This is a genomic window from Thalassotalea castellviae (assembly GCF_031846185.1).
GTDB lineage: Bacteria > Pseudomonadota > Gammaproteobacteria > Enterobacterales > Alteromonadaceae > Thalassotalea_H > Thalassotalea_H castellviae.
In genome coordinates this window covers 173014-288356 of the sequence record NZ_JAVRIF010000002.1, presented here as the reverse complement: position 1 = coordinate 288356, position 115343 = coordinate 173014, and the positions used below count along the sequence as shown (strand labels likewise).

Here is a 115343-nt window from a genome sequence, read left to right as displayed (position 1 = left end):
AATAACCAAGGATCAATTAGTTCAGCTCAAATTGATACGGCTTATAAAGATGTTTCATTAACAAGAACTATGGCATTAGTGAAACTGCCTGAAATTCATAAGCCTCTTGTTATTGATATTTTTGCAGTAAACAGTAGTGAAAAAGCGCATCAATTCGACTTACCTTTACATTATCAAGGTCAATTAATTGAAACCAATTTTCAATTAAATGCTCAAACGCAATCTTTATCTGCGTTAGGCAGTAAAAATGGCTATCAACATTTATGGCTAACGGCAAAAAGTCTCCCTGAAAAAGGGTTAGCGAAAATTACGTGGTTAAATGAAAATGGCAAGTTCTATACCCAAACCTCGCTAGTTGACGGTGAAACTGAAGCGTTATTTACCCGAATAGGCGCCAATGATCCTAATTTTAATTTACGCAATGAATCAGGGTTTATCTATCGTAAAAAATCGGCGAAGCAACACCGCTTTATTAGTGTGTTAGAACCTCATGGTCAATATAACCCAGCGAAAGAATTTACTTTAGCGGCTAAATCAAGCATTTCGTCACTCACTCATCAGATCCTTGGTGACATTGAGTTGATTGAAATAGGGGTTAGCAATGGGCAAAGTTATTTGTTTGCCTTTAATCGTCAGTTAGCAAATAAAACGAAAAATACATTTACATATCAAGATAACAATTTTAGTTTCAATGGCCAATTTAAGCTGTTCAAACTTAGTAATAAAGAGAAGTGAGGAATTAATTATGAGTCGTAGCGAACACTTTTTAAGTGGTGAAGAAACTGAAATCGAAGATATTGGTGGTGGTTTAAAACGTCAAATGTTAGGTTTTAATCATGAACTAATGGCGGTGAAAATTTGGTTTGAAAAAGGCGCTATTGGTTATAATCATGCCCATAGACACTCACAAGTGACTTATGTCATTGAAGGGGAGTTTCACTTTAATATTGATGGTGTGACGAAAATCATGAAAGCAGGGGACAGCTGTTTAATTCCCCCTTGGGCTGATCACGGTGCTACTTGTCCAACCGGTGGTATTTTAATTGATACGTTCAGTCCACCTCGTGCCGATTTCCTTCCTGAAGGGACTTTCGATAATATTGATATAGATGAACTTAATCGCAAACCTGAGGGGATAGAATAATGCAATTAAAAGGCTTACGTTGGTGGGTGATTGCATTAATCGCTTTGGCCACGGTAATTAATTATATAGATCGTCAAGCACTAAGTGTGCTTTGGCCTGATATCGTAGAAGATCTTTTCCCGGATGAAACGGCATTAGAGCGTAAACAAATCTATGCCAATATCACGGTTGTTTTTATTTTTTCTTATGCGTTTGGTCAAGCTATTTTCGGGAAGATTTTTGACTGGGTTGGCACTCGAATCGGTTTCGTTTTATCAATCGGTGTTTGGTCTATAGCAACTGCGTTACATGCATTTGCACAAGGTATGCTAAGTTTTAGCATTTTCAGAGCGATATTAGGTGTCGCTGAAGCAGGTAACTGGCCTGGCGCTACAAAAAGTAACGCGGAATGGTTCCCTTCAAGAGAACGCGCTTTAGCACAAGGTATTTTTAATTCTGGCGCGGCAATTGGTGGTATTATTTCAATCCCGCTTATCGCCTACATGACGGTGTTTTTTAGCTGGCAAATGATCTTTGTTGTTATTGGTTTAATTGGTCTTTTATGGTTGATCCCATGGTTAATTTTAGTGAAAGCGCCACCTAAATCACATCCTTGGATCACCGCAGAAGAACGTGAATATATTCTTACTGGTCAACGCAGTTCAGAAAATGCACCTTTGTGTGATGAAGAAGAATACAGTCCATCAACGGGTGAATTACTTTCTCGTAAACAAAGTTGGGGGGTTATTATCGCCTCTGCAGCCATTGATCCTATTTGGTGGCTATTTGTTGCGTGGACTCCAATCTACTTGAACGAAGTTTACGGTATGGACGTTAAATCAATTGGCCTTTACGGTTGGGTCCCTTATGTTGGCGCAATGTTTGGTGCTTGGTTTGGTGGGCTTCTTGCTCAAAACCGCATTAAATCGGGTTGGACTGTGGATAAAACACGTAAACTAACGATTAGCTTAGGTTGTTTAATTATGCTTCCTGCGTTATTAGCAATGGCAAACCCAGGTGGACCAACAACAGCGGTATTGATTATGGCGGTTATTCTGTTTGGTTTCCAAACCTCAATTGGTAACGTACAAACTTTGCCAAGTGACCTTTACGGTAAAAAAGCCGTAGGGACGTTAGCTGGTTTTTCTGGCATGGCGGCAAAACTTGCGGTAGTTGGTTTAACCTCATTAGTGCCAATTTTAACGGCAGACGGTAATTATACCACCGTATTTGCGATTGGTGCATCGTTAGCAGTGATAGCTATGCTGGCAGTTTGGGTACTGATCCCAAAAATCGCGCCATTAAAAAAACTATAATAGTTGATGGCTTTTAGCCATCAACCCTATTTAATTAAAATTTAAATAAAGTGAATAAGGCTCTGTAAATGAAAAACATTTTTCTCTTTGGTGAATGTATGATTGAGTTGATGACCGCGTCAAATGACGCGACATCCAATATGTTAAAACAATCATTTGCTGGAGATGTTTTTAATACCGCTGTGTATCTTAAGCGTACTTTCCCACACGTGAAAGTACGTTTAGTAACTGCCGTAGGAAAAGATAATTTTAGTCTCGATATGATCAAATATTTTGAAAGTGAAAATATTGATACTGATTTAGTGTTTCAATCGGAGTCTAAAATTCCAGGGTTATATTCTATTCAATTAGATGATCAAGGTGAGCGTAGCTTTACTTATTGGCGCGAAAATTCTGCGGCGAGAACCGTGATGGATTTTATCGACGAGTCGGCAACGGACATTCTAACTTCTGGCGATATGTTTTTCTTTAGTGGCATTTCTTTAGCGGTAATACAACCTGAAGCGCGAGCGAGTTTTTGGCAAAAATTAGTACAACTTAAAACTGCTGGGGTAAAAATTGTATTTGATCCTAACTATCGTGCTCGAATGTGGAAAGACAAAGAAGAAACTATTCAAGCTTATGAACAAGCGTTTAAGTTAGCGGATATCGCATTACCTGGCGTTGAAGATTTTGACAGCTTATACGGTATTAACAGTGTTGAAGGCGTGATTGATTTTTGCCAATCGTACGGGATCTCAGAATTAGTGGTGAAAAATGGGCCGGCATCTGTGATCACAATATTAGATGGTGAAAAAGAGTTACACCAAGTGACGCCAGTGAAAACTGTTGTTGATACAACATCTGCAGGCGACTCATTTAATGGGGTCTACTTAGGAGCTCGTCTAGCTGATGCTTCAATTGCGGAGTCTGTTGATAAAGCCTCTAAGGCTGCGGGCTTTGTTATTCAACACAAAGGGGCGATTGCTCCAAAAGCATTATTTAATGACTTTGTTCAGCAACTTTAAGATGATTTCTTGATTATCTTATCTAAATTATTGATAAAAATTTACAGGTATTTATATGAAATCATTTAAAGAATTAATGGCATCACAAGTCTTGCTACCAATTGTGCAAGCAGATACACCAGAGCAAGGTATTGCCATTACCGAGGCTATGGTTAAAGCCGGTTTGCATTTAATTGAAGTAGTATTACGTACGGAAGCTTCTTTAGAGGCTCTAAAAGCAATTAAACAAGCCTTTCCATCACTAATTGTTGGTGCTGGTACCATTACATCTAAAAAGATTTTACAAGGGGCTAAGGAAGCTGGTGCTGACTTTATTATTACCCCAGCGATTTCAGCAAATTTATTAGCAGAATTAACTGAATGTGGTTTACCGGTACTACCGGGGGTTTCGAATACTTCAGATATTTTATTGGCGAATGAGTTTGGTTTTAATGAATTAAAACTATTTCCAGCCTCATTATCTGGCGGTGCACCCTTTATAGGCGCAATGTCTTCGATATTTCCAGATACGAGTTTTTGTCCAACGGGCGGAGTTAATCAGGAAAATAAGGAAGATTACCTTAAGTTAGGTAATTGTTTTGCCATTGGTGGTAGTTGGGTTGCACCGAAAAGCTGGGTAGAAAATGGCCAGTGGGATAAAATTACCGACGCGTGTAAATTAGCCAATCAAAGTTAAAATCATACAAGATAGATATTCACGAAAAACCGTCTGTTTAGGCGGTTTTTTTTATACTTGGTTTTAACGGGCGTGATGTATTCTCGCTTGTTTTACGTCTTATATATTTTTCAGGAATAAATTTATCTGGGTAAATAAAAGATCATCACTAAACAAAAAATAACTACAAACCAGAATAAAGGGAGAAAACGTTTTTTTCTGGCGCTGGTACTATTGGGAGTTTCTTTACTTAGCGGCATGCCACAGTTAATACAGTTTCCATATTCTTTTGATGTCTCTTGCTGAACGTCAAGACGGTTTATCGACTGGCAAAACAAGCAAGTAATCATTTTATTTGACATATTAATGACTCGTTAATTGATGATATAGCTGAGGCAAACGCAAAGGCAGCTGCGAAGGTTTTAAAATAACGGTAAAGCCATCACTACCAAACAAATAAGGTAGGTAGTCTTGTGCTTCTACATCAATGGTTATACAAAATGGCTTGATTCCGAGTTTTATTGCTTCTTTAACCGCCTGACGTGTATCTTCAATACCAAACCTGCCTTCATAATAATCAATATCATTGGGCTTACCGTCAGTTAAAATCAATAATAGTTTTTGACTGTTTTGTTGTTCGTGAATCACCTGAGTGGCTTGACGAATTGCAGCCCCCATGCGGGTGTAAAAACCAGGTCGGATCGCTTGAACTCGGCCACGAATGTCATCATTGTATGTTTCATTAAAGTTTTTTAATAAACTAAATCTTACATGGCTTCTTTTTACTGAAGAAAAACCATACATAGCAAAATTATCTCCGACACTGTTTAATGCTTCAGCAAATAACATCATCGAATCTTTAACGACGTCTATGACCCGGTTTTCATTATCAAGGTATGCATCGGTAGACATGGATAAATCGGCTAACAACAAGGTCGATATATCGCGATTATTGCCTCGAAAACTTTGATAGAGTCCTTTTTCTTGAGTGGCAGATATTTGCTTTTCAACATGAAAATCTAACCAGGCATTTAAATCTAATTCTTCACCTTGGGCTTGTCCTTTCAACCAATAACGTAGATTACGCATCTGTTCAAATTGACTTTGAATGATTTTTGCTGATTTTTGCAATTTTATTGGCAGTTTTTGTGGCATGGCACCTTTTGGGAGCATAGGTTGGAGCAAACAACGATCCGCTTCGAGTTGCTGTTTTTTATAATGCCACTCTGGCAAGGAAATGCCATCCCCTATGGGAAAGTCATCTTCTGATGCGGAAGGGAGGTCAAGATCAATTTTTATCGAAGCACTTTTTTGGTTTTGTTGTTGAGATAATGAAATTTGGTCAAGATCTTCTGCAACGCTCTGATACTGTTCATCTTCTTCTTCGGTATCGTCAGTCCCTCTGTCTAATTTTGAAAACTCACTCCATGAAAACATGCTTTCTAAACGAAAAATCATCATGCCATCTCGATTTTCTGGTGAGTCAATACGCTCAGCTTTTTTTCTACTAGCGGCACTCTTAGCTAATGGTTTCGTTTTTTCTTTCCCTTGCGCTAAGTCATCTATCTCTTGGTACTCAGGTAAAAGTTGAGGATCAACATGCGCCGACGGGTATAGCCACAAATGGACCGCTTGCGGGGCAAAATTAACGATCGGAAAATGACTGACTGAACCTGGAGATAATATCGCCTCAATGATAGACTTTTCCATGGCTTGTTCATTGTCTGGGAGCTTGCCAAAAACTGGTCGTATATCAACCGTCGCTTGTGCTAATCGTTGATAACGCGGTTTCATGGCTGGATATTTTTTGAGTACCTTCACAACTAAACGTTGATTATCATTAGCCCAATGCTGAAATTTTCCATGATGATTAGCAGCAAGAACCGCTAACCATATATAAAGGTCATAATTTAATTCAGTGGAGGGAAATACGGCTAAAGATTCAGGTAATCGAAGGCTATCTTCGTCTTGCCATGCCAAACTAATTTGTTTGTTTTCACCTGATATTTTTTGAAGAATAGTGCGTCTGACAAGATAATCACGAGGTGTTGCGGCTTCCACACGTTTAATATCTTCACCGCCAAGTGCGCGATAAACCATACCGATAGATTTACTGACTTGTGAAAAATTAACTTTAGCATCAGCAAAACTTGTGCTTGCTTTACGCGTGATATATTTATGCCAAAGCTCGCCAACCCACTCTTCCATAAAAACCTGTTAATTAATCAGTAAAACATGTGATCACTGTAACAATAAGTAAAGAAGATTTATGTGATATACATCAATAGTGAGAGGATTTTAGCGGCAAAAATTATTTTTTTATTGTTAAATCTGGTAAGTCGCTATTGCCGATGGTGTGAAGTACTAACCCGACCATAAAAAAGAAAAAACTGGTGGCACCTAGACTGGCTCGCATCACTTTTTCTTCTGCATCAACCATCAATAAAAAAGCTGCGCATGCGATAGCAATTAAAATAGCAACATAGCTAATAAAAGTCGCTACTTTTTGTAACTTACGTTTCTTTGTCCGTTTTACGGGTAATTGATCATTCATTGTCTCGCCTTCTACAGTAAAATTTAAAGTAAAGCATTGATATTCCATGGCTTAATGAAAAATTTAACTCAAACTCAACTGATGAGCTTGAGTTAAATTATAAGCGAACAATGATTTAAGCGGTTTTTTCTTTGACGAAGAAACTTCTAAAATATGCAAGTAACCCGATTAAGAAAAACACCCCTGCTATTTCACGTAACCAATAAAAAATAGACAGTTTGTCTTGTGTTGCCATAAAACTTAAAGCTTCACCTGTTTCTGGTAACCGTTGTAACCACACTTGTAATACCCCAGCACCGGTTAAGAACAGTGTGATGAAAACCATAGCGACAGTCATTAACCAAAAGCCCCACATTTCCCATACTTGTGCACGATTACAGTTGGCTTCGCCAATACCGCGAATCTTAGGCATTGCATACGAAATAATCGTCATGACTATCATGGCGTAAGCGCCGTAAAAAGCCATATGACCATGAGCTGCGGTAATTTGTGAACCATGTGTGTAATAGTTTACTGGTGCTAATGTGTGTAAGAAACCCCATACACCTGCGCCTAAAAATGCCATTACTGCCGTACCTAAAGCCCATAAAGTAGCGGCTTTATTCGGGTGTTCTCGACGACGACGATTCACCATGTTAAAGGCATATAGCACCATAGCAAAGAATGGTAATGGTTCTAACGCTGAGAAAATAGAGCCTACCCATTGCCAATACTCAGGTGTAGCTAACCAATAGAAGTGATGGCCTGTTCCTAAAATTCCGGTGATTAGTGCCATAGCGATAATGACATATAACCATTTTTCAATGACTTCGCGATCAACACCCGTCGTCTTGATTAAGATGAACGCTAATATTGCCCCCATGATTAATTCCCAAACGCCTTCAACCCATAAATGAACAACAAACCACCAGAAATATTTATCTAGGGCAATATTCGCCGGGTTATAGAAAGAGAATAAAAAGAAAACCGCTAGACCAACTAAACCAGTTAAAAGCACCATATTTATTACTGTTTTACGGCCTTTTAATATGGTCATACCTATATTAAATAAGAAGCCCAATGCAACAACAACAATACCTATTTTGGTAATGGTGGGTTGTTCTAAAAACTCACGTCCCATCGTTGGGAAATATTCATTGCCTGTGATATGCGCTAACGTTGAATAAGGCACTAATAAGTAACCTAATATAGTTAACACTCCAGCTGCCGCAAAAACCCAAAATAAGGCGATAGCCAGTTTAGGACTATGAAGTTCTGTTTCAGCTTCTTCAGGTATTAAATAATAAGCTGCGCCCATAAAGCCAAATAATAGCCAAACAATCAGTAGGTTAGTATGAACCATACGTGCAACGTTAAAAGGAATAGCGCCAGCTAAAAAGTCGCCAACAACATATTGTAACCCCATGATCAGACCAAACAAGATTTGACCTGCAAATAAGATTAGTGCGAATACAAAATAAGGTTTTGCAACGGCTTGAGATTGAAATTTTAAAGTACTCATCTTACTTACCCTTCATCATTTGGTGGCCAATCATTAACGTCCATTTCTGCTGTAAACTTCAGAAACTCAGCTAAATCATCAATTTGTTGATCATTTAAATGAAAATTAGGCATTTGGCGACGACCAGGAATATTGAGTGGTTGTGCGTTCATCCAACCTCTCATGAAGCTTTTGAAAGCATCAATATTTCCACCACCGCGGCGAATATAAACATTACCTAATTCAGGCGCGAAATAGGCACCTTCACCAATTAAAGAATGACAACCTACACAATTGTTGTCTTCCCATAACGCCTTACCCCGCGCTACAGACTCGGTAAGATTGACACGATTGTCTCTCTCTGGCATTTCTTTTGTTGTATGGAAAGTGAGGCTCAAAAATATTAAGAAGAAGAAGACACTTCCCCCATAGTAAATATTCCGAGCCATACCTTTCGTAAAGCTTTCTGACATGGTATTTCCCTTATTAATTCGTAATAAAAGCTACTGAATAATAAACGGCTCTGGAAATACTTAACTTGATGGAAATCAAGTTTTTAGGAATGTGTAAAATTATGTTACGAAAAGGAGATTAACTTTGCGCTATATCAAAACAAAGGCAGCTTTTTTGCCATCGCACGAGAGATATTAAGCATGCCCAATAACACCAATAAAGCATGAATAGTAACGAAGTAGACTAGCATTACCATCACGGAAGCTTCAAATTCACTGCCACCATACACAACAATCAGCGGTACTAAAACCAGTAAAACTCCAGCAATAATTGATAATTGAATAGAGCGGTATAAGTGAATGCGATGCCAATCTTTTGGGTGCCTATTTTTGTTAAAAAGCCACAACAGCAACAAAAAAGATACCCCAGGTAATAATAATAAATTCGTCAAGTATAATGCTTGATAAATAGTCGCGGAATGTAAAGTGTTTTTTGTCTGTGACATAAACCATACTCCGTTTTTATACTAAATGAGATAAATTATTGAAATAATTAAGGGGATTAAAAAGGTATAACTTATCAATAATAATCGCCAAAAGGTAGGGGCCGTTTTTAATTCCATAAAAACATCGACAATTTGTTGACCTTTGATAAAAACTATTAACATGACTACGATGATAAATAACTGAATATTATCGATAAAATCACTCGCAAATACAGATATACATGTTAGGCATATTAAGCTTAACCAACTGAGAATAATTTGTTTTCGAGTCATAGTTGCTTGTCTCTGTTTGAGCTTTTTGTATTAGATAACGTAGATTAAAGGGAATAAAATAATCCATAATAAATCGACCATATGCCAATAACTTGCCCCCGCTTCGAAACCAGAAATATTGTCGCGATAAGCACCTTTGTAGGTTCTAATTGTGATATAGCTAAGAATAATCATACCTAAAATGACATGTAAAAAATGAAATGCAGTGATTAAAAAGTACAAAGTAAAAAATGTGTTGGTTTCTAGATTGATCCCTAGCCTAAAAAGCGATTGGTATTCCCACATTTTCACCACTAAGTATAAAACTGCGAATACAAGGGCTGTGATCAGCCATTTGACAGAAATCTTGCTATGACCTTGATGGACGGTGTTAAGGGCTAATGCAACAAAAAAACTACTGGTGATCAATGCTAGTGTATTTAACAGTCCCGCTATGGGGTGTAATTGCGCTTTTCCTTGATTGAACATGTCAGAATTTAATTGTTCAGTAACGGCAAAGCTAATGAAAAATATAGCAAAAACAGTTAATTCAGCTAAAATAAAAAACCACATGGCTAAATCGCCAGGTAGCTTTTTATCTTCATGCATTGTTAATGCTTGGGTGTTATTCATCAAAATATATACGGGCAACATCCATTAAGGCTTTAATCGTTTCAGGATCATCCGATAAAGGCTCTGCTAAACAACAGCGGCAAACATCCAGAGGATTCATCCCGCTAGACATCATTTTTGCTGCATAAATTAATAAACGTGTTGAAGCGACTTCGTCTAAATCATTTTGTTCTAAACGGCGCAATGCTTGAGCTAACTCAACCAATTTGAAAGCTAAATTGGGTGCGGCGCCAGCTTCTTTAATAAGAATTTCTTGTTCTAACTCCATTGTAGGATATTCAAAACGCAAGGCAACAAAGCGTTGACGAGTGCTAGGTTTCATCCCTTTTAATAAATTCTGATAACCAGGATTATAAGAAACTACTAACATAAAGTCCGGCGCTGCTTCTATAAGTTCCCCTGTTCGTTCTAACGGTAAAATACGACGATCATCAGCGAGAGGGTGCAATACCACCGTCGTATCTTTACGTGCTTCAACAACTTCATCTAAATAACAGATGCCGCCTTCACGTACCGCTTTAGTTAGCGGTCCATCTTGCCAATAAGTACCATCAGGACCAATCAAATGACGACCAACTAAATCAGCGGCGGTTAAATCATCGTGACATGAAACTGTATACAAGGGTTTGTGCAGCTTTTTAGCCATGTGAGTAACAAAACGCGTTTTCCCACAGCCGGTAGGCCCTTTAATTAATACTGGCAATTGGTGCTGATTTGCGTATTCAAACAGGGTAACTTCGTTACCTTGTGCTTGATAATATAACTCAGTTTTTAATTGAGTTGCTGCTTCTAAACTTACGGCGCTCATATGAACCTACTAAGAAATGACGTTATCTGAGGTTAAATTACTTGGTTCTGGGAATGGCTGCAAATTTGATTGATGCTTACTTGATACCGATCAAATCATTGATATGAATTTTGCTTAGATCGCTATCAAGTTGCTAAATTTTGTTGGGTATATTGGTATTGAATTAAAGAGGCTTTAACCAAAAATTGCTCGCATCAATGAGATAGCTTGCTCAACCGTTTTACCTTCTTTCACTTGATGAATTAACGTGTCACGTTTGTTGAGTAAATATGCCGGTAATTCTTCATCTTCTAAGGCGCGATCAATTAACGCTTCTGCTGATTCTTTGCTTCTTTTTCTTACCATTGGGGCTGATTTGGTCGTTTTCTTAAGAGGCTTATCACGAAGTTTGATGTAGTTAGATTTTTCCGCACTGCCTTTTTCCGCATGCAAAAATACATCAAGTAAAATTACGCGGTTATTCCATAAAATAAGCTCTTGCTCATTCTCTGGCGATGCTTGATGCCACCAAGCACAAGTTCTTATCGTACCTATCATGTCCTGCCAATATGCAGAAAAATCGAAGTTATTAAATTTGGCTATTGAAAAACCTTGGCAGAAAGTTTCGATTTTACTGGCGGTTAAGGCAATAAATTGATCGGGTCTTCTCATTGCCAATAAACGTGTTGCTGGCGCCAGTGGTGCTTTTTTGTCATTCGCTTTATCAGATGAGTAAGAAGAAAAGATATCTTGGTAAGCACTGACAAATTTATCATACTCATTTAACGTTACCTCTCCGGTTAACGGGATATGACTTAAAGCCTGATCAAAAGCTTGTGGCTGTTCAATGAATAATTGATGAAACACTTTCGCACTTTTGGTTGAGGCAAACCACTCTACGTCAAATTGATATAAGCTAATGTCGTGTTTGTTTGTGTGTTTACCTGCAAAGGCTAGTTTGTCTTCTTCAATCATTTCACTCAAAGGCTGTGTTTTTATCTCGTTGATATATTGAAGTAATCTTAATCGCTCATCTAAGGCATGCGCTATTTTTTGTTGCTGAATAAACTGACAAAATATCGGCCATGGTGCTATGCGAGTCATTTTTATTTGCGCACGGCTAATACTTGTTTTGAGAATGTCGTGTAATTTTTTTAGGCTCGGTAATTGTGCCGGCTCAAGCAAATCCATATTGATGCTATCGCGAGATAACTTGAGTAATTGATGACACCATCCCAAGAAGTCATTCGGGTGTTCATCTACTTTAATTGCCATTAAGTTCAGGCTAAGTTCGGGGACATATTTTAATATGTTTTGGTAAATAAAGTTTTCACTTTCAGATAAAGGCATTTTTACAGGGGAAGATAACAACTTTCTCATTGAACTTTTAAAGCTCCAGCACAACATAAATAAAGGTCGCGCATCATACCCAAATTATTCAGCAATGCAATGCTTAATCATCAGGTTTTAATGTTATTGAGCTTTAAAATTATTTGGCTAAATAAATTTAGCGCGCTGTCGTTAAACATCCTATTATTGGAGCAGATATTTTCACTATGATTTACAGGTTTATTTTCATCAATGTGACACCCCAGTGTTTACTTATTGCACGGTAACTGTCCCTGTCATTTTCGGGTGTGGTCCACATTCATAAACAAATACGCCCGTGTCATTAAACGTACGTTGATAACTTTCACCAGGGAAAAAGTAATCAGGCTCTTCTGTATTAAATTGTTTAAACCAAACATTATGATATTGACGCTTTTCAATGTTTTTCCATATCACGGTATCTCCTTTTTCAACCCTAATATCGGCAGGAATAAAGGCTTTTTTATATATTTCTACGACCACTTCTTTTGCGGATAGTTTGCTACTGAAAGTTAGTACCAGTAACAAAGGAATGAAACTAGCGTATTTAACATTGATATTTTTAACTCGCATTTGCATTGCCATGGCATACATAGTTATTCCCTCAATTATGTAATCGTTTTACTTTTAATTAGCTGCTGTGATGTTTTTACTGTTCCCGCCGCTCGATCTACTTCTTTAGCCGCTTGACCATCAACCCAGGTTAATAAACTGCCATGGGGATTATTCTTTTGTACCTGTGCGCAAGCTGCAATACATTGTGCGCATTGAGTACAAGTAAACTTTGCTCGCTTTACATTCCGAGTAGGTAGGCGCATAGGGCAGGCTTGATCACAAGGTTTATTTTCGTTTGATAAACTACATTCTCGGCAAGCTTTGGCACGTTTTCTGTCAAATTTTACTACCATTGCTTTTGGGTTCGCCATCCATATTAAACTTTGAAATAATCCTAAGGCACAGCCATATTTACAAAACAGATGACGAGCAAAAATAAAGTCGATTGAAAATATAATTGTTGCAGCCGTAATAAAAATTGTTGCGCCAAACCCTAACTGAAAAGTCACTAAATCATTGAGTAACTGCGCCGGGTTTAATAAGTAACTTAAGAGCGAAATAGCCCATATAAACGCGATAAAAATGGCGGTTAAAGTAACAATTATCTTTGGTAACATTCCCGCATTTTTTTTGCTGGCTTTTTCCCATAACGTCACTCTGTTGAGTTGTTTCAACATCAAATCATTAAGTAATTCAACCACGGAAAAATGTGGGCATAACCAACCACAATAGATGCGACCAAACCGCCAAATTAAGATAAATGAGAATACGACGAAAGCTATGCCAGGAAGGAGTACCCGAGAGAATATCTTTACCGCTGCATCAATACTATCGCCTCCACCAAAAAGGATAGGTTCAATACTAATTGTCCATGCTTGACCGAAAATGATGAAATGGCCCAGTTCAAGGTCAAAACGAAAAACATCGCATAACGGAGCAAAAATAAATAATAGAAAAAATGCGATTTTAGTCGTCATTCGGTAACGTTGCATGGTCATCGTGTGATCTAAATAATTTAACTAACACGAGCATAACAAGCTTTCGCTATGACGATATTAATCTAGATCATAGGAAATATAGATTGTTTTGATTAGCATAAAGGGCTGTTATCATACGCGACATAATCTTCTTGTTAGTGAAAAGTAATGTCAGCACAATCTCTAGAAAAAATTATTATAGAACCTAAAAATGCGGCCACCGCTTGCGTGATATGGTTGCATGGACTTGGTGATTCGGGAGACGGTTTCGCCCCGGTTGTCCCTATGTTAGGTTTACCTGCTCATCATAGTATTCGTTTTGTCTTTCCACATGCGCCAGAGCAACCCGTCACGATTAATCAGGGTTATGTGATGCGTTCTTGGTATGACATTAAAAGTATGGATTTACATAATCGAGCCGATATGGATGGCGTATTAAAATCAGAGCAATTGGTTCATCAATTAATTGAAGAACAAGTAGCAGCGGGCATTGATGTACAGAATATCGTGTTGGCGGGCTTTAGCCAAGGCGGTGTGGTTAGCTTGTTTAGCGGTTTAAGATATCCTAAAAAACTTGCGGGCATTCTTGCTTTATCTTGTTATTTACCCAGTGCTGATACTTTACCTGAAAAGCTAAGTGCGGAAAATTCATCTACGGCGATTTTACAACACCATGGCGAACAAGATGAAGTGGTTCCTCTTGCTGCGGGAAAAGTTGCCAATCAATTACTTCAGCAAGCGGGTTACCCGGTTACATGGAAAAGTTACCCTATGCCTCACAGTGTTTTACCTGAGCAACTCATTGATATCGGCAATTGGTTAAAAATTTGTTTACTTACTGATTAAGCGAAACGAGTCATTCTCTTGTAACTAAGTTAGGGTATGAAAGCCCTAACTTATATGCGCACTAATATTGGCTTGTAAAACCTTGTCACTGACATTGCCAAATAAAACTTGCCGGCTATTATCAATGATAAATGTAGGGCTACCTTTTAATGATTGTTGATTCGCGTATTGATAGTCGGTCATTAAGGCGGCGATAGCTTGGCCATTTTCCACGAATTTTTGCACAAGCGTTGTTTCTAAACCGTGCTCAGAAACTAGCTGCATTAATATGGATAACTGACTGATGTCGAGGGCGTCAATATAAAACGCTTTTCGAAATACTAACGCCATTTCGCTACTTTTATCGGCATGATATGCCAGCTCAATTGCTTTCAAAATTAAGTGGGCGGTTGTTGACGTAGTCGGTTGTACTTCCTGCCAAATTTTAGGGTTGATGATAGCATTAGGCTCACAGCTGGCTGAGTTTTTCACATGTTCAGCAAAGCCTTGATAATGGCCCCGTTCTGCCCATTGGTTTTGCATTTTTTGCTGAGTATCACCAAACACGTCGAGATATCTAAATTGGAAGCTGATTTGCTCACCAAACAGTTTTTCTAAACGTTCAATGCGTTGTTGTGATACCCACGCCCAAACACATAAAACATCTGTAAAATATTCAATTTTAATTGGTTTACTCATTTAGTTTCTCTATAGTTTGTTTTGAAAATTAAGGACTAGATTGAATCCGATTATTAAACCTTAATAGGCCAGCTAAAGATAGTAAAATTCAATGAAACTTAGGCTAGGTAACGCGGTAATGAAATTGTAAAACATGCACCTGATAAGTTTGTGGAGTTAGTCGCAGCAATTTTACCTTTATGCCAATGAACAACTTTTTGACAAATGGCTAAACCTAAACCGAAATGACCATGCTCTCTCGATCGCGCAGTATCAAGCTTAACAAAAGGATCGAAAATAATAGCTAAATCGTCTTGCGCTAAACCATCGCCATCATCTTCTACGATAAATTCGATTGTTTTCGTTTTTACTGCGACAGATAACACAACTTGGCTGCTGGCATATTGAACGGCATTGCTGATCAAATTTTGTAACGCTTGATGAAACCAATGAGAGTCTAAGGTGTAAACCATTGTTTTATCCAATAACTGACAAGTTAATTTAACATTGTATTGTTCGGCAAGCGATTGAAAATCATGACATATATTGCTTATAAATTGATTGATATCGACTTTTTCGGATCTTAAATGTATGCCTTGTCTTTCCATGCCAGCATAAGATAAAAAAGCACTAGTCATTGCTTCCATATTGGTAAGCTCTGCTTCCATTCTATTAAGGTACTCATTTTTCTTGGCAGTATTATCAGTATCAAGTGCTGCTTCAACGCCAAACCTTAAACATGACATAGGCGTACGAATATCGTGGGAAAGGCTACGCGCTAATAATTTATTATCGGCCATTAATTTTTCAATTTGGCTGGCCATTTGGTTGAAGCTTTTTTCAAGACGATTGATATAGGAAAAGCGACTATTAGGGACGCGCACGCCTAAATCACCCTTGCCAATTTTTTCCGCGGCATTGGTTAAGATAAATAAACGACGTGCTAGCGGAAATAACCATAAAATTAATATCGCACAAACACCTATATATAAAACCGCGGTTAACATTATGTTCAATTGTTGATTGTCTTCCGAAGTGCTTGGAAGTTGTAATTTGACCAACTGCTGCGGGTGTTGCGGTATTTTTCGTAATATATATGCTTGCTCATCGGTAGCAAGCAGTAAACCGCCATGTTGTGAAAGTTGCGATCGTAACGAAGCAGGTAGAGCAATATTATTTATGTCGTCTAATGTGATTGCTAGTTGGTAATGTTTCGCAAAATTTTCGGTTGTCTCGTGTATTGCTTTTTCAGGCAGGGTATTAAGCTGTGTAGTAAACCCTTCTACAAGTTGTTTATAAATATATATATCACTCTGCTCTTGAGGATTTTCTTGTTCGGCAACAAGTTGATCTAAGCCCCAACCAATAAAAAATAACGATCCTAATACTGCGATAATTATACTGAGAAATAATCGAGTCATGGGTTAATCATTCCAAGCATCGGCAACAAATAGATACCCTTTTCCCCATACAGTTTTAAACTTTTTTGGACTTTGTGGATCATCATTAAAGATTTTTCTTAAAGTAGAAAGCATGACGTCAAATCGCCTATCTAAACCATCATATTCTCGATTTTTCAACGCTTTAAATACGGTGTCTCGATCAACCACTTCACCGGCATGGTTGGCCAAAAACCAAAGGAATGCGAATAAACTGGTGGATAGTTCTATTTCCTTCCCGTTATAAATTACTCGGTTTGCTTCGCTGTTAATGCTTAATTGTCCTAGAGTAATCTCTTGGGTATTTTGCGGTGGCGCAACGTTAAATTTTAACGCACTGTTAATACGTGCTAATAGCGCTCTGGGTCTAACTGGTTTGATGACATAATCATTTGCTCCAGCTTCTAAGCCTATAACTTCATCAAATTCATCTGAACGTGCTGTTAACATAATTATCGGTAGTTGTGAGTCTTCTCTTAACAGACGACAAACTTCAATGCCGTTTAGACCCGGCAGCATAACATCTAACAACACTAAGTCGGGTGAAAACTCGCTAACTTTCTCTTGGACTAAGTCACCACGAGCAACATGTTCGACAATAAAATGTTGTTCTTGTAAATATTCTATCACCCAACCGGCTAATGTCAGGTCGTCTTCAACTAAAAGCAGTTTATGAGCGGTTGCCATGTATGATCCTCTTTACTATTTTCATTAGAATAAACGCCACCTTCTTTTTCTCGGTGTCGCTTTATGCACCCAACTAACATTGACAGCGGTTTCTGCAATAATGCTCTTAGTTTTCTCTGCGACTAATTGATATTCGCGCTTTATATCAGATTCAAACTCAAATTGAATTTGTTCGCCTTGACTGTTTTTCCAACATTGCATCAAAGTCTTTGTTGTTTTTTGATAGAGACAAAAATTTCCAATCGTTGGCGTTTGCCATTGAATAGCAACCGTTGCATAACACGTTCGTCCTTGGTGCAAAGCCACGCAATTAGCTGGTTTGGCCGACAAAAGAATATCATTTGCTGAGGTTAGTTTTGCCGATAATTGTATTTGCTTGTTTTCTTGTGCTATTACTTTTGATGCGGCTACTAAGCAAATTAATGCGCCTAGCCATGTTAATCTCAACCACGCAGTTCCATCGCCTAGTTTAAAAAACATACAGTACCCCCGCCATAATTTGGGAAGCATTTTCTGTTTCAACGATTGGACTCTCGCTTAAATCACCAAAGTAATAATTTTGGCTTAAACCAATATTAAACGTCCAAGATTTTGATAATGGATACTGAGCAAACACTTCAACTTGCGTGCGCAATGCGTGATGAGCGGTAAACTCTTCTCTCAAGGGGGACACTTCTTCACTGTCGATACCAACATAGTAATTCATGACTTTATCTGAGTAATAGGTCATGCCAGCGTTGAGGTAAATATCCCAATTGCGATAAGGAACAATATGGCTATAAAAGGCGTCCATCACCCAGCCATCAGCCGCACTTAATGGAGCTAAAGCGGCGATATCGAATGAAAAAATACTATCATCGTGAAAGCGGGTATAACGAATACCAATGCCATCAGCAGTTCCCCTTGATTTTAAACCCATTAAAATGGGGATATCTTTATCAGCAATGTCTATGACTTCTTCAGGATTAAAACCACCAATATATGATTTACTGATCACATCTAATTCCCAATCGTCTTCGACAATCAGTTGATAGCCAATTTCAGCACCTAAGTTATGGGTATCAGCACGGCGATGATCCGATTGTATAAAGAAGCCTTTATAATAGAAGTCGAATAATATTGAGATGTTAAGATAATTACCGAGGTTATCTTGATTGACCCCTTTAATAATAGAAGTAGTGTACTGTAATGAAACTCCCGCTTGTGCCTGCCAGCTAAAGGTTTTATTAAAGACGGTACTTTCTTTTAGTGGTTTTTTTTCATTAGCTAAACTATTTGTGCAGATAAACAACATCAATAGTAAAGCGAAACTAATTTTCATTACATTATGTATCCATTTGAGGTGTTATTAAACGTCACTTTTTTATAGGAAGTTATACTGTTTTACAGAACTTCCTGCGACTTATTACGTTATATTAACAAATGTAAATGTGCATTGTCTGTGTGTTCGAGAGTTGAATTGTATAAAAATTGTAAGAATGAATGCAGTTGGGGGAAGTCCTTTAACAGGAATTTTGGCATTTGACAAAATTTAGCTCTCTGAGATGAGTTTTACTTGTTGTCGTAGAGTGTTTAACAAGGGCGAGGGATGTTGGTAAGCCAGCACAATTTCACGCGTTAATTTAAGTTTATTGATTGCTTTGAACGTTAGATCCGTGTTTTCGATAATTTCAGGATGTGCGGGCACCAGCGCACAACCTAAACCTGCTCGTACTAAGCCGAGTGCATAATCTATGGTTTGAATTTTGGCTCGGATGTCTAATTGAATACCCGATAGCGTCAACGTGTCATTAAGCATTTGCCAGGCATTGCATGGAGATCGTTGAATAAAGGCCAAACCGTCTAGATCTGATAAACGTATTTCGTCTTTTAATGACAGCGGATGGTTCATCGGTAACACTAATAAATAATCTTCTTGCCAAATTAAATGATACTTTTCCTCATCTTTTAATTCTTCTTTAATGATGATGCGAGCATCTGAGTTTTCATGCTGTGGTACTAAAGTTAGCTCCATAGAGGGCTCGGCAGAAGTAAAATCATTTAATAAAGCGCTCATTCGTTTTACTCCTAACCCTTTGGTTACCCCTAAGCGAAAGCTTTGATGAATACCTTGAGATAAAAATGTTTGTTTAATGGCGTCTGCTTTACCTATAAGTTGTTTGGCAAGAGGGTAGAGTTTTTTTCCTTGATCTGTTGGCGTTACACCGCGCGCGTGGCGAGTAAACAAGGCTTGTTGTAATTCTAGTTCAAGTTGTGCAATGGCTGCTGAGATTGAAGGTTGGGCAATAAAGCAATGTTTAGCGGCGGCGCTAAAACTTTTTTGCTCATAAACCGTGATGAAATAATTAAGGTGTTTTAAATCCATTATTTGATTATTCAGGAAATGTAAAAAAAAAGCTATAGCTAAATTCTATAGCTGATAAAGAAAAACTATATTTTAACTTTAGCTAATTTTTGCTTAATCTTTGTTCATAACAATTAATTTTCTAATCTAAATAGGAAGCCTAATGTCAACTTCAAAACCTCATTTCAACTGGCAAGATCCACTGTTAATTGACTCTTTACTTTCAGAAGAAGAAAGAATGATCCGCGATAGCGCTCACCAATATTGTCAAGAAAAGCTACAGCCACGTGTTTTATTAGCGAATCGAAATGAAACCTTTGATCCTGAGATTATGAAAGAATTAGGCGCGCTAGGTTTGTTAGGTTGTACCATTGAAGAAAAATACGGTTGTGCAGACGTTAATTATGTCACCTACGGTTTAATTGCGCGTGAAGTTGAACGCGTTGACAGCGGATACCGAAGTGCCATGAGTGTCCAGTCTTCTTTAGTGATGCATCCTATTCATGCCTACGGGACAGAAGAACAAAAAATGAAGTACCTACCTAAACTTGCTACTGGCGAATTAATTGGCTGCTTTGGTTTAACGGAGCCTAATTCGGGATCAGATCCGGCGAGTTTATCAACCCGAGCGGAAAAAGTTGAAGGTGGTTATCGACTTACCGGTAATAAAATGTGGATCACTAACTCACCTATTGCCGATGTCTTTATTATTTGGGCGAAACTTGACGGAGTGATCAAAGGTTTTATTTTAGAAAAGGGCATGTCAGGGTTATCAGCGCCAAAAATTGAGGGGAAATTTTCATTACGAGCATCAATTACCGGTGAAGTAGTGATGGATAATGTATTCGTACCTGAAGAAAATTTATTACCACATGTTAAAGGCTTGTCAGGTCCTTTTGGTTGTTTAAATAAAGCCCGTTACGGCATTGGTTGGGGAGCTTTAGGGGCTGCCGAGTTTTGTTGGCATGCCGCAAGACAATACACCTTAGACCGTGAGCAATTTGGTAAGCCTTTAGCCGCAACGCAACTGATTCAAAAGAAACTTGCTGATATGCAAACTGAAATCACTACTGGTTTATTAGCCTGTTTGCAGGTAGGCCGTTTAATGGATTCTGGCACATTAGCCACGGAATCGATTTCATTAATTAAACGTAATTCTTGTGGCAAAGCCCTAGAAATTGCTCGCACCGCCAGAGACATGCATGGTGGCAATGGTATTGCTGATGAATTTCATGTGATCCGTCATATGATGAATTTAGAAGCGGTTAACACTTATGAAGGTACACATGATGTTCATGCTCTTATTTTAGGGCGTGCCCAAACAGGCATTCAAGCCTTTTTTTAAAACTTAATAATTTCTAAGTTCAGCAATAACGAAATCTATAAAAATATTGTTATTGCTGATGATTTGAGTTCAAGAAGGTAACTAGCAATGTCGGATCGCAATCAGTGTTTAAAAGAAAACTTTATTCACTTCGTTAAACAATTAAATTTACCATCACTCAGCTGCCAACTGACCCCCAAAGAGGTTGGTTTGACACCGAGTGCATTAGTGGATTTGTTTGAAACACAAGTAACCAGTCGTCATTTAGATTTACATTCAAGAGTCATGCAAAAGCAAGGGCAAAGTTTTTATACCATCGGTAGCTCTGGTCATGAAGGCAATTCTGCTATTGCTAAAGCTTTTCGTGCTAACGATATGGCATTTTTACATTATCGAAGTGGCGCGTTTACCTTGCAACGTAGTAAACAAGTGGATGGCCAAACGGCTATCTACGATATGTTACTTTCATTTGCTGCGGCAAAAGATGACCCTATTTCGGGTGGTCGGCATAAAGTGTTAGGCAGTAAAGCGTTATCGATCCCCCCTCAAACCAGCACTATCGCTTCTCACTTACCTAAAGCTATGGGAGCAGCCTTTTCGATTGGTTTGGCAAAGCGATTAGGACATCAAGGTGAAATGCCAAATGATAGTGTAATTATTTGTAGTTTCGGTGATGCATCCTCAAATCATTCAACCGCGCAAGGGGCCATCAATAGTGCCGCTTGGGCAGCCTTTCAATCGATTCCTATGCCGATTGTTTTTGTTTGTGAAGATAATGGCATTGGTATTTCCACTTCAACGCCCCATGGTTGGATTGAAGCCAACTATAAAAATAAAGCAGGGCTAACTTATTTAACTTGTGATGGTTTAAACCTTTTAGACACCTATCGTGTCAGCCAGCAAGCTGCAAATTTGGCCCGTGAAAAACAACAACCGGTTTTTCTTCATGTGAAATTAATTCGTTTATTAGGACATGCCGGCTCAGATGCTGAGTTTGTGTATCGTAAACAAGCAACGATAGAAGCGAATGAACAAAATGATCCTTTGCTCCATAGCGCTAAAATTTTACTGGATAATCATATTTTAACCGTGGATGAGATTATTGATCTTTATGAAAACATGGCCGAACGCATAGAAAAAATTGCTGAAGAAGTCGTCAAAAAGCCGCGATTACAAAATGCAAATGAAGTGATGGAAAGTATTGTGCCGCCCAGCATAGAAAGCCTACCTAATTTGGTGAGCGAAACAAAACGACAAGCGCTTTTTCAACACGAAAAACATAACCTGACTAAGCCACAACATCTCGCTAAATTGATCAATTGGACGTTACTCGATTTAATGGCTCAACATGAAAATGTTGTCTTGTTAGGAGAAGATATTGCAAAGAAAGGTGGCGTTTATAATGTTACAACTAAACTCGTAGAACGTTTTGGTAAAAATCGAGTGATGAACACTTTACTTGATGAACAATCTATTTTGGGTGGCGCTATTGGACTTGCTCATAATGGTTTTGTGCCAATTCCTGAAATTCAATTTTTAGCGTATGTACATAATGCTGAAGACCAAATTCGCGGAGAAGCGGCAACCTTATCGTTTTTCTCTAAAGGACAATATACCAATCCTATGGTGATCCGTATTGCTGGGCTTGCTTATCAAAGAGGTTTCGGTGGTCATTTTCATAATGATAATTCGTTTGCCGTCTTTCGTGATATTCCTGGGCTAATTATCGCTTGTCCTTCTAACGGAGCCGATGCGGTCAAATTGTTACGAACGTCGGTGAAATTAGCAAAAGAGCAGCAACGTGTGGTGGTGTTTTTAGAGCCTATTGCTTTATACATGACGAAAGATTTACATCAAGAAGGTGATGGATTATGGACATTTGAATACCCAGCCCCTGCTCAGCAAAGTGTTGACGCGGCCACGCATGATTTAGCGACTAACATCTCGAAAGAGAATAATGCTAGTGAGGAAAATGACTTGGCTGTTGCAGTGCATGGCGATGGCACGGATTTATGTATTTTAACCTATGGAAATGGTTATTACTTATCGCGTCAAGCGGAAAAAGAGCTTGTGAAGAAGGGGATTGAATGTCGAGTCGTTGATTTACGTTGGTTAGCTCCTCTAGATGAACGAGGCATTATTGCCCAAGCGCAAGCTTGTAAAAAGGTGTTAATCGTGGATGAGTGTCGAAAAACCGGTTCAATTAGCGAAGCGATTCTGGCGTTACTCTGTGAAAAATCAACTAATGATGCGCATGCGGTACAACGACTTTGTGCTCAAGATAGTTTTATTCCTCTTGGAAGTGCGGCTTATCATGTGCTGCCGAGTAAAGAGGATATTGTTAAAATTGCCAGTGAAATGTGTTTAACAAGCACTAAGGCCCATGCTAAAGCAAAAGCGTAGGAAAATGAAAATGACAAGTAAAAAGCAACGCGCTGTGGTGATTTGTCCTGGGCGTGGTACCTATAATAAAGAAGAGCTTGGCTATTTAAAAAATTATCATGGCGACAAACTCACTTTTATTGAGAATATTGATCAATATCGCCAGTTGAAAGGTCAGCTTGCTATTAGCGAACTCGATGCAATGGAAAACTATAGCATGCGTACGCATACCGCCGGTGAGAATGCTTCTGCCCTAATTTACGCGTGTGCATATAATGATCATCAAGCCATTAATCCTGAGCTTTATGATGTTGTTGCCGTAACGGGTAATTCAATGGGTTGGTATATTGCATTGGCGGTAGCTGGCGCATTAAATCACGATTCAGCTATCGAGTTAATTAATACCATGGGCTCAATGATGAGCAATGGCTTAATTGGCGGTCAATTGATATATCCTATTATCGATGAACATTGGCTAAAAGATAAATCACGCGAAGCACAAGTGATGCAATGTTTGGTTGAAGTGAATCAACAAGCAGGTTGTGAAGTTTATGTCTCAATTTATTTAGGCGGATATGTGGTTTTTGGCGGCAATAAACAGGGCTTAAAAGCTTTAGAAAATCGTTTGCCTATCATTGATGAGCGCTATCCAATGAACCTTTTTAATCATGCTGCTTTTCACACGCCTTTGTTGTCGAGTGTTTCTGAACAAGCATTAAAGCAACTTCCGGTTTCCTTGTTTTCTACACCTGATATACCGTTAATTGATGGTTTAGGGAATATTTGGCAACCGTACTCTACCGATCTCAATAAATTACACCAATACACATTAACCACACAAGTAACCGAACCTTATAATTTCAGCAAAGCGCTAGAAGTCGCGATTAAGGAATATGCGCCAGATAAATTAATTATTTTAGGTCCAGGTGCTACGTTAGGGGGAGCCGTAGCACAATGTTTAATTGAACATAAGTGGTTAGGTTTATCATCTAAAAAAGACTTTGTTGAGCAACAAAAGCAAGCGCCTTTTATACTTTCAATGGGCATCGCTGAACAACGAAAACTGGTGCTTTGACTATATAAAGAAATTTTGAATTAGCTAAGGTGAAAACTATAGCGCTAGCCAAATTTTAATGTGAAGAGATAAGCTTTTCAACCGTCACAAATTGATAATCAAGTTGTCGATAATGTTGAATGATTTCATCTAAAGCATCCACTGTGCTTTGTCGATTTCCGCCACCGTCATGCATTAATATAATGGCTTCTGGGTGAGCGTATTTAATGGCAAGCGCAGCAATATTTTTTTCAGTATTAATATTGTCATTCCAGTCTTGAGTGTCTATAGACCAAATAACCGTTTTCATCTTTTGTGTGATGAGTTTATTAACTATTTTTTCTGTAGTGCTACCAAAAGGTGGACGAAATAAAGAAGGAGTGACACCTGTGATATGTTTAATGAGATTATTGGTAGGTAAAATTTGCTCTTGCCAGTAATTTTCAGGAACTTGATATTCGTTAGCATTGGAATGATCCCAAGAATGGTTCGCGATTAAATGCCCTTCATCATGAAGTTGTTTAACTAAATTAGGAAACGACTTGATAGCATTGCCTGTCATGAAAAATGTCGCTTTAATGTTATATTCATTAAGCTTGTTAAGTATTTGGAGAGTATATTTTGAAGGACCATCATCAAAGGTTAAGGCAACTTTTTTAGAATAAGTTTTTCCTTCGATAATGTAGCTTTCTGGGTATTGGTAAGCGCGTTTTTCGTGGCTATTTACTGGGACTATGCCATCGATTAGATGATCCGTGCGAATAGTTAATCGCTCTTTTAAATCATGTTTGTATATTTGATTGACTTGGTTTTGGCTATTCGTTTGAATTGAAAGATTTTCAGCAGACTGACATCCAATAAAAGTGGTTAGTAAAAGCGCTAAAATATATCGTTTTAAATTTTTATTACGCATGCTGTTTTCTATACCATTGAAAAGTTATTATTTATAAACGAAATAATACTATAAATAACAAAATAAATTCGTATAAATATTCATCAAAAATAATTGGTTATTAATTGTTACTCTTAGCAATCAATGAGTTAGTGTTTTAATGTATTATGTGAGTGAATAAAAAGTAGGATTAATCAGGGAAAATGGCTAATATATCAATATCAGGGATTTATATTAAAAAAGACAATGACATCTATACGTAAGAAAAATGAAGCTGAGCTTCAACTCGCTTTTAAAGCTTTATTACATGAGCAATGTTATGGATCGCAAAGTCAATTAGCACAAGCGCTAGATGACCAAGGATTTACGAATATTTCTCAAGCTAAAATTTCGCGCTTATTATCAAAACTCGGTGCGGTTAAAATGCGAAATGCTAATGATCAGGTTGTTTATATTTTACCGGATGAATTGGCAATTCCTAAATCACGCCAAGCAATTCAATCGGTAGTGGTGAGTGTTAAACATAATAATACGCAAATTATTGTTAAAACAGGAATTGGTGGCGCGCCTTTAATTTCTAGAATGCTTGATAGTATGGGTGAATCCGCTGGCATTTTAGGGACGTTAGCAGGTGATGATACTATCTTTATTGCCCCCGTTGATGTGAACAATATCGCTAATATCACCGAAGATATTAAAAGATTATTAGACGTTTAATCTTTTAAAACAAGTAAGCGTTTGTGATAAACCTAAAACAAAAAAGAAGTGCAGTTCACTTCTTTTTTGTTTTTTAGTCGGCGTGTTTTGTGTTCATTTCAATTTAATTCTAGGCTAAATCAAACACATAACGAGTTTGGCTATAAAATGGCTGTTCAGGCGTTAATAAACAATTTTCTATATTTACCCCTTTTTCTTTATTATTTGCTCGTTGAGGCTCTAAACAAAGTGCAGCTCTGCGTTGATATTGCACATTGTTTTTCCCGTAATGACTGCCATCAATATAATTTGCCGTATATAAAATCATACTGGGTTGATCGGTAAAAATAGTTAACCGTCTTCCTGAGTTTTCGTCAATGGCTTGCGCAGCATATTCATTCATGGCTATGGCGTTTTCATTTAATAGCCAGTAATTATCAAAACCAAGCCCGATACGAATTTGGTCATCGTCATTATTATCAATCTCTTTCGCTAAAAATTTTGCTTTAGAAAAGTCGTGGGCGGTATTGGTGACTGATTTGATTTCGCCAGTAGGATAGGCTTTTTCTGACATGGGAAGGAAGTAATCAGCGTTAATCGATACTTTATGTTGGTGAATATTCCCCGAGTCGTGACCGGCCAAATTGAAGTAACTATGCTGAGTTAAATTAATTATTGTGGTTTTGTTGGTTTCCGCAAAATATTCAACGATTAATTCGTTGTCTACCGTCAAATGATATTTAACGGTAAAGTTGACTTCTCCTGGAAACCCTTCTTCGCCATCAGGGCTAGAATAGGACAGTATAATGCTACTTTTATTTTCTTCTTGTGCCGTGCATGCATGCCATAATTGTTTATTTAAAGCTTTTTTGCCACCATGTAATTGGCTATCTGGGGCATTGAGTGCAAGTTGATATAAATGCCCATTAAGTTCAAATTGTCCTTTATCGATTCTTCCCGCATATCGACCGATAACGGCACCTAAATAATAACTATCAGCCTCATAATCACTAACACGGTCGTAGCCTAAAACAACATCGGCTAATCGTTGCGTTTTATCTAATGTAAGAATCGAGACAATAATGCCACCAAAGTTAGTGATTTTAACTTGCATGCCTTGCGGAGTCGTTAACGTATAGAGTGATGCTGAAGTGCCATTAGAGAGTTGACCAAAACTTTCTTCGTGAATACTTACCATGGCAGGGGGGGGAGTCATTATCAACTTAACCTCATATTTATACGTTACAACTTTTCTAAACAACTAATGCACTTATCTATATTGCATCAGTATTCGCTTCTTAGGCTACAGGGGAATTCATCTTTCTTCAAAGAAAATATGATTGTGAGGAACATTTATCAAAGCATGAAGGTTCACGGTGATTTACTGAATTATTGTGAGTAAATTTTCATCATTATTCGATGACTTTTTGTGTGTCTTAGTGAAACGGTTATGTGAGCGAGTAAACTTACAATGAATATCATTGAAAGATTGAACATCTCATGTGATGATTGAAATAACAACGGGTTAGCGAATGTGAATATATGAAAATTCGAGCTGCGACTATACAAGATATTGAAGCTTTGAGGGTTTTTGAGCAAGGTGTCATTAAAGCTGAGCGTCCATATGACGAAACTTTACAAGTAGATCCTATTGAATACTATGATCTGGAATCATTGATTGTCGCTAACGATACTCAAATAGTGGTGGTTGAATTGAATCAAGCAATTATTGCTTGTGGTTATGCACGAATAAAACAAGCAAAAAAGTATGCCAATTATAACTTTTATAGCTATTTAGGTTTTATGTTTGTTCAAGAAGAATACCGAGGTAAAGGATTGAACCATCGGGTTATCGACGCATTAACACAATGGAGTTTAGAACAAGGAGTGACTATGATGCATTTAGATGTTTATACAGAAAATGCTTCTGCGATCCGTGCTTATCAAAAAGTCGGCTTTAAAGAATATTTAGTCGAAATGCGCATGGATATTTCACAAAAATAACCGCTTGATTTTGTTTTTTATCGCTAATAAAACATCTAGATTATTTTAGGACTATACTTACCGTTATCTGCTATTACTTGAAGAAGAAGCGTAAGTTTTTAGGGGAAAAATCAACCTAGAAAGGTCCGAACGTTAGCTGGAAGTTACCGATAAAGGAGTAGCTTATGTTAAGACATTATTATATTACGGATAGGTTAGAAGATTTAGCGCAAGTTGAGCAAGCGTTAATTAGCCAAGGCATGTTAGATTCTCAAATTCATATTTTAAGCGAACAAGACGCTGAAGTTGCTATGTTACAGCTTCACGAAGTTGAATCAGTATTAAAAAAAGATGTAATTCATTCAACAAAAATTGGCGCAATGGTCGGTTGTGTTTTAGCCATTATTACCTTGCTTTTTGCCTATTTTATGAATTGGTTTAATAGCCCAAGCGGTTGGTTACCCTTTGTTTTTCTTTCGATTATTATTATTGGGTTTTGTACCTGGGAAGGAGGGTTTATCGGGATTCAAACTGATAATATCAATTTTAGGCGTTTTAAACGTTTATTGACTAATGGCATGCATGTATTGTTCGTTGATATTGAACCTAAACAAAAATTTACCTTAGATAGTGTTATAAAAGAGTTTCCTAGTATTCAAGCACAAGGCACTGGCGATGCATCTCCACACTGGGTTGTTTATGGTCGAGACAAATATCAAACGTTCATGAAATCAATGCCCTAACAGTTTATTAAAAAAAGTTATAAAAAAAGCTTGTTCAACAATAGCAATTGGCTAATTTTTGCCTACACTTATAAGTGCAAAGCAAAACTTACTTCTTTGTTTCATGTCCATGCGCTTTAATGATTATTCATTAAAGCGCATTTTTATTGAATCATTTCAATGGAATATATAACTATTCTTTCGTTGAATCACTTCATGCTGAAATTAGCACTTCCATAACAATCATTTTCATGACCCTGTTTACCCTTTAAAGATTAACGTTTATGCTATTTGGCTGATGATTTTGTTGAGTATGAACAATGACGGATAAACCTGCTAGTCGCTGGTCAATCTTTAAAAAACTAGTAATTTTCCAAGTCAAATTAGCGTTTGATGCATTAAGGGACCTTTTCTTAAGCCCCATTTCTTTTGGTTGCGCTTTGATTGATATCATAAAAAATAACCCTGATGAGCAAAGTTATTTTAAAAAATTAATGACGTTTGGGGGGAAAACAGATCTGTGGCTTAATTTGTTTTCTCAACATGATTATACGCCTGATGATGCTAACAAGAGTGAAGAGAGAACAATCTCTGGTCGGGAGAGTGATGAAAACTTACAAAAAAATGCCGACCAATTATTCGACAAAATTGAAGATCTGATCCGAGAACAATCCGCAAAAGGGGGCTTAACTACCTCAGCAAAAAGTACTTTAGATGGGGTTTTACAAAAGCTGGCGAATCACCCCGTGAGTAAGATTTCAGAAAAAGGTAAGGCCGATTAAACAATAACTTGATACCTTAAAACAAAATATAATGATTGAACAAATGAATACTAGTGTTATCTCTGCCTATTAGCCGTTAGAATAATGCATTAGTTAATGATAATACGGCTTTTTAAACGTAAAAATGATCAGTGAATTTACTTATTCAACCACTTTTATTCTTGATAAAAGTTATTTTACCGAGTGTTTTGAACAGTCTGTGGATGTTGACCAGACGTGGCAAGCTTATTTTAAAGCGATTTTTTTCTCTGTGTTTGGTGGCTTGTTAGTCATCTTCACACCGATTAATCCTTATGTTGCTTGGTTTTTATTTGGCATAGGTATTATTGAAGCGTTAAGCGTTTATTATCAAAAACCATGGTGGGTAACCCGACAAATGCTCGGTAAAGCTTCCAAAAGTGAAGTTACTTTAACTATTGATGCCAAAGGGATAAATAGTCATTCATTCTATGTAGATGATAGTTATGATTGGCAAGATATTAGTAAAATGACCGCGACTGATAAAGGCTGGATTATTCAGCATAGTAACGGAAAGAATTACATATCAGCACGCTTTTTAAATGCACAAGCCAGCCAATATATTCAAGATAAAGCTCAAGAGATAAATAAAACAGCAACATGAATGAGCAATCGACATTACAACTAGCTAATCAAAACCCAATTCGATTAACAAGTTGGAAGTTTATTTCAGTTTTTGTTTTAGGCTGGGCTCTTTTGATCGCGCTTTCTCCGGTGCCATTTTTACAAACGCTTGAATATGCATTGTTTAGTTTTTTGGGGGTCTTAGGGGCTATTTTTGCAAGTTCAACAGGCGCTGGTGGCGGTGTGGTTTTTATACCTGCGTTTAATGAGTTAAATTTTAGTGAACAACAAGCGATTGCAACAAGCTTTGCCATTCAATGCTTTGGCATGACAGGCGGCGCAATTACTTGGTGGTATCATTATCGCGCTGAAAAAACTGAATTAAGGTTATGGCAAGGATTTAAACGGATTATTTCTGTTTGCGCTATCAGTGGCATTATTGGACTCTGGTTTGTGTACGGCACGCATATTCAAGCACCCTCAACGTTACACCAGAGTTTTAGTTTATTCTCGTTAATTCTTGGTTTTTTCATCGTTATCACGGTTTTTTTTGTTAAATCTCCACGCGAACGTAGTCAATTATATGTCCTTGATTATATAACTATCATTTTAATTGGCTTATTTGGCGGCGCAATTACCGCTTGGCTTTCGGTCGGAATAGGCGAATTATTGGCGGTATATTTAATACTTCGTCGATTCGATATTAGTATGGCGGTTGCAGCAGCGGTGATTGTTTCTGCTTTATTAGTATGGGCAGGAATAGGACAACATACTTTAGTGTCTTATCAAGTTTATTGGCAAGTGGTGATATTTGCCGGGCCTGGAGCTTTATTAGGTGGGATTTTTGCAAAAACATTAGTGACTTACCTTTCTGCTACCCGATTAAAACTATTCTTTGCTTTTTGGTTGTTAGTAATAGGCTTAGCTGGGATTAAGTTGTAGTGATAAAACTTAAATGAGAATAATTCTCAAAAACCTTGACAGTTTCTTGCTTCTTCATTAGTCTTGCTGGCAATTTTATCGCGTTTAGCTATATATTTTATCACTTATCTTAATTGGAGCTGGTATGTTGAAAAAATCATTGTTCAGCAAGGTTTTATTTGTTTGTTTGATTATCCCTAGCGTTCTAACTCAAGCAGCGGAAGTAAATGTTTATTCTTATCGTCAACCGTTTTTAGTAGAACCATTATTTAACGTCTTCACAGAAAAAACAGGCGTTAAAGTGAATGTGGTTTTTGCAAAAAAAGGCATGGCAGAACGTTTAGCTCGTGAAGGCCAACATAGCCCTGCAGACATTTTATTGACTACTGATATCAGTCGGTTAGTTGAGTTGCATGATAAAGACTTATTGCAAGCGGTTGACTCTGAAACACTGGAAAAAGCAGTCCCTGAAAAGTTTCAATCAAAAGACAATACTTGGTATGGCTTAACGATGCGGGTACGTAATATTTATTCCTCTAAGCGACTTGGCCAAGTAGATCTTAGTTATGAAGACTTAGCGGACCCTAAATATAAAGGTCGAGTTTGTACTCGCAGTGGTAAGCATCCATATAATGTCGCATTGGTCTCGTCAATGATCGCTGCACATGGTGAAGAGAAAACCTTAACTTGGTTAGAAAATCTAAAGAAAAATTTAGCGAGAAAACCACAAGGTAGTGATCGCGGACAGGTACAAGCAATTCATCAAAATTTATGTGATTTATCATTAGGTAACAGCTATTACTTTGGCAATATGTTAAATGATGAAAAACAAAAAGTATGGGCTGATGCAGTAAATATTAATTTTCCGAATCAAGCCAATCGCGGCGCACATGTTAATATTTCTGGTGTCGCCATGGCAAAACATGCACCCAATGCGAAAAATGCATTAGCATTAATGGAGTTCTTGGTGTCTGAACAAGCACAACAGATGTACGCAGAAACGAATATGGAATATCCTGTTCGTGAAGGTGTTGCAGTCTCAGCACTAGTGAGTTCTTGGGGACAATTTAAAGCCGACGAATTATCGTTAGAGACTATCGCGCAACACCGAAAAGCAGCGATTAAACTATTGGATAAAGCACAATTTGATCTGTAATTCGGTTAACATTGCTGGCTCAGGATTTATTAATCAGTGAGCGTGGGAAATAAAAATAATACATGGAAGTTTTTGAGTTGGATTTTAGCACTGGTGTTAATGACACCGGTGCTTGTGATGCTATATTCTGGAATCGGTTCATCAAGCGATTTATTTAGCCACCTTTGGCAGACCGTTTTACCAACTTACCTTACCAATACTTTACTCCTTGCCATTTTAGTGGTGGCTTTATCCCTTTGTTTTGGTGTACCTGCCGCTGCGATTATTAGTCAAACAAATGTTTATGGAAAAAAGTATTTACGTTGGTTGCTGATGCTACCTTTAGCCATGCCAGCTTACTTAGTGGCTTATTTATACACGGATTTATTTGATTACGCAGGGCCGGTACAACGTTTTCTTCGAGCAAGTTTTGAGTGGCATTCGCCCGGAGATTATTGGTTTTTTGACATTAGGAGTTTATTTGGTGCATCTATGATGATCGCGCTAGTGCTATTTCCTTATGTTTATATGTTGGTGAGAACCTCCTTTGAATGCCAAAATCAACAACTGATCCGAGCAAGTAGAAGTTTAGGTTTTGGCTTAACTCAAAGTTTTCTTAGAGTATCGTTACCATTAGCAAGACCCGCAATTGCGGTGTCTGCAAGCTTAGTATTAATGGAGACTTTAGCTGACTTTGCTACGGTTCAATATTTTGCCGTTAACACGTTAACAACGGCGATATATGACACTTGGTTAGAGTACGGCGATTTGTCTACCGCCAATGCAATCGCTAGTATTTTAATGTTATTGATATTATTTACCGTGGTTGCCGAACAAAGAGCACGAGCTGGGCAGCGCCATCAATCTAATCGTTTAAATAATCAAATAAAAGAAAAAAAACTCTCTCTTATTGAACAATGCTTTGCCTTAAGTTTTTGTTGGACTTTAGTGGTTGCCGGTTTCATTTTACCTTTTTTGTTGTTGATTGTGATGGCTTTAGATTACGCAACCGTAGCACAATTTAATACGTTACTTTCATCGGGGTTTAATAGCTTACAAGTTGCATTTTATGTCGCGAGTATCGCAACGATATTTGCGTTAATATTAGCGTTATTTAAACGGTTACACTTTTCTCGTTGGCGACAACATCCTTTGCGGATTTCAGGTTTTGGTTATGCAATCCCAGGCACTGTGTTAGCCATGGCGATGTTAGCAACGTTAGGGCCCATTGATCATGGCTTGAATGACTTCGCTGAGTTAGTGGGCTTACAATCGCCGGGATTAATTTTATCGGGTTCTATCTTTGCGATTATTTTTGCTTTGGTAGTGCGTTTTGCCGCCATTGCTAATGGCACGATTAGCAGTGGCATAGAGCAAATTCCTGCTTCATTAGACTTAGCTCCGGCAAGCTTGGGTGTTAAATTAAGCCAAAGTTTACCTAAAGTACATTTACCACTGTTGAAATCATCAATCGTGGTAGCATGGTTACTCGTTTTTGTTGAAGCGATGAAAGAATTACCGGCAGTGTTATTACTTAGGCCTTTTAACTTTGAAACGTTAAGTACACAAATTTATCAATTAATTTCTGATGAACGTCTCGAACAAGGTGCATTAGGGGCGTTGCTCATAGTATTATTCGGCTTAATTCCAATCGTCTATTTAAATCAAAAAGAGAGTAACGTTTGACCGTTTTGTTAAAGTTGCAGCACTTGTCGGTTGCCTTGCAACAGAAACCAATTTTAACTGATGTTAATTTAACGTTAGCTGCCGGAGATATCCTCGGCTTAGTTGGACCAAGTGGTTGTGGTAAAACGACTTTATTAAATACCCTTGCAGGGTTTGTCGAACAAAATAAAGGGACGATAACCATTGCCCCCGATATGGTGATTACCCCTGATAATCTTATTGAACCTGAGCAAAGAAATATTGGCATGATTTTCCAAGATTATGCCTTGTTCCCTCATTTAACCGTCAATAAAAATATCGCCTTTGGCCTAAAACATCTCAATAAAGCGGAACAAACCACGAGAATCGATACGTTATTATCTTTGTTAAAACTCACTGAGTTCTCTGGGCGGTTTCCACATCAACTTTCTGGTGGTCAGCAACAACGAGTAGCAATTGCTCGGGCATTAGCTCCACAACCTAAGTTATTGTTGCTCGATGAACCTTTTTCAAATATTGATGCACGTTTACGTAATGAATTAATGCTTGAATTAAGAAGCTTATTAAAGCAGTTAAGTATTACGGCTATTTTTGTCACTCATAATAAAGATGAAGTGTTCAGTTTTGCAGATCAGATTGCGGTGATGCATCAAGGACATGTACTTCAATCAGGAACCCCGGTTGATGTATTTCAACATCCTTGTAGTTGGCAAGTGGCAGATTTTCTGCAAATAGGTAGTTGGTTACCTGTTATTACAATAAATGGGGAATGTATTACTGCGATAGGTAATATCGGTATTGATCTTAACTCAATGCAAAATAATGGTGGTAGTCGACACGCGTTATTATTGAAGCCTCAAGATATTAAAATAGTGCCTAACGGCCAAGCAAATGTGGTGATTGATTATGTAAGGATCACTGAACATGGCTTTCATTATTTATTATCGAGTTTAACCGACGATAAGCGTTTAAGCTTCGAGCACTTAAGTTTCTATAGTCACCTTGTTTTTGCTCAAGGTGAAAAAATTGCGATTGAAATTTTACCGCATCAATATCAGTTATTTAGTCAATAAATTGCTGAATTTAACTTGTTGAATAATTTATTTTAATAAAATTGCCATTGCCAAGAAAGGGCTATACTCCTTTCTGCGTGGAAAGGTGCATCTTCATCGGCACTGGTTAAATATTGATTATTGGTCAAGTTATCAAAGGTGATATTAATTTTGTGTTGTGCTGAAATTTGATAATTGACGTTAACATGCCATTTCCACTCTGCACTTAACGCTTGTTCTGAATTGCCAAATTGTGTTTTTTCAAATTGATAACTGAGGTGATTTTCAATTTTTAGCTGACTCACGGCCGCTGGAAACCAATTCATTTGCCACTGTAATTCTTCAGGTAAGGCATCATCAACTGTTCTTTTTAAATAGTCCCTTGCCCATTGTTTTTGATAACTAAATATCATGCTAAGTTGATGATTAGTCTGCCAATCGGCGGTTAACTCTATCCCTTTTAATGTAACTTCTTGGTTATTGCGGTAGCTACGAATCACCTTGTTATGGTCACGTTGATAACGCTCAATGTAATTATCTACTTGATAATAATAACTACTAATTAACCAGCGAAAATTTCCCGCTAATTGTTGCTGGTAGTCAAACTGTAAACCAACACTTTTTTCAGGTATTAAAAACGGGTTACCTTGGGTATTACCTCGAGGAGTTTCCCCCGAGAAAAATAATTCACTTATGGTTGGAAACCTAAATGCATTGGCGAAGGTGATGTTTAGCTGTGTTGTGGTTGATATCGGCAAATGACTATTGAGTGAAAGCGAGACAAAATCATCTTGTACTTTGTATTGTTCGTGAGTGAGTAAAGGATGATTTTCAACGGTTTGTTTATCATATCTAATTCCAGATTTTAAAGATAGATTATTGAGTTTCCACGTATGATTAGCAAAAACTCCTATGGTTTGTTCTGCACCGTCGATGGTTTTTTTTTGCCAAGCAAGTTCGTTTGCTTGATTAAATTCTCGTTCTGAAATATCGATATTATCGCGTTTTATCCATTCCCCACCGAGCAGAGTGTTGCCTATTAAAATAGTGCCATTCCCCCCAAAAGTCGTCGATGAATATGTCACAAGGTTTCGTCGTTCTAATGTGCTTGTTAACTCATTCTCAAAGGTTGATATATTATTCTTCCACGCTTGTTGATGATTAAAAAACGACAAACGCCAGCGGTCTTTTTTATTAAATTGAAGGCTTGAAAGCCAATGCTGATCTTTCGGGTAAAGGGTTATTTTATCGTGTGGGAATTCTGCTGAACTTTTACCTATATCTTTACCTTGAGTTAGCATGGTTAATGCCGAAATTTCAATTTCTTGCCAAGTAAAGTGACTGGCGAAATTGGCATGATATTGTTGATGTTGGCTATTTAATTTTGTTTGACCGGTTGCTGTTTTAGGAGCATGAGCATTGTTGGCTTTTCGTTGCATAAACGTTGCTGACATGGACTCATTGCTCAGCTTTAAGAGTGTTTGTACTGTATCGTCTTGTGGTTTAAACATCACATTTAGGCTTGATTCATTAAAATTTAATGTCGATAAACTAATGACGCCCCCCATAGCACCTGAGCCATATAATGTAGAGCTTGGACCTTTTTTAATGTCAATGTGCTCAATCAGCGCGGCGGGTAAAAATGATAAAGAATTGCCTGCGCGACGATCAGTGATAATTGGAATACCGTTTACTTCTGTTTTGATACGGGCACGGCTAAAACCTCTGATGTTGTAGCTTTGAAATAATCCCCCTTGGCCAGTTAAGCTTAATCCTGGGGCAAGGTTTAAAATACCTGCTACAGAGTGCTGACCTGCCATATAGTCATTTATTTCTAAAAAAGTATTATCTGTTGTTAAATTATCATCGACAGAAAGCACAGTTCGAGCATGTGTGACCTGTATTTTTTCTATTTCAGATGCCTGCAAGTGCATCACACATACAAGCGCTAATAAAGTGACCAGTGTTTTTTGAAGAGCTTTAAAAAAGTGGTGGACAGCGAACATAGGGTATTTAGCCAATTATCAAAAATGAATATATAAAATGTGGATAATAAGCAGCATTTAATGTGGATCCCGTTACTTTACCGCGTTGATAAAGCCAATTCTTCAAGAATTGTGAAGTGAAAATAGCGCCCAAATTCATTAACATCATAAAAGCAGCTAAGCCATCAAACTGAAGGGATGGATATTGTAAAAATCGAGATTCTGTTCCAAAGTCTCCCTCTTGCAAGGCGAACGTTTTTAATAACCAAACAGTGCAGCCGCTCACAAAGCTCAATGACAACATAGTATAAAAAAAGACCGATAGTTTTGTGATATGTGAGCGCTTATTTTAACCATAGTGTTTCACGTCTTTAAATGTCTTTTAAAACCAAAGCGATTAACCATTATCGCTTTGGCTGTCAGTTTTTGCAAAATAACCAATGCTTGTTTAGGTTTCATTAAAACGACTATTTTTGTCAACGCGTCAGCTAACATAGTATTTTGACCAAACACAGAAACACAGAAACACAGCCTTTTAATGGATACGGTTTAGCTTGTATACTTTTCGAAATTTTTTCGGTTTAATGAGGTAATTGCCATTGCTTTGGTAATCGCCACGCGTTGCAAGTGATTTAGCAAGCATGTTAATTTTTTAAAAGCGTTTGCGACTTTACCATACTGTAAAACAACTTGATGTTGTTGCCAATTTGACATGGCCCGCCTTCTGCTTCTGAATCAATATTAGCGAGAATGTGCTACTGATTTTTAATGGCGGGTATTGTAAATATAATGCAAATGATAATTCTTTTGTTTGTGTTCATAGACTTAACAGTATTGTTTTGTTTCAGTGGTTAGCAAAATGTAAGGATTTTGAATAAAAAAAGCTTCATGAATGGTCATGAAGCTTAAAATCAACGCTAGGAAGGCGATTTTTAAAATTAATTTAAGTAAAAATAAAACAACTACTGTTGAAGAACTAAACGGGTTAACTCCTCAATACTAAGTCTTCATTCCATTTTTAACTTGTTTACTGCTTTACTGCTTTACTGCGTTTATTTCTACCGTTGAATTATCTAAGGCCAGTTTATAACCAAAGGATACATGATGGTAACGGGCCGATGAGTAATCATCGTGAATAGCAAAACCAAAGTTATAAACTTTACCTGCTTCAATACTGATATCACCGGGCTTAACAGAAATTAGTTTACGTTTTATCATGACAGACCAAGTGTCGCCTTTGAGTGCTGCTTGTACTTGAGCACCTTGACCACCATGCATTTTTCGCTCGGCTAGCAACATACCGTCTTCTATTTCATTATTGCCGGATTTAAAGCGCACGATATCCATGTATTGATTAGAATCTTCTGCGGCTTTGATCTCATTTTCGTCTTTGAGCTTATCCCAGCCGCCTAATGCTTTGCCACCACGACCTTTAAGTTCAAGTTTGCTTCGAGACTCTTTCAAATATTTAGTGACGCCATTGTTTAAATTTAACCGTTTCGCAATATCAGAGCCTAGTAAGGTTTCTTGGGTTTGTTGATATGGCATTGAGTTGGCGTCTGCATGGCAAGTTGCCCAACAACCAGCTCTATCTGCATATTCAACATCATCAGTCGCTAACATGAAAGCAAGTTTCATTGGGTTGTCAGGATCCATCTTTCCACCTTCGACAAAAGGCACAGGCGCGTGTTCGGTTTCACTCCAACTAAATCTTAAGTAAAGGTTTTCATTGTCGTGACTTGCTTCTATTGTGACCGGAAAGCTACCGCGTTTTCCTGGTATTACGTTAGGCTCTAAGTCTTTTTCACTTTTCCCCGACACGATGTTTTCACCGATATCAGCAATTTCTTCACCATGACATTCAACGCATCTATCACCTTTAGTAAAGGCTCGTTTACCACCATGTTTTCTACCAAGTATCCACTCTAATGAGGCAGTACCTGGATAAAAAACACTGATATCCGTTGATTGAGCTTTTGACCAATTAATTTGCCAGTCTGGGTTGCTTTGCTTGTTCGACTCATCTGCAATAAGATTTACGGGGGCAGGGCTTTTTGCTTTTTGTAATGCTGCATTCACTGCTTGCGCTATTTTTTCTTCAATTTTTACTTTTTCGGCGGCTTTAGCCGCTTTTAATTCTGCTGCTTCTTTTGCCTCTTTGGCCTCAACACGCGCTAGACCTTCTAAATATAATTGAGGTACTTCACGAATATATTCCGGGTTAGGTGCTTCAATCGCTTCTAACGCTTCATCCGTTAACTGGTCTCGAACGTTGTGATGAGCAATACCTTTGTGGCAATCGATACAAGTTTGCCCAGTTTCAAAGGCGTTTAAATGTTGTTTGCGAGCGCGAGGTTTTTGGAATTCTGGGTTCATTGATTCAAAGTTATGACAGTTTCTACATTCACGTGAATCAGTTGTTTTCATAGCTTTCCATACACTTTGTGCTAGTTCAAAGCGATGTTCATTAAATTTTTCTTTAGTGTCTAATTTGCCCGTTAACCAAGAAAAGACTTCTTTAGATGCTTGAATTTTACGAACAACTTTATGGATCCAAGGCCTTGGAACATGACAATCAGGACAACCGGCTCTTACGCCTGTTCTATTTGAGTAGTGAATTGTGGGTTGGTATTCTTGATAAACATTGTCTTCCATTTCATGGCAACCAATACAAAATTCTGTGGTATTTGTCGCTTCCATCGCGGTGTTAAAACCACCCCAGAAAATAATACCGACAACAAAAAAGAGCACGGCTCCGGCGACAGTTGTCCCTAAAATGAGTCTTCGAGACCAAAAGCTGGGTTTGTTTTCTAAATTAACCATAATTAACTCGTTTAGCATAAAGCGAAAAAGCGCGAGCATAATGTTTACAATGCATTATGCTCGCATAATCAATAGTTTAAATGTTGATTAGGTTTTGTGGTTCATACGGTTATAAACGTTGAACTTACCTGTTGGTGTTGTTAAACCTTTAATACGTGCTTTCTCTTTAAGGGTTTTTGCATCATAGACAACGATTTCACCAGTAGGGTTTTTAGCGTCTTTGCGGTTCCAAACAGAAACCCAAACCTCAGTGCCACCTTTGTTAAACTCCATATGAAGCGCGGCTTTACCTTCCTCTTCAGTAACACGAATAGTTTTAACAATCTCACGTGTTTTCTTATCGAATACTTGTACGGATTGTTGAATTTCTGGCTCAGGGTGTTTTAACTGATCAGCCCAAACATAGTCAGAGTTTTCGTGAGTACGAATAAACACACCAGCGCCATCTGTTTCAACTTCATAACAAAGTTTCCACGCTTGATCTGGGTTACCCATAGGGTCATTACCCCAAACAGATACTAAACCAACTCCTAAATGAGTTGTGCCCGCAACTGAACCACATTCTTCGTCAACCCAATTAGCACCAGGTCCAGGATGAGGGAGCGAATCTACAGGAATGATTTTTTCGAGTGCTCTATCTTGCGTATCAACCACCACCATTGCATTTGACGCATTGGCTGCAATTTGGAAGTAACGACCTGTTGGATCAAAGAAACCATCATGTAAAAATTCGGCAGAAGCGATACTGGTGATCGTTAAGTTGTCTAAGTCGTTATAATCAACTTGTAACATTTGCCCGGTTTCTTTCACGGCAACAATAAAAGAAGAGGTATTGGGCGCAGTATAAATTGCCGCAACACGAGCTTCGTTAATAAACTCACCTTTGGTGTTGTAACCACGGGTTGAAACTACTTTAAGTGGGTTTAATGTTACCGCATCCATAATAACAAAGTGAGCCGGCCAGTATCCGCCGGCGATAACATATTTACCGTCGCCAGACACAGCGATATCACGCGCGTCATATGCCATTTTAGTTTCAGCTACTAACATGTTGTCAGGCGTTTGCCATAAGTCTATTTTATTGACTTTTCCGTCACGACCTATGGTGTACCAAAAGCGGCCAACGTCTTTTGCATGATCCACTTTATGATGCTCAGTACCTTTAATTACATGAACGGCATAACCGGTATCAATGTGTTTGACGATTTTTTTAGTATCGCCATCGATGATCGCAGCTTTACCGGCATCCCGTTCAATGACAACAAAGAAATTTTCCCAATTTAAGCCGTGCATAGGTTTGCTTGGATAATCTTTTGGATCAACATACTGTTTTGTGTGTGAGCGCATTTGTTCTAAGGACATTTCTGGTGGAACAGGTGGTGTCATTTGAATAAAGGTTGCCATGTTGGTGATTTCTTCTTTTGTGAACAAATCATCAAAGTTATTCATGCCACCTTCAGTACCGTATGCAATAATTTTTTCTAGGCGTTTTTGCCCTTTCTTTATTGTGTTTTCGGGTTCTAGGTTTTTACCGGTTGCACCTTTACGTAATGTACCGTGGCAACCTGCACAACGTTGGAAGTACTGTAGCTTTGCTTTATCAAAATCAGTTTCAGAGAGTGTTGGCTCGGTTGCTGAAACCGACAGACTGATACCACTTGCAGCTAAACCAATAGCTAAGCTTATCGCTGAAAGGCCATACTTTATTGTTTTCATCGGTTTTCTCCAGATGTTTAATTTCTAATTTAGTGTTTAAAAGGAATTTTCAGATTGAAATTATCTTGATTGATAATATTTTTAATCTGTAAATAAACGTAACTATCGGGGAATTACCAATCTGAAAACCTGATGCAGATCAAGTTTTTAAAAATATTAAACGGAAGTGATTTACAACTTGATTGAGGTCAATAAATGATGGATTTTTAAACGAATGAGCATGCTTTCGGTATAGACTATTCAGAATAGACACATCGTACTTTTATATTTTTACTAAACCGCTTCTACAACTTTTTTGGAAACATTTTATGAATAATCGTCAAAAATCCTTACTGTATGCCGCTATTATTGGATTGATCATAGTTGCCATTTTCCTTGGTTTTTTATCGAGCATCACCAATCCTGTTTCTTGGTTGTTAATTGCCGTGTTATTGCTTATTCCTATGCTAGATAGAACACGTAGAGAAGAAAAAAAAATTGTGTGGAAAGAGGAATATAGCGTTGGTATAGAAAGTTTAGATCAAGATCATAAAACCCTGATTGACTTATTAAATAAATTTATCACAGCATACGATTTTGCCATGAGTGAAAGTTTTGAACGTGAAGCATTAGATGAGTTAATCGCTTATACCAAATATCATTTTGATCGTGAAGAAGCGTTAATGCTAAAGCATCATTATCCTGATGTAGTTGAGCATAAAGCAGAACATAAAAAAATGTTTGAACAAGTAGAAAAATTCGAAGATCTCTACATTGACAAAGGTCATGAAGCGCTAGAAGAAATTAGTCAGTTTTTAACCAATTGGTTGATTAATCATATAAACGGAACTGATAAAGCCTACACAAAACACTTAACTCAGTGCGGTGTAAAATAATACCTGCTGACTATCAATAAAATGGATTCGTTGTCCTGCTGGATTGCTTGTTAGGTTACAACTTCACCCAACTAAATCCAAGGACATAAATTTACTATTAGGATCTGCAATATAATTAGAAAATGGACCACAGAAAGAAAACCCATGTTTTTTATATAAACCATGAGCTGGAATAAAATAGTCCATTGAACCAGTTTCTAAGCTTAACTTTTTTAAACCAAATAGCTTTGCTTGTTCGATAATATGAACCAGTAATTTAGAAGCAACACCTTTATTCTGGTATTGATTTGAAGTTCGCATAGATTTTATCTCTGCGTGCTCAGAATCCAATATTTTAAACGCACCACAACCGGCTAACTCTTTACCATCCCAGATAGTCCAAAACTTAACAGATGAATCTTTTAATCCATCTAGATCGAAGGCATGCTTACTTTCTGGTGGGGATGTTGCCTTCATATCTTCAAGGTGTTCCTGAATAAGGGCAAATATTTCCTTACCTGATAAATCATCAAGTTTAATTTTAAACACGAAACCTCCTTGTAACCTAACGTCCTTGTTAATAGGAAAAATTTAGTTGGCTTAAATTGTTGAGGAACGAAACACTGCCAACTGTTTTGCGTCCCCTTTTGGTCGACTTTTTTTGCTGAACCTTGCACTAACCCATTAATTTTAATGCAATATATGGTGATAAGTTTATCAGTAATATGGCTATTTTATAATTACCCAAAAACTTAAAATACATATTTGGTAATTCAGAAGCCTCTACGCCTACAATTTTACTGTGAAGAGTAATCGTAAAACTCCTAAATACGATAATAAAAAACGCTGAAAACAAATAAACACCAAGATTTATTACCGTACACCAACCGAAAAAAGTAGTAAGTTCATTTACGCCAATCATGGATTATATCTCCGTAATATTGGTTCTGAATAAAAGTATCTTATGTAGACGTCTGAGTAATATCCATCTACGTTTCGTTCATTAACCTATCATAAAAAAGCAATATTACAATCGGTTAAATTCATGATGATGTCACACCAAATTGAAAATTAAGGAATTACTGATAATGCACAATGATACCCTAAGTTTGTAGTGTTAAATTTATGTTTGTTTACATGGAGTTATGTTGAATATATGATTTTTTTGCTTGTTACTTAGAATGATCAGTAATAGCTATAATGATTCATATTGAGTTTTTTCAATGACCGTTCCTCGCACTGGTTGTCGATATTAACTCAACACTTAATGGCTGCTTTTTGCTAGCTAGCAACTTTATCGAATGTATGATTGAGTCAGAGGATTAATTGTTCGTTAATCCTCTGACTCATTGTTTGGTTTATGGTAAACTTAGGTAAGCTTATGATGGCTCAAAGTTAATTACCACGCATATTTTAATTGTATTGAGCCATTAATACCTGCGGCGGCTAACGTCGCTAATAATGGATCTTCAGCTTCGAAACCATTAACGTCAGACCATTGCCAGTATTGCTTATTAGTTAAATTATAAATAGCTCCTGCTATGGTTATTTTATCGTTCACGTGATAATTAGCGATCACATCAAAAGTGGCGTAACCCGCGGTTGTTGTCAAAGTTTTATCTGGATCATCAATATCTGACTTGCCATCGACAATATTGGCATTCAATGCGATTGAGAATGTTTCATTTTCATTCAGCCATTGCAAACCAAGTAGGGCATGGTTAGGTTGCACTTCGTTTAATGGTTGATTGCTATCTTTATTCTCCCCTTTACTCCAAAAAATATTGGCATAGGAGTTAACGTTATTCTGGCTATTGAATATGTTTTTAAATTGGCCTTTGTAGCTAAATTCTAAACCATAAATTTCTGCGTTATCGATATTTTGAGATTGAAAAATTATCCGTTGAACTAAAGGGTCAAAACCTAAGTTAACTTTGGTTTGAATAAAATCTTGATAATCATTGAAAAAGCCAACGACATTAAATTGATGTTGTTCTAAACCAATACTATAGCCAACTTCATATCCATGTGTGGTTTCAGACTTTAGTTCTGCATTTGGTATGGCGCGCATTTTAAACATAGGAATGTCTAAACCAATATTGGCATCTTCAAAAGGTGGGGCGCGAAAGCCTTTCACGTATTGAAGATACACTTTACTGTCGTTATTTATTTGATATACGACACTAAATTTAGGAGAAATACTATCTTCACTGATATGGACTACTTCTGTGGCGGGGTTATCTTCTAAATATATTGAGTCAGTCTTCGGGGACAGCTCATATTTGTCATAACGAATGGCCGTAATGATTGTAAAATTTGTACCGTCGAATGTTATTTCATCGTTAATATATATACCGGTTTCTTTCACCTCAGAAATAGGGAAGTCTCTTACTGGAAATACTTCAGAAAGAATAGTGTTGGTTGAATCTCCGGTGGCAAGGTTCGTTTGAATACCATCACGCCTTTCTGTTGTTTTACTGTTACTAATTTCTAAGCCGTAGCCTATATGTTGTGACGTATGTTGGTTATTAACATTGGTGTAAAAATTTAATCGTAAACCTTGGATATCTTGCTCAAAGAAAAAACTTCTGTCGTATAAGTAGGCTTTCCCTCTTGAAACTCTGGCTTCTTCGGTTAATTGTATTGTTTCAGTTTTTTGATCGTAAAGGCGTATGTAACCGCCTTCTAACCAAGCACTGTCTAAAACAAAGTCATATGTCACTAATATATTTTCTCGGGTGATTTCATCATCGCCTAATAATAAATTCGTTGAAGCAAAACGTCCTATTCCTAATATTGAACGAATATCGCTTTGGTTTTCACGGGTAAAATAGTCGTAACTAATGCTTAGCTCTTGATTGTCTGATATATCGTAATGATATTTCGCCAATAAAGATTTTGTTTCATTATTTTGGCTATCTTTAGCAAAGTCACTTGAAATATGACGATCAAGTTCATGTCCTTTTCTTAATGAGCCTGAAATAAGTGCGCTCGATTTTCCATCAGCGAAAGCAGTATTTAAAGAAATGGCATTACTATCGTCAATAGCGTAGTGACCTGCTTTTAAGTCTAAATACACACGGTTATCTGTTTGGCTAAGTAAGTCAGTAGGTTTTTTGGTTACGTAAGAGATCACGCCGCCAATCGCGTCACTCCCGTATAGACTTGAAGCCGGCCCACGTAATATTTCGACTTGTTTGATTAAATCAGGATCTATGGTGTTTCTACCTGAATTTGAATAGCTACCCACATTAAACTGCTCAGCAACTGGCACACCGTCTATTTCTGTCGCAATACGATTACCTGAGATACCACGAATAGCAATATTTGAATCGCCAAATCGACTACCAGCATTGATCACATTTATACCAATCTCATAACGAACAAGATCGGCAATACTATGTACTAATTGCTGGTTAATGGCTTCACTGTTTATGACGGTGACCGCACCAACGACATCTTGTACTTTTCTAGGCGTTTTTCCAATGACGACTAACACTTCTGTTTCATCATCAATACCTTGATGAATAACATCATTTGCATTAGCCAAAAGTTCATAGGAAGGTAATAAAGCACCAGCTAAAGCAAGATTAATTAAAGACTTTTTAAACATATTTCCTTCCATTATAAAATTGACAAATAAACTCAAGTTCGGCGTTTTAATCAATACGGTCATTCTGTTGAATCGTCTAAACACTTCATCTTGTTCATAGGGTATTTATATAAGAATGTTTAAAAATTAAGGTGATCTAAATCAACTTGATTAAGTACAAAAATCATTAAATCTGATTTTCGAATAAACATTAGATCTATATCATGTTTTTACGCTTGTTATGTTGATGAGAATTGACAATGAAAGGTAGCTTTAGTTAAAAATTTATCCATTAATCTGCTGTTCAAACTTTCAATATTCGTTGAGAAATGAATTTATAAACTTGTCGGTGAATTTTTATAGGTTTTTAGCGTCAGTAGCATTTATGATTAATTTAATATCAAGGCTGTTAATACTTTGCTTTTCATAAAACAGTTCGGTATCTATGATTGGTCGTTCAATTAACCATTGCTCTTTTAAAGTGAGGGTTAGTGTTTTAGGAGTGGCAATTGCCGATATCAAATAATCATCGTCTAAATGACGTTGTTGGTTCAGTAAAACACTTAAACGAATAATAACGGCTAGTTTTTCTAAAGATTCAGCATTGAGTAGGTGCCACTGTTGTTTCATTAATGGTGTTATTTTTTTACGTTGATTACCAACTAACCAAGCTAAGGCTGTTTGCTGTTCTTGGTTAAATCCTGGTAAGTCGGTTTGTTCAATAATATATTGTCCATGCTTTTGATATCCAGAAGCATTAATGTCTAGGCCTAATTCGTGAAGTTTGATTGCAGAACATAATAACTCTTGATAAATATCTTCTTGCAGTTGCCAAGGTTTTTTGATGGCCGAATAAATTTTCATGGCCACTTGTTCAACAATTGCTGCGTGGGGCTTGTCGATATTAAATCGACGGATAAAGTCTTCAATTGTCCGTTGTCTAACATTGTTATGATGGCTATTTTCGAGCAACTCGAATAGCACTCCTTCGCGCAAGGCATATTGACAATACTCAATACTGTCAATGTTTAAAGTTTCCATTACCGCAATTAAAATAGCAAGACCAGCACAAATGACAGAGCGACGGTTTTCTTTTAAACCATCAATGGTTAATGCTTCGAAATGGTTAAACTTTAGGCATTGTTTTTTTAATGTATTCAGATCCTTAAGGGTAATAGCATGAGGAATTTGTTGTTGAATATTAATAATTTTTACAATGGCTTTTATCGTGCCTGAGGTTCCTGCAACATGTTTCCAGCCTAATTTTTTAAAGCGTTTAGCTATGCTTTCAACCTGATGTTTCGCTTGATGAATGGCTTTGTCAAATGCTTGTTCAGAGATAATACCATCTGGGAAAAATTGTTGTTGATAGCTGACGCAACCTATATTGAGACTATCAAGGGCTTTAACTTTATATTGTTTACCAATGATACATTCAGTACTGCCACCCCCAATATCAATCACGAGTTGTTGATCATTGTGTTGTCGGTGATGCGCAACACCTTGATAAATAAGCCGTGCTTCTTCGTGACCCGAAATAACTTCAATATTAAATGGGAAGTTGTGCTTTGCTGCGGAAATAAATTGACCTGAATTTTTAGCTTGCCTTAAAGTGTAAGTAGCTACGACACGCACGTTTTTTTTATCGATATGTTGTATGGAAGCCGATAACTTTTCTAACGTCGCTAAGCCTCGTTCAATGGCTTGCTCAGAGAGAATTTTTTTTGCACTCAATCCTTTAGCAAGCTGAACTTGATATTTTTCACGATGGATCACTTGGATGTGCTCACCGATCTTTCTTGCTAAGACAAAATGAAAACTATTCGAGCCAATATCAAGTGCTGCTAGATAATGTTCAGCAGGCATTATGGAAGAATTGTCTCGAGTATTTTTCATCTTTTTAATCATTACGCTTTTTGTTGCGCTTGTATAAGTTGTTGTTCATGTTCGACTAAGTAATTATATATAGCCATTTGTGAACGAAGTGGCGGACGTTTACCTTGCGTTACATAGCGATTATTTTGCGCCTTATTAATAATACGTGCTTTGACATTATCTTGAAATTGAATGTCTAACATATCAATAATTTGCTGCTTTAAGACTTCATCGTAGATAGGGCAGGCAACTTCAACCCTATGATCTATGTTTCGTTCCATCCAGTCTGCAGAAGTAATAAATAGTTGTTGATTACCACCATTATGAAAAAGCATGACTCGTGGGTGTTCTAAAAAGCGATCAACAATGGAAATAATTTTGATATTTTCACTGGTGTTTTTTTCATTCGGCACTAAAGAACACATACCACGTATGATTAATTTTATTTTAACTCCCGCTTGGCTGGCGGCATACAGCTTATTAATTAAGCCATTGTCTACTAAATTATTGAGTTTTAACGTGATGCTCGCTTTTTGTTGTTGCTCGGCAAATTCTATCTCACTATCAATGAGTTGATATAAACGTCGGCGCGACGTTAAAGGTGAGACAATTAAATGATTAAAACGAAAACGTAGATAACTGTGTGTAACAAATGAAAAGACATTATCAACTTCCTGACAGATTTCTTTATGTTTAGTAAACAAGGCGAAATCGGTATAAACACGGGCATTATTTTCATGAAAATTCCCTGTGCCGATATGCGCGTATCTCACTATTTTTTCATCTTCAATGCGGGTGATTAAACATAATTTTGAATGAACCTTTAATGTTTCAATACCAAGTTCTACTTCAATACCGGCATCCTTCATCAATTTTGCCCACTCGATATTTGCTTGTTCATCAAATCGAGCTTTAAGCTCAATCACAACGGTTACTTTTTTACCGTTTTTAACCGCTTCAATTAAGGATTGAATAATTCGTGAATGCTTTGCCACTCGATAAATATTAATTTTAATGTGTCGCACCAATGGGTCATATGAGGCTTGGCGGACAAATTCTGTGAAATGTTTGAACTTGTAATAAGGGTAATATAATAAAATATCTTGCTGACTGATGGCATCAAATACCGTCGGGCATTGTGTAAAGTGTGCTGAGTCTAAGGCGGGAAGCTCTTCATATTCGAGGTGCTTGCCTCCAAGGTTTGGGAACTTTATAAAATCTTTAAAATGACGATATCGAACTCCTTGTGAAAGCGCTTCATCATCTTTTATTTTTAACGATTTTCGTAAGTAATCTGTCATGTGTAATGGCATATTTTGGTCATGAACCAAACGCACTAAATCTGCTTTTAAGCGTTGTTTTAACCCTTTTGACATTTGATCTAATAAGCTTTCGTCAAGATCATCCGTTAAGTTATATTCAGCATCTCGGGTTAATTTCATGGAATATGCTTCTATATGATCGAAAGGGAAAACACCGACAAATAGTTTCTTGATAAAATAATGAACAACATCATCAAGCAGAACGATGTATTTTGCTTTAGATTCCTTACTGTGCTCATTTGGTAGTTCAATAAAGCGTTTAGCATTTTCCCGAGGAATTTCCACCAACGCATAGTTAATTTGCTTTTGATGATGTAATGCGACTAAAAAATAAATTCCGTCGTCATCAATACAGTTGGCTAGTTGCGTTTTTGAGTGAAGGATTATCGGGGTAATATGTCGAATAATACGATGTTCAAAATACTGTTTGAGCCAGGCTAATTGCTGAGTATTTAATTTTTCATTAAATGTGTCATTATGCTGATCATCAAAAATGGTATAGATATTTTCTTGGTTTAGTAAAGAAAAAATATCTTGGGTGATTTGGTTGAAATTTTTTGTCAGGGTATTAACTTTGTTGTTTATTTTTTTATTGATGGTTCGCCAGTTATCTTTCGATGTATCTTGAGCTGTTTCTAAAATGGCTCGGCGACGAACATCGGCCACTCGTACACGAAAGAATTCGTCTAAATTAGAGGAGTAAATGCCTAAAAATCGGATACGTTCAATTAACGGTACCGTTTTATCAGCTGCTTCTTGCAGTACTCTTTCATTAAATGATAACCAACTAAGCTCTTTATTAAACTTCATACCATCATCAATCATTAATCTTTCAACTTATTATTTTTGTTTCAAAAAAATAAGTATAAAAGAGAAATATTACATAAATTTGTAAAAAAATAACTATCTTATCGGGAGATATCTACCATCAAATCATCTGCCAGACTTTCTAGCGCATTAATGAGATCATCCACGGTATTTTCTGCAACCGAAATGGTCGCCTTAGCTTTAAACAATTCTTGTCCTGAATGTGGAGCGCTGTCGTGAGAGCTAACAAGTTTTAATAAATTGCCACCTTGATTATGGATCACCGATGATATTTCTTGAACGATACCGGAGCGATCATTGGCAGTTAACTCAATCACGATATCAGCATGTGTGGTTGTTTGATTGGCGTTTGCTGTTTCAATTTGGCATTTAAAGTCTTCAATACTTTGTATTTTATCGATTAAATCTGATGTTTGTTCAGCCGAAACAGCAATTTCGATAACACCGGCAAAATATCCAGATAAATGATGCAAACTACTGGTTTGCCAATTGCCTTGGTGTTGACTTACTGCATTAGAAAGAGTGTCTACAAGTCCGGGGCGATCTTGGCTAATAAATGAAATGATAAGGTGATTCATAAAGCGTCCTTTTACCATAAATAAAAAGAATGAGAATGGGTTAATTGTTACAGGTTTACGATTGACTAGAGAGTTGCGAAAGCTCTTTATTCAATTGGCTATCATCCCCTAAATTTAACTCAACAAGGCGACGAAGATGGGTAACGCTGTCTATATCTATAGCGTTACATTGTAGGCCTATTTCATCCTGCTTAACATGAACAATGGCAACGTGCATTGCAACTTGCATCTCACTATCGGCAAGTTGAAAGGTTAATAAGCCAAGTTTATTTTTAATTTTTTCTGCATCTTTAGGCGCGGTAACTAACGCACCATTTAATGATATATCATGAATGTTAACAGTATATGTTTGTTCTTCTACTTCCAATTGAGCATCGATTGAAAATAAGATTCGGGTAAATTGACGTCTATTTTCCATTGTACTGTTTAGTTGATGAATAGTTATATTCAGCATAGCTCCATTTTTATAAAAAGGCATCTTTATTACACGAATTTTGGGTAAAAAAGATGCCTTAAATCAAAATATTAACTTTGAACTAGAGTGAATTATCCAATTTTCTTATATTTGATGCGATGTGGTTCAACCGCTGCAGGGCCATATGTTTTTTTCAGCCATTCATCGTATTCAGTAAAGTTTCCTTCGAAAAAGTTGACTTGTCCTTCGTCACGATAATCTAAAATATGAGTGGCAATGCGGTCTAAGAACCAGCGATCATGCGAAATCACCATGGCACAACCCGGGAATTCTAATATCGCTTCTTCGAGTGCACGCAAGGTTTCAACATCTAAGTCATTGGTTGGTTCATCTAACAACAATAAATTACCGCCAGTTTTCACTAATTTAGCTAAATGTACACGGTTTCGTTCACCACCAGATAAGTCTTTAATAAATTTTTGTTGATCATTACCTTTAAAATTAAAGCGAGAGCAGTAAGCGCGGCTAGGAATTTGGTAAGTTCCAATTTCAATAATATCATGGCCTTCAGAAATTTCTTGATAAACCGTGTTGTCTTCCCCCATGTCATCGCGAAATTGATCAACACTGGCAAGTTTAACCGTTTCTCCTAGCTCAACAGTACCAGAGTTAGGCGATTCAGCCCCTGATAAGACTTTAAATAAAGTCGATTTACCAGCACCATTTGCCCCGATTATGCCGACAATTGCGCCTTTAGGGATGCTAAAGCTTAAGTCATCAATTAATACGCGATCTCCGTAAGATTTGACTAAGTTATTCACCTCTAAAATTTTGTCGCCTAAACGTGGCCCAGGCGGAATATATAGTTCGTTGGTTTCGTTACGTTTTTGATGATCTTGATTGTTAAGCTCTTCAAAACGAGCCATACGTGCTTTACTTTTAGCTTGTCTTGCTTTTGGATTTGAACGCACCCATTCAAGCTCTTGTTTGATCGTTTTTTGTAAAGCATTTTCACTTTTTTGTTCTTGTTGTAAACGCGCATCTTTTTGTTCAAGCCATGAAGAATAATTACCTTCCCAAGGGATACCATGGCCGCGGTCAAGTTCTAGTATCCAACCCGCAACATTATCAAGGAAATATCTATCATGGGTAATAGCAACAACAGTGCCTGAATAATCGTGTAAGAAACGTTCTAACCAAGCAACAGATTCAGCATCTAAATGGTTTGTTGGTTCATCCAATAAAAGCATATCAGGCTTTTGAAGTAATAAATGACATAAAGCTACGCGGCGACGTTCACCACCACTGAGTACGGCTATTTTTTGATCCCATTCTGGTAAGCGTAATGCATCTGCAGCGCGCTCTAGTACGTTATCAATATTATGACCGTCTTGGCTGTTGATTATATCTTCTAATTCGCCTTGCTCTTTTGCAAGCGCATCAAAGTCAGCACCTTCTTCTGCATATTCGTTATAGACTTGATCAAGCCTTGCCATTGCATTTTTAACGGTTGAAACTGCGTCTTCAACGACTTCACGAACGGTTTTTTCTTCGTCTAGTTGAGGTTCCTGTGGCAGATAACCGATGTTGGTTCCAGATAATGCATTGGCTTCACCTTCAAATTCTTTATCAACGCCAGCCATAATACGTAATAATGTTGATTTACCTGAACCATTTAAACCTAATACCCCAATTTTTGCCCCAGGGAAAAATGACAACGAAATATCTTTTAAGATGGTTTTTTTAGGGGGTACAACTTTCGAGACTCGGTTCATCGAGAATATAAATTTGTCTGGCAATGCCATGTGGAAACCTTTTATTTTGAAGAAGAAATTAACTGATTAATATTTTAGGGGAAAGGTGCAGGGCAAGCAAATGTGATTTTAATGAGTTGTTAGAGAATTGTGTTTAAAGTGAGAGTGAGACAAAATAATGTGCCAGTACGTCATTATTTTGTCTATAGCGTTGCCAAATTCAAAATTAATTATGGGCTGTATGAAGTTGAAAGGCTCGGTCTAGTGCTTTTTCATTTAACATTCTTAACATATCTTTCTGTGGCGAATTGAAATGTTGAGCCATTTCCGTTTCAATTTGTTTTTCAGACAATTTGATCGAATGTGTTTGTAATTTTAATTTAGCTTCCATTTGAATGCCTTAGTTAAGTATCGGTATTTTATATATCGACAGCTTGCGGAATTTATTTAATTCTTTTATCGGTGAATTCATTTATTCACGCTATAATTGCAATATTGATCATACATTTCTTTGTTTTTATGCCGCAATCTGCTCAGCTCTCGCTCTATCTAAGTAACCCTCGAGTATCACTTAATGACAAGTTACATAAAATATGTCGAGCCGTTAAGTCGGATGTTTCAGCGTGTGATCGCGTCAGTATTTGGTTGTTTAATGATGATTATTCTGAAATGACGTCATTAATCTGTATTGATGAAAACGGGCAAAAATCGGCAGGAGAAAAGTTATTTTCAAAAGATTATGGTGATTATTTCTCTCATATAATTAACCATCAAATTTTAGTCGCATCAGATGCGAGAGAACATGCTATATCTAAGTGCTTTAACCTTGGATATTTTGATGTACATAATATTTATTCGTTGCTTGATGTGACCTTCACAAAAGATAACGATACCCCCTTAGGGATTATCTGTTGTGAGCGAACAGGCAATATAGCGGAATGGAAAACGGATGAAATAGAAATATTAAAAAATATTTCAACTAAGGCATCTTTATTTATCAGTAATAGTTATTAGTCTCAACTTTTCATTAAAAAGCATACAAGTTTTCAGTCAAAGTAAAAATAAGTTCATATAAAACAAGTGGTTAAATGAATTTACACATTGCTTTCCCTAAGGGAAGCCCTGTACGCTCTACATAACCGTATCGAGTATAAAACCCTTCTTTACCTTGAGCCGACAATAACGCAATTGTCGCACCTTGTTTAACCGTTTTCGTTAAATAACCTTCTAGTTCCTGCATAATCGCATGACCAACACCTTTTTGTTGAAACTGTGGCGATACAACGAGATCCTGAATATAAAAATACATAACACCATCGCCAATCACTCGAGCCATACCTATCAGTTTGTTTTCAAGGTATACACTCACGTGAAATAATGATTGTTCAAGACTTTGTTGAGCCATTGCTAAATCAACAGACCCCCAACCTACTTGCGCCCTTAATGCAGCAAACTCTTCGGGGGAAGGCGGCTCATGTTTTATACAATACTGCATGTTAATCTTTTATGTTCTCTTGATTTTTGTCATTAAAAAAAGCAACCAGTTAAGATAAATGGTTGCTTTTAAGTCAGTTAATTAAGTAGGCGTGACGATTAAAAGCTATAAACTAAAGTCATCGCTGTTTGAGTATCGGTTCTATCCGTACCTTCATCTACTTCTGTATTGTGATCAATAATAAAGGAGAATTTTAACGCTAAGGTTTCAATTAATTTTGTCGTTATTGAAGTTTCAGCTTTGTATTTACTATTATCACCACTACCAGGTGCATATTTAGCACTTAAAAGTTGTTTAAAGTTAACATGATCATTGATTTTTCTTAAATATAACGCTTGAGCCTGGATAATAAATGCACTTTGCGTTTTACTTTCCATGGTATCTGTTGCTTTAATTACATCTCGTTTATAACCAGGACCAATATCAGCAAACAAAGATGCTTTTTTATTTTTAAACCATTCACGACCCCAACCAGCAGAGATAGAGCTCTGGTTTTCAAAACCACTAAAGCGATTATCTTCATAGGCTATATCACCATAGATATAGTTTTTGCTGGATTTATCTAAAGTGTAATTTGTTTTTGATTCTACAGTCCATTTTTGGTCTGACGTTTCAAATTGTTCGTTGCCGTCCGCATCGGTTTTTTCTGTCTTTTTTACTAATAAATCCATAGCAAAAGTACTACGCCAAAGCGCTTCTTCATATTTAACGTCAAAGCCAGTTTTTATATCGGCGCTTTTCGTGTTACCAGTTTTATAAAGTAAGCCTAATTCTGCAGAAGCAGTAATTGGGGATTTTTCTTCATCTTCTTGTGCAACACTAATAAAAGGCAGACAGCAAAGCGTTGCGATAATAATTTTATGATTCATTTGAATTCTCTTGATTTACGTGTACAGATAGTTGTGGATAAGGAATCTCGATGCCAGCTTCGTCTAAAGCTAATTTAATACTTTCTAATAATTCGAAGTAAACAGGCCAGTAATTTTCGGTTTTAACCCAAGGACGTACCACAAAATTAACCGAATTGTCAGCCAGTTCACTGACACCAATAGTAACCGCTTGATCTTTCAAGACGAGTTCATGATTTGACGTGATTTGAGTTAAAATTTCACGTGTTTTGGCAAGATCAGCATCATAACTAACACCAATAATTAAATCGATACGTCTGGTTGGCTTTTTCGAGTAGTTAGTTATTGTGCCACTGGTGATAGAGCCGTTAGGGATTATTACGGTTTTATTGTCGCCGGTACGAAGCTGTGTTGAAAAAATATTCACTTCTTCAACGACACCTGCAGTACCTGATACTTCAACGAAGTCACCTGATTTAAAAGGTTTTAACGTGATCAGCAAAATTCCAGAAGCAAAGTTAGATAATGAGCCTTGTAATGCTAAACCAATCGCTAAACCAGCGGCACCTACAATAGCAACCAATGAAGAGGTGTTAAATCCTAAATGCGAAATAGCAGCAATAAACGAGATTAAAATAACTAAACCGTAAACCAAGCTAGAGGTAAAAGAAATAACGGTGTTGTCGACATTTTTATGTTCGAGCAGTTTTTGCACGCCTTTACGTATTAGCTTGGCGACCATCTTACCAATAAATAAAATAAGCAAAGCAACAATAAATTTAATTGCTATATCCTGAAGCATTACTTGGTTGTTATTAAACCACGATGTGATAAATTCCATAAAAAATCTCCCGTTTATTGTGAGTGCGAATTATAATCAATGATTAACTGCTTACCAACTATAATTTGGTTATTTGTACATAAAAGAAGGGATTACCACGAAACTTAGGTGAACTTGTTAATATTTTGTTAATAAAGGTTGCAAGCTAAAGTTACAGTTATTTTAAGTGAGTTGTATGTGAAGCGGTGGCAAAAAATTGCCATTAAAAAAGGCGTAACCTCAAAGATAACGCCTTTATTGATTGCCCAAGGAATACTTTTGGGACTTGATCTACTTATGCTTATTTAACTAAAGCTGCTAATTCGCCGCGTTGATATTTTTCAAACATATTCTCAAGAGAAATCGGTTTGATTTTATCGGCATTTCCAGCAGTGCCAAAGGCTTCATAGCGAGCAATACAAATATCTGTCATTGCTTTGGTTGTTTCAGCTAAGAATTTACGAGGGTCAAATTCGCTCGGGTTTTGGGCTAAAAATCGACGTGTTGCTCCGGTAGAAGCTAAACGTAAATCCGTATCGATATTTACTTTTCGCACACCGTATTTGATTCCTTCACAAATTTGCTCAACTGGCACACCATAAGTTTCAGGGATCGCTCCACCATATTCATTGATAATCGCTAACCAATCTTGTGGAACCGATGAAGAGCCGTGCATCACTAAATGAGTATTTGGTATGCGAGCATGAATCGCTTTAATGCGGTCAATGGCTAATATATCCCCTGTTGGTGGGCGAGTAAATTTATAGGCTCCATGTGATGTACCACAAGCAATTGCCAATGCATCTACTTGTGTTTTATTGACAAAATCAGCCGCTTCTTCTGGGTCAGTTAACATTTGATCCATTGTTAACTTTCCTGCCGCGCCAATGCCGTCTTCTTCACCAGCTTCACCGGTTTCTAATGAACCTAAACAACCTAGTTCACCTTCAACTGAAACGCCACAAGCATGAGCCATTTCAACAGTTCTTCGAGTTACATCTACATTGTACTCATAACTTGCAGGTGTTTTGCCGTCATCCATTAATGAACCATCCATCATGACAGATGAAAAGCCTAATTGAATTGAACGCTGACAAACACTAGGTGAAGTACCGTGGTCTTGATGCATAACAATTGGAATATGAGGAAATTCTTCGATAGCGGCTAAAATTAAATGACGTAAAAAAGGAGCTCCAGCGTATTTACGGGCACCCGCAGAGCCTTGTAATATAACAGGGCTGTTGGTTTTATCTGCGGCAATCATAATTGCGCGAACTTGCTCTAAATTATTAACATTAAATGCCGGGATGCCGTATCCGTTTTCCGCGGCGTGATCTAACATTTGGCGCATAGAGACTAAAGCCATGAATGAACTCCTAAGTTATCATTGTAACAATACACACTATAAATAAGTTTCATAACGAAACAATATTCTTTCAAGTCGTAATTGTATCAGAAAAAAAAACACTTTGGCACTAACTAAAACGATTAGATGTTTATATTTAAGCAGTAATTATTCTAATGTTAGTCAACTTTATAGAAAAATTACAACAAAATGCGCTGTAAAACGAAAGAGGAACGAAAGGTAAATTGGTTGTTTAGTAATTTTACTACGAAAGTACGTTTTAGAGTTAAATGAAAGCAAACAAACTATTTATTTTTTTTTTTAAATATATGATTAAAATAAAAAACCACAGCCGAAAGCTGTGGTTTTTTACTTAAGTATTACGGTGGATAATACGATTTTATTTCGCGCGTTGTTCTAAAATTTCAACCGCAGGTAATTTTTTCCCTTCAAGAAATTCAAGAAAAGCACCACCGCCTGTAGAGATATAAGAAACTTTATCAGCAATATCATATTTATCAACCGCTGCTAATGTGTCTCCGCCACCGGCAATAGAAAAAGCAGGACTTTCAGCAATGGCGTGTGAAATTACTTCAGTACCTTTTGCAAAAGCGTCAATTTCAAAAACGCCTACTGGACCATTCCATAAAATGGTTCCAGCAGCCTTGATAATTTCAGCCACTTTTTCTGCTGTTTGTGGTCCGTAATCAATAATGTCATCCTCTGCTGAAACTTCAGATAATGCTTTTATTGCTGTTTTAGAATCATGTTTCCAATCACTGAAACCGTCTGTTGTTACGGTAACGTCATCAGCAAAAATTACTTGTGTTTCTTGGCAAAGACGTTGTGCTTCAGGGATCAAATCTTTTTCGTATAAGGAGTTACCCACTTCATTACCAGCGGAAGCAACAAAAGTGTTTGAGATGCCTCCACCAACAACCAACGTATCAGCAATTTTTGATAACGAATCTAAAACAGTTAATTTCGTTGAAACTTTTGAACCACCAACAATTGCTACTAATGGTCTAGCAGGGTTATCTAGTGCTTTACCTAAAGCGTCTAATTCCGCTGTTAATAAAGGACCTGCACAGGCAACGGGGGCGAATTTTGCTACGCCATGGGTACTTGCTTGGGCGCGGTGAGCTGTGCCAAAAGCATCCATAACAAATACATCACATAATGCTGCAAGTTGTTTTGCTAACGCATCATCATTTTTCTTTTCACCGATGTTAAAACGAACATTTTCAAATACGGCTAATTCACCCGCGCCAACTTCTACACCGTCTAAGTAATTACTAACTAACTTAACGGGTGCTGATAATGCTTCTGTTAAGTAATTAACAACAGGTTGCAATGAAAATTCTTGATTAAATTCACCCTCGGTAGGACGGCCAAGATGAGACATTACCATAACTTTTGCCCCAGCATCTAAGGCAAGCTTTATTGTTGGTAATGCGGCTCTTAAACGAGCATCGGAAGTTACTTTTCCTTCGTTAATTGGCACATTTAAATCTTCACGAATTAATACTCTTTTTCCTGCTAAATCTAAATCGGTCATTTTAATAACTGACATGGTAAATTTCCTGTTCGTTAATGTTTATAAAGCTAAATACTAAAGTTTTTTGTTAAAGTAGGGTAGATAGTACCCTGGTAGTGTCTAACATTCTGTTGGCAAAGCCCCATTCGTTATCACACCACACTAACATTTTTACTAAGCGTTTATGACTCACTCGAGTTTGATTGCCATCCACTATGGCTGAATGAGGGTCATGATTAAAATCAATAGAAACCAGAGGTTCTTCAGTATAACCAAGGATCCCCTGTAAACCATTTTTTTGCGCATTGATGATTGCCTGATTTATATCGGCAATAGAAACATCATTTGATACTGTTAAGCTTAAGTCCATTGCGGTTACATTGATGGTCGGCACTCGCACTGCAATGGCTTCAAAACGGCCTGAAAATTTAGGTAAAATGCGCTCTATGCCAATTGAAAGTTTGGTATCTACCGGAATAATCGACTGACTAGCGGCACGTGATCTGCGCAAATCTGGATGATATGCATCTATTACTTGTTGATCATGCATGGATGAATGAATCGTAGTAATAGAACCACTTTCGACACCAAAAGCTTCATCAATGACTTTAATGACAGGGACAATACAATTGGTTGTACATGAACCGTTACTGACAATATTGTCCGACGGGGTTAAGGTTTGTTCATTTACCCCAAAAATAATGGTGGCATCAACATCATTTGCTGCCGGATGTGAATATAAAACTTTTTTAGCGCCATTGACGATATGTTGTAAACCATCAGCCTTACTTGCATAAAAGCCTGTGCAATCTAAAACAATATCAACGTGTTTTTCGGCCCAGTTTATTTCTTGAAAATTTTTGTGATGAGAAAGCATTACATCATCACCAGCGATATTTAAATGCTCGTCAATGAGTTGAACCGGACATGAAAATCGGCCATGGGTACTGTCATACTTTAATAAGTGAGCAATACCTTCTGGATCTGCGATTTCATTGATAGCAACTAAATTAATATCAGTTTTATGGTTATTTTCATAAAGTGCGCGCGCAACACTTCGGCCGATACGACCAAAACCGTTAATAGCAATATTTACAGACATATAGAAAGATCATTTAAGAGAATTAACTGGCACCCTAGATAGTTAATTGCTAGGGTGCCTTATGTTTAAGCGAGGCTGTTTACTGTTTTTATTACATTATCAACAGTAAAACCAAAGTGTTCGAGTAATACTCCACCTGGTGCTGACTCACCAAAAGTAGTCATACCGACAACACCACCGTTAAAGCCAACATATTTGTACCAAAAATCAGTATGTGCCGCTTCTATTGCGACACGTTTTGTTACTGAGCTAGGTAATACCGACTCTTTATATTGAGCATCTTGTGCATCAAAAATGTTTGTTGAAGGCATAGATACAACACGAACGTGGTCACCAAGTGCTTCAGCTGCTTTGACTGCTAGGGCTACTTCAGAGCCAGTCGCAATTAAAATAACTTCAGGTGTACCTTGGCTGTCTCGTAAAATGTAGCCACCTTTTTTAATTAAAGCGACTTGTTCTGCTGTACGCGTTTGTGCAGGTAAACCTTGACGAGAGAAGATCAATGACGTCGGGGCATTTTGACGCTCAACGGCATTTTTCCAGGCTACAGCAGATTCTGTTGCATCAGCTGGACGCCATGTCACCATATTTGGTGTCGTACGTAAGTTGGTTAATTGTTCAACCGGCTGATGGGTTGGACCATCTTCACCTTGGCCAATAGAGTCATGGGTGTAAACAAAAATATTCTGAATCCCCATTAACGCTGACATACGAACAGCATTTCGTGCATATTCCATAAACATCATGAAAGTCGCACCGTAATTAATAAAACCGCCGTGTAGCGAAATACCATTCATTATGCCTGACATGCCAAATTCACGTACACCGTAAAAAATGTAGTTACCTGCAGCATCGTCTTGTATACCTTTTGAACCCGACCATAACGTAAGGTTAGAACCGGCTAAATCAGCTGAGCCACCTAATAATTCAGGCAACATAGCGCCGAATTCTTCGATAATATTTTGTGATGCTTTACGAGAGGCGATATTTTCTGACTTAGCTTGGCATTGTTGAATAAAATCATTGGCTTTTGCTTCAAATTCTTTTGGCAATTCACCTTTTAAAACACGACGTTCGTATTCTGCCGCCAGTGCAGGGTATGCGGTTTGGTAAGCAGCAAATTTTTCATTCCAAGCAACTTGGCTTGTTTGGCCTTTTTCTTTATGATCCCAATCAGCATAGATATCGGCAGGCACTTCAAAAGGACCATGCGACCAATTTAATTTTTCGCGTGTTAAAGCTATTTCGTCATCGCCTAAAGGTGCACCATGACAATCGTGTGTCCCTTCTTTATTTGGCGAACCAAAACCGATAATTGTTTTACAACAAATCATGGTTGGCTTATCGGTGACTGATTTAGCTTCTTCAATAGCTGCAGTAATAGCTTGAGGGTCATGGCCATCAACATCGGCAATAACGTGCCAACCATATGAGGCAAAGCGTTGAGGCGTATTATCAGTAAACCAACCTTCTACCTCACCATCGATAGAAATGCCGTTATCATCCCAAAAAGCAATCAGCTTACCTAAGCCTAAAGTACCGGCGAGTGAACAGGCTTCGTGAGAAATACCTTCCATCAAACAGCCATCACCTAAAAAGCAATAAGTGAAGTGATCAACAATATCGTGACCTTCTCTATTAAATTGCGCGGCTAAGGTTTTTTCTGCGATAGCCATACCAACGGCATTTGAAATCCCCGCACCTAATGGACCTGTGGTGGTTTCAACGCCCGGTGTGTAACCATATTCTGGGTGGCCAGGAGTTTTAGAATGTAATTGACGGAAGTTTTTAATTTCCTCAATCGGTAAGTCATATCCTGATAAATGTAACAGAGAATAGATAAGCATCGAACCGTGACCATTCGATAAAATAAAACGGTCACGATCTGCCCAATTAGGATCGGTAGGGTTATGCTTTAAAAAATCACGCCATAATACTTCGGCGATGTCAGCCATGCCCATTGGGGCACCAGGGTGACCAGATTTTGCTTTTTGTACGGCATCCATACTTAATACACGGATGGCATTGGCGAGTTCTTGACGCGACGGCATAATAGCTCCAACTATTCTAATTTTATTGAGGGTATATAAAAGTGCCGCTATTTTCGCCTAGAGTAGCCCTTCACTGCAAATGTTATTACGTTATTTGTTATATTTTCTTGCTAAAAATGTGCTTCACTGAACATATCGGCCTTGATTCAGTTGATTACTAAATTAAATGACTTTTTCTAACCTCTTTTTTAGTGAAATCGAGTTAGTTGAATTGGGTTAGTAGGGGTTAACTCGTTGGGTTAGTTATATCGCACTAAAGAACAATTGCTACGCATACCGGTTATTTTCTTCATGACTAAATAAGTGCAACACTTTCAAGGGCTCAATTATTACGGTAAATACTGAGGTGTTTGCGATGTTCTGTTTTCGTCAAACATTCATGGATAAATAGGTGGTGCTGCCTTGCAATAGAATAAAAAGTGGCTCATTTTTTACTTTTTCTATTAAAATCATTGAAATAGCAATCTGAATCGTATAAGTTTTAACCGCAGTAAAATTTAATAATAAAAATATTCCTTGCTGGCAGGATCTATAATGAACAAATCGTCTTCGAAAGGGATAAAACTGACAACCGTAATATTTGCCGTACTTGTATTAGCGTTGTCAGCCATATTGAGTAATACCTCAGTAGCTGGAGACACGGACGTAACGACAGAACAATCGAATTAGTTTTCGAGTGAATGTAAATGAAACCTCGTACTTACGGGGTTTTTTTTTTCAATAAAATAATGTTTGCGGCTGAAAGTTCCTTGCTAGGAAATGAATACTTCCTTTTATCAGATATTCGCCATTTTATAATCGTTAAAAGGCATTGGTAAATCTTTCAAATAATCAAAAGCAAGTGGCGTCCTCACCAGGACTCGAACCTGGAGCAGCAGCTTAGGAGGCCGCAGTTTTATCCAGTTAAACTATGAGGACGTAGGTTTTATTTAAAATGAATTAGGCTAATAATATTTTTCTTGCGCGGGAAAGTAAAATGACTTTGTAGAATGAAATGCAGTTGAACCATTTTATTCTACAAAATCGAGAAACTAGTGGGGGAGATCATAACAATCGTAGTTTTAATACCTAACCGCTAAATCGTCTTGTTGTATATTATCGAGCATTTCACCTTTTGATGATACGGCTAACGCACTTTCCTCAGATACTTGGATTATTTTTACTGTAAAAGGACTAATATTAAAGCCCGCGTAAACCTTTCCTAAATCAGAGGTGATATTTTTGGTGTGTAATAAAGAAAACTCATCACCTTCTTTTACTCCTTGGCGTTTGCCAAGGTTGATCATCACTTCATTACCAGAAACCTTCACTATTTTCCCTCTGGTGGGTTGGCACATCATATTGTCATCAATGTCTGTGATCACGGCATTTAAAGTTTGATTGATAATATTGCCATATTCACCTTGCCAAAAGGTGTTAGAGTTAACGTCTATTTGATCTCTAATAGAGTAATGCCAAGGCGCAGAGTTTTTGTAATTTTGATTAAATACTAGTTCGCCATTACTGCCATTGTATATATAGATACTAAAATTAAAATGACGATCGTAAATATCTTCTTGCCAAAATTGCCAACTATTATTTTCTACGTTCGCAAAAGAAATATCGTTAATTTCAGAAAATAATACATATTGACTGCCACTGAGATCTGATAGAGACATCGTCAGTTTTTTTATTTTATCTGCTTGTAAGCTATTGTTATAACGTGAAAATTCCGTATTGTTTTTTAGTGCAAGTTTAGTGTCTAAATATAAACCGTCAGCATTTATTTTTTTCGCAAGTCTTTTAACAAGTACTTTATCTAGTGAATAAATACCACCAATATTGGCTTGTTCCCGGTTTTTAATATGACTTTTAGTAATTAATAAGGATTTACGATAATCAGCGGAGAAACATTGCCGTTCTTTAGGGAAAATATCTGCACGAATAGTGACAGTTACCACATTACCACTATATAGTTCATCAATTAGTTCAAATGAATTTACTTCACCACTGGCTCTAATATTGATCTCATCTTGCATTAATAGGCCATTAACGACTTGTTGGACACTTGATACAGAAGCCCCCGCAACTAACAATGCTTTTTTTAGTGCATTTTCAATGGCTTTAGTTCTTGCCTGCATTTTAGAGCTATTGATGATTGCATGCCCTTGTGTTTCATACCATTGTGCAAACGATGGCACACTGAAAATAGCGGTAAATATGATAAAAATTAAGCTGCGCATAACTATCTCGACTTTAAACCACGGAGAATATTTTAATTAACCTAACGTATGCACTTTTTATGCCTAAAAGTAGAGTTGTGAAAGTTGGCTTAATTTATGCTTTGTAAAACCTAAAATATCGCGTTGTAATTGAGGGGCGCCTAATGAAAAATTGGCTATTAGTTTTAGTGGTACCAACTTTGGTATCCTGCAGTATGCTTTCATCTGATGATGACTTTTATCGAATTTCACAACAAGAAAAGAGTGAAATAGATAGTTATGAACTGCCAAAGCATGCGATTAACGATGTTGTAAAAGGATTAGCTTATCAAATGCTTGAAAGCAGCTCCTTTGTAAATCCTCAAACACCTATAGCCGTTGCCTCATTTGTTGATCTAAAAGATTTAGAGTCGACTAACTGGTTAGGGAATCAACTTTCAGAAAGTTTTGTACATGAACTGCAACGTCATGGACTTATCTTAGTGGACTTCAAAACCACTGGCCATATTCGTGTGACGAAAGATGGCGATTATGTTTTTAGTCGCGATTGGAAAGAATTACCAGAACGCCAAATTATTGACTATGTAGTTACAGGTACCATGATGAAGCAAGAAAATGGTATTTTGGTTAATGCCAGAATGATTGGTATGCAATCAAGGGTTGTTGTTGCTACCGCCCAGTCTTTTATTCCCAATTGGGTTGTCGGTGATGAATTGCATCGAGATGAAAACGTTAGAATAAAAGACGGTATGATTTTACGTAAAAGTGACATGTTGACTGAAGATGCTCGTGCAGTTGAAATTCATCAATAAAAGGTAAACTTTATGATTAATTCATTACAGAAAGTTGCGTTATTGGGAATTACTATTCTTACATTAACGAGTTGCAGTACGATTTATGATAAGCATGTGCAATGGCAAACGATAAAGCCTGAAAGTTTTCCGGTGATTACTGCAATAGGCCAGGCTCCAATCAGCTTACAAAAATCGAATAATGAAACTCAACGGATGTTAATGGCCATTAATGCCTCAAAAATTGCCGCGTATGCTGAACTTGCCGAACAAGTGTATGGGCAACAAATTAATAGTTCAACGTCTATGTCTAACTTAATATTAAATGATCAAGAGTTTAAAACGTCAGTGCAAGGGGTTATCCGTGGGGCAAAAGTGATAAAAAGTTATCCTGTTGGCGATACTTATACAACAGAGCTTCATTTGGATTTTAAAGACGTTTATGAATTATATATTGCCTCAAGTCATCATAAAGAAATTAAAGAAGTTCGATATTATTAACGAACTTTCGTACTGCTCAGACAACGAAAAAACGCCAGTAAATACTGGCGTTTTTTTATAAAGTTTAAAAAGGAAAGTTATTAAGCTTTGAGGTCTAAACTACTTAAACCACCACTTGTTTTACCTTTGCTATCATAAGTCATTGAAGACTTATTATGGCTATGGAGCAGAGAGGTTTTCATACGCTCTACTGCCAATTGAGATTGCGCAATGATTTGGCCATTGACATGATTCTTGTCTTTGCAACGTAACAATATTTCTTCAATCAAACTTAATTGCTCTTCGTACAGTCCTTGAGATTTCTCTTGTTTAAACAAAATACTTTGCTCAAACTGTTGATCAAGAGTTTGAATTGCTACGAGTAAGTGATTTTTTTCGTCAGTAATTTCTAGTAATTTGTCAGGATCTTGTTTTTGTAATACATCTTTTTCGCGATCTATTATTATTTCTAATTGTTGTAATTGCATTAATTGCTTTTCAACTAGACTCAAATTAGTTGCTTCAGTTGTCACACAAAAATCCTTTCACAGATTGAAAAAAAGTTTTAATTAAGTTTAAACTCAAAGCCAGCAATACTTGCTGCTAATTTTTCTGGGTCAATTTTATATTCACCCGAAATGATCGCTTTTTTCAACTGCTCAACTTTCTTTTGGTTGACGGCAGGCGCATCATTTGCTTTTTTCTGTAATTCACCTAATTGTTTTGCTTGAGGTGTAATAGAAACAGAATCTTTACTGGCAACCTTGGCTTGTTCGGCAACAACTGAACTTTGTGTTGCTTGTTGTTTAACCTGGGTTTGCTGATCAACTTTTTGTTTAACTTGATTGTTATTCGACAAGTTATTGATATTTATAGCCATAATTAATTCCTATCGGCAATTAAACTTTATTACTATCTTGTTATCGGCCAAACGCCTAAAATCTTTAAAAAATATTATAGATTAATTACTACTTGGTTGATAGCGTTAACTTGCGCATTTATTGTTCTACCTGAACGCGTGTTCTTCACCTTTACTTGTTCACCAAAAGTAGCATTTTTAAGTGCAATACCCGCCGTTTTAATCATAAAATTATCAGACTTTGCAATGATGGTGACATTCTCATTTTTACATACAACGCAAATTGCTCTTTTGGTGATGATGGCACCTTGAGAAAGTGTTCTTTTAGAGCGAGCGCCGATAATTAAATCAATGTCGTCTAAAATTTCACTACGTATGCTATTTAACTCTCGCCATTCAACCATAATATTACTTTTATCAAGTATAGTTCCTTTATTTATTTTATATTTGGTCGCTAACACGGGAACAGTTACTGTGACTCTAACTAGAAGAAATAAATGCCATGGCGTTGAACTTTCACAAGAAATTTTAACATTTACATTTCTACTTGAGTAATTATCGGGTATATTTGCCGTTAATGGAATTGCGCAAGGTTTTAAGGTAATCCTTGAGTCAATTGATGCAGGTTCAATAACACGTTTACCTCTTATAGGAACGGGTGTATTGCTTTCTACAAATTCTTTGGCGAGGTTTATAATAAACGCACGATCATAAATATTTGAATAAGCTAAAGATGGAAAATGACTTATCAAAAATAAAAAAGTTATAAATATCTTTAATTTGCTCATAAATTTTGTAATCTTTTATTAGGGAAATTTAAATACTCGTCTATGCTTAGTAGAGATATTGTAAATGTAAAAATAGTGTCAATTTTCAGTCGACTCATTTCATTTACTCTTTTACTATCAAGAATTGTGCCTTGTTAGACACATAGTATAAATAGAAGCGCTTTATAAGAGGTTTGTATGGCAGGAATTTTAGACTCGGTTAATCAACGTACCCAATTGGTGGGGCAAAACCGACTTGAACTTTTACTTTTTAGATTAGTAGGGCCTCAACGCTTTGGTATTAACGTTTTTAAAGTGCGAGAAGTCATGCCATGTCCGCGCTTAACATCTTTACCAAAACAAGATAAGTACATTAAAGGTGTTGCTCATATTCGGGGACAAACTATTTCAGTCATCGATTTAAGTAAAGCGACTGGCGGTCCTGAAATTATCCCTGATGAAAACTCTTTTGTGGTTATTGCTGAATATAATAGAAGTGTTCAAGGCTTTTTAGTAGCTGCTGTCGAACGTATAGTTACCTTAAGTTGGAAAGATGTTATGCCTCCTCCTGAAGGTGCCGGTAAATCAAGTTATTTAACCGCAGTAACAGAAATCGATAAACAAATGGTTTCTATTTTAGATGTTGAAAAAATCCTGAATGAAATTAGCCCTATTTCCACTGAACTTAGTGATGATGTCATAGATGATAGTGTAGGTGATAGCATTGGTGAACGTGTCATTATGATTGCGGATGACTCTACTGTTGCTCGTAACCAAGTGAAAAGAGCACTAGAGCCACTTGGTTTAAATATGGTCTTAGCTAAAAATGGTCAAGATGCGTTAGATCAATTAAAAGTCCTCGCCGAGGGATTGAATTGTATCACTGAAAAAGTTGCTTTATTGATTTCTGATATTGAAATGCCAGAAATGGACGGTTACACACTTACCGCTGAAATAAAAAGTAATGAACAATTACGAAAAATGCCGGTGATTTTACATACATCGTTAAGTGGTGTATTTAATAACGCCATGGTTGAAAAAGTTGGTGCAGAAGATTTTATTCCTAAGTTTCATCCTGATGAACTGGCAACTGCAGTGAAAAAATGGTTGAAACCTAGTGATGTATCCTAAATGTATAATAGTAGTTTAAAGGCGGAAATAATATAGTGTCAGCTAGACAGCTAGATGATAAAAGCTATCATCAGTTTAGAGAATTTCTAGAACAACAATGTGGTATCGTTCTAGGAGAAAATAAACAATACTTAGTAAAAAGCCGCCTTGCTCCTTTAATGGCAAAGTTTAATGTTGACTCATTAGGCGATCTTGTTTCTCGTACTTTAAGTCCTACCGAACGTCAATTACGAGCCGCTGTGATAGATGCTATGACAACGAATGAAACCTTATGGTTTCGTGATGAATACCCGTTTGAGTTATTGAAGTCGAGATTATTTCCTAGTTTTACTGGCCAAAGAACACCATTAAAAATATGGTCAGCGGCAAGTTCTTCAGGACAAGAGCCTTACTCTATTGCTATGTCAGCACTTGAATATCAACAAGCTAATCCTGGTAGTTTACCGGGAAATGTTCAAATTATTGGCACTGATATTTCAAACACCATGTTAGAACACTGTAAATATGCGCATTATGATTCTTTAGCACTTTCACGCGGTTTATCTCCTGAACGAAAAAGACTCTTTTTTGAGAACGGCGATAACGGCATGTCAAAAGTAAAAGACTCAGTAAAAAAATCTGTTAGTTTTCGACAATTAAATCTGTTAGGCAGTTATAGTTTAATGGGGCGGTTTGATATTGTGTTTTGCCGTAACGTATTGATTTACTTCGCCCCAGAAATAAAAATGCAAATACTTTCTCAGATTCATGGTGTATTAAATAAAGGAGGTTATCTGTTTTTAGGTGCCTCTGAATCCCTTTCTAATTTAAGTCAAGATTTCGATATGATCCGTTGTAATCCTGGCATAGTTTATCAAAAAAAATCTTAATTCCTTTCCCCGTATATTTTTTAATGGCACAAATATTGAATAGCTATCTTCATTAGATTGGAGGTAGCCTTATGGCCATTAGTTTCGAAAAAGCGTTTGGTATTCACCCAGCAAGTTTGCAAATTCGCGCCCAAAATGCGGAAGTGATTGCTGGAAATATTGCTAATGCTGACACTCCCGGATACAAAGCTAAAGGAATGGATTTTAAATCTGCTTTAGCGCAAGCGGCAAGCCGGCAACAAACCGGCATGACCCGTACTAATGAAAAGCACTTTGATGTGCGCACTGAAATAAATAACGGTGTAGATTATCGCGTTCCAAATCAACCAGATACAGGTGATGGTAATACAGTTGATGCACAAGTGGAACGAAACTTGTATTTAGAAAACTCAATGCATTATCAAGCGAGTCTTCAATTTATGAATGGCAAAATAAAAGGCTTGAAAAAAGCAATAACTGGACAGTAACAGGAGGGCAAGGCTAATGAGTTTATTTAATGTTTTTGATGTCTCTGGCACGGGCATGAGTGCTCAGTCAGTACGTTTAAACACAACGGCAAGTAATATTGCCAATGCAGATAGTGTTAGCAGTAGCATCGATCAAACTTACCGTGCTCGCCATCCAGTTTTTGCCGCTGAGATGCAAAAAGCTGCCGCTGGTCAAGATCAGTCTGTTGGAGTTAAGGTACTTGGTATTGTTGAAAGTAACAAACCGTTAAATGTTGAGTACTCACCAGAGCATCCAATGGCAGACTCGGAAGGTTATATATATAAGCCTAATGTTAATGTGATTGAAGAGATGACGAATATGATATCTGCCTCTCGTTCATATCAAACTAATATTCAACTGGCTGAATCAGCAAAAAACATGCTGAATAAAACCTTGTTGTTAGGTCAGAAATAATACTTAGTTAGGAGTAATTATGGAATCGGTTACAGGTGGTAGTCCTTTAGAAGGAATGCGATGGCAGAAGGAAGAAGTTAAGGTTTCTGACGGCAATCAAGGTATGTTGACGCAAGAAGATTTTTTCGCGTTGCTCACGCAAGAGCTTGCGCATCAGGACCCAACTAATCCTACTGATAATAATGAAATGATCTCTCAAATGACGGCTTTTTCAACCACTGATGGTGTTTCGCAGTTAAATGAGCAGTTTACAAATTTCGCTACATCTATGTCTTCAAGCCAAGCATTACAAGCTTCATCACTAGTAGGAAGAAGTGTTTTAGTTGATGACAATGTCTTTGGTATGTCTACAGGTGAAGAGGTGAAAGGTAAGCTAGTGACTGATCAACCGGCAAGTAACGTTAATATTTATGTGGAAAATGCAGCCGGTGAAATTATTCAAACTGTTCCTGTTGGTAATGTTGAGTCAGGAGAATTTGGCTTTACTTGGAATGGTATGACTTCAGCTGGTGAGCCTGCCGCAGAAGGTGCTTATCGATTTAGAATTGCAGGTTTAGTTGATGGCCAAGCTTCTGAAATTCAGGCCATGACTTATCGTAAAGTAGATAGTGTCACACTAGCTGGAGCTGGCGGAAATATAGTATTAAATCTAAATGGTGGTAGTTCAATGGCATTAATAGATGTTGTTGAAGTTTCAGAAAGTTAAATCGAATTTTATAGCCTATTTAGGTTAAAAAACAATTGTTTACAATGAGGTATAGTTATGTCATTTAATATAGCACTAAGTGGTTTAAACGCTGCTCAAAAAGATTTGGATGTAACATCCAACAATATTGCAAACGTGAGTACCGTAGGTTTTAAAGAATCTCGTGCTGAATTTGTTGATGTGTATGCTGCGTCATTACTTGCTGCCGGCAAAACAAAAGTTGGTGATGGTGTGTTAACATCAGATGTTGCTCAACAATTTAGTCAAGGTAGTATTCAATTTACAAATAATGCACTAGACCTTGCAATTACAGGTAATGGTTTTTTTGCTGTTGTTCCTGATATCGATAGTTTAGAGTTTTCTTATACGCGTGCAGGCCAATTCAAGTTAAATAACGATAACTTTATTGTTAACTCTGCGGGTGAGCATTTATTAGGGTTTCCAGTAAACCCTGATGGTAGTTCATCTTCGGTTAGTTTAAGTACTTCTGAGCCAATTAGAATTCCAACAGCATCTGGTGCGCCTGCTCAAACTAGTGAAGTAGACGTAAGAATGAATTTACCTGCAGGTGATGCTGTGATCACTGGTTCTCCAGGCAATTTCGATTTAACTGACCCATTAACGTTTAACCATTCTACTTCGGTAACGGTATTTGATTCGTTAGGTGATAGTCATATCATGACATATTACTTTATTAAAGAAGCACCCGTTGCTGGTCCTCCGGCCTCTAACCCTTGGTTAGTTACTGCTGCGGTTGATAATCAACGGGTTGATTTAGTTGATCCGGCTAATGCGGCAACAGGTATTGATATAAATGGTTTCGATGGCGCACGATTAAACTTTAGCCCTGGTGGTGACTTTTTCTCACAAGTACCTGCTGCAGGATTTCAAACGGCGGCATTAGGTGCTGGTATTTTGACTAACGGCTCTGATGACACTCAGCAAATAGTTATCGACTTTAACCTTGATACCGCTGGCGCAAACCCTAATGAACCTACGCAGTTTGCTTCAAATTTTGAAGTGACGTCACTTGAGCAAGATGGTTTACCGGTTGGACGTTTAACCGGGCTTGATATTGGCCCTGATGGCTTAGTTATGGCGACCTATAGTAATGGTACTTCGCAACCGCTCTCTCGCGTAGCATTAGTAAATTTTGCAAATAACCAAGGATTAACGCAAGTGGGGAATACCAACTGGAAAGAAAGTATTCTCTCTGGTGAAGGTTTAGCAGGTGAAGCAGGGGCAGGTACATACGGTACTATTAATGCTTCTGCTCTAGAGTCATCTAACGTCAACTTAACTAGTGAGTTGATTGATTTGATTTCAGCGCAACGAAACTTCCAAGCAAACTCTCGTTCGTTAGAAGTTGATAATCAATTGAACCAAACGATTTTACAGATTCGTTAATCGACCCTCTTAGGAAAAGCCCTTAAGTAATGTAGATTATTTAAGGGCTTTTTTATTGCTATCATCACCAAATACGACACGATAAGTCATAAGTTTTCCCCCTCAAAATTAACTTCTTTAGTTGGCACTTTCTTTGCATTTATCTACGTAATACTTAATAAATCTGGGTTCATGATGGATAAGATGCTTTACATTGCCATGAGTGGCGCCAAGCAAAATATGAGAGCTTTAGCGATAAATGCCAATAACTTAGCCAATGCTAAGACCACGGGATTTAAAGCTGACTTAGCACAGGCTCGCTCAATGCAGGCTTTTGGTGAAGGTTTACCAACCCGTGTTTTTGCTATGACAGAAAAAGCTAGCCAAAACTTTGACAGTGGCGCACTTTTAACCACAGGCCGAGATTTAGATATTGCGATTCAAGGGCATGGCATGATTGCCGTTCAAGCAAAGGACGGTACCGAAGCCTATACACGTGACGGTCATTTAACATTAACCGAAGAAGGTTTTTTACAAACTCCAAATGGTGATTTGGTGATTGGCGATGCCGGACCTGTGTCTTTACCTTTACCGGTTAATAATATTCAGATCACTAAAGATGGCACTATCATGGTTCAGCCAGCTGGTGCCCCTACGACCATTCAAGAAGAAGTCGGTAAAATTAAACTTGTTAACCCTGAAACTCGTACGTTAGTGCGTGGTAACGATGGTTTATTTCGAGGGGGTAACGGTACTAATGAAGATGCCGATATCAGTATAACCGTTCAAAGTGGCATGTTGGAATCGAGTAATGTCAATCCTGTCAGCGAAATGACAGACATGATTTCCATTCAACGTCAATTTGAAATGCATTTGAAATTAATGAAAACCGCTGAAGAAATTGATTCAGCTAGTGCATCGCTATTGCGTGCTTTCTAAACTAATTATTGAGGTGATTTATGAACCCAGCATTGTGGATCAGTAAAACAGGCTTAGACGCGCAAACGAAAGATATTGCCGTTATTTCAAACAACTTAGCAAACGCGAGTACGGTTGGCTTTAAAAAGAGTCGAGCAGTCTTTGAAGATTTGCTTTATCAAACGATTAATCAACCTGGTGGTCGTTCTGCTCAAGACACCGAAATGCCCTCCGGCTTAATGTTAGGGGCTGGTTCAAAAGTTGTCGCCACGCAAAAAATTCATACCCAAGGAGATATGATTTCAACGGATAATGCGTTGGATTTAATGATTCAAGGGGAAGGTTTTTTCCAAGTACAAATGCCTGATGGCTCGTTGTCTTATTCAAGGAATGGCCAATTTACTATGGATGAAGAAGGCAATATGGTAACGCCTGGTGCTGGTTATTTAGTGCAACCACAAGTCACGATACCGCCTGATGCTATTAGTATTATTGTTTCTCAAGATGGCGAAGTGTCGGTGACCTTACAAGGTCAAGCTGAGCCCGCTGTCGTTGGACAATTAAACACAGTTAACTTTGTTAATCCAACGGGATTAGAGCCCATCGGACAAAATTTATTTGTGGAAACCTCGGTAAGTGGTGCGCCACAAGAAGGTGTTCCCGGTTTAGAGGGCTTCGGCATGATTTTACAAGGAGCACTTGAAACCTCCAATGTCAATACGACAGAAGAGCTGGTCAATTTAATTGAGAGTCAACGGGTTTACGAAATGAACTCAAAGGTCATTTCCGCGGTTGATCAAATGCTTAGCTATATCAATCAACAGTTATAACCAATAGGGAGCGTCATATGAAAATTGTAACGATAATATTATGTTCATGGATGACGTTATCTGGCTGTGCCAGTATTGAACAGGTGAAAACTTTACCTGATGATCCTGATTTTGCGCCGATCTTACCTGAAATGCAAGAATCGCCAATTGTACCTACAGGCTCTTTATTCCAAGCTAATTATGTCAATAATATTTATTCAGACTCAAAAGCGCACCGCGTAGGCGATATTATTTCGGTAATTTTAAGTGAGAGTACGCAAGCTCAAAAAAATGCCAAAACTGAGCTGAAAAAAGAAAATAGTGCCGTACTGGATCCGATAACCGGTTTGGGAGCTTCTCCGATTACCTTTAAAGATGATGCGATTCAATTTGGCTTAAATCAAACCTCTGATTTTAAAGGCGATTCAAAGTCAAACCAAGGCAATAGCTTAAGCGGTAATATTTCGGTTCACGTATTAAGAGTGTTACCTAACGGCAATTTAATGATCCGGGGTGAAAAATGGATGTCATTAAATAATGGCGATGAATATATTCGCTTAACAGGCATTATTCGCGCACAAGATATTAGTTCAAGTAATACCATTGTTTCATCGAAAGTTGCCAATGCTCGCATTCAATATGCTGGTACAGGTGCCTTTGCGGAAGTACAAGAACAAGGCTGGTTATCTAAGTTTTTTAGTAGTTCTTGGTGGCCCTTATAATTGCCATATATAGGTGGAAATGAATATGAAAGTTGTTATTCAAATAGTAATGTTATTAGCGCTTACTTTTGCTAGTCAGTCGTCAAATGCTCAACGGGTAAAAGACTTAACTGATGTTGCCGGCGTAAGATCGAACCAGCTAGTCGGTTACGGTTTGGTGGTTGGTCTGCCTGGTACGGGGGAGCAAAGCCCTTTTACAGAACAAAGTTTTAAAACGATGTTAAGTAATTTCGGCATTACTATGCCAGCTAGTTTAAAGCCTAAAATTAAAAACGTTGCTGCGGTTGCCGTACATGCTGAGTTACCTGCTTTTGCTAAACCGGGACAAACCATTGATATTACTGTTTCTTCCATGGGGAGTGCGAAAAGTTTACGTGGCGGCACCTTATTACAAACCATCTTAATGGGAATAGATGGTAATGCTTACGCCGTGGCTCAAGGGAGTTTAGTGGTTAGTGGTTTAGGCGCGGAAGGATTAGATGGCTCGAAAGTTATCGTTAATACGCCAACGGTTGGACGTATTGCCAATGGAGCCATTGTAGAACGTGAAGTGTTGTCTCCCTTTGCCACAGGAGATCATATTACCTTTAACTTGAGAAATTCTGATTTCAGTACGGCTAAAAATTTAGAAAAAGCGATCAATCGCGAGTTTGCTAACCCTAATGATCCATCTTCTTTTATTGCCAGAGCCATTGATGCTACCTCAGTTCAAGTATCAGCACCAAGAGATGCCAGCCAACGTGTTAGCTTTCTTGCCGTGTTAGAAAATTTAGAATTTGAGCCAGACACACCTGCGGCAAAAGTCATTGTTAATTCTAGAACGGGCACCATAGTTATTGGCTCTGATGTTCGATTGTTACCCGCGGCAATTACCCATGGTGGCATCACAGTGACAATAAATGAGGCACAAGATGTTACCCAACCTGATGCTTTTGCTGAAGGGGATACCGTAGTTACAACGCAATCTATTGTTGACGTTGATAAGACGGATAATCGCATGTTTGTTTTTGACCCTGGGATTACCTTAGATACCTTAGTTCGAGCCATCAATAATGTTGGGGCAGGGCCTGGAGATGTGATGGCGATATTGGAAGCGTTAGAACAGGCAGGCGCATTACGAGGAGAGCTGATCATTATTTAATGATCTGAAATCGCTATGAATACTAAACTTGCTGATGCACAAAACTTCTTAGATTTAAATGGCTTAAATAATATTCGTCAACAGTCAAATTCTGACGATAAAGCCTCGAAAGAACAAGCATTAGAGACGGCAGCAAAACAATTTGAAGCGATATTTATGCAAATGTTGCTCAAAAGCATGCGTAAAGCCGAAGAAGTTTTAGAATCAGATAGCCCTTTTAATTCTGAGTCCACTAAATTTTATCGTGATATGCACGATCAGCAAATGTCATTAGAGCTATCGAATAATGGTTCGTTAGGTTTATCTGAATTAATTGTTAGACAGTTAGGCGGTGATAGTGAGAACTTTACGCCCAAAAGCCATTTTAAAGCGAATGTTTTTCAAGGTGGAGAAGAAGCAACGAAAAAGAATGATCTCCAAATACCTCAGCGTCGTCAATTTCCTGACAATGCGACGATTGAATCTTCAGACACGACAACGAACAATAACGTTGCAAATCATGCCTTTAATGAGCCGCAAGATTTTGTTACGGCATTAACTGAACCAGCAAAATATGTTGAGAAAAAACTAAATATTCCCTTTGAAGTTGTGATTGCACAAGCTGCGTTAGAAACGGGCTGGGGGCAAAAAGTGATCAAAACGGCTCAAGGAGAAAGTTCAAATAACTTGTTCAATATCAAAGCCGATGCACGTTGGTCTGGTGATAAAACTCATAAAGAAACCTTAGAATATCAGCAAGGTGCAATGGTTAAAAAACGCGAACCTTTTCGTGTCTATCAAAACATTGGTGACAGTATCAATGACTACATTAATTTTCTCTCTTCTAATGAACGTTATCAAGGTGCACTTAAACAAGCTAAAAATGTGGAACAGTTTCTGCATGGTTTACAAGGTGCTGGTTATGCGACAGATCCCAACTATGCCAACAAAATAATGGGAACACTGCGTACGGTAACAAGTTTAATTAACAAATAACGAAGCGTTATTTAATTTATTGAGAAAAGATATGTGCATCATTAGGAGTGTTCATTATGGCGGTTAGTTTATTTCAAACTGGAGTGAGTGGTTTATTAGCTGCACAACAACAGTTAGCGACTACTGGTCATAATATTTCCAATGTTAATACTGAAGGCTATACCCGTCAAAGAGCTGAGCAAAATGCAAGTATCGGTCTAGCAAGTGGCGGAAACTATCTTGGCACCGGTACTTATATTGAGGATGTAACTCGTTTATATAATCAATTTACTTATAAAGAACAGTTGTTTACCACCAGTAACTTAGGTAATGCAGACTCTCTTCATAAAGACTTAAATCAGTTAAACGAAGTCATGAGCTTCTCAGGCACTTCGGTATTAAATTCTATTGATATGCTTTATCAAACCATAAATAGTGTTGCTGACAACCCAAATGACCAAGGAATAAGAAGTATTGCATTGAGTCAAGCAGGAATCTTAGCGGCGGACTTTCAATCCCTGAATGAAAATTTTGATCAAATTGAGAAGTCTGTTAATGGTGAAATCAATCAAATTGCGAATAAAATCTCTGAAATTTCTGTCGAACTAGCAAAAATTAATGAGCAAGTGTTACAGAGCCAAGGGCAATCAGTTGGTGGGCAGCCTAACGATTTATTAGATCGTCGAGATCAATTAATTAATGAACTGGGTGAATATACCACAGTTAGTACCGTTCATGATGCTAATGGTGTCATGAACGTGATTATCGGCAACGGCTCAACATTGGTTGCGGGTATAACTCCGTTAACAGCTACCGTAAAAGCTGGGGATCCTGATCCCTTAAAAACGGAAATACAACTCGTAGGTCCAAACAGCACATTTGCTATGAACCCTGCCAATTTAGGTGGCATTTTAGAAGCTAAATTTGAATTTAGGGATCAGCATTTAGCCGAAACGCGAAGTTCAATTAATCGCATTGCCATGGCTATTTCAGGTACCTTAAATGATGCTCAGGCAGACGGATTAGATCTAAACCAGCAACAAGGGCTAAATATATTTACCGATATTAATACCACTAAGTTGATGCAAGGGCGTGTAGGTATTCCATCAGATAATACCGGTACAGTAGCGGCTAGTGTGCGAATAACGGATGTTTCTTTAGTACCGATTGATGAATACGAAATTGAATGGGATGGTGCAAACTATACCATGACAAATTTAATTACCGGCACTAATCAGACCTTAGTTTTGACCCCGCCAAATGAATATGACACTGGCCTTGGTTTTTCATTTGTTATTGATGGTGGTGCTCCTGCTGTTGGCGATAAATTTGTTATTCATCCAACAGAAAATAGTGCTTCTTTTATGGACGTTACTTTACGTGATGTTAATGGTATTGCGGCAAGTACCCCGATTGAAGCAAAGGCATCATCAAATAATGTTAGTACTGGCGGTATAAGTATTATAACAATGGATGATCCTGTTGCCGCTCGAACATTTACAAGCACAACCAACACAGGGTTGAGAGTAGACGTTTATGAAAGCGCACCTGGTACATATTCTTACCGAGTTTATGATGGCGATCCTGCGAGTTTGCCGCCGACTCCTCCTTCAGTTGTTGGTGCAATAGCCTCGGGGAGTTTTACTGCAGGAAACTCTGCTGTTGTTGACTTACCTCCTGCTCCTGGGACGATGGCTTTTCAAATTGAGATCAGTGGAGATCCTGTTGGCCAAGGGCCATTAGCTCCTGAAATCTATGAAATTAATGATGCGTTTGGCGTAGGCAATGGTGCTAATGCTAATTTTATGGCGTTAACCCAAGAAACAGGAATTATTAATGGGAATCAACAAACTTTTGGCCAAAGTATGGGGATTTCTACGGCAAATGTTGGCTCAAAAGCTAACTCAGCGGAATTAGTGTCAAGCACCGCAGAGGCTATGTATACGCAAGCTTTTAATCGTAATCAAGCAACAGCTGGGGTTAATTTAGATGAAGAAGCTGCCAACATGCTGAGGTTTCAACAAGCATATCAAGCGTCATCAAAAATAATTTCAGTAGCCACCACTATTTTCGATACTTTATTAGCTGCGGCAAGGTAGGGCTTTAAAATGCGTGTATCAACGACTCAATTTTATTATCAAAATGCTTTACAGATGAGTAATAAAGAATCTGGGCTAAATGAACAAGCTAAATATTTAAGCAGTGGTAAACGTGTATTAACGGCAAAAGATGATGCGGTGCAATATAGTACATTGATCGGTTATAAAGAACAGCTAGCAGCAATTGAGAAATATAAAACCAATATAACTCAAGCGACTAATAGAAATAGTCTTCAAGAAATTTCTTTTTCGCAAGCTGAAGATGTCATGCAAGAAATTAAAACAATGATGATCCAAGCTAATAATGGCGCGTTAAGTTCAAGTGAACGTAATGTTATTGCGGCGCAAGCTAAAAATTCATTAAATCAAATGCTCGATATAGCGAACACTAAAGATGAAAATGGCAGTTATATTTTTGCAGGCTATCAAACAGATAAAACACCTTTTACCTTACAATTAGATAACTCAGTGAGCTATGAAGGTGATTCTGGAGTGAGAGAATTACAAATAGGCAAAAATCTTGCTGTTGCAACGAATCAGCCAGGCGATCTTGCTTTTTTAAAAATTCCTAATCCAGACGGTGATTTTTCAGCTATTTATCAAAATAACACTAGCGGTATATCTATCAATAAAGCGGTTATTATCGATCCTAGCACCTATGATCCTTTAACTAATGCACCAAATTTTCGTTTTGACTTTACTGATACCACCGCTGATGGTGAAGCTAATCAAGTAACTGTGACTGACAGCGCATCGAACACTCTTTTAGTAGTTAATCCATATACTGCTGGGCAGATACTTAATTTTAATGGTTTAGAAGTACAGTTTGATGGCGTTCCTGAACCAGGAGATCAAATTGATATTGAGCCTAAACAAGAAATTAGTGTCTTCGAAACAATTAAGTCTGCCATTGATTGGGTTACTTCAACGAGTAATAGTGCAATAAACGCGGCCGAATACTCTGATGTGTTGAATAAGGTGAATGCTTCTTTAAATTACATGAGTACTCAACGAGGAGAAGTGGGCATACGTTTACAGATGACAGAAAATCAAGAAAGTAAACATGCTGATACTGCATTATATTTAGCGCAAAGTAGTTCGAGTATTGAAGATCTCGACTACGCAAAAGCTGTCTCTGAGTTTGATCAAGCACAAACCGCGCTTCAAGTTGCGCAACAGTCATTTATACAAATAAAAGACCTTTCCTTATTTAATTATATTTAAGCAAAAGGCCGTTTAATTCATGTCTTTCAATTAAGGTAAAAATAGGGAGCAATCTTGATTGTTCCCGCTTACCGCCTGTTTGTTTTTTCATCGTTTTTTTCTTGGGAATATTGTCAATATATTGCCTTTTCACAATTAAACAAAATACACTCCAATCAAAAAAGTCTAAATAAATCAATAAATAAAAATCTATTTCTCTAATCAGAAGGATTGATTTTAAATTTTTTCTAAAGGTTTCAGTAATCGTGTCGATATCATTAGTAAGCTTGATAAAAGCTACGTTCTAAGAGTTAAAACAGCTAGTAGAGGAAGTGAGTTCAGAAGTATTTTAAGTTTGAAATTTTTAGTTTTATTTCCACAGAATAAAGTTAAAAATAATCAAGTTTACGCTAGTTAAAGAGTGCTTCGAATAATACCTTTCACGTCATTTTACTTGTTCTCTTAGATGTATTACTTAGAAGGATTATTCTTCTAAGGCAAATAAATAGCATGGGAGTTTAGTTATGGCTTTATATGTCAATACTAATATATCGAGCTTAAATGCTCAAAGACAATTAAGTAATTCAAGTAATACTTTAGATACTGCGTTTCAACGTTTATCTTCTGGCTTACGTATCAATAATGCAGCAGATGATGCCGCAGGTTTGCAAATTTCTAATCGCTTAACTGGTCAAATTAATGGTTTAACGCAAGGTAATCGTAATGCCAATGACGGCATTTCTTTAGCGCAAACGGCTGAAGGTGCTATGGATGAAATGACCAACATGTATCAGCGTATCAGAACTTTAGCGGCGCAAGCAGCGAATGGCTCAAATACGACTTCTGACCGAGCGGCACTACAATTAGAAATGCGTCAGTTAGGCGAAGAGGTTAACCGTATCGCTGGTGATACTAGTTTCGGTGGTACTAACTTACTTGATGGCACATTTTCCGCTGAATTTCAGGTTGGCGCGGATTCAGGTCAAGTCATTAGTATGACGATGACTGCCGTTACCAGTTTTGACGGATCAGCCGTTTCATTGACCAGCTTTAAAATGTGTGATCTCGCGGCAGCAGCAAGTGATATTGCCGGTACTTCGGCCGGGGCTCCTGCGGCTTCTTTTGCTAATTTAACGAGTATGTCTTTCACTTCAATTGACAAGGCACAGTCTATATTAGCCGGTGTTGATGCAATGATTGGTGCGATTGATGCAAAACGCGCTGAGTTAGGTGCTGTTCAAAACCGTTTTAGCTCAACGATTCGTAATCAATCGAATATCATTGAAAACTTATCAGCTGCACGTTCACGTATCCAAGATGCGGACTTTGCGACAGAAACGGCAACGTTAACTAAAGCGCAAATCTTGCAGCAAGCAAGTAGTACAATATTATCGCAAGCAAACCAACGTCCACAAGCTGCATTATCGTTACTAGGGTAAGCACGATAAGCAAACTATAGTGTTACATAACTTTAATTGGAAAGGTGTCACTAGGTTAAGCTTGGATGGGAAGTCAAGAAAACCCTTGGGAAATTTGATTCAAAATCAAACTCCCAAGAGCTTCTCGATAATAGATTAATCAAGACAACGGATAAAAGAATAAATTAAGCAATAACAGGAGGCGTTAATTGTTTTGGTATTCTTCTAATAAAAAGCATTATTCGGGTAATCCTTTTTGTTAGTCCGTCAATTTATTAACGCAATACGTCAATAAGATTAATCAATTTTAATTAAGCATTATGTATGCCAAAAATATATTGTGGAGTAACATCTGCTTTATATAGCCTTCAATTTTTTTACCGCTGTTATTAGGAAAACACTTGCCACCGCTAGCGGCAAAAATCTGTCAGCACGATTTACTCCCCTTTAATTTTCTTAAATATGCATGCTTTATTGATAAACTAATATCAAAAAACTTAATTTTTTAAACTGTTAACCTATTGATTATTTTGGTGATAAATAATTTTTTGTTTAATAATAGAGCAGGTTTGTTATCACTTGGCTCATTCTTTGCTTTTGTTACAGCAAGGTAATTTTACTGACTGTTTTCTTAACTCAGGAGAAATAAAATGAGCTTGTTTGTAAATACTAATATATCAAGTTTAAATGCACAGCGTAACTTGATGAAATCAGGTGACTCGTTAGATACTGCTTTTCAACGGTTATCTTCTGGGTTACGTATCAATAGTGCAAAAGATGATGCTGCCGGATTACAAATTTCTGACCGTTTAACATCGCAAATCAATGGTTTAACTCAAGGTAATCGAAATGCTAATGATGGTATTTCATTAGCACAAACTGCCGAAGGTGCCATGGATGAAATGACTAATATGTACCAACGTATGAGAACTTTAGCGGCGCAAGCGGCAAATGGTTCAAATACGGTTACTGACCGAGCAGCATTACAGCTAGAAATGCGTCAGTTAGGTAGTGAGATAAATCGTATTGCTTCAGATACTAGTTTTGGTGGTACCAACTTACTTGATGGCACCTTTAAAGCTGAATTCCAGGTTGGTGCGGATGCAGGTCAAGTCATAAGTATGACAATGACAGCTGTTACTAGTTTTGACGGTACTGCTGTTTCTATTACTAGTTTTAAAATGTGTGACTTAGCTGCTGTAGCAAGTGATATTGCAGGAACATTTGCAGGTATTGCTGCGACGTCATTTGCTAATTTAACCAGTATGTCATTTACCTCAATTGATAAAGCACAGTCTATATTGGCTGGTGTTGACGCAATGATTGGTGCGATTGATGCTAAACGTGCTGAATTAGGTGCGGTGCAAAACCGCTTTAGTTCAACCATTCGTAACCAAACGAACGTAATTGAAAATTTATCAGCGGCACGCTCTCGAATGAAAGATGCTGACTTTGCTACTGAAACAGCAGCGTTAACACGCGCGCAAATATTGCAACAAGCAAGTAGTACTATTTTAGCGCAAGCGAATCAACGTCCTCAAGCAGCCTTATCTTTACTACAAGGATAATGAATTAGCTTTCTTTTCTTATCGACTCAAACAACTCAAAATCCTTTTTGATTTGTTTGAATCGATAAAAAAACCAAAAAAATATATAAAATAACTATATGTAAAATATAGTTATTTTATTTTTTATTGGTTTTTTTTCAATTTATTTTAAAAAACCACTAAAGCTTTCTTTTGCTCTGTCGATAACAAAGATGGAGTAATTTTATATATTTGATTACTTGTAGGAACATTGTTTACTTTAATTTGATTGCAATCATTCGGGCGTTTGTAATTTCGTTAAAGAAGCCTAAACAAGGATTCCTAAATAAATCATAAACAGGAGGCTATATGGCTTTATATGTCAATACCAACATTTCGAGTTTAAATGCTCAAAGACAGTTAAATAAGTCGTCAGATGTATTAGATACTGCATTTCAACGCTTATCATCTGGTTTACGTATCAATAACGCAGCAGATGATGCTGCTGGTATGCAAATCTCAAATCGACTTACTGGCCAAATTGGCGGTTTAATGCAAGGTAACCGTAATGCAAATGACGGTATTTCTTTAGCACAAACTGCTGAAGGTGCAATGGATGAAATGACCAGTATGTATCAGCGTATTAGAACTTTAGCGGCGCAAGCGGCAAATGGTTCAAATACAGATTCTGACCGTGCGGCTCTACAATTAGAGATGCGTGAGTTAGGGGAAGAGGTTAACCGAATCGCTGGTGATACAAGTTTTGGTGGTACAAACTTACTTGATGGCTCATTTTCGGCTGAATTTCAGGTTGGTGCTGATGCGGGTCAAGTCATAAGTATGACAATGACTGCCGTTACTAGTTTTGACGGTTCTGCAGTTTCTATGACCAGCTTTAAAATGTGTGATGTTGCGGCCGTTGCCAGTGATATTGCCGGTACTTCTGCTGGTACAGCGGTAACTTCTTTTGCTAATTTAACTAGCATGTCATTCACTTCAATTGATAAAGCACAGTCTATTTTAGCTGGTGTTGATGCAATGATCGGTGCGATTGATGCTAAACGAGCTGAGTTAGGTGCGGTACAAAACCGTTTTAGTTCAACGATTCGTAATCAAACGAATATCATTGAAAACCTATCATCTGCACGTTCACGAATTCAAGATGCTGATTTTGCGACAGAAACTGCAAACTTGACTAAGGCTCAAATCCTACAGCAAGCAAGTGCATCAATTCTTTCACAAGCAAACCAACGTCCGCAAACGGCGTTATCTTTATTAGGTTAATATAAAGATATATTGTGAAACATGCTATTTAAGTAAGTGGGGAGTTGAAGTAAGTAACTGTGGAGAGCTTATTTTAACTCATCGCTATATTTGTTCGTGAGGATGATATGAATAATGATATAGTGATTAAGCAAGGCGATATATTAAGTAAGGTTCAACGTTCAAGTGAATTGAGTAATAATTCGTCTGATAATCAATCAATACAGGGGCAAAATGTTGCCCATTCAGAAAGTACTACCCAATCTTTGGTGAATGAAAACATTAGTGCGCAACAACTGAATGACCGTGAAACACAAAAAAAAGAAAGTGAAGACGCTGCGAAAGCGATCCAATCTTTATTAGAAAATAACCAAAATATATTTTCGGTACAAAATCGGCATCTAAATTTTGATATTGTTGATGACTCAGGTGATGTTGTCGTTAAGGTAGTCGATAAAGATACAGACGAAGTCATTCGTCAGATTCCGTCGGAAGAATTTTTGCAAGTGGCCAATAAAATTAATGATCTGTTAGATGAGCTTTCTTCTACAAAAGGTATTTTATTTGATTCTAAAGTGTAATATGACAATACTTTGACTCATTTTACCCTTTAAACTGTAAAATAGATTGAAAATTGCCACCAAAGCCTTGCTTAAAATGAGCAATTGCTAATTCTTTTTCTGACGGTAAACCTCCTTGGGTTTCTATACCGGGGAAATGGCTTTCTCCAAAATTGAAATACTGGCAATTCAACCCTTTTGCATGTTTTATCGCTAACCATACTAAGGCATGCGCTAAGGGTTTATCAAATAATGCTCGGTCATATGCGCCAACCCCGTAATAACATTCATGCTGGTTGTAAGGAAATAACCCTGTAGAGACGAGTTTGTTGTCAAGATATCCATAGATAGCAAATGCTTCTTCGGCAACAATCATTTGCTCTTGAATTTTCCAGCTTTCATCACTCCTTGTTTCTTTTCCGGCAGCTTGAATATGTAACTGCTGAAAATCGAAAATATCACCTGGTGTTAACGTAGACTTATCGATAATGTTAAAACGTAAATTTTCCTCGCCCCAGCGAATATTTGCCCGAAATATTTTTCTTATACCAGCAAAAATTTGTTGTTCATCAAGTGTTAATGATATTTTTTGCGAAAAAAAAGGTTGAATATGATAATGCTGTTTTAATAAAAATTGACCGAATTCAGATAATGAACACTGACTAGACTCTTGATAAAAAATACTAGCATTTGATGTTGCCATCAATTGTTTTAGATGTTTTATGGCGACTTTATTGGCGCCTTTTTTTTGTTGCTCGCTGATTTGATGATGCCAAACAAATTGCACTGGCATATTAATAAAACTGATCAGGTTATTATTTGGGGCTGTTAATAATACTAACAATACAGCTGTAGAGCCTAACTCAATACAAAAAGACATATCAGCCAAGTCATCTTGATAATAACATCGATAATAACGGCTGTTAGTTTCTTGATATAAAGGTGAAATATCTTTGCTATGATGAAGTAAATCAGCTTTATAACGAATAAACTTTGGATCATTAGCGGGTATGATTTTCAAGGAGCTTTCTCTAATTTGTAAAATTTCAACGCAAGCTTATATTGTTATAGGCTTGCGTTTGTCCGTTGCGTTATTCAGCGGTATCTTTTTCTTTAAACATACTGATAACATTATAATTATGGCTATCAACCTCATCTAATACGTTAGCATATTTAATTTTCGCTTCATGCATATAAGTTTTAAAAATTTCGATGCTTTGATGGACACATTGTAAGGTGGCTTTTTCATCAGCAAAATCAAATAACATCAATCTGAACATCGTTTGAATATATGTTAATGACCCTTCCAACATAAAGAATATATGACGGTAAGGGGTATAGGCAAATGAATGTAGATATCGAACTTGTTGCATTAATTGTTCAAGAACTTCAGCACGAGAATCAAATTCTTTATCTAAATATGACACCAAATTATCACATATTTCATCAAACATATTTACAGCAATACAGTTTTTATAGATTTCTTCTGAGAATTCACGATCAATAAAAACGTTAGCCTTTAGGTATTCCACTAATTCTGACTTATCTGCGTTCGATTTAGCCAGTAAAATATCATCAACTCTTAAAGGATAGGTGTTTTCAATTTTGGCGCCGTCACTGCAATTATAACAATTTACCTGCGGGAAATTTTCTAACAGCTTGCCTTCATAAAAGTTACTGGTATTGAAAAAAACGGTACTAAGGATAGGTTCTCCAAAATTGCCTTCTACTTCAATTTCGCCCGCTCTAACGATATCACCAATGGCCTCTTTTTCTTTTCCGTCATCAGTGTAATACAAACTTTTTTTAGAGTGATGATGCTCTCTGTCTTTATATCCGTTATCTACGCCAAATAAATAAATATCTTTAAATCCCATATAACAGGCAAACGACATTCCTGTGTTGGCCACCGCAGGATTAGAAAACTTCATTTGTACAAAATCTTTATTTTTATTAATAAAATCACAAGCAATTATCGTAGAAGATTCTGTTGGTTTAAAGCCAATACCTGTCCATTTGAAAAGCTGTGGACAATCTGGATGCATGATATTTAACGTTAAGAAGTTAAGCTGTTTCATATGTTCATGATCAATAAGATCATTTAAGTAATCAAAGGTAAGCTTTGTTCGTTCTAATTCTATATGAAAGTCAGGAATGATGTTATGTGCGATCAAACTAGGTAAAACGGAACCGCAGCTGAAAATAATGGCATCTTTTTCATAGGCTTTAATTGTTTCTATCGTTGCATCTAATGAAGGACCATTTGCCACCACGAAAGCAGGAGTATTTTGCCATTTCTTTGGTAAAGCAACATCTCGTTTAAGGACAGGGATGTTGTTTTTCGCATTTGCATAATCGTGAGCGATGCTAATAACACCGTCATCGAAAAATCCCCAGCCGATAGCTACTAGGTGAAACTCTTCACAAAATCGATCGATTATTTGTCGTAATTCTTTCGAAGGATAATGTTGAATAAGGACAGCATTGACGGAATTGAATGAACCTTTATCTTTAATTTCATTAATATAATCAGTGGTAAACTGTTCGTAACTGACACCAATGTGAAGATGTAAATAGCCGTTTCGCTCATCTAAAGTTTTTAAAATCATTGACCAATCACAAGTATACAAACTAGCATAAAACAGCTCATAACTTGGCTCACATAAATAGAGGTGACCAATGGTTATTTTTTCAATCAAATAGTCTAAGTGATAACCTAAGCCAATACCAAAAACGATCATACTGCCTATGTGATCTGGCATTTGTTTTAGTGGTTCAAGTTTTTCTTTGTTTTCCAAATAAACATCATGGATCTGGTTTAGATATTTGGAATGAATAAAATTATCTTCTCTATTCTCTTTATCTTCTAGGGTAAAACTGAGTGAACTAAACTTAGGATTTGCGATTTCTATGTCTATTTGAGTTTTACATTGCGAAACAGGATCTTCACTATAGAGTGGTGCATTATCAGGACCAAATAAGATATTAGCATCACCGGAAGGCGCACAGAAGAAAGGTAAATTTTGAGGCGCATCTTGTTTAAACTTCTCTGCAATATCAGGATAATACTTTTGAAAGGCGATAATATTTTTATCGAACTTGCTTTGCATTTTTTCGACAAGTTCTTGCTCTAACTGATGTTTTTTCTTTAACTTTTCGAGATTTTTTTCTGCTGAATTTAATAGCTCATTATAATCATCTGAAAATGACATTTTTAGGTTACCACCTTTATTCTTTACATGCCTGGTAGGCTATTGACGCCTTTTGGGCATCTTTCATTTTTTTTAATTGTGCCGCAATGTTTTTTTGATTCTCAGAGGCTGTTGAGATGAAATTATGTTCTGATGCGGCAAGTTTTTCTAATAATTTTCTTACTTGAATGAGTTGCTCATCATTACAAGTGCCTATGGAATCTATGACATCTGAGATGAGCGCGGCTCTTTTTTCTGAAATAGCCAGAGCTGCGTCCCAATCTTCATTGTCAAAGCAGTTCATTAAGTTTACTTCACACTGCTCTAAAGCTGATAATCGCTGGTGAAATAAGTCAGGCATACGTTAACCTTGACTAGCTTGAATCGCTAACGCTTTTTCTACTTCTGAACTAGGTATTTCATCCCATGCACTTTTTATCTCTGATAATAACGAGATAACTTCAACAATTGGGTCTGTGGTATTGTTGATGGTTGCATCAGAAATACGCTCATCCATATATTCGTAAAGACTTGACAAATTTTCGACAGCGTCACTGCCAGCATTAAAATCTAACGACTCGTTAAGCGCCTTAATAATGGCGGCTGCGCCAGATAAGCTTTTAGATTTACCATGAAGATCTTTTCTTTCAAGGAAACCTTTGCCTTGAGCTAGACGATCTAAAGCCCCTTGCATCAGCATTTTAATAATTGTATATGAGTCTGCTCCTGCTATTTGGCTTTTAATATTTTCTTTGCCATAAGCTTGTAAGTTCTTGTTCATAATCATAATTCCTAAGGTTAATGATCGTTAGCTTTTACCACTTGAAAAGCCTGGTAAGTTAGATAGTGCCGAAGTAACCGCAGTACCTTGTGCTCTCATTGAGGCGATTAATACATCTAACGAGGCGTATTGCTCTCTTAATCGTTTCTCAAATTGTTCCATGCGATATTCGTGCCGTTCTCGATCATTTTCTACATCTTTTAATTGTTGATTAACAGAATCTTCTTGTTGAGCAATGATACCGCCAGACTTTGTGTATAACTCAACGGTATCATTTAAAATTTGCGCAATCCCCCCAGCACCGGCAAACAAGTTGCCAATATCATCATAATTTTCATTTAAACTATCTTCTAAGGTATTGACACCTGTATTGTTTATTTCTAATTCATTATTTTTATTTAATGATAAGCCTAAGTCATAAACACTGGTGAGTGAGCCAGCACCAGATACTATGCTACTTACTTGATTGATCAAGGCTGTTCTTAAACCACGTGCCGTGCCATCAGTAACTCTCGAAGTCACCACTTGATCTAAAGTATTCATTGCAGTGTTGAAGCCATCAACAAAACTTTCGATGGTTTCTTTTACCGCTTCTTTGTCAGTATCAACGGTTAACGATGCTTTTTCAGTATCTACTTTTAACGCGGTTATGGTGATATCTTGAATGGTATTGGTAAAAGTGTTGGTGCTGCTATTTGTTGTGATGCCATCTATTAGAATAATGGCATCTTGTGCTTGGTCGGTTGCTGCTATCACTAAACCACCGTTGCCACCACCGTTGGCAACCGTCGAAACTTTATCTAATTCAGCGGTATTATTGGTGATCACAAGATCATTACCTGTACCGGTTTCTGATGAGGTGATCACTAATTTAGATAAAGGCGTAGCACCGCCAGTGTTTATTATATTGGCAGACAGTCCAAAATTATCAGCGTGTTCATTAATTGCTGTTCTTAAATCTTCTAAAGTGGCACCCGCCGCTAAAGTCACGTCGAAGGTGTTAGCACCTGCCGTTAAGGTTAGCGTTCCGCCGGAAGCTGTAACCACATCGGTTGTTGAACTGTAAGAATTTGCGTCATCTTGAACCGCTCGGCTCCCCTGAGCAAGTTGTTTCACTTCAATTTCAAAATTTCCAGCCGTTGCAGTACTTTCTGCTGAAACCGAAATAACGTCGCCATTGGTTGGTTGACTCACTGTCGCAGATCTTTTATTAAAATTTTCAATATCAGACAAAGCTTCAATTGCATCTTCTAATGCACTGATGTCAGATTTCATTTGACCAAGTGCCGTCAATTTTATGTCTAATGATGATTCTTTTTTATCTAATGCTTCAACTTTAGGTTGATTTTCAGCATTAACAGTTACCTCAATAATTGCTTCTAAATCTAAACCAGAACCAACGCCTGCTGATGTGATACCTGTCATAGTGAATTTCCTCTAAATACTCATAAAACTGACTGAATATTGGTTATTAATGACTGAACTTTATTTATAAAGTATGACTTGTTTTACTATATCGGCAAGTATTAGTAAAACTTGAATACTGTTTAGCATTGCAAAGTTATTTTGTTACCAGCCCAGCGAACTATTATGTTTTGACAAAAATGTCTTTAAACATTTCAACAACTTTTTCTACGGTACTTCGTTTGACATGTCTTTGATCATTATCCCAAGCATCTTCGATACATTCGGTTACTAACTCATAACTTGGCAAATAATAGATATCTTCGTTGTTGTTTACTAATTCTTCTGCGGCAACTCTTAATGTTGCTTTTGAGTGAGTATTGGCTGTAATAACATGCTTGGTTTCACCATGACCTGTTGCAAGAAATGGAATAGGTGAAATACTAATGATGAGCTTAAAATTAGGGTTAAATTTTTTAATCGTATCGAAAAAGCTTTGTATATTCTCAATATTTTCTTGCACGCTCAGCGTTTTATGTTTCACATAGGGATACATATTATCACGCGGGTTTCTAGATAATACCGTACCATCTCTAAACTCCCAACATTCGTTCAAACCTAAGGTAATGATAAATACTTCGGCCATTTCTAGCGCATTTCTTGTGGCATTTATATGCTGTGGGTAATCAAGTAAATAATTTTGTCTATCTAAAAATGCGACGCCTTCTCTGTAAGGATCTACCCAGTATCCTTGTGGCTGTTGAAATAATAGTTGTTTAATGGGTTTAGTATCAAAGGCTTTTTCTGCTAATTGTTTAAAACTGATACTGTTAAATAAAATGCCGTAATTAGCACAAAATTTTGCATATTGATCACCTGGTGAATAACCATCAACCAATACTCCTGACATGGGATCATCATTACGTTCAGTGACAACATAGTTGAACCCCGACTCTTGAAAAACTCGAGCAATTTCAAACGCGAAACAACTTCCCGCAGAGCCAATCGGTGTCGATTTATCCATGATGGGGTACTTTTTGACGTAAGGTAAAACCTGATATTTTGAAGAGGGGTGATGTTCGTGCTCAGGGTTCGGCCAATAAATCGCTTTATGATTCGGTTTGTTGGTGGGCGCATATCGTTCACAACTATGGGTAAACTCGTTTAAATATTCGGTTAATTGCGCTAAGTGTTCTATGTCTTCACGGTCAATTTCGCCGCCCCAATTAATACTGTCTCTAAACGATAATTTTAATGTTTCAAAGACATTGTCATACGCATGCAAATATTCTAGTTTTGGATCTAATTCAATCAGCCGTGTAAACATCGTTTCCGCGAAGACTTTGTCGGGAAAAATATTTTCTATTAACCAACGTAATTGCATGCTTGATTGGATAGTGCCGTCATCTGGGATCATGATATTATCAGGTACTTGATGCGCACTTTTATCATAATAATTTAATAATTTTTCTGCTAATCCTTCAAAAGGCTGACAACCAATTTGGATCGGGGCCGCATGATTAATGGTATCCTTCCAATGAAGTGGAGAAGGGATAAAACACAATTGAAGAACATGACGAGTTCCCGTTTCTGGAATTTTTCCAATATGAGCTAATTGATTTGGATTAAAAATTAAGGCATCACCTGCCTCAATGTTTTCATACATGATTTCTTCTAGTTCAATGCCTTTTGCATTTGCTAACGGGGCTAAATTCTCAGTTCTTTTTTCAATGTCATTAAATAAACAACCAACTTTTTTTAATTTATCTGTGGTTTCCTTCGTTAAAAATTTTGTGTTCCCTAAATGTTCTTTATAAGGGTTTAAATAGATTAATATTTTTAAATGATTTTCTGGTCCACCATCGCAATGCCAATAGGATGAATAAGAGCGATTTTCTCTATCAGGTAACGTCTCAAGGTACGAGTACCAAGACAGTGTATATTCACTGTTAAAATATGAACTCAGCACTTGATCTAAATTTTTATCAAGGATCAGATCCAAAATGCTCGTGATAACTTTATGGTGATTAAATGCTGTTTTATCTTCAAGTACTTGTTGGATAAATTTTTGACATAAATCAGCAGGAATAGCATGTTTATAATGCATTTGATGATGATGATTAAGTTCACTGTCGATCAAATCACTTTCGCGGGTAAAGGCTTTTTTCGCGATGCTATTTAATTCGGCATAACGGTGTTTTTTTTCAAAATAACTATGTAAATTATAATGAGCATCAGGCATTAAGTGGTAAGTTTCATCTTCAATGGTTGTTGTGATCTCATGTTCGGAAGCGCCATGAAATAAATTCACTTTTTTGATAGATTTCATTGTTTCTTATCTCGCCTTTTTTGCAACGTTATTGTCTAATTTTAAGCATACTTTATGCCATAAAATAAGGGGCGTATTTCAAAATAAATTAAAGTTTTCGACCAAACAGAAGATAACAAGTAAGATAATGGTTATGTTGATCGAAGTTTAGTAAAGTCTATTTTACTGCTTCAATATACGGTAGTAATTTTTTGATAATGTTGGTTCATAAATTGCTTTATTTAATGATTAAGAGCAATTGGTAACAACTTATAGATTGAGGGACAATCATGAGAGTTTTATTTTTTCATCCAGAAAAGTATTTAAACTATGGAATTCCCGCGGGAATCTCAATTTTAAGTGCCATTATTAAAAAAGCAGGTCATACCGTTGATTTATTTGATACTACGTTTTTAAAAACTAAAGATAAAAATGATGGTCATCACCTTGAAGTCAATGATGATAGTAAAAACGCTTCAGCGGGTGATGTCTTTGATGTTCCTATTGATGACGAAGAAAATAGCGAACTGGCTGGGAAACAATCTGCCGGTTTGTTTAAAGAAACAGCGTACAGTATGGACGACTTAATTCGTGATGATCCTTATGTTGTTCTAGAAGATGAATTACAGAAAAAAATCGACGAATTTAAACCGGATGTGATCGCGTTATCAACGATGACAGCAACGTTTGATTCGGCGGTAAATTTATTACGTAAAGTGACTTATGACGCAAAAGTGATTGTTGGTGGTGTTCATCCAACTATCGCAAGTGACGATTGTTTGGCGCAAGATGTCATCGATATTGCCTGTGTCGGGGAAGCGGATGATACCTTTTTAGAATTGTTAGATTTAATGGATAAAGGCGAAGATTATTTCCATGTTAAGTCAATGAATTTTAAACTCCCTGATGGCAAAATTATCAAAAATCCTATTGCCCCTCGTGTTGAATTAAACGATCTACCGACTCCTGATTGGGGATTGTTTGACTCTCGTCACTTATTTAGACCTTTTGATGGTGAAATTTATCAAGGCTCTTTTTATTCTCAAGCGCGCGGTTGTCCAATGCAATGTACATATTGTGTCGACCCTACGATTGCTGAGATAACCGGTGGTCGTAAAAATTACTTTAGAATTCAAGATCCGCAAGTCACCTTTAATCAACTAAGTGAGTTAAAAGAACAGTTTAATGCCACTTGGTTTAAATTTGTTGATGATACGTTTTTAATGCCACAAATCAGCCACTTAGAAGAATTGCGTGATTTAATTGCACCGCTAAACATTATGTTTGGTTGTTCGGTAATGCCTAATACTATTCGTGAAGACAAAGTTAAGCTTGCCGTTGAAATGGGTTGTGTCGCGATGAGTGTCGGCATTGAAAGTGGCAACGATGAAGTTAGACGTTCCGTGAAACGTTTTTATCGAAATGATAACGTAGTGAAAAAACTGAAAATGGCGCAAAGTTATGGGATTCGTGTCTCGACTTTTAACATCATTGGTTTCCCTGGCGAAACACGAGAAAATGTTTTTGAAACGATTGAGTTAAACAGACAAATTGGCTCTAACGCCGCGAATGCTTATGTATTATATCCTTATCATGGCACGCCAATTGCCGTTGAACAAAAAATTCCATTACGCGATGGTGAAGGAAATATTCCAACCATTGATATTGGCCATACCTTAGGTTTCTCTGAAATGTCGTCAGACGAATTGCTTGGCCTTCGTTCTACGTTTAATTTATATCTTATGTTACCCAAAGGCTTATATCCGGTTATTTATTTTGCCGAAGCGCAAACTGAATTGGGGAATGTCTTTTTAAATGAGCTAACTAAACTTACTGTCGCACAATTATCTAATACGACATTACCAACGACCTCGTTAGCTGACTTAATTGCAGAAGATTCGGCACTCACGACTTTAGATCTAGATGTGCAAGTGCCTACTTTGTTTAGCAAACTATTAAAACTGGCGATTACAACTGAAATGAAACAGACGATTGTTTTAGCGTTAATCGACGTTTATAACGAAGAAATGTTACTGACAGGAAGCGGTGCTTAAGCGTTAATCGTATTGAATCGCGTGATAAGTGAAAACTTATCACGCGAGATTCTTACTAGTCTTTAGTTAAATAATCGCCATTCTGTCGGCGTGCCTTTTTTAATATCCTCAGTCGTTACCTTGCCGATAATTTCTTGAAAATATTTTGGTGCCAAACCAAAACCAGGGCGAATACGCCTAATATGTTTAGCTGTGATAGTTGTTCCTTTAGCGATATCTTCAACAAAGTAGATGGAACGTCTAAATTTAACATTATCACGTTCTGCTTGTTTTTGTTCATAGCCAGCACTTCCAATAGCTTGCCAAGCTATACGGCTTTCCTGACATAAGTTTTTTAATTCCGCTGGCTCGATAGAAAATTCTGAATCAGGTCCTTTATCTTCTCTGCTTAATGTCACATGTTTTTCTATCACACAAGCCCCTAATGCAACAGCCGTGATGGCGACAGTCGTACTTAATGTGTGATCAGAAAGTCCGGATAATGTGTTAAATCGTTGTTCAATGTCTACTAAAGTTGCTAAATTGCATTGGGCAATTGGGGCAGGGTAAGCACTGATACAATGTAATAATACCAGTTGCTGACAACCTGCTTGCGTCGCGGCAGTCACAGCTTCAGTGATTTCTTGTTCATTAGCCATACCCGTTGACATAATCATAGGCTTCCCCGTTTTTGCAACGCGGGTAATTAATGGTATATCGGTTAATTCGAATGAAGCAATCTTATAAGCTGGGGTATTGAGTTGTTCTAATAAATCAACGGCACTGTCGTCGAACGGCGTACTAAATAATGTAATGCCAATTTTCTTGGCATGTTCAAATAATTCTTGATGCCATTCGTATGGGGTATGAGCTTGTTGATAAAGCTGATAAAGATTATGGCCATCCCATAATCCGCCTTTTATCTTAAAATCATCTAATTCACTGTCTATGGTCATTGTATCAGCGGTATAGGTTTGTATTTTTACCGCATCAGCCCCCATGTTTTTAGCCATAGAAATAGTCTGCAACGCCTTTTCAATTGAACCATTATGGTTGGCTGAAACTTCGGCAATAATATATGGAGGATGATTTTTCCCTATTTTACGGCCATTGATAGATATTTCATGATTAAGCATTATTTTACTCTCACAGGTTAACTCACTGATTATTTTCTGACGATAATATGAAGTGATCGTCTGCTATTTGACGATAATTCGCGCTACGGAACAAGTGTTGCGATGCAATATTATCTGGATGGACATAAGCATGGATAGTCTTTTGTTTAAATATTTTAGGTGTGGCAAATAATGCTCTAAGTGCTACTTTTTTACCTTGCATATCAGGCGCGACTAAAATAGACACTTCAACTTCGCGAGCATTTATTTCATCAAAGCGGATCATGCCTGCATTTTTGGCTTGTTCAGAGCTTGAGCATTGTTGAATTAAGTAAATATGTCTTGTTTGATCTGCTATCGCTTGACTAAACCACTGACAATGCTCTTGATAAGGAATGGCTTGATTGTTTCTTGAAAAGCGTCGTATATCGGGGTTTGATTGCCAACTGAATATAATGTCTTTGTCGTCATTCGTTGCGGGGGCCAGTTTGATTGAAGTCATAATGATATCAAGCATTGTTGATACTTTACTTTGTTTAATGGTGTCAAAACATTGTCTAACTAAGGTTTGATACGCTTTAGGGCTGGCAGTTAACTGTAAAAATGCTTGTTCAAGTTTGAAATAACTTAGTGATTGAAAATCACCAAGGTTGATGACGGCACCTTGCTTAGCTAAGTTACTGGCAACTAAATTTTGATTGTCCGCCATAATAACCACTAAAGTAGGAAGTCCTAAACTACATCTTTCCCATGCGGTAGTACCACTTGCACCTATAGCTAGATCAGCGGATAACATTAATTGTGCCATCGAATTACTATCGATCTGCAGTGTTATCCATTGATAGGGTTCGATTAATGCCATTAATGACGCTAAATTAGGCGCTTGACTGCCTAGCACTATAGTTACATTAAAACTTAGCTGTTCTTGTGTCCTAAGCGCAATGAGATAATTGATAATGGTTGTCGAGGCGTTGTCTTCATCCATACCACCCATAGTCACTAAAATATTGTCTATTTTTTCAGTACTTGCGCGACGCTTTTCTGCAGTTTTTACAGCAGATAAAAATTCATCACGCAGCAAAATATAGTGCTGACCAATAAATGTAAGGCAATGACTATTAACATATGGCTGATAATCTTGACTACGACGAGCAAAGGTTTGATCGAGAAGATAGTCGCATTGATGCTGACGATTAGCTAAGTCATCAATCACCATGATTTTATCGAAATCTGCTGTGAGTAATTGTTGCCATTTTTTTGCTAGTTGATAATGGTCGACGATTAATAAATTTATTTTTGGTAAGCGTTTTAACAATGTATGACAACAGGAAGCATCGTGTTCTTGTGAATGATCATGCTTATCTAACTTTAGTTCACGATAATGATAGCCGGCAGTGATAATTTTTTGTTGAAGACTTTGGGGTAATGGCGCAGATAAAAAACTGATCATTAAACGTGGTACATTGTTCGATTGTCGTGATTGGTAATATTGGCTTAGCAAATCAGCTAATGTTAAGCAGCGCATAATATGGCCGGTACCGATTTTTGCTGAAGCGTCGGCTCGAAAAGCAATATGCATGTTTAACGTACCTTGAAAACCGGTTGTAATACTTCGCCATGAAAACGTTGGTCAAAATCTTGTTGTTTGATCATATCATTCACTAAAGGAATAACATGTTTGTATGCACTTACTAGTAATTGGATGTCTTTTTCTTTGTGAGCATAACTTAAGTTATGACTAGCATTGATCAGTATCCCTTGTTGTATCATCTCTTGTATAAAATAGGATTTTAATTGTAGATCCGAATAACCACCACAACTTTTGATCATGAAAAATAACCAGCTTGGGTGTCCTGAGATACTCAACCATTTGTGCGCCTGATACTGGTCGATAGTCGCTTGCAACTGAGTGTGTAATAACTCACCCATAGCGTGAATATGGCTCAAAACTTTTTCGTTTTTCATCTTGGTTAATACCGCTTTAGAAGCCGCTAATGACAAAGTTTCCCCAGCAAAGGTACCCGAAAAAAAGATATCTTCCATTAATGTCATTATTTCACGCTTTCCTACGACCGCCGAAATAGGGTAGCCATTTGCCATTCCCTTACCAAAAGTCGCTAAATCAGGCGTAACTCCAAATAATTGTTGTGCACCGCCGATAGAAAATCGAAAACCTGTGATGGTTTCATCAAAAATTAACACTGCATTGTGTTGCTGACATAAGGTTTTTACCTGTTCAAGAAAGTCTTTCTCTGGGTAAGCAATATTCATCGGCTCTAACATGACTGCAGATATTTGATCTGGAAATTGCTCAAATATCGCAGTAAGTGAAGCAATATTGTTATATTCAAATTTATGGGTGAGCGCTTTCGTTGATTGAGGAACGCCAAGATCTCGAGTGGTTGAGCCAATATACCAATCTTGCCAACCATGATAACCACATACCGCGATATGTTCTTTATGATTGTATGCACGCGCTAAACGAATAGCCGCAGACGTTGCATCTGTACCATTTTTACCAAAACGAACCATTTCTGCACATGGAACTGAATCGATAATGAGTTCCGCCACTTCGGTTTCTAATTGGTGTGGCAATGAGAAACTCACGCCAGATTTTAACTGTTCAATCACTGCCTGATCGATATCATTATCACAATAACCGATGGAAACCGCTAACAAGCCACTGACATAATCTGTAAATTGATTACCATCTAAATCCCATACTTGGCACCCTTTACCTTGATTGATAAAAAGCGGGGTTACACCTTTTGGAAAGGCGACTTTACTTTTACTAAAGGTTTGGGAGCCTAGCGGAATACTTTTTTCGGCGCGGTTTAAAAAAGTGAGCGATTGCTGAAAAGTTTTTTTATTCATGATTGAACTTCTTGTCGCGTTGTAGGTGAAAGCAAACTGTCATTGCGGGGGTGTTTGGCATTAATGCTGGACAATGAGGGTTGTTGTTCAATAAGTCGCAAAATATCAGCTAAAGCAAAGTTTGGATTTTCAGGATAAAGCTGTTCGTATATTTTGTTCACTAACGTGAAATCCTCGGGTTGATCAACGGTCCAACGATGAAAAGAAAGATCGTGCGGGTAATATAATTCCCTTTGTGAAAATTGTTCGGGGTGATTATAAATATAAGGGGTGACGTGCTCACGTTCTTCAGGCTTTTTGGCAAATTGATACGCTTGTATCAGTGCTTGTTGCGTGAAAATTTCTATATCTAAACCGTCTGGAAAACTTTGATGAAGACAGTTACTGGTATAATCCGCAAGTTTTTCTAAATGTAATTGAATGACTTGATCGACAATCGCAGGGTCAATTAACGGACAATCACCGGTAATGCGAACAACATGTTGGCTTGGATAGGTTTGACTAGCTAAATAATAACGCCCTAGTACATCATGAAGACTGCCTCGAACACAGGGAATGCAGAGTTGTTGACAAAGTAGGGCAATAGGGTCATCACTTGGTTCATTACTGGTAGCAATAATGATTTTATCTATCATAGAAGCTTTCTGTAAGCGTTCTATTTGTCTGCTTAACATGGGTTGCCCCAAAATTTCTTTTAACACTTTACCGGGCAAACGTGTTGACGTCATTCTTGCTTGTAAAATTGCATGTATTGTCATGATATTGTCGTTTACTTTATCTTGATTAGTTATAGCGAGTTATTATTTATATCGACCAAAGACTCGGGTTTATTAGCTCCTGTTCATCAGAAGCAATATTTGCGCCTACTCGTGTTAATAATTCATGGTATTGATGTGTGAGTTGTTCTGCTTTTTGGTAATGCTCGATTATTTCTTCTAATTGTTGTAGCGAACAACAACCGACAACGGCTTTATCGATCATTGGATGTAGATGAATAAGTGCTAAAGCTAAGGTTAAGGGTTGACAGTTACAGCGCTGGCAAAGTGCATGAAATGCCATTATCCACGCCTTAAACGGTAAAAAATAATCGGGTAATTCTTCGAATGGTTGTATCAATATGCCTTGTAAAAATAAGGATCTAGCATGCACTTCAATGTGTTTATTTGAAAGTTGGTTCAGCAGCTTTGTGGTCAGAAATCGTTGATCTAACCAATTTGCGGGAAGCTGAACAATATCGAATGAAAATTGATTAAGTAATGTAGATAATTGCTGAACATGATAAACAGAAATACCTAGTTGAGCGATGGTTTGATCAGCCTTGAATTGCTTAGCTCCTTGGTAATATAAAGAACCATTACTCGTGAGTAAGTCATCAGCATTATGAAACATTAATGCTTTAAGGCATTGAACATTAAGTTTCGCTAAGCTCTCTGTTACGATTTCATGAATACTTTGAGTGTCACCGTTTGATAATGTGGGGATTTTGGTGACGATATCAAAACTATTGGTCAGGGCTAATTGCCCTAATATTTGCTCACTATTGCCATACGCTGCAGCCGTATCTAACGTGTTAATACCCACTTGTTTCGCACAAGCCAATATTTTTTCAATTTCAGTCAATGGCACTTGACCCATTTTATTGGTTACACCATAAGCGAGACCAAATTGTACACAGCCTAATGCCAGCTTCATCATAAGCGTAAAATTTTATCGATAATATAGTCTTGTTGAGCTATATCTAATTCAGGGTATAAAGGTAAAGTGATCACACTTCGATAATAAGCTTGGGCTTGCGGGTAATCAGCAGGGTCAAAATTGAATTGTTGATAATAAGGCTGTAAATATATAGGAATATAATGTTTTTGAATAAATATTTTATCACCTCTTAGTTTTTCGAATAAATGCTTTTGTTCGGCAAGTGACATTTCTGGCAATCGCACTAAATATAAATGATAGGCGCTGTAACAGTCTGATTCAGGCTTGATAGGCATAACATTCGTATGATTAAATGCATTATCGTATCTTTTGGCAATATCGTTCCGTTTTTGTACAAAACTGGTTAAGCGGTTTAGCTGGCTTAATCCTAAGGCCGCATGAATATCGGTCATGCGATAATTAAACCCTAATTCAACTTGTTCATAATACCATGGCCCATGGCTTTCTTGGGTCATAGCTGCTGGATCAGCCGTTATTCCATGAGATCGTAAACGTTTTAATTTCTTATCTAATTGTTGGTTATTCGTGAGCGCCATGCCGCCTTCACCTGAGGTGATAATTTTTACTGGGTGAAAACTAAAAACCGTAATATCAGAATACTGACAACTACCGATAGGTTGGTCGAGGTATTTTCCTCCGATAGCGTGAGAAGCGTCTTCAATAACTTTGAAATGATACTGTTTAGCCAGTTGAGCAATGGCGCGCATGTTACAACTTGCTCCTGCCATATGTACGACAACTAACACTTTAGGCAATTGATTTTCCCGCTGAGCTTTTGCTAATTTTCCTTGTAATTGAATAGGACAAATATTGGCGGTGTTTATATCAATATCGACAAAGTCAATGGTAGCGCCACAATAGAGGGCACAATTAGCCGAGGCAACAAAAGAAATCGGGGTTGTCCATACGATATCGCCTGCTCCAACTTCCAAGGCTAAATTAGCAATATGTAAAGCCGCCGTCGCATTACTTACCGCAGTAGCATATTGAGCTTGGCATAAATCAGCAATGGATTGTTCAAACTCTGGAACTAATGGGCCTTGAGTGATCAAATCTGCCTGTAAAACATCAGTAACGGCATTGATGTCTTCTGTGGTAATACTTTGTTTACCGTAAGGGATCATTCATGTGCCTCATAATTAAAAATTTTAATTTGCTCCACAGACATAAAATCTGGATTAGTATTTGAATTGTACTCAAATCCTTGAGTCACTAATTTACCTTTTTCACCAATAGCGTTTTTGGTAAAATCATTACTACGACTACTAAAATTAATGCTTGGCGCGATCACGAAATGATCCTCATATTCATAAGTATGATAAGAGTCATCAGCAGGGCACATCACTTCATGTAATTTTTCCCCTGGGCGAATACCGACGGTTTTTTGTTGTAAATCAGGGGCAATTGCCGTGGCTAAATCGGTTATTTTTATAGACGGTATTTTGGGAATAAATATTTCACCGCCTAACATTCGCAAAAAGTTTTTCAAAACAAAATCAACTCCACCTTGTAATGAAATCCAAAAGCGGGTCATATTCGGGTGAGTGATAGGCAAATGATCACTGCCATTTTTAACTAAACTTTCAAAAAATGGCACTACCGAGCCGCGAGAACCAACAACATTGCCATAACGAACCACGGAAAAAGAGGTTTTATGTCCACCGCTGATATTATTTGCTGCAACAAATAACTTATCTGATGCGAGTTTTGTTGCTCCATATAAATTGATTGGGTTTGCGGCTTTATCAGTCGATAAGGCGATAACTTTTTCAACATTGTTATCAAGAGCGGCTTCAATGACATTTTCGGCGCCATTAATGTTGGTTTTAATACATTCCATAGGGTTATATTCAGCTGCCGGAACTTGTTTTAAGGCGGCGGCATGAATCACGTAATCAACACCTCGCATGGCACGACGTAAACGGTGTCCGTCACGAACATCACCAATAAAGTAACGCATGCATGGATCATTATAAACTTGCTGCATTTCAAACTGCTTTAATTCATCTCGTGAAAAAATAATGATTTTTCTCGGTTTATATCGAGCCAATAATGTTTTCACATAAAGCTTGCCAAACGAACCTGTACCACCAGTAATTAAAATTACTTTATTGTCGAAAATAGTTGTCATTGAAAACCTTCTTGCTTTGCCCTATGTAACGGATGATGTATCTGATTATTGTTCAAATAAATTACGTTAATTACTATCCATTGAATCTTTCTATAATACAATGTTTTAGCCATATTTAATCGAATTTTATTATAAAATTATTTGAGTTAATCAGCGAATCATAAAGTTCATGTGCTTTAATGAACACGAATTGGTAAATCATTGACCACAAATGATTGACCATTTTTCGAAGCACGTTTGAATGCTTGTCGTAAAATATCATGAGTGATAGTTTCAGTATCTTTAATTTCTTCAATATGAGTGAACATGATTGAGCCCCAACCTAATTGATTGACGAAACTTTTCAACGCATCGCGATTTTTAGGACAATCTTTGTTCTTTGAAAACAGCCCGATAGAATGTCGGTCACCTTTGGTAAACTTGCTGTCGTCTTCTATTGCATACTCGGCAAAACCACTAATTACTATCATAATAACCTCTGTTACTCGTGCCAGACATTGTTACTGACATATATTTGACCTGAACTAAGGCAAAGCATTTTTCAAACCAATTTGTATGATTGAAGGTAATTTGTTTTTTATTGGGACAATGAATCGCTAAATTGCTGATTTTTTCCCATGAAAATGACAGCTTGATGACAGCTTTTACGAGAGTCACCGTCAAGTGTCAAAAAAATGCCTAGAAAGCAAAAAAGCGTCAAAAATTTGTTGATTAATCTGTGGTGCCAGATACAATCTTAAATATTAGAATAAGAACTTACAGGTTTATCAAAGAATTATGCAAGGTCATAAACATATAATTGTTATTGATAATGACGCTGCAAGGCGTCAGCAAATAGAAACAGTGTTATCGTTTATCGGAGAAAATTCTGATGCCTGTCTTGATCATCAAATAGAACAAGTTTTTGCTCAGAATAATAATATTTTGACCGTTATATTGTGTGGTGAAATATCGACTAACTTAATTGAATTTATAAAAAGTAACCCTGCTTGTCCTTTCATTCTTCATGATGTTATTGATAAAAATGCGATAGAAAATTGTGCCAATGTTATTGGTGAAATGACCACGCCATTAAATTACGCACAATTAACGGAAATGATTCATCATTGTCATCAGTATCATAATAAGTTACCCCATAAAAAAGCCGGGAATGCGGGCAACAAATTGTTATTTCGCTCTTTAGTTGGTACAAGCGAACCAATGCAGCAAGTACGTTTTTTAATTGAACAAGTGGCTAGTACTCATGCCAATGTATTGATTTTAGGAGAGTCAGGTACAGGTAAAGAGGTGGTTGCGCGTAATATTCATAATCTTTCCCATCGTAATAAAGCACCATTTGTTCCTGTGAACTGTGGCGCGATCCCACCTGATTTATTAGAGAGTGAATTATTTGGTCATGAAAAAGGCGCATTTACTGGCGCGATTTCAACACGCAAAGGTCGTTTTGAACTCGCCGAAGGCGGTACATTATTTCTCGATGAAATCGGTGATATGCCACAACCGATGCAAGTAAAGCTCCTGAGAGTTCTCCAAGAGCGTACCTTTGAACGTGTTGGCGGGGCTAAAAGTATAAAAGCTGATGTTCGCGTTATTGCCGCTACCCATCAAAACCTTGAAGTAATGATCAAAGAAGGGGGCTTTCGGGAAGACTTATACTACCGATTAAATGTTTTTCCGATTGAAACGCCGGCGCTTCGTGATCGAAAAGAAGATATCCCTTTATTACTAAAAGAGTTAGTCGCACGTTTTGAGCAAGACCAAGGTCAAACGGTGCGTTTTACTGAGCAAGCAATTGCCTCACTGCAAGAGCATGCATGGTCGGGCAATGTTCGTGAACTGTCGAATTTAATTGAGCGTATGATTATTATGTACGCTGAACAAGTGGTGAATGTTAGCGAGCTGCCAAATAAATATCGTCATATTGATGTTGAAGAATATACGCCGGAATATCCTGAAGAGCTGCAAGAGCGTGAAGCAATAAACGAACTTTTTGCTGGATTTGAATACAGTGACGATGATGACACTGAGCCAGATAGTTATGAAGACGAAGCTAGCCAAGGAAAGCAAGTTGATATTTTACCTAGCGAAGGCTTAAACTTAAAAGAGTATTTAGCGGAATTAGAAGTATCACTGATCACCCAATCTCTGGATAAAAATGATTGGGTAGTCGCTCGCTCCGCGGAATTGCTTGGCATGCGTCGCACCACCTTAGTGGAAAAAATGCGAAAATATGCCTTACAAAAAAATGATGTTTAGTCGGCAATATCTTTATTGATATTTAATCGAATTACAAGGAAGCCAAATTCTTGACCCATAATAAATACCTTGTAATTATCTGAAATTAAAGGGTATTTTCATCTGGCACAAAAAATGCTTTATCTGGTTGTTATTAGTAAACCGAGTGAAGCATTATGGTCGTTGCCTATTCAAATCAATCTACAAATAGTGGTACTAGCAGTTCGCATCATCAAACGGTCTTTCCGTTTATTGAACGATCGCACCTGCACGCTAGCTCAGGTTTACAAAAAGAATCTTATCAAGGTGAATTACCTCATCTAAGAAAGCAATCTAGTCAACTCGAAAAAATTATTGATGCAATGCCGACAGGTATGATCATGCTAGATGGTGATGGTGTGGTGGTAAAAATCAATAAAATTGCCAGTAAACTACTTGATGAACCTATTTTAGGTTACCCATGGTTTGACGTTATTCGACGTTCTTTCAAGCCGCGCGCTGATGACTGGCATGAAGTGTCACTGAATGATGGCAGGCGGGTAAAATTAGAAATATCTGCATTAGAAGATCAGCCTGGTCAACTTATTATGATCACAGACCTTACCGAAACGCGTTTATTACAAGATAAATTAAGTCAATTACAACGATTGTCTTCGCTGGGACAAATGATATCAAAATTAGCTCATCAAATACGTACGCCTCTTTCGGCGGCAATGTTATATGGGGCTAATTTAAAAAATAAAAAAATAACCGATCAAGACCGAGATAACTTTCAAGGCAAACTCATGTCACGTTTGCAAGATTTAGAGCAGCAAGTAAATGACATGTTGTTGTTTGCGAAAAGTGGTCAGCAACAAGTCGTCGAACCTTTATCTATTAATGAATTAGTGAATGAGTCAACCGCAGGATTAGAAGCTTTGATCGATAAAGCTAAGGCGAAGATTACTTTTCAGCCTTGTCCTGATGATTGTCATATTCTTGGTAATAAAAGTGCCTTAACGGGGGCTATCCAAAATTTAATACATAATAGTTTAGAAGTGATTAAGAGTGAGGCGCAGATTCAAATCTCGTCTTATTGTCAGGATCAATTTGCCTACATCAGTGTGAAAGATAATGGCAAGGGTATCAGTGCCGATTTAGCAGAGAAAATTTTTGAACCTTTTTATACCTCTCGGGTTCAAGGAACAGGTTTAGGATTAGCCGTTGTGAAATCAGTGACTCAAGCTCATCAAGGCACCGTGCATTTATTGAGTAAACCCGAGGAAGGCGCACATTTTTGCATTAAGTTACCGTTATTGGTGGGTGAAGGGCTGGTAAGTGAAGGCTTTTCAAAAAGAAGTGTTACCAAAGAGAGTGAATTTAACTTTCAACAGGAGAATGCGCATGACTCAAAGTAAAATTTTAGTAGTAGAAGATGATGAAGGCTTGCGCGAAGCATTAGTTGATACTCTGCACTTAGCAGGCTACCAATGTGTAGAAGCTGATTCAGGAGAAACAGCGTTATTGTTATTGAAAAACCAGGCGGTTGATTTGGTTGTCAGCGATGTTCAAATGGGCGGCATGTCAGGATTATCTTTACTGAAAAGTATTAAATCTACCTATCCGAAAATTCCGATGTTGATCATGACCGCTTATGGCACTATTGATGATGCTGTTCAGGCAATTAAAGACGGGGCGAGCAATTATATGGCAAAGCCATTCGCTCCAGAAGTTTTATTAAACATGGTTAACCAGTATATCCCTTTGCAAACGCAAGACATCTTTGAACCCGTTGTTGCCGATAAGAAAAGTATTAAATTATTAGCACTTGCGAAAAAAGTTGCGACTACGGATGCATCTGTGATGGTGCTTGGCCCTAGTGGATCGGGTAAAGAAGTTCTGGCTCAATATGTTCATTACAATTCAGCTCGACACGAAGCTCCTTTTGTCGCAATTAACTGTGCGGCGATCCCTGAAAACATGTTGGAAGCTACCTTATTTGGCTACGAAAAAGGGGCATTTACTGGGGCGGTTCAAGCTTGTCCTGGTAAGTTTGAGCAAGCGCAAGGTGGTACCATTTTATTAGATGAAATCACGGAGATGGATTTAGCATTACAAGCAAAAATTCTTCGTGTTTTACAAGAGCGTGAAGTCGAGCGCTTGGCTGGAAGAAAAACCATTCAACTAGATGTTCGTGTCATAGCAACCAGTAACCGTGATTTAAAAGAAGCGGTGAAAGCGGGAGTTTTTAGGGAAGATTTATATTATCGTTTAAATGTTTTCCCACTGACTTGGTTAGCGCTGTCTGAACGAAGCGACGATATCATTCCACTTGCTAAACATTTAGTCGAACGCTTATGTCAAAAAAGTGGCGAAGCGATACCGGAGTTCACTGCAGCTGCGCGCAGCAAGCTACTTGCTTACCATTGGCCTGGCAACGTGCGGGAACTTGATAATGTTGTACAACGTGCATTAATTTTACATAGTGAGCAAAAAATTGATGCTAGCGATTTACTTATCGAAAACTTTGATACGCCGGTACTGATTGAATCGCCAACTGAAACCGTCACTGAAGATAAATTAGGTCATGAGTTAAAACTGCAAGAACATCAAATTATTCTCGATACTTTACAAGCATGTCGAGGAAGTCGTAAGGATGTCGCTGAACGATTAGGGATCAGTCCACGCACTTTACGTTATAAAATTGCACGAATGCGTGATTCAGGTATTCAAATACCGGCTTAAATTATATCAAAGCATTAACACCAATGAGCTTAGCTTGTTGGTGTTTTTTCTATTGTTTTCGTTTAATACCACTCTTTTATTTCTGTTGGTTTTAAATGCAGAATCACGGAGGATTTCTCTGATATTAACCTAAGATTCTTTCATAAACTCAGCTTTAATACATAGTTTTTCAAGTGTTAGTAATAATGTAACTAACTGATATAAAATGAATTAATTTGCTTAATTCCCTTCCGAAAATTTTGAGTTTATTCTTGGCACCTTGCTTGCAGTAACTCGTTACAGCGTTAAATATACAAAATATTGACACAAGCGAGAAAAAACATGGATATCAAAACGAATTCACTTTATGCCCAGATGCAAAATATGCAGCTTGAAGCGATGGGCAATCGTATGTCAAATGTTGAAAACAATATTACTCCTGTTAACCAATCAACAAGCGACTTTGGCAGTATGCTTAAGCAAGCCGTTAATGCGGTTAATGATGTGCAGCATGAAGCCAAAGATAAGCGTAATGCTTTTGAGATGGGCGATAGAAGTGTAACGTTAGCGGATACTATGGTAACCGCAGCAAAAGCAAGTATAGCATTTGATGCAACGGTGCAAGTACGTAATAAGTTTGTTGAAGCTTATAAAGAAATCATGTCAATGCAGGTTTAGGTGTTTAATCAGTTTAGTCAAGCATTTAGAGTTAAAAAACGTAGTAACGCAGTTGAAGCAAGCGGAGAAGTGAAGTGGCAGATATAAGCAATACAGCATTAGCAGCACCTGATTCAGGATCAGATTTAGTCGCTGCTGATAATGCAGAGAGTAACATTGATGAGCAAAAATCAGGCTTTGCATCTGCGATGGGCAATGTTGATATTTTACGTCAGCTTACTCTGATTATGGCACTAGCGATTTGTTTAGCGATTGCGGTATTTGTAATTATGTGGGCGAATCAACCTGAATATCGCTATCTGACAAAGCTGCCGACTGAACAATTAATAAAAACCATGGATTTTCTTGATGCGAATAAAGTCGATTATCGTCAAGAAAATAATACTATCTCTGTTCCTGCCGAAGAATACCAAAACATCCGTCTATTGTTGGCTCGTGAAGGCCTAGCTGATGAGCCTGATCAAGGTAGTGATATCATTATGCAAGATATGGGGTTTGGTGTGAGTCAGCGCCTTGAACGAGAAAGATTAAAACATTCGCGTGAGCAACAATTAGCAAGAACGATTGAAGAATTACAAACCATTAGTCGTGCAAGGGTCTTATTAGCTATTCCACGAGATAATGTGTTTGCAAAACGTGAGAAAAATCCATCGGCAACTGTGGTACTAACGTTACGTAAAGGGCGTTTATTATCAGAAGAAGAAGTTGATTCGGTTGTTGATATTGTTGCTTCTGCGGTACAAAGTTTAGATCCAAACCGAGTCACTGTCACAGATCAAAATGGTCGATTATTAAATTCTGGTTCGCAAGACTCTGTTTCATCACGTTCAAGAAAAGAGTTTGAAATAGAACAAAAACGTGAAAAAGAATATATGGATAAAATTGACAGTATTCTTATTCCTGTTGTGGGGTTAGGTAACTATACCGCGCAGGTTGACGTAACCATGGATTTCACTAATACCGAAGAAACACAACGACGTTACAATTCTGATTTACCAGCTCTTCGCAGTGAAATGAAAGTAGAAGATAATACATTAGGTGGCGCTTTAGGTGGTATTCCAGGGGCATTAACCAATCAACCTCCACTAGATTCAAATATTCCAGAAAATGCAACCTCAGGCAATGCACAAAAAGCTATGCCAAGTCGTAAGCATGTCGAGTCGACAAAAAACTACGAGTTAGATGAAGCTGTTAGTTATACGAAACAACAAACGGGCGTTATTCGTCGTATCAGTGTGTCAGTTGCCCTTGATTACTTATCATCAACAGTGCCGCCAGCTGAAGGGGTTGAAGATGCTCAACCGACTACGACTCAAGTTCCTCGCTCGGTTGAAGAACTTTCAAATATCCGCCGTTTATTGCAAGGCAGCATAGGCTTTGATTTACAACGGGGTGATGCTCTTGAAGTCGTTACTTTACCTTTCTCTCGTTCTGTTGTTGACGAGGTAGAAGCAGTACCGTTTTATCAAGAAGCTTGGTTCTTTAAAATGTTAAAACTAGGCATGGGAGCGTTAGTTATTATCATCTTGATATTAGCGGTTGTTCGTCCGATGTTAAAACGCTTAATTTACCCAGATCAAACACCGTCAGACTATGGTGACAAATCACTTGATTCTCATATTGACTTAGGTGATGAAACTATGGATATGCTAACATCAGAGTTTGATGCAGGTGCGGTAGGGTTTGCACCAGATGGTAGCTTACAATTACCTGATCTTCATCGTGATGAAGATGTCTTAAAAGCAGTTCGAGCTTTAGTGGCAAATGAGCCTGAATTATCCTCTCAAGTAGTGAAAAGTTGGTTGATAGAAGATGAGTGATGAAACCCAAGAATTAGCACCAGTTCCGTCAGGTTTTGATGTTGATAAATTAGATGGCGCAGAGAAAGCAGCAATTTTATTATTGAGCCTTTCCGAAGAAGATGCCGCGCAAATATTAAAGCACCTTGAACCTAAGCAAGTACAGCAAGTGGGTACTGTGATGGCGGCCATGGAAGATTTTACTCAAGAAAAAATCACCGCGGTGCATAAGTTATTTATTAATGAAATTCAAAACTTTAGTACGATAGGTTTTAACAGTGATGACTTTGTGCGCAAAGCATTAACCGCTGCGCTTGGTGAAGATAAAGCGGGTAATTTAATTGATCAAATTGTGATGGGAGGCGGCGCGAAAGGCCTTGATTCATTGAAATGGATGGACTCTAAACAAGTTGCCAATATTATTCGCAATGAACATCCTCAAATTCAAACCATTGTATTGTCATATTTAGAACCAGAACAATCTGCCGAAATTATGAGTCAGTTTGCTGAGAAAACCCGCTTAGATCTCATGATGCGAATTGCGAATTTAGAAGAAGTTCAACCAGCGGCATTACAAGAATTGAATGAAATTATGGAAAAACAATTTGCTGGTCAAGCTGGTGCACAAGCAGCGAAAATGGGCGGCTTGAAAGCGGCTGCAGATATTATGAACTACTTAGATACCAATGTTGAAGGTATGTTAATGGATTCTATTCGTGAGCATGACGAAGAAATGAGTCAACAAATTCAAGACTTGATGTTTGTCTTTGAAAACCTTGCTGACGTTGATGACCGTGGTATCCAAGCTATCTTACGTGATGTACAACAAGATGCATTAATGAAAGCGATTAAAGGTGCCGACGATGCACTGAAAGAAAAAATCATGTCGAATATGTCTAAACGTGCAGCTGAAATGATGGCGGATGACCTTGAAGCTATGGGTCCAGTGCGTATTAGTGAAGTTGAAGCCGCACAAAAAGAAATTCTATCGGTGGCACGACGATTATCTGACGCGGGTGAAATTATGCTAGGTGGTGCTGGCGGCGGTGACGAATTCTTATAGGGAATGTATTAGTTCATGAAAAATTTTCCTACTAATCAAAGTGCTGATGAGCTGCTTAAAGTCGAAGGTGAAGACGAGCTAGATGTTTGGCCACTGCCATCTGTCGAAGTAGAAATAGACGAATCAACGCTTAAAACGAATGCCTTAGGTAGAAAGCCAACCTGGCGTTTTGAGCCACCAGAGGAAGTTGAAGAAGAAGTACAACCTTTAACGGCTGAAGAAATTGAAGAGATTAGACAAGCGGCATATGAAGAAGGTTTTAATCAAGGAAAAGAAGAAGGTTTTTCAACCGGCTTTGATGAAGGAAAAAAATCAGGCCATGAAGAAGGCTTATCACAAGGTCACGAAGAGGGCCTAGCTAAAGGACTAGAGCAAGGCCAAGAAGAGATTAAAGCATTGGCTGAACAATGGTCATTATTAACCGAGCAATTACATCAACCTTTATCGGTGGTTGAAAAAAATGTTGAACAACAATTATTGCAGCTTGTAGTACAACTCACAGAAGCGGTGACGTTACAAGAAGCTAAAACTAATCCAGATATCATTTTGTCGGCACTTGCAGAAGGCATGAAAGCATTACCGAGCCATGAAGCGCAAACGCAAATATTACTTCATCCCGATGATATCACTTTAATTGAACAGCAATTCAGTTCAGAACATATTCAAGAACAAGGTTGGCGTTTTGTTTCAGCCCCACAGCTGGCGCAAGGTAGTTGCCAAATTGAAAACAGCACCTCAAATATCGACCTGTCGATTAAATCTCGTATAAAAGAAGTATTGGAATCGTTTTTGCAAGAAGCATTACACCAGTAAAATAGCCTGAAAGTGTCAAAAAAACATTCATGATAGATGTACAACGACTCAATCAACGACTAGAGAATAGCCAAAAATTTATCCATCCACATAAAGTCTCTGTGGCGGGTCGATTAGTGCGAGTTGTCGGGCTAACTTTAGAAGCAGTAGGTGTGAAAGCGGCTGTAGGTAGTCAATGCCTAGTGGAAACCGCACAAGGTGATTTAATTGCAGAAATTGTTGGTTTTGCCAATGATATTACATACTTAATGCCAGAGCAGAGTTTACAAGGGGTCTTACCTGGAGCAAGGGTTGTACCTTTATCAAAGAAAACACGTTTACCTTTGTCGATGGATTTACTAGGCCGAGTCATCGACGGAGTTGGTAAACCCCTTGACGGCAAAGGACCCATTAAAGCCACAGAAAATTATCACCATAATAGTTCACCTATTAATCCACTTTCTCGTCGAGCAATTACAGAACCTTTAGACGTTGGTGTGCGCGCTATTAATAGCTTTATCACCGTAGGGCAAGGTCAACGTATGGGGTTATTTGCCGGCTCAGGGGTTGGAAAAAGTGTATTACTCGGCATGATGACTCGTGGTACCACGGCTGATGTAATTGTTGTTGGACTCGTCGGAGAACGTGGCCGAGAAGTAAAAGAATTTATTGAAGAAATACTAGGCGAGGAAGGTCGTTCACGTGCCGTAGTAGTTGCAGCACCTGCCGATAACTCCCCTTTAATGCGGTTAAAAGGATGTGAAACTGCGGTACAAATCAGTGAATATTTTCGCGATCAAGGTTTAAATGTTTTGCTGCTAGTCGATTCAATCACGCGTTATGCCCAAGCGCAGCGCGAAATTGCCTTAGCGGTAGGTGAGCCGCCTGCCACGAAAGGATATCCACCATCGGTATTTTCAAAGTTACCTCAATTGGTTGAGCGTGCAGGAAATGGAGGGGACGGACAAGGTGCTATTACTGCTTTTTTTACCGTTCTAACTGAAGGCGATGATCTGCAAGATCCTATTGCTGATGCCGCTCGAGCAATCTTAGATGGACATATTGTCTTATCGCGTGAGTTAGCCGATTCAGGACATTATCCGGCTGTAGATATTGAAGGCTCTATTAGTCGAGTTATGCCTATGGTAACGAGTCCTGAGCATCAAGAACTTGCTCAGCAACTCAAACAAGTTTATTCGTTATACCAACAAAATAAAGATTTGATTGCTATTGGTGCTTATAGCAAAGGTAGTGATCCTCGCATTGATCAGGCAATACAATTATTGCCGGTTATTCGTTTTTTCTTGCAACAAAAAATGACAGACGTCATTCCATATGATCAAAGTTTAACTCAGTTACAAGAAATTTTATCTGCTGCGCAAGCACATGCAAACAATCAACAAATGCCGAATCAATAATCTTGAAAAATAAAGATGAGTTGGGCGGTAAACCGTAAAAAGAGGTTGAGTGAATTATGTCAATGAAACAACTAGATACCTTGTATAAATATGAAAGTGATAAAGAACGCAAGGCTGCACAACAATTACAATTGGCTGAGCACGATTATCAAGATAACCTGATGCGATTACAAAATGTGGGAGATTATCGTTTGGAATATATGAAACGATTAAATCAACGATCATTAAAAGGGATTGATAGTGCAACTTATCGACATTTTCATGCGTTTGTCGCCAAACTGGATAATGCGGCAAAACAGGTTGAAATTGCTATTGAGCAAGCAAAATCATTAATGGCACAACGAAAAACACAATGGTTGGCTCAAAGACAAAAGGTACAAGCCGTAGAGCATTTAAAAGCAAAAAAATTAAAAGTGATGCAAGTCAAAGCCAACAAACTAGAACAAAAGATGTTTGATGAAATCGCACAACAACAATTTATTCGACGACATATGTAAGGCCAGATTACTTAATTGGAACGGGTTTTGCTTTGTAGAACCAGTACAGACAAAATTTACATGTTTTCTCGGATAACTTTTTCAAAGGTTGATTTATGTCACAAGTTAATTTGTTAGCGATCGATTTGGCTAAAAGTGTTGATAATACTGCTGTTTCAACAAAAAACTTAGATCAAGGTGAGCAGCAATCTGCCAGCTTTTCAGCGATGATGGCTAAACATCAAGAACAAGAAAGCGGCAAACAATCGCAGCAAAGTGGCAAGGCAAGTCATCAAGAGGTGACCGACGAACAAACTAAGCTGACGGATACTGAAACTAAAAGTGCTGAGCCAAAAGCAGATAAAACAACTCGCTCAGAAAGTAAAACTCCAATAAAAGATGATACATCAGATCTATCTGATGCCGAAAATAAAGAACAAACGCAACTTAGTGTCGATGAAAACATTGAAGAAAATATCGAGCAGAAGCCTGTGATTGAGGGGAATACCTCTTCTCGTTTAAACACGGCAGATGATATTGCCAAACAACTGTTATCATTTATTGCGGCTTCAGATGAAGTATCAACAGAAACGATTGATGGCAAATTTAACGCAACGCAAGAAGGTCGTTCACAAACAGACAAAACTATTGGGATAAAAGCAGACTTTACCGATAAAAAGCATGATCTTGAAGGTAAAGTGGCATCATCTTCATCGACAACATCTGAGGTCATCAATAAAACAGTAGCAAATAGCGATCAAAACAACACCAGTGAAATAACAACTGAACCGGAAAAAACGTCGAAAGAGACGAGTGAATTAAAAGTTACGCTTGATAAAACCAATCCCGCATCAATTACCGCAGCCGATAAAATAAACTCAGCGGAAAATTTAACCTTAACCCAAACAGCAAAATCGGTGAAAGAAGCTATTTTGGTGGATAACTCACTGGCAACTGATGGCGTAGCCACGGTAATCGATGAAAAACTAAAAAGTCCATCGGTTAACCCTGCGCATGTTGCAGCAACTGATGCCAACATCATTGAGGAGAAGGTTGCGAATGAAGAAATTCCTCAAGCAATTAATAAAGATACAAAGGCAAGTAAAAATTCTAACGTAGAAACATTGATAACTGAGCAGAGCGCGGCGACTAAAGGCAACGCTGACAAAGTTGATACGAGTCAAGTTCAAACAGAGCCGCAAGGAGTAACTCCCGTTGTCACCAATGTTTCAGAGATAAGCAAAGAAGAAGTGAAAAATGTCGCTAAAAGCGATCAAACTGCTGAACGTGCGATAAACCAAACGATTAACAATCGTGGCTCTTTAGCTGATAATCAAACAGCAGATTCACAAGGCCAGTCAAAAGAACAATCGACCAAACAGCAACATATGTCACAGCAACCGTTAGAAAAAAGTGACGCAGAATTTACTAAAGAAACTCAACAAGTAGCTGCAAAGCAAGCATTTGAAATTGATGTTGATGAAAAAATAACCGCGAATATGGCGGAAAAAAGTGCGGTTCAATCGCAATTAAGAGAAACTTCTCATCATCAAGTTTTATCACAACAAAGTTTACATTATGTAGAAGAGCAAGCGATTCAGAGCAGTATTGTTAAAGCCGCCGCTGATTCAATCTCTGTTCAGTCGGCTAAATCAGCCTTTAATATCCAAGCGGAAACTATTTCTATTAATCGAAAAGACTTTGTCGATGCCGTAAAAGACAAAGTGATGGTGATGATTAATCAAAAAATTAGACAACTAGAAATTCGACTTGATCCACCTGAATTAGGTAGCATGCATGTAAAATTGAATTTGCAGAACGAACAAGCCGCGGTCAATTTTGTTGTACAAAATCAACAAGCGAAAGAAGCATTAGAACAAAATATCGATAAGCTTAAAGATATGTTAGCGCAAACTGGCGTTGATGTTGGTGATGCGAATATAGAACAAAGAAATCAACAAGCCGATGAAGGCGAAGAAACCGCTCAAGGCCAAAGCGCAAAAGATGCGATGGCTGGACAAGATACTGATGTTGAAGAATTAACCTTGTCTGCAGCAAATTTGTATAAAGCTTCAGCAAGTGGTGTTGATTACTACGCATAATTTCAGAAAAGCGTTTTCACTTAGCTTAATCAAGGATATAGTTGAGATAT

General features: G+C 37.6%; 108 protein-coding genes, 1 tRNA gene and 3 pseudogenes (1 of these 112 running past the window's edge). 52 read left to right on the top strand and 60 right to left on the bottom strand.

Annotated features, from left to right (window positions below):
• The 5 genes from RM573_RS05035 to eda form a co-directional block, all read left to right on the top strand.
• Nucleotides 1-735 carry the end of a heparinase II/III domain-containing protein gene (locus RM573_RS05035; protein ID WP_432280212.1) on the top strand. 1473 nt of this gene lie to the left of the window's left edge, so 735 of the gene's 2208 nt are visible here — the last part of the coding sequence; its start codon lies beyond the left edge, outside the window; the stop codon is at nt 733-735.
• A gap of 10 nt (nt 736-745) precedes the next feature.
• Complete coding sequence (locus tag RM573_RS05030) at nt 746-1144, top strand: cupin domain-containing protein (protein ID WP_432280211.1); 399 nt, start codon at nt 746-748, stop codon at nt 1142-1144.
• Nucleotides 1144-2439 carry an MFS transporter gene (locus RM573_RS05025; RefSeq protein ID WP_311578149.1) on the top strand — a complete coding sequence of 432 codons (1296 nt, stop codon included), beginning with the start codon at nt 1144-1146 and terminating at the stop codon, nt 2437-2439. Before RM573_RS05030 ends, RM573_RS05025 begins: the two co-directional genes overlap by 1 nt.
• A gap of 68 nt (nt 2440-2507) precedes the next feature.
• The gene (locus RM573_RS05020) at nt 2508-3446 is read left to right on the top strand and encodes a sugar kinase (protein ID WP_311578147.1); all 939 of its coding nucleotides are present in this window, start codon (nt 2508-2510) and stop codon (nt 3444-3446) included.
• 55 nt (nt 3447-3501) lie between these two features.
• Nucleotides 3502-4122 (top strand): bifunctional 4-hydroxy-2-oxoglutarate aldolase/2-dehydro-3-deoxy-phosphogluconate aldolase, encoded by a 621-nt coding sequence (gene eda, locus RM573_RS05015; RefSeq protein ID WP_311578145.1) that lies wholly within the window; start codon nt 3502-3504, stop codon nt 4120-4122.
• A gap of 122 nt (nt 4123-4244) precedes the next feature.
• Here the strand turns inward: eda and RM573_RS05010 are convergent, their stop codons facing one another.
• From RM573_RS05010 to RM573_RS04960, 12 genes are all read right to left on the bottom strand, one after another.
• Complete coding sequence (locus tag RM573_RS05010; RefSeq protein ID WP_311578142.1) at nt 4245-4463, bottom strand: DnrP protein; 219 nt, start codon at nt 4461-4463, stop codon at nt 4245-4247.
• A 1-nt stretch (nt 4464) separates the two neighbouring features.
• Nucleotides 4465-6309 carry a nitric oxide reductase activation protein NorD gene (locus tag RM573_RS05005; RefSeq protein WP_311578139.1) on the bottom strand — a complete coding sequence of 615 codons (1845 nt, stop codon included), beginning with the start codon at nt 6307-6309 and terminating at the stop codon, nt 4465-4467.
• A 103-nt stretch (nt 6310-6412) separates the two neighbouring features.
• Entirely contained in the window at nt 6413-6655 is a 243-nt protein-coding gene (locus RM573_RS05000) for a hypothetical protein (protein ID WP_311578137.1), read from the bottom strand.
• A 115-nt stretch (nt 6656-6770) separates the two neighbouring features.
• Nucleotides 6771-8156, bottom strand: a complete 1386-nt coding sequence (locus RM573_RS04995) for a cbb3-type cytochrome c oxidase subunit I (protein ID WP_311578135.1) — start codon at nt 8154-8156, stop codon at nt 6771-6773.
• Nucleotides 8157-8161: 5 nt separating this feature from the next.
• Complete coding sequence (locus tag RM573_RS04990) at nt 8162-8608, bottom strand: c-type cytochrome (RefSeq protein ID WP_303448891.1); 447 nt, start codon at nt 8606-8608, stop codon at nt 8162-8164.
• Nucleotides 8609-8742: 134 nt separating this feature from the next.
• Entirely contained in the window at nt 8743-9093 is a 351-nt protein-coding gene (locus RM573_RS04985; protein WP_311578132.1) for a hypothetical protein, read from the bottom strand.
• A gap of 21 nt (nt 9094-9114) precedes the next feature.
• Nucleotides 9115-9366: a cytochrome C oxidase subunit IV family protein gene (locus RM573_RS17505; RefSeq protein ID WP_432280210.1), complete on the bottom strand. Its 252-nt coding sequence runs from the start codon at nt 9364-9366 to the stop codon at nt 9115-9117.
• 30 nt (nt 9367-9396) lie between these two features.
• A complete protein-coding gene (locus RM573_RS04980) occupies nt 9397-9978 on the bottom strand; it encodes a cytochrome c oxidase subunit 3 family protein (protein WP_311578130.1) in 582 nt (193 codons plus the stop codon).
• The gene (locus RM573_RS04975; protein WP_311578127.1) at nt 9971-10786 is read right to left on the bottom strand and encodes a CbbQ/NirQ/NorQ/GpvN family protein; all 816 of its coding nucleotides are present in this window, start codon (nt 10784-10786) and stop codon (nt 9971-9973) included. Before RM573_RS04975 ends, RM573_RS04980 begins: the two co-directional genes overlap by 8 nt.
• 174 nt (nt 10787-10960) lie before the next feature.
• Nucleotides 10961-12145 carry a hypothetical protein gene (locus RM573_RS04970; RefSeq protein WP_311578125.1) on the bottom strand — a complete coding sequence of 395 codons (1185 nt, stop codon included), beginning with the start codon at nt 12143-12145 and terminating at the stop codon, nt 10961-10963.
• Nucleotides 12146-12367: 222 nt separating this feature from the next.
• Entirely contained in the window at nt 12368-12727 is a 360-nt protein-coding gene (locus RM573_RS04965; protein ID WP_311578122.1) for a cupredoxin domain-containing protein, read from the bottom strand.
• 14 nt (nt 12728-12741) lie between these two features.
• Nucleotides 12742-13665, bottom strand: coding sequence for a 4Fe-4S binding protein (locus RM573_RS04960; protein WP_311578120.1), 924 nt, complete (start codon nt 13663-13665; stop codon nt 12742-12744).
• Between the two features lie 168 nt (nt 13666-13833).
• Here RM573_RS04960 and RM573_RS04955 point away from each other — a divergent pair, with 168 nt between their 5' ends.
• Complete coding sequence (locus RM573_RS04955) at nt 13834-14511, top strand: alpha/beta hydrolase (protein WP_311578118.1); 678 nt, start codon at nt 13834-13836, stop codon at nt 14509-14511.
• Between the two features lie 45 nt (nt 14512-14556).
• Here RM573_RS04955 and RM573_RS04950 read toward each other — a convergent pair whose 3' ends face one another.
• The 6 genes from RM573_RS04950 to RM573_RS04925 form a co-directional block, all read right to left on the bottom strand.
• Complete coding sequence (locus RM573_RS04950) at nt 14557-15189, bottom strand: DsbA family oxidoreductase (RefSeq protein WP_311578116.1); 633 nt, start codon at nt 15187-15189, stop codon at nt 14557-14559.
• Nucleotides 15190-15287: 98 nt separating this feature from the next.
• Nucleotides 15288-16589, bottom strand: coding sequence for an ATP-binding protein (locus tag RM573_RS04945; RefSeq protein ID WP_311578114.1), 1302 nt, complete (start codon nt 16587-16589; stop codon nt 15288-15290).
• A gap of 3 nt (nt 16590-16592) precedes the next feature.
• Nucleotides 16593-17294: a response regulator transcription factor gene (locus tag RM573_RS04940; protein ID WP_311578112.1), complete on the bottom strand. Its 702-nt coding sequence runs from the start codon at nt 17292-17294 to the stop codon at nt 16593-16595.
• 24 nt (nt 17295-17318) lie between these two features.
• Nucleotides 17319-17774, bottom strand: a complete 456-nt coding sequence (locus tag RM573_RS04935; RefSeq protein ID WP_311578110.1) for a DUF3019 domain-containing protein — start codon at nt 17772-17774, stop codon at nt 17319-17321.
• Nucleotides 17764-18615 carry a MipA/OmpV family protein gene (locus RM573_RS04930; protein WP_311578107.1) on the bottom strand — a complete coding sequence of 284 codons (852 nt, stop codon included), beginning with the start codon at nt 18613-18615 and terminating at the stop codon, nt 17764-17766. Before RM573_RS04930 ends, RM573_RS04935 begins: the two co-directional genes overlap by 11 nt.
• Before the next feature lie 210 nt (nt 18616-18825).
• Entirely contained in the window at nt 18826-19659 is an 834-nt protein-coding gene (locus tag RM573_RS04925; RefSeq protein ID WP_311578105.1) for a LysR family transcriptional regulator, read from the bottom strand.
• A gap of 142 nt (nt 19660-19801) precedes the next feature.
• Here RM573_RS04925 and RM573_RS04920 point away from each other — a divergent pair, with 142 nt between their 5' ends.
• The 3 genes from RM573_RS04920 to RM573_RS04910 all read left to right on the top strand — a co-directional run bounded on the left by RM573_RS04920 (nt 19802) and on the right by RM573_RS04910 (nt 24419).
• The gene (locus tag RM573_RS04920; protein ID WP_311578103.1) at nt 19802-20983 is read left to right on the top strand and encodes an acyl-CoA dehydrogenase; all 1182 of its coding nucleotides are present in this window, start codon (nt 19802-19804) and stop codon (nt 20981-20983) included.
• Nucleotides 20984-21070: 87 nt separating this feature from the next.
• The gene (locus RM573_RS04915; RefSeq protein WP_311578101.1) at nt 21071-23365 is read left to right on the top strand and encodes a dehydrogenase E1 component subunit alpha/beta; all 2295 of its coding nucleotides are present in this window, start codon (nt 21071-21073) and stop codon (nt 23363-23365) included.
• Between the two features lie 10 nt (nt 23366-23375).
• Nucleotides 23376-24419, top strand: coding sequence for an ACP S-malonyltransferase (locus RM573_RS04910; protein ID WP_311578099.1), 1044 nt, complete (start codon nt 23376-23378; stop codon nt 24417-24419).
• 55 nt (nt 24420-24474) lie between these two features.
• Here the strand turns inward: RM573_RS04910 and RM573_RS04905 are convergent, their stop codons facing one another.
• Nucleotides 24475-25311, bottom strand: a complete 837-nt coding sequence (locus RM573_RS04905) for a polysaccharide deacetylase family protein (RefSeq protein ID WP_311578096.1) — start codon at nt 25309-25311, stop codon at nt 24475-24477.
• A gap of 225 nt (nt 25312-25536) precedes the next feature.
• Here RM573_RS04905 and argR point away from each other — a divergent pair, with 225 nt between their 5' ends.
• Nucleotides 25537-26007 (top strand): transcriptional regulator ArgR, encoded by a 471-nt coding sequence (gene argR / locus RM573_RS04900; protein ID WP_311578094.1) that lies wholly within the window; start codon nt 25537-25539, stop codon nt 26005-26007.
• 109 nt (nt 26008-26116) lie between these two features.
• On the opposite strand, the gene RM573_RS04895 is transcribed toward argR, so the two are convergent.
• The gene (locus RM573_RS04895) at nt 26117-27202 is read right to left on the bottom strand and encodes an aldose epimerase family protein (RefSeq protein ID WP_311578092.1); all 1086 of its coding nucleotides are present in this window, start codon (nt 27200-27202) and stop codon (nt 26117-26119) included.
• 326 nt (nt 27203-27528) lie between these two features.
• Here RM573_RS04895 and RM573_RS04890 point away from each other — a divergent pair, with 326 nt between their 5' ends.
• The 8 genes from RM573_RS04890 to RM573_RS04855 all read left to right on the top strand — a co-directional run bounded on the left by RM573_RS04890 (nt 27529) and on the right by RM573_RS04855 (nt 34849).
• On the top strand, nt 27529-27990 hold the full coding sequence (locus tag RM573_RS04890) for a GNAT family N-acetyltransferase (protein ID WP_311578090.1): 462 nt from the start codon (nt 27529-27531) through the stop codon (nt 27988-27990).
• A gap of 164 nt (nt 27991-28154) precedes the next feature.
• Complete coding sequence (locus tag RM573_RS04885; protein ID WP_311578087.1) at nt 28155-28712, top strand: NAD/FAD-utilizing enzyme; 558 nt, start codon at nt 28155-28157, stop codon at nt 28710-28712.
• A gap of 299 nt (nt 28713-29011) precedes the next feature.
• A complete protein-coding gene (locus tag RM573_RS04880) occupies nt 29012-29473 on the top strand; it encodes a hypothetical protein (RefSeq protein ID WP_311578085.1) in 462 nt (153 codons plus the stop codon).
• A 124-nt stretch (nt 29474-29597) separates the two neighbouring features.
• Nucleotides 29598-30095 (top strand): YcxB family protein, encoded by a 498-nt coding sequence (locus RM573_RS04875; protein ID WP_311578083.1) that lies wholly within the window; start codon nt 29598-29600, stop codon nt 30093-30095.
• Nucleotides 30092-30997 (top strand): sulfite exporter TauE/SafE family protein, encoded by a 906-nt coding sequence (locus RM573_RS04870; RefSeq protein ID WP_311578081.1) that lies wholly within the window; start codon nt 30092-30094, stop codon nt 30995-30997. Before RM573_RS04875 ends, RM573_RS04870 begins: the two co-directional genes overlap by 4 nt.
• 124 nt (nt 30998-31121) lie before the next feature.
• On the top strand, nt 31122-32132 hold the full coding sequence (locus RM573_RS04865; RefSeq protein WP_432280209.1) for a Fe(3+) ABC transporter substrate-binding protein: 1011 nt from the start codon (nt 31122-31124) through the stop codon (nt 32130-32132).
• A 72-nt stretch (nt 32133-32204) separates the two neighbouring features.
• The gene (locus tag RM573_RS04860) at nt 32205-33797 is read left to right on the top strand and encodes an ABC transporter permease (RefSeq protein ID WP_311578079.1); all 1593 of its coding nucleotides are present in this window, start codon (nt 32205-32207) and stop codon (nt 33795-33797) included.
• Nucleotides 33794-34849, top strand: a complete 1056-nt coding sequence (locus RM573_RS04855; protein WP_311578076.1) for an ABC transporter ATP-binding protein — start codon at nt 33794-33796, stop codon at nt 34847-34849. The genes RM573_RS04860 and RM573_RS04855 overlap by 4 nt, the downstream gene beginning before the upstream one ends.
• Before the next feature lie 32 nt (nt 34850-34881).
• Here the strand turns inward: RM573_RS04855 and RM573_RS04850 are convergent, their stop codons facing one another.
• From RM573_RS04850 to RM573_RS04830, 5 genes and pseudogenes are all read right to left on the bottom strand, one after another.
• The gene (locus RM573_RS04850) at nt 34882-36756 is read right to left on the bottom strand and encodes a TonB-dependent receptor (protein ID WP_311578073.1); all 1875 of its coding nucleotides are present in this window, start codon (nt 36754-36756) and stop codon (nt 34882-34884) included.
• A gap of 606 nt (nt 36757-37362) precedes the next feature.
• Entirely contained in the window at nt 37363-37527 is a 165-nt protein-coding gene (locus tag RM573_RS04845) for a hypothetical protein (RefSeq protein WP_311578071.1), read from the bottom strand.
• Between the two features lie 321 nt (nt 37528-37848).
• Nucleotides 37849-39024 carry an ethylbenzene dehydrogenase-related protein gene (locus RM573_RS04840; RefSeq protein WP_349254881.1) on the bottom strand — a complete coding sequence of 392 codons (1176 nt, stop codon included), beginning with the start codon at nt 39022-39024 and terminating at the stop codon, nt 37849-37851.
• A gap of 63 nt (nt 39025-39087) precedes the next feature.
• Nucleotides 39088-39636 (bottom strand): annotated as a pseudogene (locus RM573_RS04835) (NapC/NirT family cytochrome c); the annotation flags it as partial.
• A gap of 87 nt (nt 39637-39723) precedes the next feature.
• Nucleotides 39724-41352: a cytochrome D1 domain-containing protein gene (locus RM573_RS04830; protein ID WP_311578068.1), complete on the bottom strand. Its 1629-nt coding sequence runs from the start codon at nt 41350-41352 to the stop codon at nt 39724-39726.
• Nucleotides 41353-41660: 308 nt separating this feature from the next.
• Here RM573_RS04830 and RM573_RS04825 point away from each other — a divergent pair, with 308 nt between their 5' ends.
• Nucleotides 41661-42227 carry a bacteriohemerythrin gene (locus RM573_RS04825; RefSeq protein WP_311578065.1) on the top strand — a complete coding sequence of 189 codons (567 nt, stop codon included), beginning with the start codon at nt 41661-41663 and terminating at the stop codon, nt 42225-42227.
• A 63-nt stretch (nt 42228-42290) separates the two neighbouring features.
• Here the strand turns inward: RM573_RS04825 and RM573_RS04820 are convergent, their stop codons facing one another.
• The 9 genes from RM573_RS04820 to RM573_RS04785 all read right to left on the bottom strand — a co-directional run bounded on the left by RM573_RS04820 (nt 42291) and on the right by RM573_RS04785 (nt 52961).
• Nucleotides 42291-42755, bottom strand: coding sequence for a GNAT family N-acetyltransferase (locus RM573_RS04820; RefSeq protein ID WP_311578062.1), 465 nt, complete (start codon nt 42753-42755; stop codon nt 42291-42293).
• Nucleotides 42756-42882: 127 nt separating this feature from the next.
• Nucleotides 42883-43128 carry a DUF6868 family protein gene (locus RM573_RS17470; protein WP_349254879.1) on the bottom strand — a complete coding sequence of 82 codons (246 nt, stop codon included), beginning with the start codon at nt 43126-43128 and terminating at the stop codon, nt 42883-42885.
• 477 nt (nt 43129-43605) lie between these two features.
• A complete protein-coding gene (locus RM573_RS04815; protein WP_311578059.1) occupies nt 43606-45819 on the bottom strand; it encodes a TonB-dependent hemoglobin/transferrin/lactoferrin family receptor in 2214 nt (737 codons plus the stop codon).
• A gap of 336 nt (nt 45820-46155) precedes the next feature.
• Nucleotides 46156-47694 carry an exopolyphosphatase gene (gene ppx, locus RM573_RS04810; protein WP_311578055.1) on the bottom strand — a complete coding sequence of 513 codons (1539 nt, stop codon included), beginning with the start codon at nt 47692-47694 and terminating at the stop codon, nt 46156-46158.
• Between the two features lie 11 nt (nt 47695-47705).
• Nucleotides 47706-49805 carry a polyphosphate kinase 1 gene (gene ppk1, locus RM573_RS04805; RefSeq protein WP_311578052.1) on the bottom strand — a complete coding sequence of 700 codons (2100 nt, stop codon included), beginning with the start codon at nt 49803-49805 and terminating at the stop codon, nt 47706-47708.
• A gap of 98 nt (nt 49806-49903) precedes the next feature.
• On the bottom strand, nt 49904-50401 hold the full coding sequence (locus tag RM573_RS04800; protein ID WP_311578049.1) for a glycine cleavage system transcriptional repressor: 498 nt from the start codon (nt 50399-50401) through the stop codon (nt 49904-49906).
• A 55-nt stretch (nt 50402-50456) separates the two neighbouring features.
• Nucleotides 50457-50855: a PilZ domain-containing protein gene (locus RM573_RS04795; RefSeq protein ID WP_311578047.1), complete on the bottom strand. Its 399-nt coding sequence runs from the start codon at nt 50853-50855 to the stop codon at nt 50457-50459.
• 92 nt (nt 50856-50947) lie between these two features.
• A complete protein-coding gene (ettA, locus tag RM573_RS04790; RefSeq protein WP_311578044.1) occupies nt 50948-52621 on the bottom strand; it encodes an energy-dependent translational throttle protein EttA in 1674 nt (557 codons plus the stop codon).
• Between the two features lie 175 nt (nt 52622-52796).
• Nucleotides 52797-52961 carry a hypothetical protein gene (locus tag RM573_RS04785; protein ID WP_311578042.1) on the bottom strand — a complete coding sequence of 55 codons (165 nt, stop codon included), beginning with the start codon at nt 52959-52961 and terminating at the stop codon, nt 52797-52799.
• A 128-nt stretch (nt 52962-53089) separates the two neighbouring features.
• On the opposite strand from RM573_RS04785, the gene RM573_RS04780 reads away from it, so the two are divergent.
• Nucleotides 53090-53584 (top strand): GAF domain-containing protein, encoded by a 495-nt coding sequence (locus RM573_RS04780; protein ID WP_311578040.1) that lies wholly within the window; start codon nt 53090-53092, stop codon nt 53582-53584.
• Nucleotides 53585-53654: 70 nt separating this feature from the next.
• Here RM573_RS04780 and RM573_RS04775 read toward each other — a convergent pair whose 3' ends face one another.
• The 7 genes from RM573_RS04775 to tkt all read right to left on the bottom strand — a co-directional run bounded on the left by RM573_RS04775 (nt 53655) and on the right by tkt (nt 61768).
• The gene (locus RM573_RS04775) at nt 53655-54065 is read right to left on the bottom strand and encodes a GNAT family N-acetyltransferase (protein WP_311578038.1); all 411 of its coding nucleotides are present in this window, start codon (nt 54063-54065) and stop codon (nt 53655-53657) included.
• Between the two features lie 98 nt (nt 54066-54163).
• Nucleotides 54164-54934: a DUF481 domain-containing protein gene (locus RM573_RS04770; RefSeq protein ID WP_311578036.1), complete on the bottom strand. Its 771-nt coding sequence runs from the start codon at nt 54932-54934 to the stop codon at nt 54164-54166.
• Nucleotides 54924-55754, bottom strand: a complete 831-nt coding sequence (locus tag RM573_RS04765) for a mechanosensitive ion channel family protein (RefSeq protein WP_311578034.1) — start codon at nt 55752-55754, stop codon at nt 54924-54926. The genes RM573_RS04770 and RM573_RS04765 overlap by 11 nt, the downstream gene beginning before the upstream one ends.
• A 280-nt stretch (nt 55755-56034) precedes the next feature.
• On the bottom strand, nt 56035-57099 hold the full coding sequence (gene fba, locus RM573_RS04760) for a class II fructose-bisphosphate aldolase (protein ID WP_311578032.1): 1065 nt from the start codon (nt 57097-57099) through the stop codon (nt 56035-56037).
• A 379-nt stretch (nt 57100-57478) separates the two neighbouring features.
• Nucleotides 57479-58651: a phosphoglycerate kinase gene (locus tag RM573_RS04755; protein ID WP_311578030.1), complete on the bottom strand. Its 1173-nt coding sequence runs from the start codon at nt 58649-58651 to the stop codon at nt 57479-57481.
• Nucleotides 58652-58703: 52 nt separating this feature from the next.
• Nucleotides 58704-59717: an erythrose-4-phosphate dehydrogenase gene (gene epd, locus RM573_RS04750; protein ID WP_311578028.1), complete on the bottom strand. Its 1014-nt coding sequence runs from the start codon at nt 59715-59717 to the stop codon at nt 58704-58706.
• 65 nt (nt 59718-59782) lie between these two features.
• Nucleotides 59783-61768 carry a transketolase gene (tkt, locus tag RM573_RS04745; protein WP_311578026.1) on the bottom strand — a complete coding sequence of 662 codons (1986 nt, stop codon included), beginning with the start codon at nt 61766-61768 and terminating at the stop codon, nt 59783-59785.
• A 534-nt stretch (nt 61769-62302) separates the two neighbouring features.
• On the opposite strand from tkt, the gene RM573_RS04740 reads away from it, so the two are divergent.
• A complete protein-coding gene (locus RM573_RS04740; protein WP_311578024.1) occupies nt 62303-62437 on the top strand; it encodes a hypothetical protein in 135 nt (44 codons plus the stop codon).
• A 173-nt stretch (nt 62438-62610) separates the two neighbouring features.
• Here the strand turns inward: RM573_RS04740 and RM573_RS04735 are convergent.
• Both RM573_RS04735 and RM573_RS04730 read right to left on the bottom strand, forming a co-directional pair.
• Nucleotides 62611-62686, bottom strand: a tRNA-Arg gene (locus RM573_RS04735).
• Nucleotides 62687-62829: 143 nt separating this feature from the next.
• Complete coding sequence (locus tag RM573_RS04730; protein ID WP_311578022.1) at nt 62830-63990, bottom strand: flagella assembly protein FlgT; 1161 nt, start codon at nt 63988-63990, stop codon at nt 62830-62832.
• Between the two features lie 143 nt (nt 63991-64133).
• Here RM573_RS04730 and RM573_RS04725 point away from each other — a divergent pair, with 143 nt between their 5' ends.
• Complete coding sequence (locus RM573_RS04725; RefSeq protein WP_311578020.1) at nt 64134-64781, top strand: FlgO family outer membrane protein; 648 nt, start codon at nt 64134-64136, stop codon at nt 64779-64781.
• A 12-nt stretch (nt 64782-64793) separates the two neighbouring features.
• Nucleotides 64794-65261, top strand: a complete 468-nt coding sequence (locus RM573_RS04720; protein ID WP_311578018.1) for an LPP20 family lipoprotein — start codon at nt 64794-64796, stop codon at nt 65259-65261.
• Nucleotides 65262-65341: 80 nt separating this feature from the next.
• Here RM573_RS04720 and RM573_RS04715 read toward each other — a convergent pair whose 3' ends face one another.
• The 3 genes from RM573_RS04715 to flgA form a co-directional block, all read right to left on the bottom strand.
• Nucleotides 65342-65773 carry a flagella synthesis protein FlgN gene (locus RM573_RS04715; RefSeq protein WP_311578016.1) on the bottom strand — a complete coding sequence of 144 codons (432 nt, stop codon included), beginning with the start codon at nt 65771-65773 and terminating at the stop codon, nt 65342-65344.
• A 32-nt stretch (nt 65774-65805) separates the two neighbouring features.
• Nucleotides 65806-66120: a flagellar biosynthesis anti-sigma factor FlgM gene (gene flgM / locus RM573_RS04710; protein WP_311578014.1), complete on the bottom strand. Its 315-nt coding sequence runs from the start codon at nt 66118-66120 to the stop codon at nt 65806-65808.
• A gap of 74 nt (nt 66121-66194) precedes the next feature.
• A complete protein-coding gene (gene flgA, locus RM573_RS04705; RefSeq protein ID WP_311578011.1) occupies nt 66195-66887 on the bottom strand; it encodes a flagellar basal body P-ring formation chaperone FlgA in 693 nt (230 codons plus the stop codon).
• A 177-nt stretch (nt 66888-67064) separates the two neighbouring features.
• Here flgA and RM573_RS04700 point away from each other — a divergent pair, with 177 nt between their 5' ends.
• From RM573_RS04700 to RM573_RS04620, 18 genes and pseudogenes are all read left to right on the top strand, one after another.
• Nucleotides 67065-67997 (top strand): chemotaxis protein, encoded by a 933-nt coding sequence (locus RM573_RS04700; RefSeq protein ID WP_311578009.1) that lies wholly within the window; start codon nt 67065-67067, stop codon nt 67995-67997.
• Between the two features lie 35 nt (nt 67998-68032).
• Nucleotides 68033-68866 (top strand): CheR family methyltransferase, encoded by an 834-nt coding sequence (locus tag RM573_RS04695; protein ID WP_311578007.1) that lies wholly within the window; start codon nt 68033-68035, stop codon nt 68864-68866.
• Between the two features lie 71 nt (nt 68867-68937).
• Nucleotides 68938-69333, top strand: a complete 396-nt coding sequence (gene flgB, locus RM573_RS04690) for a flagellar basal body rod protein FlgB (RefSeq protein ID WP_311578006.1) — start codon at nt 68938-68940, stop codon at nt 69331-69333.
• A gap of 16 nt (nt 69334-69349) precedes the next feature.
• Nucleotides 69350-69769, top strand: a complete 420-nt coding sequence (gene flgC, locus RM573_RS04685; RefSeq protein ID WP_311578003.1) for a flagellar basal body rod protein FlgC — start codon at nt 69350-69352, stop codon at nt 69767-69769.
• A 19-nt stretch (nt 69770-69788) separates the two neighbouring features.
• Nucleotides 69789-70475, top strand: a complete 687-nt coding sequence (locus RM573_RS04680) for a flagellar hook assembly protein FlgD (protein WP_311578001.1) — start codon at nt 69789-69791, stop codon at nt 70473-70475.
• Nucleotides 70476-70532: 57 nt separating this feature from the next.
• Complete coding sequence (flgE, locus tag RM573_RS04675; RefSeq protein ID WP_311577999.1) at nt 70533-71882, top strand: flagellar hook protein FlgE; 1350 nt, start codon at nt 70533-70535, stop codon at nt 71880-71882.
• A gap of 174 nt (nt 71883-72056) precedes the next feature.
• A complete protein-coding gene (flgF, locus tag RM573_RS04670) occupies nt 72057-72800 on the top strand; it encodes a flagellar basal-body rod protein FlgF (protein WP_311577996.1) in 744 nt (247 codons plus the stop codon).
• A gap of 20 nt (nt 72801-72820) precedes the next feature.
• Nucleotides 72821-73609 carry a flagellar basal-body rod protein FlgG gene (flgG, locus tag RM573_RS04665; RefSeq protein WP_311577993.1) on the top strand — a complete coding sequence of 263 codons (789 nt, stop codon included), beginning with the start codon at nt 72821-72823 and terminating at the stop codon, nt 73607-73609.
• A 17-nt stretch (nt 73610-73626) separates the two neighbouring features.
• Nucleotides 73627-74310, top strand: a complete 684-nt coding sequence (gene flgH / locus RM573_RS04660; protein WP_311577991.1) for a flagellar basal body L-ring protein FlgH — start codon at nt 73627-73629, stop codon at nt 74308-74310.
• Nucleotides 74311-74359: 49 nt separating this feature from the next.
• Nucleotides 74360-75451 carry a flagellar basal body P-ring protein FlgI gene (locus tag RM573_RS04655; protein WP_432280218.1) on the top strand — a complete coding sequence of 364 codons (1092 nt, stop codon included), beginning with the start codon at nt 74360-74362 and terminating at the stop codon, nt 75449-75451.
• Between the two features lie 15 nt (nt 75452-75466).
• Complete coding sequence (flgJ, locus tag RM573_RS04650; protein ID WP_311577987.1) at nt 75467-76426, top strand: flagellar assembly peptidoglycan hydrolase FlgJ; 960 nt, start codon at nt 75467-75469, stop codon at nt 76424-76426.
• A gap of 56 nt (nt 76427-76482) precedes the next feature.
• Nucleotides 76483-78504 carry a flagellar hook-associated protein FlgK gene (gene flgK, locus RM573_RS04645; RefSeq protein ID WP_311577984.1) on the top strand — a complete coding sequence of 674 codons (2022 nt, stop codon included), beginning with the start codon at nt 76483-76485 and terminating at the stop codon, nt 78502-78504.
• 9 nt (nt 78505-78513) lie between these two features.
• On the top strand, nt 78514-79728 hold the full coding sequence (gene flgL / locus RM573_RS04640) for a flagellar hook-associated protein FlgL (protein WP_311577982.1): 1215 nt from the start codon (nt 78514-78516) through the stop codon (nt 79726-79728).
• Nucleotides 79729-80231: 503 nt separating this feature from the next.
• On the top strand, nt 80232-81146 hold the full coding sequence (locus RM573_RS04635) for a flagellin N-terminal helical domain-containing protein (RefSeq protein ID WP_311577980.1): 915 nt from the start codon (nt 80232-80234) through the stop codon (nt 81144-81146).
• A 629-nt stretch (nt 81147-81775) separates the two neighbouring features.
• Nucleotides 81776-82693 carry a flagellin N-terminal helical domain-containing protein gene (locus tag RM573_RS04630; RefSeq protein WP_311577977.1) on the top strand — a complete coding sequence of 306 codons (918 nt, stop codon included), beginning with the start codon at nt 81776-81778 and terminating at the stop codon, nt 82691-82693.
• A 327-nt stretch (nt 82694-83020) separates the two neighbouring features.
• Nucleotides 83021-83489, top strand: a pseudogene (locus tag RM573_RS17500) (flagellin N-terminal helical domain-containing protein); the annotation flags it as partial.
• 167 nt (nt 83490-83656) lie between these two features.
• Nucleotides 83657-83935, top strand: a pseudogene (locus RM573_RS17495) (flagellin); the annotation flags it as partial.
• A 107-nt stretch (nt 83936-84042) separates the two neighbouring features.
• On the top strand, nt 84043-84495 hold the full coding sequence (locus RM573_RS04620; protein ID WP_311577972.1) for a flagellar protein FlaG: 453 nt from the start codon (nt 84043-84045) through the stop codon (nt 84493-84495).
• A 22-nt stretch (nt 84496-84517) separates the two neighbouring features.
• On the opposite strand, the gene RM573_RS04615 is transcribed toward RM573_RS04620, so the two are convergent.
• The 6 genes from RM573_RS04615 to RM573_RS04590 all read right to left on the bottom strand — a co-directional run bounded on the left by RM573_RS04615 (nt 84518) and on the right by RM573_RS04590 (nt 92179).
• Nucleotides 84518-85495, bottom strand: a complete 978-nt coding sequence (locus tag RM573_RS04615; RefSeq protein ID WP_311577969.1) for a hypothetical protein — start codon at nt 85493-85495, stop codon at nt 84518-84520.
• A 70-nt stretch (nt 85496-85565) separates the two neighbouring features.
• Nucleotides 85566-87686: a motility associated factor glycosyltransferase family protein gene (locus RM573_RS04610; RefSeq protein ID WP_311577967.1), complete on the bottom strand. Its 2121-nt coding sequence runs from the start codon at nt 87684-87686 to the stop codon at nt 85566-85568.
• Nucleotides 87687-87702: 16 nt separating this feature from the next.
• Nucleotides 87703-88026: a hypothetical protein gene (locus RM573_RS04605; RefSeq protein ID WP_311577965.1), complete on the bottom strand. Its 324-nt coding sequence runs from the start codon at nt 88024-88026 to the stop codon at nt 87703-87705.
• Between the two features lie 3 nt (nt 88027-88029).
• The gene (gene fliS, locus RM573_RS04600; RefSeq protein ID WP_311577963.1) at nt 88030-88446 is read right to left on the bottom strand and encodes a flagellar export chaperone FliS; all 417 of its coding nucleotides are present in this window, start codon (nt 88444-88446) and stop codon (nt 88030-88032) included.
• 27 nt (nt 88447-88473) lie between these two features.
• Entirely contained in the window at nt 88474-89871 is a 1398-nt protein-coding gene (gene fliD, locus RM573_RS04595) for a flagellar filament capping protein FliD (protein WP_311577961.1), read from the bottom strand.
• A gap of 163 nt (nt 89872-90034) precedes the next feature.
• Nucleotides 90035-92179: a GSCFA domain-containing protein gene (locus RM573_RS04590; protein WP_311577959.1), complete on the bottom strand. Its 2145-nt coding sequence runs from the start codon at nt 92177-92179 to the stop codon at nt 90035-90037.
• Between the two features lie 269 nt (nt 92180-92448).
• On the opposite strand from RM573_RS04590, the gene RM573_RS04585 reads away from it, so the two are divergent.
• Entirely contained in the window at nt 92449-94212 is a 1764-nt protein-coding gene (locus RM573_RS04585) for a B12-binding domain-containing radical SAM protein (protein ID WP_311577956.1), read from the top strand.
• 62 nt (nt 94213-94274) lie between these two features.
• Here the strand turns inward: RM573_RS04585 and pseI are convergent, their stop codons facing one another.
• From pseI to RM573_RS04545, 8 genes are all read right to left on the bottom strand, one after another.
• Nucleotides 94275-95327: a pseudaminic acid synthase gene (gene pseI, locus RM573_RS04580; RefSeq protein WP_311577954.1), complete on the bottom strand. Its 1053-nt coding sequence runs from the start codon at nt 95325-95327 to the stop codon at nt 94275-94277.
• Nucleotides 95328-95349: 22 nt separating this feature from the next.
• Complete coding sequence (gene pseG / locus RM573_RS04575; protein WP_311577952.1) at nt 95350-96885, bottom strand: UDP-2,4-diacetamido-2,4,6-trideoxy-beta-L-altropyranose hydrolase; 1536 nt, start codon at nt 96883-96885, stop codon at nt 95350-95352.
• Between the two features lie 2 nt (nt 96886-96887).
• Nucleotides 96888-98180: an aminotransferase class III-fold pyridoxal phosphate-dependent enzyme gene (locus tag RM573_RS04570; RefSeq protein WP_311577950.1), complete on the bottom strand. Its 1293-nt coding sequence runs from the start codon at nt 98178-98180 to the stop codon at nt 96888-96890.
• Complete coding sequence (locus RM573_RS04565) at nt 98177-98938, bottom strand: cytidylyltransferase domain-containing protein (RefSeq protein ID WP_311577948.1); 762 nt, start codon at nt 98936-98938, stop codon at nt 98177-98179. The genes RM573_RS04570 and RM573_RS04565 overlap by 4 nt, the downstream gene beginning before the upstream one ends.
• Before the next feature lie 46 nt (nt 98939-98984).
• Nucleotides 98985-99875 (bottom strand): aldo/keto reductase, encoded by an 891-nt coding sequence (locus tag RM573_RS04560; protein ID WP_311577946.1) that lies wholly within the window; start codon nt 99873-99875, stop codon nt 98985-98987.
• A complete protein-coding gene (pseC, locus tag RM573_RS04555; RefSeq protein WP_311577944.1) occupies nt 99872-101020 on the bottom strand; it encodes a UDP-4-amino-4,6-dideoxy-N-acetyl-beta-L-altrosamine transaminase in 1149 nt (382 codons plus the stop codon). Before pseC ends, RM573_RS04560 begins: the two co-directional genes overlap by 4 nt.
• Nucleotides 101017-102018 carry a UDP-N-acetylglucosamine 4,6-dehydratase (inverting) gene (gene pseB, locus RM573_RS04550; RefSeq protein ID WP_311578904.1) on the bottom strand — a complete coding sequence of 334 codons (1002 nt, stop codon included), beginning with the start codon at nt 102016-102018 and terminating at the stop codon, nt 101017-101019. The genes pseC and pseB overlap by 4 nt, the downstream gene beginning before the upstream one ends.
• A gap of 185 nt (nt 102019-102203) precedes the next feature.
• On the bottom strand, nt 102204-102497 hold the full coding sequence (locus RM573_RS04545) for a hypothetical protein (RefSeq protein ID WP_311577942.1): 294 nt from the start codon (nt 102495-102497) through the stop codon (nt 102204-102206).
• A gap of 307 nt (nt 102498-102804) precedes the next feature.
• Here RM573_RS04545 and RM573_RS04540 point away from each other — a divergent pair, with 307 nt between their 5' ends.
• The 10 genes from RM573_RS04540 (at nt 102805) to RM573_RS04495 (ending at nt 115293) form a co-directional block, all read left to right on the top strand.
• On the top strand, nt 102805-104283 hold the full coding sequence (locus RM573_RS04540; RefSeq protein ID WP_311577939.1) for a sigma-54 interaction domain-containing protein: 1479 nt from the start codon (nt 102805-102807) through the stop codon (nt 104281-104283).
• 155 nt (nt 104284-104438) lie between these two features.
• Nucleotides 104439-105659 (top strand): sensor histidine kinase, encoded by a 1221-nt coding sequence (locus RM573_RS04535; RefSeq protein ID WP_311577936.1) that lies wholly within the window; start codon nt 104439-104441, stop codon nt 105657-105659.
• The gene (locus tag RM573_RS04530) at nt 105646-106986 is read left to right on the top strand and encodes a sigma-54-dependent transcriptional regulator (protein WP_311577934.1); all 1341 of its coding nucleotides are present in this window, start codon (nt 105646-105648) and stop codon (nt 106984-106986) included. The genes RM573_RS04535 and RM573_RS04530 overlap by 14 nt, the downstream gene beginning before the upstream one ends.
• Nucleotides 106987-107307: 321 nt before the next feature.
• Nucleotides 107308-107643, top strand: a complete 336-nt coding sequence (gene fliE / locus RM573_RS04525) for a flagellar hook-basal body complex protein FliE (protein ID WP_311577932.1) — start codon at nt 107308-107310, stop codon at nt 107641-107643.
• 74 nt (nt 107644-107717) lie between these two features.
• Nucleotides 107718-109463 carry a flagellar basal-body MS-ring/collar protein FliF gene (gene fliF, locus RM573_RS04520; protein ID WP_432280208.1) on the top strand — a complete coding sequence of 582 codons (1746 nt, stop codon included), beginning with the start codon at nt 107718-107720 and terminating at the stop codon, nt 109461-109463.
• Complete coding sequence (fliG, locus tag RM573_RS04515; RefSeq protein ID WP_311577929.1) at nt 109456-110505, top strand: flagellar motor switch protein FliG; 1050 nt, start codon at nt 109456-109458, stop codon at nt 110503-110505. Before fliF ends, fliG begins: the two co-directional genes overlap by 8 nt.
• A 15-nt stretch (nt 110506-110520) precedes the next feature.
• On the top strand, nt 110521-111318 hold the full coding sequence (fliH, locus tag RM573_RS04510) for a flagellar assembly protein FliH (RefSeq protein WP_311577928.1): 798 nt from the start codon (nt 110521-110523) through the stop codon (nt 111316-111318).
• 29 nt (nt 111319-111347) lie between these two features.
• Entirely contained in the window at nt 111348-112715 is a 1368-nt protein-coding gene (gene fliI / locus RM573_RS04505; RefSeq protein WP_311577924.1) for a flagellar protein export ATPase FliI, read from the top strand.
• A gap of 56 nt (nt 112716-112771) precedes the next feature.
• Nucleotides 112772-113212, top strand: coding sequence for a flagellar export protein FliJ (gene fliJ, locus RM573_RS04500; protein ID WP_311577921.1), 441 nt, complete (start codon nt 112772-112774; stop codon nt 113210-113212).
• Between the two features lie 95 nt (nt 113213-113307).
• Nucleotides 113308-115293, top strand: coding sequence for a flagellar hook-length control protein FliK (locus RM573_RS04495; RefSeq protein ID WP_311577919.1), 1986 nt, complete (start codon nt 113308-113310; stop codon nt 115291-115293).
• Nucleotides 115294-115343: the final 50 nt, after the last annotated feature.

Excerpts from the sequence above, each read along its gene's own strand:
- RM573_RS05030 (WP_432280211.1), top strand. The coding sequence starts at position 746 with ATGAGTCGTAGCGAACACTTTTTAAGTGGTGAAGAAACTGAAATCGAA.
- RM573_RS05025 (WP_311578149.1), top strand. The coding sequence starts at position 1,144 with ATGCAATTAAAAGGCTTACGTTGGTGGGTGATTGCATTAATCGCTTTG.
- RM573_RS05020 (WP_311578147.1), top strand. The coding sequence starts at position 2,508 with ATGAAAAACATTTTTCTCTTTGGTGAATGTATGATTGAGTTGATGACC.
- eda (WP_311578145.1), top strand. The coding sequence starts at position 3,502 with ATGAAATCATTTAAAGAATTAATGGCATCACAAGTCTTGCTACCAATT.
- RM573_RS05010 (WP_311578142.1), bottom strand. The coding sequence starts at position 4,463 with ATGTCAAATAAAATGATTACTTGCTTGTTTTGCCAGTCGATAAACCGT.
- RM573_RS05005 (WP_311578139.1), bottom strand. The coding sequence starts at position 6,309 with ATGGAAGAGTGGGTTGGCGAGCTTTGGCATAAATATATCACGCGTAAA.
- RM573_RS05000 (WP_311578137.1), bottom strand. The coding sequence starts at position 6,655 with ATGAATGATCAATTACCCGTAAAACGGACAAAGAAACGTAAGTTACAA.
- RM573_RS04995 (WP_311578135.1), bottom strand. The coding sequence starts at position 8,156 with ATGAGTACTTTAAAATTTCAATCTCAAGCCGTTGCAAAACCTTATTTT.
- RM573_RS04990 (WP_303448891.1), bottom strand. The coding sequence starts at position 8,608 with ATGTCAGAAAGCTTTACGAAAGGTATGGCTCGGAATATTTACTATGGG.
- RM573_RS04985 (WP_311578132.1), bottom strand. The coding sequence starts at position 9,093 with ATGTCACAGACAAAAAACACTTTACATTCCGCGACTATTTATCAAGCA.
- RM573_RS17505 (WP_432280210.1), bottom strand. The coding sequence starts at position 9,366 with ATGACTCGAAAACAAATTATTCTCAGTTGGTTAAGCTTAATATGCCTA.
- RM573_RS04980 (WP_311578130.1), bottom strand. The coding sequence starts at position 9,978 with ATGAATAACACCCAAGCATTAACAATGCATGAAGATAAAAAGCTACCT.
- RM573_RS04975 (WP_311578127.1), bottom strand. The coding sequence starts at position 10,786 with ATGAGCGCCGTAAGTTTAGAAGCAGCAACTCAATTAAAAACTGAGTTA.
- RM573_RS04970 (WP_311578125.1), bottom strand. The coding sequence starts at position 12,145 with ATGAGAAAGTTGTTATCTTCCCCTGTAAAAATGCCTTTATCTGAAAGT.
- RM573_RS04965 (WP_311578122.1), bottom strand. The coding sequence starts at position 12,727 with ATGTATGCCATGGCAATGCAAATGCGAGTTAAAAATATCAATGTTAAA.
- RM573_RS04960 (WP_311578120.1), bottom strand. The coding sequence starts at position 13,665 with ATGACGACTAAAATCGCATTTTTTCTATTATTTATTTTTGCTCCGTTA.
- RM573_RS04955 (WP_311578118.1), top strand. The coding sequence starts at position 13,834 with ATGTCAGCACAATCTCTAGAAAAAATTATTATAGAACCTAAAAATGCG.
- RM573_RS04950 (WP_311578116.1), bottom strand. The coding sequence starts at position 15,189 with ATGAGTAAACCAATTAAAATTGAATATTTTACAGATGTTTTATGTGTT.
- RM573_RS04945 (WP_311578114.1), bottom strand. The coding sequence starts at position 16,589 with ATGACTCGATTATTTCTCAGTATAATTATCGCAGTATTAGGATCGTTA.
- RM573_RS04940 (WP_311578112.1), bottom strand. The coding sequence starts at position 17,294 with ATGGCAACCGCTCATAAACTGCTTTTAGTTGAAGACGACCTGACATTA.
- RM573_RS04935 (WP_311578110.1), bottom strand. The coding sequence starts at position 17,774 with ATGTTTTTTAAACTAGGCGATGGAACTGCGTGGTTGAGATTAACATGG.
- RM573_RS04930 (WP_311578107.1), bottom strand. The coding sequence starts at position 18,615 with ATGAAAATTAGTTTCGCTTTACTATTGATGTTGTTTATCTGCACAAAT.
- RM573_RS04925 (WP_311578105.1), bottom strand. The coding sequence starts at position 19,659 with ATGGATTTAAAACACCTTAATTATTTCATCACGGTTTATGAGCAAAAA.
- RM573_RS04920 (WP_311578103.1), top strand. The coding sequence starts at position 19,802 with ATGTCAACTTCAAAACCTCATTTCAACTGGCAAGATCCACTGTTAATT.
- RM573_RS04915 (WP_311578101.1), top strand. The coding sequence starts at position 21,071 with ATGTCGGATCGCAATCAGTGTTTAAAAGAAAACTTTATTCACTTCGTT.
- RM573_RS04910 (WP_311578099.1), top strand. The coding sequence starts at position 23,376 with ATGACAAGTAAAAAGCAACGCGCTGTGGTGATTTGTCCTGGGCGTGGT.
- RM573_RS04905 (WP_311578096.1), bottom strand. The coding sequence starts at position 25,311 with ATGCGTAATAAAAATTTAAAACGATATATTTTAGCGCTTTTACTAACC.
- argR (WP_311578094.1), top strand. The coding sequence starts at position 25,537 with ATGACATCTATACGTAAGAAAAATGAAGCTGAGCTTCAACTCGCTTTT.
- RM573_RS04895 (WP_311578092.1), bottom strand. The coding sequence starts at position 27,202 with ATGACTCCCCCCCCTGCCATGGTAAGTATTCACGAAGAAAGTTTTGGT.
- RM573_RS04890 (WP_311578090.1), top strand. The coding sequence starts at position 27,529 with ATGAAAATTCGAGCTGCGACTATACAAGATATTGAAGCTTTGAGGGTT.
- RM573_RS04885 (WP_311578087.1), top strand. The coding sequence starts at position 28,155 with ATGTTAAGACATTATTATATTACGGATAGGTTAGAAGATTTAGCGCAA.
- RM573_RS04880 (WP_311578085.1), top strand. The coding sequence starts at position 29,012 with ATGACGGATAAACCTGCTAGTCGCTGGTCAATCTTTAAAAAACTAGTA.
- RM573_RS04875 (WP_311578083.1), top strand. The coding sequence starts at position 29,598 with ATGATCAGTGAATTTACTTATTCAACCACTTTTATTCTTGATAAAAGT.
- RM573_RS04870 (WP_311578081.1), top strand. The coding sequence starts at position 30,092 with ATGAATGAGCAATCGACATTACAACTAGCTAATCAAAACCCAATTCGA.
- RM573_RS04865 (WP_432280209.1), top strand. The coding sequence starts at position 31,122 with ATGTTGAAAAAATCATTGTTCAGCAAGGTTTTATTTGTTTGTTTGATT.
- RM573_RS04845 (WP_311578071.1), bottom strand. The coding sequence starts at position 37,527 with ATGTCAAATTGGCAACAACATCAAGTTGTTTTACAGTATGGTAAAGTC.
- RM573_RS04830 (WP_311578068.1), bottom strand. The coding sequence starts at position 41,352 with ATGAAAACAATAAAGTATGGCCTTTCAGCGATAAGCTTAGCTATTGGT.
- RM573_RS04825 (WP_311578065.1), top strand. The coding sequence starts at position 41,661 with ATGAATAATCGTCAAAAATCCTTACTGTATGCCGCTATTATTGGATTG.
- RM573_RS17470 (WP_349254879.1), bottom strand. The coding sequence starts at position 43,128 with ATGATTGGCGTAAATGAACTTACTACTTTTTTCGGTTGGTGTACGGTA.
- RM573_RS04815 (WP_311578059.1), bottom strand. The coding sequence starts at position 45,819 with ATGTTTAAAAAGTCTTTAATTAATCTTGCTTTAGCTGGTGCTTTATTA.
- ppx (WP_311578055.1), bottom strand. The coding sequence starts at position 47,694 with ATGAAAAATACTCGAGACAATTCTTCCATAATGCCTGCTGAACATTAT.
- ppk1 (WP_311578052.1), bottom strand. The coding sequence starts at position 49,805 with ATGAAGTTTAATAAAGAGCTTAGTTGGTTATCATTTAATGAAAGAGTA.
- RM573_RS04800 (WP_311578049.1), bottom strand. The coding sequence starts at position 50,401 with ATGAATCACCTTATCATTTCATTTATTAGCCAAGATCGCCCCGGACTT.
- RM573_RS04795 (WP_311578047.1), bottom strand. The coding sequence starts at position 50,855 with ATGCTGAATATAACTATTCATCAACTAAACAGTACAATGGAAAATAGA.
- ettA (WP_311578044.1), bottom strand. The coding sequence starts at position 52,621 with ATGGCATTGCCAGACAAATTTATATTCTCGATGAACCGAGTCTCGAAA.
- RM573_RS04785 (WP_311578042.1), bottom strand. The coding sequence starts at position 52,961 with ATGGAAGCTAAATTAAAATTACAAACACATTCGATCAAATTGTCTGAA.
- RM573_RS04780 (WP_311578040.1), top strand. The coding sequence starts at position 53,090 with ATGCCGCAATCTGCTCAGCTCTCGCTCTATCTAAGTAACCCTCGAGTA.
- RM573_RS04775 (WP_311578038.1), bottom strand. The coding sequence starts at position 54,065 with ATGCAGTATTGTATAAAACATGAGCCGCCTTCCCCCGAAGAGTTTGCT.
- RM573_RS04770 (WP_311578036.1), bottom strand. The coding sequence starts at position 54,934 with ATGAATCATAAAATTATTATCGCAACGCTTTGCTGTCTGCCTTTTATT.
- RM573_RS04765 (WP_311578034.1), bottom strand. The coding sequence starts at position 55,754 with ATGGAATTTATCACATCGTGGTTTAATAACAACCAAGTAATGCTTCAG.
- fba (WP_311578032.1), bottom strand. The coding sequence starts at position 57,099 with ATGGCTTTAGTCTCTATGCGCCAAATGTTAGATCACGCCGCGGAAAAC.
- RM573_RS04755 (WP_311578030.1), bottom strand. The coding sequence starts at position 58,651 with ATGTCAGTTATTAAAATGACCGATTTAGATTTAGCAGGAAAAAGAGTA.
- epd (WP_311578028.1), bottom strand. The coding sequence starts at position 59,717 with ATGTCTGTAAATATTGCTATTAACGGTTTTGGTCGTATCGGCCGAAGT.
- tkt (WP_311578026.1), bottom strand. The coding sequence starts at position 61,768 with ATGCCGTCGCGTCAAGAACTCGCCAATGCCATCCGTGTATTAAGTATG.
- RM573_RS04740 (WP_311578024.1), top strand. The coding sequence starts at position 62,303 with ATGAACAAATCGTCTTCGAAAGGGATAAAACTGACAACCGTAATATTT.
- RM573_RS04730 (WP_311578022.1), bottom strand. The coding sequence starts at position 63,990 with ATGCGCAGCTTAATTTTTATCATATTTACCGCTATTTTCAGTGTGCCA.
- RM573_RS04725 (WP_311578020.1), top strand. The coding sequence starts at position 64,134 with ATGAAAAATTGGCTATTAGTTTTAGTGGTACCAACTTTGGTATCCTGC.
- RM573_RS04720 (WP_311578018.1), top strand. The coding sequence starts at position 64,794 with ATGATTAATTCATTACAGAAAGTTGCGTTATTGGGAATTACTATTCTT.
- flgM (WP_311578014.1), bottom strand. The coding sequence starts at position 66,120 with ATGGCTATAAATATCAATAACTTGTCGAATAACAATCAAGTTAAACAA.
- flgA (WP_311578011.1), bottom strand. The coding sequence starts at position 66,887 with ATGAGCAAATTAAAGATATTTATAACTTTTTTATTTTTGATAAGTCAT.
- RM573_RS04700 (WP_311578009.1), top strand. The coding sequence starts at position 67,065 with ATGGCAGGAATTTTAGACTCGGTTAATCAACGTACCCAATTGGTGGGG.
- flgB (WP_311578006.1), top strand. The coding sequence starts at position 68,938 with ATGGCCATTAGTTTCGAAAAAGCGTTTGGTATTCACCCAGCAAGTTTG.
- flgC (WP_311578003.1), top strand. The coding sequence starts at position 69,350 with ATGAGTTTATTTAATGTTTTTGATGTCTCTGGCACGGGCATGAGTGCT.
- RM573_RS04680 (WP_311578001.1), top strand. The coding sequence starts at position 69,789 with ATGGAATCGGTTACAGGTGGTAGTCCTTTAGAAGGAATGCGATGGCAG.
- flgE (WP_311577999.1), top strand. The coding sequence starts at position 70,533 with ATGTCATTTAATATAGCACTAAGTGGTTTAAACGCTGCTCAAAAAGAT.
- flgF (WP_311577996.1), top strand. The coding sequence starts at position 72,057 with ATGGATAAGATGCTTTACATTGCCATGAGTGGCGCCAAGCAAAATATG.
- flgG (WP_311577993.1), top strand. The coding sequence starts at position 72,821 with ATGAACCCAGCATTGTGGATCAGTAAAACAGGCTTAGACGCGCAAACG.
- flgH (WP_311577991.1), top strand. The coding sequence starts at position 73,627 with ATGAAAATTGTAACGATAATATTATGTTCATGGATGACGTTATCTGGC.
- RM573_RS04655 (WP_432280218.1), top strand. The coding sequence starts at position 74,360 with ATGTTATTAGCGCTTACTTTTGCTAGTCAGTCGTCAAATGCTCAACGG.
- flgJ (WP_311577987.1), top strand. The coding sequence starts at position 75,467 with ATGAATACTAAACTTGCTGATGCACAAAACTTCTTAGATTTAAATGGC.
- flgK (WP_311577984.1), top strand. The coding sequence starts at position 76,483 with ATGGCGGTTAGTTTATTTCAAACTGGAGTGAGTGGTTTATTAGCTGCA.
- flgL (WP_311577982.1), top strand. The coding sequence starts at position 78,514 with ATGCGTGTATCAACGACTCAATTTTATTATCAAAATGCTTTACAGATG.
- RM573_RS04635 (WP_311577980.1), top strand. The coding sequence starts at position 80,232 with ATGGCTTTATATGTCAATACTAATATATCGAGCTTAAATGCTCAAAGA.
- RM573_RS04630 (WP_311577977.1), top strand. The coding sequence starts at position 81,776 with ATGAGCTTGTTTGTAAATACTAATATATCAAGTTTAAATGCACAGCGT.
- RM573_RS04620 (WP_311577972.1), top strand. The coding sequence starts at position 84,043 with ATGAATAATGATATAGTGATTAAGCAAGGCGATATATTAAGTAAGGTT.
- RM573_RS04610 (WP_311577967.1), bottom strand. The coding sequence starts at position 87,686 with ATGTCATTTTCAGATGATTATAATGAGCTATTAAATTCAGCAGAAAAA.
- RM573_RS04605 (WP_311577965.1), bottom strand. The coding sequence starts at position 88,026 with ATGCCTGACTTATTTCACCAGCGATTATCAGCTTTAGAGCAGTGTGAA.
- fliS (WP_311577963.1), bottom strand. The coding sequence starts at position 88,446 with ATGAACAAGAACTTACAAGCTTATGGCAAAGAAAATATTAAAAGCCAA.
- fliD (WP_311577961.1), bottom strand. The coding sequence starts at position 89,871 with ATGACAGGTATCACATCAGCAGGCGTTGGTTCTGGTTTAGATTTAGAA.
- RM573_RS04590 (WP_311577959.1), bottom strand. The coding sequence starts at position 92,179 with ATGAAATCTATCAAAAAAGTGAATTTATTTCATGGCGCTTCCGAACAT.
- RM573_RS04585 (WP_311577956.1), top strand. The coding sequence starts at position 92,449 with ATGAGAGTTTTATTTTTTCATCCAGAAAAGTATTTAAACTATGGAATT.
- pseI (WP_311577954.1), bottom strand. The coding sequence starts at position 95,327 with ATGCTTAATCATGAAATATCTATCAATGGCCGTAAAATAGGGAAAAAT.
- pseG (WP_311577952.1), bottom strand. The coding sequence starts at position 96,885 with ATGCATATTGCTTTTCGAGCCGACGCTTCAGCAAAAATCGGTACCGGC.
- RM573_RS04570 (WP_311577950.1), bottom strand. The coding sequence starts at position 98,180 with ATGAATAAAAAAACTTTTCAGCAATCGCTCACTTTTTTAAACCGCGCC.
- RM573_RS04565 (WP_311577948.1), bottom strand. The coding sequence starts at position 98,938 with ATGACAATACATGCAATTTTACAAGCAAGAATGACGTCAACACGTTTG.
- RM573_RS04560 (WP_311577946.1), bottom strand. The coding sequence starts at position 99,875 with ATGATGAAGCTGGCATTAGGCTGTGTACAATTTGGTCTCGCTTATGGT.
- pseC (WP_311577944.1), bottom strand. The coding sequence starts at position 101,020 with ATGATCCCTTACGGTAAACAAAGTATTACCACAGAAGACATCAATGCC.
- RM573_RS04545 (WP_311577942.1), bottom strand. The coding sequence starts at position 102,497 with ATGATAGTAATTAGTGGTTTTGCCGAGTATGCAATAGAAGACGACAGC.
- RM573_RS04540 (WP_311577939.1), top strand. The coding sequence starts at position 102,805 with ATGCAAGGTCATAAACATATAATTGTTATTGATAATGACGCTGCAAGG.
- RM573_RS04535 (WP_311577936.1), top strand. The coding sequence starts at position 104,439 with ATGGTCGTTGCCTATTCAAATCAATCTACAAATAGTGGTACTAGCAGT.
- RM573_RS04530 (WP_311577934.1), top strand. The coding sequence starts at position 105,646 with ATGACTCAAAGTAAAATTTTAGTAGTAGAAGATGATGAAGGCTTGCGC.
- fliE (WP_311577932.1), top strand. The coding sequence starts at position 107,308 with ATGGATATCAAAACGAATTCACTTTATGCCCAGATGCAAAATATGCAG.
- fliG (WP_311577929.1), top strand. The coding sequence starts at position 109,456 with ATGAGTGATGAAACCCAAGAATTAGCACCAGTTCCGTCAGGTTTTGAT.
- fliH (WP_311577928.1), top strand. The coding sequence starts at position 110,521 with ATGAAAAATTTTCCTACTAATCAAAGTGCTGATGAGCTGCTTAAAGTC.
- fliI (WP_311577924.1), top strand. The coding sequence starts at position 111,348 with ATGATAGATGTACAACGACTCAATCAACGACTAGAGAATAGCCAAAAA.
- fliJ (WP_311577921.1), top strand. The coding sequence starts at position 112,772 with ATGTCAATGAAACAACTAGATACCTTGTATAAATATGAAAGTGATAAA.
- RM573_RS04495 (WP_311577919.1), top strand. The coding sequence starts at position 113,308 with ATGTCACAAGTTAATTTGTTAGCGATCGATTTGGCTAAAAGTGTTGAT.